Origin of the sequence: Streptomyces sp. NPDC005866 (assembly GCF_040629895.1) — a bacterium.
Lineage (GTDB): Bacteria > Actinomycetota > Actinomycetes > Streptomycetales > Streptomycetaceae > Streptomyces.
Genome location: NZ_JBEXWP010000001.1, coordinates 113,778 through 226,454, shown reverse-complemented (window position 1 = coordinate 226,454; position 112,677 = coordinate 113,778). Strand labels below are relative to the sequence as shown.

The following is a 112,677-nucleotide window of genomic DNA, read 5'->3' as shown; positions in this document are numbered from 1 at the left end:
TGGGTGCTCGGGGACAACGCGTACGCGGGCGGGGACAGCACGGACTACGGGACCGTGCCGGAGGAACTGATCCTCGGCCGCGCCCTGTTCCGCTGGCGGCCGCTCAGGGCCGGTCAGCGTTCGCCGCTCGCGCTGGTGCGCTGGGCGCTCTCGGCGGCCCGCCCGGTGCTCGCCGACCGCTCGGGCAGGTCGGGCCGTTCGGCCTCCAGACGTTTCCGGGCCCGGTAGGCGGCCACGTTGGCGCGGGTCGCGCAGCGGTCCGAGCAGTAGCGCCGGGAGCGGTTGGTGGAGGTGTCGAGGTAGGCGTTGCGGCACGGTGCCGCCTCGCACAGGCCGAGCCGGTCGACGCCGTACGCGGTGAGGTGGAACGCCAGGCCCATCGCCGCGATCGCCGCATAGCCCGCGGTGGCGTTGGAGGGGTGGTCGGCCAGGTGCATGTGCCACAGCGGGCGGCCGTCCTCGTCCCGGTAGTCGTGGCCGGAGATCTGCGGCGACACCGGGAATTCGAGCAGCAGTGAGTTCAGCAGGTCCACGGCCAGCGTCTCGTCGCCCGTGTCGGCCGCCTCGAAGACCGCGCGCAGCCGGGCCCGTACCGAACGGAAGCGCGTGACATCGGCGTCGGTGGTGCGGCGGGCCGCCGACGCGTTGACGCGGAAGAGATCGCGGACGGCCTCGACCGAGGTCAGGGAGTCCTTGCCCCGGGCGGGTTCCTCGCTGTTGACGAGACGGACAGCGTAATCCGAGTAATAGGCCAGTTCCACTTGTAGTCCTTACGGGGGTGCTCTACGGTCTGTGGTGCGGTCGGGTAACAGACGGTCGTACTTCCAGGGTATTACGGGACTTGTGCGGCGGAGGGCTGCCATGACGGACGCGCGGACGATCACGACCGGGACCGACTGGGGCGCCTGGCAGAAGAGCTGGGACCGGCAGCAGGAGTGGTACATGCCGGACCGCGAGGAACGCTTCCGGATCATGCTCGACATGGTCGAGGCGCTCGTCGGTACGGCTCCCCGGGTCCTCGACCTGGCGTGCGGCACCGGCAGCATCAGCGCCCGGCTGCTGGCCCGCTTCCCGGAGGCGCTGAGCGTCGGAGTCGACCTCGACCCTGCCCTCCTCGCCATCGCCGAGGGCAGCTTCGCGGGCGACGAGCGGGCCACGTTCGTCTCCGCCAACCTCAAGGACCCCGAGTGGCCCACGAGGCTGCCGTACGACTCGTACGACGCCGTCCTGACCGCCACGGCCCTGCACTGGCTGCACAGCGAACCCCTCGCGGCCCTCTACGGTCAGATCGCGGAACTCGTCCGCGACGGCGGTGTCCTCATGAACGCGGACCACATGATCGACGACAGCACACCCCGGATCAACGCGGCGGAACGGGCGCAGCGGCATCGCCGGATGGATCAGGCCAAGGAGTCGGGGGCGCTCGACTGGGCCGAGTGGTGGCAGCTGGCCGCGAAGGACCCGGTGCTGGCCGGGCCGACGGCCCGCCGGTTCGGGATCTACGGCGAGCACGCCGAGGGTGACATGCCGTCGGCGGCCTGGCACGCGCGCGTGCTGCGGGACAAGGGGTTCGGGGAGGCACGGGCGGTGTGGTGCTCGCCGTCGGACACGCTGCTGCTCGCGGTCAAGTAAGCGCCGAAGGGGCGGCACGAGCATCCTCGTACCGCCCCTTTCGCGTCGTACCGCGCCTTAGCCCCGGACCGGGCCTTACCGTCGCACCGCGTCCGAACCGTCGTACCCGCTACAGCACCTTCGACAGGAACGACTTCGTCCGGTCGTGCTGCGGATTGGTCAGTACGTCGCGGGGGTGGCCGGACTCGACCACCACGCCGTCGTCCATGAAGACCAGGCTGTCGCCGACCTCGCGGGCGAAGCCCATCTCGTGGGTGACGACGATCATCGTCATGCCGTCCTCGGCCAGGTCCCGCATCACGTCCAGGACCTCGCCGACCAGCTCCGGGTCGAGCGCGGAGGTCGGCTCGTCGAAGAGCATCAGCTTCGGCTGCATGGCGAGGGCGCGGGCGATCGCGACGCGCTGCTGCTGGCCGCCGGAGAGCTGCGCCGGGTAGTGGCCCTTGCGGTCGCCCAGGCCCACCCGGTCGAGGAGCCGCTCCGCGCGCTCCCGTGCCACCGCCCGGGACTCGCGCTTGACCTGGACCGGCGCCTCCATCACGTTCTCCAGGGCCGTCATGTGCGGGAAGAGGTTGAAGCGCTGGAACACCATGCCGATGTCCCGCCGCTGCGCCGCGACCTCCTTCTCCTTCAGCTCGTACAGCTTGTCGCCGTGCTGGCGGTAGCCGACCAGATGGCCGTCGACGTACAGGCGGCCGGCGCTGATCTTCTCCAGATGGTTGATGCACCGCAGGAACGTGCTCTTGCCGGACCCGGACGGGCCGATCAGGCAGAACACCTCGCGCGGCAGCACCTCCAGGTCGATGCCCTTGAGGATGTGCGCCAGCCCGAACGACTTGTGCACGCCCTCGGCCTTGACCATCGGCGCGCCGCTGCTCGGCGGGGTGATGTCCTTGGCGAGACCGGTCATCGGGCCACCTCCGGGCGACGGAACGAACCGAACAGTCGGAGGTTCTTCTTCAGGCGTTGGAACGGCGTCGGCGGCAGGCTGCGCGTGGAACCGCGGGCGTAACGGCGCTCGAGGTAGTACTGGCCGACGCTGAAGACGCTGGTGAGGATCAGGTACCAGATCGACGCGACGAAGTACATCTCCACGACCGCCAGCGAGGTGCTGGAGATGTCCTGGGCACGCTTGATCAGTTCGTTGAACTGCACCGCGTACGCCAGCGACGAGGTCTTGAGCATGTTGATGAACTCGTTGCCGGTCGGCGGCACGATCACACGCATCGCCTGCGGCAGGATCACCCGGCGCAGCGTCTGGCCGCTGGTCATGCCCAGCGCGTGCGAGGCCTCGGTCTGGCCCTCGTCGACCGACTGGATGCCCGCCCGGACGATCTCCGACATGTACGCGGCCTCGTTCAGGCCCAGACCCAGCAGCGCCGCCAGGAACGGCGTCATGACCTGGTTCATTTCGTCCTTGTAGAACCCCAGGTTGAGGATGGGGAACACGAGGGACAGGTTGTACCAGAGCAGCAGCTGCACCAGCACCGGCGTACCGCGGAAGAACCAGACGTACAGCCACCCCACGGTGCTGGTGACCGGGTTCGAGGACATCCGCATCACCGCGAGGATGATGCCGAGTACCAGGCCCAGGACCATCGCGAGCACCGAGATGTACAGCGTGTGCCAGACGCCGGACAGGATGGTCCCGTCCGTGAGGTAGTCCGGGATGATGCTGTAGTTGATGTTCGCGTTGGAGAAGGCGATACCGATCAGCACCAGGACGGCGATGACGGCGGCGCCGGCCACCCAGCGGCCGTAGTGGCGCACCGGGATGGCCTTGATCTGCTCCGGCGGCACCGACGGCGCCGGAGTCTTGTCGACCGTGTCAGTCACAGTGGCAGCCCTTCAGTCTTGCCCGAGGTGATCAGGAGCCGCCGTTGATCTTCGCCTCGGTGACCGCGCCCTGCGTGACATTCCACTTCGCCAGGATCTTCTGGTACTCGCCGTTCTTGATGATCGCGTTCACGGCGGCCTGGAGGGCGTCACGCAGCTGGGTGTTCTCCTTGGTGACGGCGATGCCGTAGGGGCCGGCCTCGATCTGGGCGCCGACGACCTCGAAGTCCTTGCCGCCGCCGGAGGTCTTGGCGTTGTAGGCCGCGACCGGGAAGTCGTTCAGGTCGGCGACGGACGCGCCCTGCTTCAGACGGAGCAGCGCCTCGGGGTCGGTGTCGAAGGTCTGCAGGGTGATGGCCTTCTTGCCGTCCTTCGTGCACTTCGTGCTCTGCGCCTTGGCGATGCCCTCGGAGGTGGTGCCCTGCTGCAGGGCGACGACCTGACCGCACAGGTCGTCCAGGGACTGGATGCCCTTGGGGTTGCCCTTCTGGACGAGGATCGAGGTGCCGGCGGTGAAGTAGTCGACGAAGTCGACGCCGTTGCCGACCTTCTTGCCGGTGTCGGAGTCGATACCGTTCTGGCGGTCCTTGGTGTCGTTCATCGCCGACATCACCATGTCGAACCGCTTGGACTGCAGACCCACGATGAGCTGGGCGAACTTGCCGTTCTGGAAATCGAACCTGACGCCCAGCTGCTTGCCCAGCGCCTCCGCGATGTCCGGGTCGACACCGACGGCCTTGCCGCTCTCCATGTACTCGACCGGCGGGTAGGCGATGTCGGAGCCCACCTTGATCACACCGGCCTTGCGGATGTCGTCCGGCAGCTTGCTCGCCAGCGGGGCCGATGAGGACGAGGACGAGCCGGTACCACTGCCCTTGTCCGTCTGGTCACCGCAGCCGGTGAGGATCAGGGCGCCTGCGACCGCAATCGCACCGAACGCGGCGGTCCTGGAGCGCGCGACGGTGGTACGACGGGTGGAGCTAGCGGTCATGTGGGTTCCTCCGCGGCGGTGAATTGAACAAGCCGATATACCGATGTGTCCGATATATCGATATGCCGATGGGTCGACGGAAACACACACCTTCGGGTGTCGCGACCTCGTGGGTTTACGGCATCCTGCCATTGGGATTGCCCCATACAGGCGTGTCACCATGTCAAAATCGGATAACGGGTGACCCCCGAGACGCGTCAGGTCGGCTCTTCCCCGGCCCGTCGCCCCCGCGCATCTGCGGAAATCCCGCCTTCCGGCCGGAAGATCTTCGGTTCATCCCCGGTTCATCTCGCCGGTGGGCGCACCGGCAGGGATGCGGCCGGGCGGTATACGGCTCTACGCTCCCTTTTAGTCCCTTTCGAGCCCTGGTGCGTCGTCCGTCGCGTCAGCCTCGTGTCATCCCTCGTGTCACCCCTCGGTGGTGCGTCGGTCACCAACGACTTCCGCGATGTGACCTTGCACGTATTCGACTCGTCGTGGGAGCCGTCAGTCCGGTAAGAAGGTTCTTTACACCCCTCATCCGGGGCTCAGGGCGCGTGTGCGGCGCGCCCGTCGCGCAGGTGCTCGTACGTGCCACTCGTACGTATCAGTGATCGGGCCCTGCGCGGTGCCCGCCCACCCCTCACCGGGAGTGGCCGACCCTCAAATCATGCATACCTAAGGGGTAAGACAAGTGGCAGCGGAGATCGTCAATCCTCGCAGCGACAGCACGCAGGGCAGTTCGGACCAGGACGGCGGGGCCGAGCCCCTCGATTCCTTCGACCCGGTGTTCGCGCTGCACCGCGGCGGCAAGATGGCCGTGCAGGCCACCGTGCCGGTCCGTGACAAGGACGACCTTTCCCTCGCGTACACGCCCGGAGTCGCGCGCGTGTGCACCGCGATCGCGGAACAGCCCGAGCTGGTCAACGACTACACATGGAAGTCGTCCGTCGTGGCCGTCGTCACCGACGGAACGGCCGTGCTCGGACTCGGGGACATCGGCCCCGAGGCCTCCCTCCCCGTGATGGAGGGAAAGGCGATCCTCTTCAAGCAGTTCGGCGGCGTGGACGCGGTCCCGATCGCCCTCGACTGCACCGGCGTCGACGAGATCGTGGAGACCGTCGTCCGGCTCGCCCCGTCCTTCGGCGGGGTCAATCTGGAGGACATCTCGGCACCGCGGTGCTTCGAGATCGAGCGCAAGCTCCAGGAGCGCCTCGACATCCCGGTCTTCCACGACGACCAGCACGGTACGGCCGTCGTGACGCTGGCGGCGCTGCGGAACGCGGCGAGGCTCAGCCGACGGGAGATCGGTCAGCTGCGGGCTGTGATCTCCGGCGCCGGAGCGGCCGGGGTCGCGATCGCCAAGATGCTGGTCGAGGCCGGCGTCGGGGACGTCGCCCTGGCCGACCGCAAGGGCATCATCTCGGCCGACCGTGACGACCTCACCGCCGTCAAGCGCGAGGTCGCCGGGTTCACCAACAAGGCCGGGCTAAAGGGGACCCTCGAAGACGCGCTGGCCGGCGCCGACGTCTTCATCGGCGTCTCCGGCGGTACGGTCCCGGAGGAGGCCGTCGCCTCCATGGCCGAGGGCGCGTTCGTGTTCGCCATGGCCAATCCGAACCCGGAGGTGCACCCAGACGTCGCCCACAAGTACGCGGCGGTCGTGGCGACCGGGCGGTCCGACTTCCCGAACCAGATCAACAACGTGCTGGCGTTCCCCGGGATCTTCGCGGGCGCGCTCCAGGTGCGGGCCTCCCGGATCACCGAGGGGATGAAGATCGCGGCGGCGGAGGCGCTGGCCTCGGTCGTCGGTGACGATCTCGCCGCCGACTACGTCATCCCGTCGCCCTTCGACGAGCGGGTTGCCCCCGCGGTGACCGCGGCGGTGGCCGCGGCGGCGCGGGCGGAGGGCGTTGCCCGACGGTAACTCGACTGGCCCCGCCCGCTCGGGCGGGGCCATTTCCTTGCCCACCGCGCCATTCCCTTGCCCACCGCCCACCCGTTCGGGTGGTCACGAGGTGACCGTCGCCCTGGGGCCTGCCGCCCCCAGAACCCCCGTATCGGGGTGGCGGGAGCCGCCGTCGGGTGCCGGTGGGTGGGGGCCGAGCGCGCCCACGCGGCGGCCACGCGGCGGAGCCGCAAGTGTCACAGCCCTGCGCCCCTGACGGGGCGTTGTACGCGGCAGCGCTGTGCGCAAGAGGGGATGTGTCACAACCCTGCGCGGTTTCGCGCCCGGCGCCGGGAACCTATCGTCGGCCCTATGTTCGCCGTCTACGCCGCCCGAATCGACCACGACCAGCCGCTCTCCGGCCTTGAGTTGGGGGACCGTCCCGCCCCCGAGGCCCGCCCCGGCTGGAGTACCGTCGACGTCCGGGCCGCCTCCCTCAACCATCACGACCTCTGGTCCCTGCGCGGCGTCGGCCTCCCGGACGACCGGCTGCCGATGATCCTCGGCTGTGACGCCGCCGGTGTCGACGCGGACGGCAATGAGGTCGTCCTGCACTCCGTGATCGGGCAGAGCGGTCACGGGGTCGGGCCGAACGAGCCCCGGTCCATCCTCACCGAGCGCTACCAGGGCACCTTCGCCGAGCAGGTCGCCGTCCCCACCTGGAACATCCTGCCCAAGCCCAGGGAACTGTCCTTCGCGGAGGCCGCCTGTCTGCCCACCGCCTGGCTGACGGCGTACCGGATGCTGTTCACCAACGCGGGCGTACGGCCCGGTGACTCGGTCCTCGTGCAGGGCGCGGGCGGTGGGGTCGCCACCGCCGCGATCGTGCTCGGCAAGGCCGCGGGACTGCGGGTCTTCGCCACCAGCCGGGACGAGGCGAAGCGGAAGCGGGCCCTGGAACTGGGTGCCGTCGAGGCGGTGGAACCGGGGGCCCGGCTGCCGCAGCGCGTGGACGCCGTGATCGAGACCGTGGGCGCCGCCACCTGGTCCCACTCGGTCAAGTCGCTGCGGCCAGGCGGCACCGTCGTCATCTCCGGCGCCACCAGCGGCGACCGGCCCTCGCATGCCGAGCTGACCCGGATCTTCTTCCTTGAGCTGAAGGTCGTGGGCTCGACCATGGGGACCAAGGACGAACTGGAGGACCTGCTCGCCTTCTGCGCCGCCACCGGAGTACGCCCCGTCATCGACGAACTGCTCCCGCTCGACCGCGCCCGCGAGGGCTTCGAACGGCTCGAGTCAGGCGAACAGTTCGGGAAGATCGTCCTCACCAACTCCTGAGCGGGGGAGAGGGGGGAGCGGGGTAGCGGGCGGGTCGTGTGCGGCCGGCCCGCTTCCACACATCCGTTCCTCAGGGCTTCGGACCGCGCAGCAGCGCTCCGATGCGGGCCGCCGCCGTCGACAGATGGCGGCGGGTGTCGCTGAGCTGCTCCGCGGTGACTCCCTGGTCGCGGGCCGCGTCGCGGATGTCGTCGCGGAAGCGGTCCAGGAGCCGGTCGAGGTCGCGCGCCGGGTCGCCGGTGGCGGTCTCGTCGCCGTGCGCCCATTCCGGGACGTACTGCGCCGGGAAGTCCTCCGGGGTCTCCGAGTACTCCGGTGCCGGTGCCGGGGTCTCTGTTGATGCCGGTGTGGGCTTGCGTAGGTCCGGGCCGGTTCCGGGCTGCGGCTCGGCGTGGCCGCCGAAGCCGAAGTCCTTTCCGAACTCCTTGCCGAAATCCTTGCCGTAGTTCTTTCCGAACTCCCCGAACTCCTTGGCGAGCTCGGCCAGGCCTTCGCGGACGCCCGTCGGCCAGTCGCCGCGAGCGAAGTGGTCCTGGACGTGCTCCTGCACCCGGCGGGCGACGCGCTGCATCTCCTCCTGGGCCTGGGCACGGGCCCGGGCCTGTGCCTCCCGGGCCTCCTGGGCCTGCCGGCGGGCCCGCTGGGCCTCGTCACGGGCCCGTCGGCTCTCGTCCTTGGCGCGGCGGGCCTGCTCCTTCCACTCCTGCTTGACGCGCCGCATCTCCTCCTTGGCGGCCCGCCAGGACTCCTTGTCGCCGAGGTCGCCGAGGTCGCCGAACTCCCCGGCTCCCGTCCCGCCGCCGCGCCGGGCCTCGGACGCGGCCGCCCGCACCTCGCGGCGCAGATCCCCGGCCGCGCCGCGTACGTCGGCCCTTATCTCGGCGGCCAGTTCGGCCACCGACTCGCGGATCTCCAGCTCCAGGTCGGCCAACTCGCCGCTGCGGTCGGCCAGCTCGGCGCGGCCGGCGTCCGTGATGGCGTACACCTTGCGACCGCCCTCGGTGGTGTGCGTGACCAGGCCCTCGGACTCCAGCTTGGCGAGGCGCGGGTAGACGGTGCCCGCCGACGGGGCGTACAGGCCCTGGAAGCGCTCTTCGAGCAGCCGGATCACCTCGTAGCCGTGGCGCGGGGCCTCGTCCAGCAGTTTGAGCAGGTAGAGGCGGAGGCGGCCGTGGGCGAAGACGGGAGGCATGTCAGAGCACCTTCTTGTCGGTCGTGCCGGCGGCCGGGGCTGCGGACCCGGAGCCGGAGCCGGACCCGGTGTCGGACCCGGACTCCGACCTGGCGGTGGGCGCGGAGGGGGCGGTCGCCCCCATGGGCCCCGTCGGCCCCCTCTGTCCCGACGGTCCGGTCGTCGGACCGGCCTCCCGGGCGGCCCTCTCCTCGTCGTCCTCCTTGGGCGGGCGGCGCAGCAGGGCGATGGAGCCGGAGACCGTGGTGGCGCGGAGCTTGCCGTTGCCCGCGCCGAGGCGGCCGGTGATCTTGTGGGCGCCCCACTGGCCGTGCACCCGCAGTCCGTCGAAGGCATTGGAGATCGTGCCGCTCGCGGTGTTGGCCTCGACCTCGGCGTCGGCCGGATGCGGCAGCCGGATGGCGATCTCGCCGGAGACGCTGGTCAGCCGGACGTCCGTCGGGCCGTCCGGGTCCAGGTCGATGATCATGGAGCCACTGACCGAGTCGGCGCGCACGGCGGAGCCCGAGCCCTCGACGACGGTCAGATCGCCGGAGACGGAGTTGAACCGAAGGTCACCGGTGACGGCCTGGGCCTCCAGGTTTCCGGAGACGGTGTCCGCGCGGACCTCGCCGGACAGGCCGACCAGGGTCGTGTCACCGGTGACGCCCTTGACCACCGACGTGCCGCTGATCCCGGAGACGACCGCGGCGGCGCCGACCACACCCACCTCCACGCGCGTGTCGGCCGGGACGGCGAGCGAGACGACCGCGCTGCGCCGCCAGCCCTTGCGGTCGAGCCACTTGAGGAAGCCCTTCCAGGGCAGGTCCTCGTAGGCCACCGTGAGGGTGCCGCCCTCGTTCGTGACGATGAGGGGTGGGCCCTCGATCTCGGAGACTTCCAGGCGGGCGGAACCCTCGTCCGTGCCCACGACGTTGACTGTTCCGTTGACGATGCGCACGTGCAGATCGCTCACGGGGGTGTCGAAGGTGAGCTTCCTGGGCTCAGCGACGGACCACTCGGACATGGTGCGGACCTCCCTCGGCCGGGCATGACGGCTGGAGACGGGACGCGCATGCACGGCTCGCGCCATATCGCGTCTTCCCTGAAACACGATATATCGTGGCCGTCGGAAGTCAAGGAGCTCTTCGGTGTGACGACCAGGCGTGAGATTGACGCCACCGCGGCCCGTCCAGGCCTCCTATCGGGCGATAAGCGGGCGAATTGCTTAGCGTGTGTCCATGCCGACCGAAGAATCGAAGGCCGTGTCCCGGTCCGCGTACGACCCCGCCCCCGGTGCCCTGCTGCTGTGCCGGACCGACCCCGGCTCCGTCGCCGCGCTCGCCCCTCTCCTGCGGGAGCGCATGCTGCTGACCGGGGCCGGCGAGTGGAGTGCCCTCGTCCCCGAGGGCACGCCGTGGCTGCGCGGGGGCGAGCCCGTCGACCGCGTCCTGACCGGCTGGGCCACCGCACTCGCCGTGGGTTCCGCGTGGCCCGTACTCGCGCTGTGGTGGGACGCCGAGGGTGCCGGCTACGTCCTCGCGTCCGGCTTCCGCCGCCCGGTCGGCTATGTCTGGCTCGCCGACGGCACGCCGGCGGGGGAGAGCGAGGCGATGCGCGAGTTCGCCGCGCGGCTGGGGCTGCACCCGGTTCGGGACGTTCAGTCCCTGGACCGGCTGACCGTGCCGGATCCGGGAACCGACGCACGCGTGCGCCTGCGTGGGCTGATCGCGGTGCTCACGCGCGCGGGGGTGCACCTGCGGGAAGGGCTGACGCCGGGGGAACCGGCCGACCGCCTCCGCGAGGCGGCCGGCGCCGGATCCGACGTGAGGCATGTCGAGGGCGTCGAGGGCGTCGGGAGCATCCACGGCGTCGAGGGTGTCGGGAGCGTCGGGGACGGCGAGGCGGAGGAAGGGATGCCGAGGGCGCATCGGCTGGCCTTGGCCGAGGTGGCCGTGGGGATGCCGGTCGCCGCGTGGGGAGTGCGGCGGCGCAGTGTGGCGTGGGCCGCGGTGGGGGCGGTGCTGATCGTGCATGGGGCACTGGAGCTGTCGTACGAGACGGTGTTCCCGCGTGATTGACGGACCGCGGGCGTGAACGACGTGTGACGGAGGTGGGGCGTCGGCCGCGGGGCGGTGGGGGACGGGGGCGCCCGCGCGTCGGCAGCCGCGTACCGAACGAATATGGAATACGGCCCGGCGCCCCTGACCGGCCGCTATGTGCCCGTCGTCACTGTGAATGCGTGCTTCACAGTTGGCCGGTGTGCGTTCTAGGTGGCCGGCAGAGTGGCGGCCGGAGCGCGTCGCGCTGGGGCCGGGCCTGACAGGATCCTAGGCATGATGAGCGCTGGCAGGTGCCGTGGGCTGGATTTCTTCCGGGCGGACATCCCCATCTACACGCTGACCTTCGCCAAGCAGGTGCCTCCACAGGAGCTGCTGACTCGGATGGGTGCCGACCCGGGCAGCGTGGCCTTGCGCGACAAAACGCGCCTGTACGACGAGTACGGCGACACCCTCCTCGATGATGACGAACCAGTAGTGACGACCGGCGTCGACAGTGCGTGGACATGGGCCTGGGAGCAGGGCGGCACGCACGGTCTCGACGAGCGGATCCTCTCCGCCGTCTCAGCAGGAACCCAGGCCGTCGTACTGCACTACAACGAGAAGCCGATGTACTGGCTGAAGTACGCGGTGGACGGTGACATCCTCGTCGACTTCCATACGCTCGGGCCCCTGGAGCCGACCGGTCTGGCACCGGCGCTGCTGGACGAGGCGATGCGACCGCTGGGACTCGTCCCCGGCCGGCCCGTTCCACTCCACAACGTGCTGCCTCTCGCCGAGAACGCGTTCGGGCTAAGCGTGACGCCGCCGGGAGACGATGAGGAGCGCTGGAGCGGCAACCTGCTCACCCTGCCCGAGCGGCCCTAGATCTCCCGTCCCCATCATGGTCCGCCTCTCCTCCGCCTGCTGGGCGGCGTGGTTGGCCAGTGGCCCACTTCGCCGCTCAGTCACAGTCACGGGGCGCCCCCCGGACGCCTTACCCCTCGTCCTCGTCCTCGTCGTCCAGTCGCGCCAGCCAAGTCGCCAGCCGCTCCACCGGGACCTCGAAGTCGGGGTTCAGGTCGACGAAGGTGCGGAGCTGTTCCGCGAGCCACTCGAAGGTGATCTCTTCCTCGCCGCGCCGCTTCTCCAGTTCCTCGATGCCTCGGTCGGTGAAGTACATGGGTTGCTCTCCTGCGTACATGTGTGGATGCCCGGTGATGGGCGCCTACCAGCCTAGGCGGATGACAAAGGTGTGCCGTCGGGGAAGGGGTAGGGGTCGCCTCCTGGGGGAAGGACTCTCTCCCCGTGGATTGAAGCGGCGATGTCTTCCCGTGCGGGAAGGGCGGGAAACCGCGGACGGTACGGCGTAGGGAGCACACGGGGCTCGGGGCAACGGGGGAGCGGGATGGAGCAGGACGCTACGCGGATAGCGCGGGTGCGGTTGCCGGACGGTACGCCGGTGTGGGCGCGGATCTCGGGGGCCGAGGAACTGGCCGTGCCGCCGGGGGAGTTGTCGTTCACGGACACCGGGTTCGCCGAGCGTGTGGAGGCGACCGTCGAGAGTCTGAACTCGCTGGTCGGCGGGGTGGCGCGGTCGCTCGCCGAGCCGTTGCGCGCGGTGCGGCCCGACGAGGTGAGCGTCGAGTTCGGGATCGAACTGACCGCGAAGGCCGGCAGGGTCGTCGGACTGCTCGCGGACGGGGAGGCGAAGGCGGCCATCACGGTGACCCTGACATGGAACGGGGGCGGCCCGCCCGATCCGGACGCCGGCCATGACGGCTCCCCGGGCGCTCACGCGGGCGCGTCCGACGGCGCCCCGGTGCACGGGGGCGTCCAGGGAGCCGGGGCCGGGGGCGCGGAATGACGGAACGGCACGATGGGGGCGCATCCGGCGGCTGGGATCCGGCCCACCACGCGCTGCGTGAACTCGTGATGGCGGCCACCGTGCGCATCCATCGCACAGGTGTCGGGTATGCCCCCGAGGAGTCCGGGGCGTTCCTCGGCAGTGGGTTCTTCGTCGCGCCGAACTGGGTGCTGACCTGCGCCCATGTGATCCACGGCGGGGAAGGGGGCGAGGTCACCGTGGTGTATCAGCCCGGTCCCTTCGAGGAGCCCTGCGCGGTACCCGGCAAGGTCGCGGCGACCCTCCCGGAGCATGTCGACAGCCCCGTCCAGGGCAGCTGGCCCGCCCCCGACCTGGCGCTCGTCCGGCTGCGCGAGCCGGTGGACCACGACTGTGTCTACGTCTCCGAGCGCCCGACACCGCACTATGGCGAAGGGCGGGTGTTCTACGCCGGCTGGACCTCCTACCAGGGCCAGCCGCAGATCCTCGACGGCTTCCTCACCGTGCACGGCACCATCGGCGGCTGGTCGGCGGGCGTCCAGATGCGCCTCGGGGAGAACGACCTGCCGCCCGGGGTCTCCGGCGGGCCGGTGATCGACCCGGTGCGGGGCGAGGTCGTCGGCGTGCTGAAGTCCCGCGCGGACCGCGGAACGGGCGGCACCGCGATAGGGATCGAGCGGCTGCGCACCCTGCCGATGGCGCCGGGCACCCAGCGGCACGACCTGTACCGGCACGGGCTGCGCCATCACGACCCGTACCAGCACGACCTCTACCAGGCCGTCTGCCACGCCCACGACCGCTACCACCGTGACCGCCAGCAGCCCACCGACTCCGGGCGCCCCACCTGGACCGACCTCCAGGGCGAACTCGGCGCCCGCCCGGGCCGCACCCTGAGCCCGGACGAGCGGGGGGAGCTGCTCGGCCGGCTCGCCGATCTGCCGCCGCCGGACAGTACCCGTGGCCTGCTCGACATCCTCCACTCGCTGCCGAACTTCCGGCTGCCGACCATGTCGCCCGCACCGCGCGGCTGGCGGGACGGCCTCGGCGCGCTGTACGAGAACGTCCGCAACGACGGCGCGCTCCGGCTCGTCGTCGAGTACGCGATGCGGGTCATGACCGCCGAGCGCCCGGTCACGCCCTTCGTGCTCGACGCCGAACAGGCCCTGTGGGACTGGATCAAGCAGGCCGCGACCCGGCTGGACAGCGACTACCGCAGCGAGCTCGCCCGCGGGCGCGCCCAGCACCTCGGCGACCGGCTGCCCGAGCGGACCGGCCGCGAACGTGGCGAGCACCGGGCCGGGAGCGCGGCGGAGGAACAGGGCCGCGAGCATCCACGTGGCACCGCGCCCGGTCAGTCCGTCCTGCTCGAAGTGGAGCATCTGGCCTGGGACCGCGGCCGCTGCGACTGGTCGGTCGCGGTGGTGCGGGCCGACGGCGAGGCGACCCGGCTGGACGACGGGCAGGGCGTCCCGCTCGCCGACCTCGCCACCCATGTCGCCGAGCCGCTCGCCGAGGCCTTCCGCCGCTGTGACGAGCCCGGACGGCCCGTCGCGATGCACGCCGCCCTGCCGCATCTGCTGCTCGACCTCCCGGTGGACGAGTGGCGGCTGCGGCCCGGCGCCGACCCGTTGGGCGTCGAACGGCCGGTCGTGGTCCGCTGCAAGGACCGCGACCAGCTGCCGGGTGAGGACGGCGGGTACGGCGGTGAACTCCCCGGCGACGAGGAGCCCGCCCGCCGCGCCCGATGGCGCCGGGTGCACGATGAGCGCGACAGGGCCGAGACCCGCGCCAGGGCCGAGATACTGGACTGCGACGACGCGGTGCGCCGGCCCGTGTCGGACCTGGCCGCGCTGCGCGGCCTCGCGCCCGGGACGGTCCCGGTGCTCTGCCGCCAGGGCGACCGGCGCTACCCGGACGACGCCACCGCACTCGGCCGGATCGTCCGCGCGGGCTACGGGGTGGTGTTGTGGCGCCGCTGGAGTCGCCAGACCGACTCCGTGTGCGGGGAGTTCCACCGGGGCGCCAGGATGACCGTCTACGACGTGGACGGCGCCTGGGCGCTGCCCGAATCGGTCCACAGGTTACGCAAACAGGTGCGCGAGGGGCTCACGGAGGCGTTCTGGGCCAAGGACATCGCTCTCCTGTACGACGATCCGCATCAACCCCTGCCCGGTGCGGGTGACTTGCTTCAGGCGCCGTGAACTCGCGCGCCCTGTGTGAGGCCCTTACGAGGTCTCCTGTAGGTCGATAACGTGATGCACGTTCGATGGGTGCCATGGGGACGGGACGGACGAGTGACGACGAGGACCGGACATGACCGAATCCAGTGAGTGGCTCATCTACCGCGGCGCCGGAGAACCCCACGACGGCATGAACAGGCTGCCCCCGCCGCCCCCTTGGCGGGACTTCTCCGGCCGGACCGCCGACGAGGGCGCCGACGACGGCGACGGCTCCCGGGACCGCAGGCTCGGCGCCAACCGGCATCTGGCCGAGCTGCACCGGCCCGGCGCCGAGGAGCTGGAGATGATCAACGCGGCGCTGTATCTGCGCCGCCCGCTCCTCGTCACCGGCAGCCCCGGCGCCGGCAAGAGCACCCTCGCGCACTCGGTGGCGTACGAACTCGGCCTGGGCGACGTGCTGCGCTGGTCCATCGTCAGCCGCTCCACGCTCCAGGACGGCCTCTACCACTACGACGCCATCGCCCGGCTCCAGGACGTCCAGATCGCCGCGCAGGGCGGTGGGGGCACCTCCCGCACGAGCGAAGCCGAGAGCGGGGGAGGCGCGGCCGGCGGCACCCCGGGCGCCGTGGAGGCGATCGGCAGTTACGTCCGCCTGGGCCCGCTCGGAACGGCTCTGCTCCCCTCCGACACCCCGCGCGTGCTGCTGATCGACGAGCTCGACAAGAGCGACATCGACCTGCCCAACGACCTTCTGAACGTGCTGGAGGAAGGGGAGTTCGAGATACCCGAGCTCCAGCGGATCGCCGACCGGCTGCCGGACCGCGAGGCCGAGGTGCTCACCGCGGACGGCACGAAGGTCCGGGTCCGCGACGGCCGGGTGCGCTGCCGGGCCTTCCCGTTCGTGGTCCTCACCAGCAACGGCGAGCGGGACTTCCCGGCCCCGCTGATGCGCCGCTGCATCCATCTCCAGCTGGACCGCCCCGACCACAACCGCCTCGCCACCTTCGTCCGCGCCCATCTCGGCAACAGGGCGGCCCGCGAGGGCGACGACCTGATCAACCGCTTCCTGGAGCGTTCCCGCAGCGAACTCCTCGCCGCCGACCAGCTGCTGAACGCCATCTACCTCACCGACGCGGCCGCCCCGCCCAGCCGCGACCGTCTCGCCGACCTGCTCATCCAGCGACTCGACCGCCCGAGGTGAGTCGCTGATGCCGGACGCAGCGCCGCGACACGGTCCGATCCCAGCCGACCCGGACCGGGCGCCGGGCGAGCCGGACCTGCCCACCGGTGACGGCGACCCCCTGGCCGAACTCGTCCGCCGGCTGCGGGAGGTCGGGCTCGACCCGGATACCGAGGGGCTGAGCGACGCCCTCTGGCTGGCCCGGTGGGCGCGGCCCGCCGTCGAGGCGCAGGAGGAGCAGGAGGTGCCCGGGTCCGGCGGCGGCCTGCCGAAGGGGACCGTGGTACCGCCGAAGGACCCGCAGGGGGACACTCCGTCCACGGATGGCGCGAGCCGGCCGCCGCGGCAGTCACCGGCCGCCTCCGAGACCGGCGGAGCCGATCGCCGTGCCTCCCTGTACCCCGTGCCGCAGCAGCACGGCGCCGGGCACCGCGGGCGGGCCGGCCGGGTCGCCGGGCTGCCGGTCGGCGTACCCGCCGCCCCCGCGCTGCCCGCGCCACTCGAACTCCAGCGCGCTTTGCGGCCGTTGCAGGCCTATCGCAGCGCCGCGCCGCCCCTGCGCACCGAACTGGACGAGACGGGGACCGCCGAGCACAGCGCACGCGCGGGCGGTCTGATCCTGCCCGTGTACCGTGCGGTGACCCGGGGTGACGCCCGGCTCCAACTGGTCCTGGAGGCCTCCCCGTCGATGCGGGTCTGGGACCGGATGTTCGCGGAACTGGTGCAGGTCTTCGGCCAGTTGGGCGCCTTCGGCGACATCCAGATCAGCCATCTGCACACCGGCCCCGACGGCGAGGCCGCGGTCAGCCGCAGCGCGGACGTGCACGCGGCCCCGCTGCACAGCGCCGACCGCCTCAGCGACCCGACCGGGCGCCGTATCACCGTCCTGATCAGCGACTGCGCCGGACCGTTGTGGCACAGCGGCCGCGCGCACCGGCTGCTGCACCACCTCTCCCGGCAGGCCCCGGTCGCCGTGCTCCAGCCGCTGCCGCAGCGGATGTGGAGCCGCACCCGGCTGCCCGTGACCTACGGCGAGCTCAGCCGCGGCGAGACGCTGGGCGGCGCCACCGCGCTGCGGGTGCGCACCCCGGCCGGTGCCGCCTCCAGCGGGCCGCGGGGCGCCGTACCGGTGCCGGTGCTGCCGCCCGAGTCGGTGGCGCTCGGGGCGTGGGCGAGGCTGCTGTCCGGGGTCGGCGCCGGGCCGGTGGCGGGCGCGGTGGGCTGGGTGCGCGCGGACCAGCCGCCCGCTCAGGCCGTACGCGCCGGGCGCACGCTGTCGCCGATCGAGCGGGTCAGCAGGTTCCAGTCCGTCGCCTCCCCGAGCGCCGGCCGTCTCGCCGTCTACCTGGCCGCCGCCCCGCTCTGCCTCCCGGTGATGCAACTGGTCCAGCGGACCATGCTGCCCGACTCCGGCCCCGCCGAACTCGCCGAGGTCCTGCTCGGCGGCCTGGCCACCCGCGCCCGCGAGGACTACGGCGCCGACGGCACCCACTGGTACGAGATGGAACCCGAGGTCCAGGAGGCGCTGCTCTCCACGCTCGGCCGCGACGAGGCCCTTCTCGTCCTCAAGCACTGCTCCGAGTACATCGAGCAGCGCTTCGGCAAGGGTGGCCCCAACTTCCCGGCCCTCGCCCTCGCCCAACTGGGCAACGGCGGCTCCGGGCGGCCGTACACCCCGCCGGGCACCGGCTACCCGGCGCGCAACGGAGACAGCGGCGACCCGACCCCGGTCCCGCAGCCCTTCGCCGAGGTCGCCGCCCGCGTGCTGGAGCGCTTCATGCCGCTGCCCGAACAGTTCCGCCTCTACGGCGGCCGCGACACCGCCGCACGACCGGGCGAACGCCCCGCCCACCAGGCGGTCGACCGGGCCCGCGGCCTGCTCGCCCGGTTCGACGCCGAGGGCATGGTGCAGGACCTGATCGACGCCGTCCAGCTGCTGCGCGGCGCCACCGGGCACGAGGAGCCGGTGGGGGCGGACCCGGAGCTGTGGGCGGAGTACGCGCACTGCACCCTGCGCCTGTGGGAGGTGCAGGGCGGCGGCACCGATCTGCTGCGCGAGGCCGAGGGGGCGGCGGAGCGGGCCGTGGCCCACCCGCATGCCCGGCGCGAACGGGCCGTTATGGCACGGGTGTTGGTGGCCGCCGCCACTGATCGCAGGCGGCGCGGCGACCGGACAGGCGCCCTCGACCTGCTGCGCCGCGCCGACCGGGAGTACGCGGTGGCCTGCGGTGCCCCCGACCTCGATCAGCGGGAGGCGCTGCGGCTGACACTGGAGCGAGTCGGCGCGCTGGAGGCGCAGTGGAGGCTGGGCGGCGACAGCGCGCTGCTGCAGAGCGCGGTCGGCATGCTGGAGGCGTTCGCCGACGCCTGGCCGGACCGCCGGCACCGCCCGCCCGAACTGCCGTTGGCCCACGGCCGGATCCTGCTGCGCTTGTCGGACGCGACGACCGACCCCGAGCAGGCCCGCGGCTACGCGGAGCAGGCCTCCCGGTCGCTGCGCGAGGCTCTGGAGGCCGCTCCGGAGGCCGCGGACCGGGTCAGGGTGCGGCTCGACCTGGTGGACGCCCTACTGCGCGCGGGCGCCGCCCTGGACGAGGCCCAGAACCGGGTCGACGAGGCACTGGAGGTCACGCGGAGGCGCGGCCAGCGGGCCGCCCTGCATCTGCGGGCAGGGCGCATCCGGGTCGCCCGGTACGCCGAGTCGGGCGACCCGCGCGAACTCCACGAGGCGGCCGCCGCGTTCGCGAGCGCTGCCGCGGAGATGCCGCGGGACGACGCCGAGTACTCCCAGGTCCTCGCCGAATGGGGCGAGGCCCTGCTGCGCCGGGCGGAGTCGGAGACCGGTGACCGCGCCTCGGCGCCGTTGTCGCAGGCGATCCGGGTACTGCGGGACTGCCGCCGGGAGACCTCCACGGGGAACCGCGAGCTCGGTCACCGGCTGCTGTTGCTCGGCCGCGCCCTGATCCTGCGCTACCGGCTGCGCGGCGACCGCGTCGACCTCCGCGAGGCGGAGTATCTCTTCGGGCTGGCGGCGGACGAGGCGGACGAGGCGGACGCCCCGCTGCTGGCCGCCCACTGCCGTCTTGAGCTGGGGCAGGCGCAGTACGAGGCCTACCGCAGCCTGGGCCGTGCGACCCGGCTCGACGAGGCGGTGGACGCGTTCCGCCTCGCCGCCGAGTCCGCCCGGGAGGCGGAGGGGACGGCCCGCACCGAACGCCGCCGCCAGGAAGCGGTGGTGCTGGGCGCGCAGGCGCACCACTGGCGGGGTATGTCCTATGAGGCGGCCGCCCGCCCACGGGCCGCCCGCGAGGCCTACCGGTCCGCCCGGACGCAGTGGTCGCGGCTGCCGGAGGGCACGCTGGGCACGGGGGAGCCTACGGCCGACGACACGGCGCGGCGGCTCGCGGCGTTGGAGTGAGCGCGGAAGACGGAGAGGAACGGGACATGAGCGGACGGGACGACACGTCACGGGTGAGGGGTGGGCCGGTGGCCGGTGAGCCGTTGCCGGAGCTGCTGGACCTGGACCTGGACGAGCTGAGGACTGTTCAGCACCCTGTGCTGCGCGAGGTGTTGGAGGGGCTGCGCGAACGGGCGGAACGGCCGGGCGAGATGCTCTGGGGCTTCAACAGCGCGATGTGAAGGGCACAGGGCGCGCGCTGTGAGCCACATGGCGCAGTGAAAGGCGGTTGCGTTCGGTCAAATAGAGACAGATCAAGGCGACTTCGATCGCATCGGGTTTGCATCCCGTCTCCCACCGGGAATGCGGCCTGATACGGGTGAAAAGGCGTACGGCATGGGGGTGCTGGAGTGTCTACGACCGGTCACCCCTTCCGCCAGTTCATTGTGAAGGTGCACGGCCGCTGCAACCTGGCCTGCACCTACTGTTACCTCTACGAGGGCCCGGACCACACCTGGCGCACCCGCCCCGCCACCGCCTCGGCCACGGTCCTGGACCGCACCGCCGACCGTATCGCCGAACACGCCCGCAGCCACGGCCTGACCACGGTCTCCCTGGTGCTGCACGGCGGAGAGCCCCTGCTGGCGGGCGTCGACACCCTCGCCCGCTTCACCGAAGCCGTACGCGCGCGCGTACCGGCGGACTGCACGGTCCGTCCCACCGTCCAGACCAACGCCACCCTCCTCACCGAGGGCCGCCTGAGCGTCCTGGCCCGGCACGGCATCCAGGTCGGCATCAGCCTCGACGGCGGGCGCCCCGAGCACAACGCGCGTCGCGTCGACCACGCCGGCCGGCCGTCCTGGCCCGCCGCCGAACGCGGGGCGCGCCTGCTCGCCGGACGCTTCCCGGAGTCGTACGCGGGCATCCTGACCGTCGTCGACCCCACGCTGGATCCGGTGGAGACGTACGACAGCCTGCTCGAACTCCGGCCGCCCGCAATGGACTTACTGCTCCCGCACGGCAACTGGTCGACACCGCCGCCGCACTGGGGCGGCGCCCGTCACGGCGACTGGCTGTGCGCCGTCTTCGACCGCTGGTGGGCGGGCGGGCGGCGGGAGACGCGCGTGCGGCTCTTCGAGGATTGCCTGGCGCTGCTGCTGGGGTTACCGGCAGCCACCGAATCCCTTGGCCTGTCACCCTTCGATGCGCTCGTGGTGGAGACCGACGGTTCGATCGAGCAGGTCGACTCGTTGAAATCGGCCTACGAGGGGGCGGCGCGGACGGGCCTGGACATCTTCCGGCACGCCTTCGACGAAGCGCTACGGCACCCGGGGGTCGCCGCACGGCAGGCGGGCGCGGCGGCCCTCTCCGACGACTGCCGGTCCTGCCCACTGCTGTCCGTATGCGGCGGCGGCCACTATGCCCACCGGTACCGGGCCGGGCACGGCTTCCGCAACCCCTCGGTGTACTGCGCCGATCTCGAGCGTTTCATCCGACATGTGGCCGGCCGGCTCGCCGCGGACGCGGTGCCCGCCGTGGCCTCTCCCGAAGGGGGCACCCCGTGATCTTTCCGGCGGTCCCGGACGCGGCCCTCGCCGATCTCGGGCGCACGGAGGGTGGCGCCGAGACGCTCACCCTGCTGGTCCGGGACCAGGACACGCGGCGACTGCTCCTGCTGCGGGCGGTGCTGGACGCGGCGGAGGCGGCGGATCCGGCGCTCTGCCCGCCGAGGTCGAAGGCCAGGCTGAAGGAGGACTGGGCGCTGCTGGCGGCGGCGGACCGGGCTGCCGCCCCCGGCTCCCCGGCACGGACCCGGCTCGGCTATCCGCTGCTCGGCCCTTGGGCCCGCCGCTGCCTGACCCTCCTCGACCCGCGTACCGGCGTCCCGACCGATGAACAGCGCCATGAACTCGCCTGTGATCTGGCCTACTTCAGCGCTGTGGCGGCCGTCGCCGCAGCCCGTGCCGGAATCCCCTTCACTTCGGAGCTGACGGCCGGCCACGGGATCCTGGTCCTTCCGTCACTGGGCAGCCTGCACACACCCGAGCAGGGCCATACGCGAGTCGAAGCGACGTACGAGCAAGGCACGATGACGCTCGGTCAGGTCGCTGTCCACCTGGAGAGCGACAACGGCGCCTGGTCCGGATCGCTCGCCTGGACATCGGCGTACGCGCTGCCAGGCCTGGTCCCCGGCGCCGCGTCCATGCCCCTGGACGACCTCGATCCCTATCGCGCCCCACCCCGCGAACCCGGCCGGCACGCGCTCGGCGGTCCGGCGGGCCCGGACGACTCCGAGCGGAAGCGGTGGCTGCAGTCCTGGACCGGCACGGCCGCCGCGCTGCGCGGCGGCGGCGAGGGACGGCTCACGGAGGCGCTGGCGCTGCTGCGCTGTGTGGTCCCGATGGAGTTGCCGCCCGGGGCGGGGAGCCGGAGCAGGTGCAGCGGAACCCGGCCCGAGGCGTTCGGTGCCCTGTTCAGCACCCCCCCGGTCACCCCGGTCGCCTTCGCGGCGACCCTCGTCCACGAACTGCAGCACGCCAAGCTGGTGGCGCTGAGCGAGATGGTCGAACTGCACCGGGCGGGCACGGCGGCCCGGTACTTCGCTCCCTGGCGCCCCGACCCTCGGCCGTACGACGGGCTGCTGCAGGGCGCATACTCGCACCTGGCCCTCGCGGACTTCTTCCAGCGCCGGGCGCTCGCCGCGGGCCCGGCGCGGAGCGAGGGCGCGTGGGCCGAGTACGCGCGCTACCACGCCCAGGTCGGGGCGGCCCTGCCCGCGTTGGTCGGCTCGCCGGACCTCACGCCGGCCGGCCGGCGGTTCGTCGACGCGATGGCCGCCACCCACGAACGGCTCGCGGCGCATCCCGCGCCCCGGGGGCACACGGCGCGTGCGCAGGCGTACGTCAAGGCGGCTCGTACGCTGTGGACACAGCGTCAACCTCGTGGTGAATCCCGGAAATGACGACTTCTCAGGTCCCACTGCGCAAAGATCGACCAGCCGAGGTGCTGGTTCCGAAGTCGCCGTACTCCCCAGAACTGCGCCGAAGTTCTAGGATTTTAAGACTACGCGTGGAGGCCGTCGCATGTCTGAAACTCGTACGCCGGTCAGGCCGACCGAGAGGGGGGCTGCGAGGCAGACCGTCACGATCAGCTTCGCCGGGTTCAACCGGGCCTGGGCGGCGTGGATCGGGGACAGGCTGGAGCGGCGCGGAGTCCGGGTCGCCTACGTGCGCTGGGACTCCCCGGCGGAGGAGAGCCTGGTGGACCTCCTGCGCGGCCTCTCCCTGGCGGAGGGCCGAGTCCTGATCCTGGTGAGTGAGCGGTACTTCCAGCTCGGTCCCCGGACCTTCGAGGAGTGGAACGCGGCGCTGCGCGAGGTCGTCGGACCCGATCCCGCCAAGTTCGCGGCCGTCTCCGTCACCAACGCCTCCGTGCCGTCGGCCATCGCCGTGCTGGCCCCGGTCGACCTGACCAACATGGGAGCCGACGAGGCCGAGCGGCGCCTCCTGGACCGACTGGACCTGCCGACCGACGGGCGGCCGGCGGCGGACGGCAACACTCGCGGACCCCGCTTCCCCGCCGCCATGCCCGAGGTGTGGGGCGGTGTACCGCGCCGCAACACCCGCTTCACCGGTCGCGAGCCGCTGCTGAGCGAGGCGTACCACCTGCTCCAGAGCAGCGAACCGGGCGCGGGCGTAATGACATTGCACGGTATGTCCGGTGTGGGCAAGACCCAGCTCGCGGCCGAATACGTGTACCGCTTCGGTTCCGAGTACGACGTGGTCTGGTGGGTCAACGCGGAGAACAGGGCCACCTACCGCCGGCTGCTGGCCGAACTCGCCCCGAAACTAGGTCTGTCGACGGGTGACGAGTACGGCGAGCGGCTCCGCGCGGTCCGAGACTCCCTGCGCCGGGGCAATCCCTTCTCCCGCTGGCTGCTGATCCTGGACGGCGCCGACGAACCCGACCAGGTCTGGGACCTGGTCCCGACCGGCCCCGGGCACGTGCTCATCACCTCCCGGAACCCCGAGTGGAGTGAGCACAACAGCAAACTGCTCGAAGTGCGGGTCTACGACCGGGACGAGTCGGTCGCCTTCATCCGGCGCCGCGCGGCCAGGCTGTCGGAGCAGGAGGCCGACCAGCTCGCCGAGGCCCTGGAGGACCTGCCGCTGCTGCTGGACCAGACGGCCGGCTGGCTCAACGACTCCGACCTGACCGTCGACGACTACATCGCGCTGCTGGAGGACGGCGTCGACCAGGACGTCGTGCGGGTGTCCGCCGACTTCCCGCTGACCTTCCAGACCGCGTGGTCGATACTGCTGAACAAGCTCCGCGACACGGTCCCGGAGTCGGTCGCCCTCCTCCGGCTGTGCACGTTCTTCGCCCCGGGCTTCATCCCCGTACGCATGCTGCGGGAGATGTCCCACGACGAACTGCCCGAACAGCTCACCGGACTGCTCGACGATCCGCTGCTGTGGAACAAGGCGATCAACCAGCTACGGCAGTACTCCGTGGTCCGGCTGGAGTCCCACGAGGTCGGCGCGGACGAGGCCCCCTCGCCCGGGGAGTCGGTGTACCTGCACCGGATGGTCCACCAGGCCGTCGGCAAGGACATGCCGGAGGAGGACCGGCGGGAGTTCGTCGACGTGGTGCGGCGGGCGCTGGCCGAGGCCGACCCCGGCCGCCCCACCGACACCCGTAACTGGGAGGCGTACGCGGAGCTCGTGCCGCACCTGAAACACGCCGACGTCCTCAACAGCGGGGACCGCAAGGTACAGACCCTGGTCCTCAACTGCCTGCGCTACATGTACTTCGCGGGCGAGTACACCGCGGGCTGGAAGCTCGGCCGGCGAGCCCTGGACATCTGGCGTGAGCTGCTGGGCGAGTCGCACCCGCGGGTCTGGGACGTGACCTACCACTACGCCAACCTGCTGCGCGCGGCGGGAATGCTGGAAGAGACGGAGGCCATCGAACGGGCGGCGGCGGAGCGGCTGCGGCAGGAGCGGGGCGAACGCGATCTCGACTATCTGCGCGTGCTCAGCGGACTGGCCGCCGACGTCCGTGCTCTCGGCCGCTACGACGAGGCCCTCGCACTGGACGAACAGCTGTATCCCACCTACCGGGAACTCCTCGGCGAGCAGGACTCGCGCACTCTCAACGCGCTGAACAACTGGGGCTTCACCCTGAGGCTGATGGGCCGGTACAAGGAAGCCCTGGACATCGACCAGCAGACCCTGGAGCAACGCCGACTCTTCCTGACGAACCGTCATCTGTGGACGCTCTTCTCCGAGGTGTCGTTCGCGATCGGTCTCAGGCTGCTGGGCCGCTATGCCGAGGCCGAGTCGGCCCAGGCCAGGAACGTACGCGAGTACCGGATCGTCGCGGGCGAGAGCAACCAGGACACCCTGCGCGCCGAGCACAATCTGGCGCTCTGCATGCTCCGGAGCGGCGACCGCGTCGCAGCCGGAAAGCTGCTCACGAGGGTGCTGGAAGGGTTCGAACGCAAACTCGGCGACCGGCACCTGCTCACCCTGTCCGCCGCCGTGAGCCACAGCTGCTTCAACCGTGAGCACGGTGACATCGACCTGGCCCGCGAGACCAGCGAGTCCGTCCTGGCCCGGTATGAGCAACTGCTCCCGGAAGGACACCCGTTCATCATCGGCGCTCGTGCCAACCAGGCACTGGTTCTGCGCAACGTCGGCGAGCGCGAACACGCCCATGTGCTGATCGAGCAGGCGTTGGCCGACATGACCGCGGCCGTGGGCGAGAACCACCCCTACACGCTCGGCTGCGCCATCAACGCCACCGCCCTGCGCAACCTGATCGGTGAGACGGAGTCCGCCGCCGAACTGAGCAGAATCATCATCGCCCGGGCCACCGAGACTCTCGGCCGCACCCACCCGCTCACTCTCTCCGCCCGGGTCGCCTACGCGGCCGATCTGCGTGGGCTGCGCTCTCGTCAGCAGGCGGAGAAGACCGAGCAGGAGGCCCTGGCCGACCTGGAGACGACCCTGGGCAAGCAGCACGTCCACACCATCTCCGCCCGCGCCCGCAACCGCCCGTACTGGGACTTCGAACCCCAGGCCAGCTGACGTAACACACCGAAGGGCCCGGCCCCCGCAGCGGGGGCCGGGCCCTTCGGCGTGTGTGCCGGAGGCTTACGCCTCGAACACCTCACGCACCAGCTGCTCCTGCTCCGCCTGGTGGCGCTTCGCCGAGCCCACCGCCGGCGACGAGGAGTGCGGGCGGGAGATGCGGCGCAGGCGTTCGCCGGCCGGGATGTCCGCGCCGACCGCCAGGTCCAGGTGGTCGATCAGGTTGAGGGCGATGAACGGCCAGGCGCCCTGGTTCGCCGGCTCCTCCTGGGTCCACAGGTACTTCTCGGCGTTCGGGTACTTGTTGACCTCGGCCTGGAGCTCCGCACCCGGCAGCGGGTACAGGCGCTCGAGGCGGATGATCGCCGTGTCCGTGACGCCGCGCTTCTGACGCTCGGCCTCCAGGTCGTAGTAGACCTTGCCGGTGCAGAAGACGACCTTGCGGACCGCGCTCGGGTCGACCGAGGCGTCGCCGATGACCGGGCGGAACTGCCCGCTCGTGAACTCCTCCGCCTTCGACGCCGCGGCCTTGAGGCGCAGCATCGACTTCGGGGTGAAGACGACCAGCGGCTTGTGGTGCGGGTTGTGCACCTGCCACCGCAGGAGGTGGAAGTAGTTCGACGGGAGGGTCGGCATCGCGACCGTCATGTTGTTCTGCGCGCACAGCTGGAGGTAGCGCTCGATACGGGCCGAGGAGTGGTCCGGGCCCTGGCCCTCGTAGCCGTGCGGGAGGAGGAGGGTGACGCCAGAAGTCTGGCCCCACTTCTGCTCCGCCGCCGAGATGTACTCGTCGAGGACCGACTGGGCGCCGTTGGCGAAGTCGCCGAACTGGGCCTCCCACATCACCAGCGCGTCCGGACGGGCGAGCGAGTAGCCGTACTCGAAGCCCATCACCGCGTACTCGGAGAGCAGCGAGTTGTAGACGTTGTAGCGGGCCTGGTCCTCGGACAGGTAGAGGAGCGGGGTGTAGTCGGCGCCCGTCTCCCGGTCGATCAGGACCGCGTGGCGCTGGCCGAAGGTGCCGCGCTGGGAGTCCTGGCCGGAGAGCCGGACCGGGGTGCCCTCCATCAGCAGCGAGCCGATGGCCAGGGTCTCGCCCATGCCCCAGTCGATGGTGCCGTCCTCGATCATCGCCGCCCGGCGCTGCAACTGCGGCAGCAGACGCGGGTGGACGGTGAAGTAGTCCGGGATGTTGACCTGGGACTCGGCGATCCGCTTCAGGACCTCCGTGGAGATGGCCGTCGGGACGGCGATCGGGAAGCCGTCCTGCGGTGCCTGGACGTCCGCGACGGCCGGCTGCGAGGTGGCCTCGCGGACCTCCGTGAAGACCTTCTCCAGCTGGCCCTGGTAGTCCTGCAGGGCCTGCTCGGCCTCTTCCAGGGTGATGTCGCCGCGACCGATCAGGGACTCGGTGTAGAGCTTGCGCACCGAGCGCTTCTTGTCGATCAGGTCGTACATCAGCGGCTGGGTGAAGGCCGGGTTGTCCGACTCGTTGTGTCCGCGACGGCGGTAGCAGATGAGGTCGATCACCACGTCCTTGTTGAACGCCTGGCGGAACTCGAAGGCCAGCCGGGCCACACGGACGACCGCCTCGGGGTCGTCGCCGTTGACGTGGAAGATCGGGGCCTCGATCATCCTCGCCACGTCCGTCGCGTACATCGACGAGCGCGAGGACTCAGGGGCCGCGGTGAACCCGACCTGGTTGTTGATGACGATGTGGACCGTGCCGCCGGTGCGGTAGCCGCGCAGCTGCGACATGTTCAGGGTCTCGGCCACCACGCCCTGGCCCGCGAAGGCCGCGTCGCCGTGGATCGCCACCGGCAGCACCGTGAAGTCCGTGCCGCCCTTGTTGATGATGTCCTGCTTGGCGCGGGCGATGCCCTCGATGACCGGGTCGACCGTCTCCAGGTGGGACGGGTTGGCGGCCAGCGAGACCTTGATCTGCTCGCCGTCCAGGCCGGTGAAGGTGCCCTCGGCGCCCAGGTGGTACTTCACGTCGCCGGAGCCGTGCATCGACTTCGGGTCGAGGTTGCCCTCGAACTCGCGGAAGATCTGGGCGTACGACTTGCCGACGATGTTGGCGAGCACGTTCAGGCGGCCGCGGTGGGCCATACCGATGATGATCTCGTCGAGGCGGGACTCGGCGGCCGAGTCCAGCACCGAGTCCAGCAGCGGGATGACGGACTCGCCGCCCTCCAGGGAGAAACGCTTCTGGCCGACGTACTTCGTCTGCAGGAAGGTCTCGAAGGCCTCCGCCGCGTTCAGCCGGCGCAGGATCCGCAGCTGCTCCTCGCGCTCCATCTTGGAGTGCGGGCGCTCCACGCGGTCCTGGATCCACTTGCGCTGCTTGGGGTCCTGGATGTGCATGAACTCGATGCCGGTGGTGCGGCAGTACGAGTCACGCAGCACGCCGAGGATGTCGCGCAGCTTCATCATCGACTTGCCGGCGAAGCCGCCGACGGCGAACTCGCGCTCCAGGTCCCACAGGGTGAGGCCGTGCTCGACGATGTCCAGGTCGGGGTGCTTGCGCTGCTTGTACTCCAGCGGGTCGGTGTCGGCCATGACGTGGCCGCGGACCCGGTAGGAGTGGATCAGCTCGAAGACACGGGCGGCCTTGGTGACGTCGTCGTCGTGCGAGGCGTCGATGTCCCGCAGCCAGCGGACCGGCTCGTAGGGGATGCGCAGGGCCTCGAAGATGTCGTCGTAGAAGCCGTTCTCGCCGAGCAGGAGGTTCGCGACCGCGCGCAGGAACTCGCCGGAGGCGGCGCCCTGGATCACCCGGTGGTCGTAGGTCGACGTGAGCGTCATGACCTTCGAGATGCCGAGCTTGTTCAGGGTGTCCTGGCTGGTGCCCTGGAACTCCGCCGGGTAGTCCATGGAGCCGACGCCCATGATCACGGACTGGCCGGGCATCAGACGCGGGACCGAGTGGACGGTGCCGAGGCCGCCGGGGTTGGTCAGGGAGACCGTGACACCGGTGAAGTCGTCCATCGTCAGCTTGTTGTCGCGGGCGCGACGGACGATGTCCTCGTAGGCCTGCCAGAACTCGAAGAAGTTCAGCGTCTCGGCCTTCTTGATGGCCGCGACGACCAGCTGGCGGTCGCCGTTGGGCTTCACCAGGTCGATGGCGAGACCCAGGTTGACGTGCGGCGGCTTGACCAGGGTCGGCTTGCCGTCCTTCTCGCCGAACGACCAGTTCATCGACGGCATGGCCTTGATGGCCTGGACCATCGCGAAGCCGATCAGGTGCGTGAAGGAGATCTTCCCGCCCCGGGCGCGCTTCAGGTGGTTGTTGATGACGATCCGGTTGTCGAACAGCAGCTTCACCGGGACCGCGCGGACCGAGGTGGCCGTCGGCAGCTCCAGCGAGGCGTTCATGTTCTTCGCGACGGCGGCGGACGGGCCACGCAGGGTGACCAGCTCGGGACCCTCGGGCGTCTCGGCGGCGGGCGCGGCCTTCGCTGCGGCCGGCTTGGCGGCGGCCGGGGCCGGAGCGGCCGCGGCGGGCTTCGCGGGCGCCGGAGAGGGCGCTGCGGCCTTGGGCGCGGCCTGGGCGGCCGGAGCAGCCTGGGCGGGCGCCTGAGCGGCGGGAGCGGGCGTGGTGGGCGCCGGCGCGGCCGGGGCCGCGGCCTGCTGCGCCGGCGCGGGCGTCGTGGTGCCCGCGGCCCCCGCGGCCGCGGTACCCGCCGGAGCCGAGGCGGCGGGCGCCCCCGGCTTGTAGTCGGCGAAGAAGTCCCACCAGGCTCGGTCTACCGAATTCGGGTCCTGGAGGTACTGCTGATAGATCTCATCGACGAGCCACTCGTTCGGACCGAACGCGGCTGCGGGATTCTTGCCCGCTTGGTCTGCGTCGGTCGAGATGCTCGAGTTACTGGGGGACTGTGGCGACACGGCGGCAACCGCCCTCTTCCGCTTCACAAGGTGATGGACAGCGGGAATCAAGGCTACGCCTCCAAGACCGCGAAGGTCAGGTCGGGCCGGTTCATCGTCGTGTAAGTCACATCGGAAACTGTGTTTCGGGGCTTGAAATGGCGGGAAACAAGCGTAGTTCCGCCGGGAGAGGACCCGATCGGGCATGGCTCCGCCACGCCGGTGATCACCTCACTTCGACCCGCGTCGCGACGTGCGCGGACGCCGAGGCCTGATCACACGTGTCCGGCTGCGCGGACGCCCGCGCGGACCACAGGTGGATCTTGAGGCTCCGGATCGAACTTTACGTCAACTTGGCACGGATGAAAGCCCTGGGAGGGTGACGATAATCCTGCAACCACCCTCGGATTCGGCCACGCCTATCCGGCCGCCGTGCAGATCCACCGCCCACCGGGCGATCGCCAGACCCAGCCCGGTGCCGCCGTCGCTGCCCGGCCCGTGCGGACGCCGTACGGCTCCCCGGTTGAAACGCTCGAAGACGCGGTGCCACTCCGAGCGCGGAATGCCGGGGCCCTCGTCCAGGACCTCCAGCTCCAGCGACTCCGGCCGCGGCCCGCGCCGCGCCTTCACGGTCACCCGGCCGTGCGGCGGGCTGTGCTTGACCGCGTTGTCGATGAGGTTCGCCATGACCTGGTGGATGCGCTCCGGGTCGGCGTGCGCGGTCAGCTCCGGCGGGGAGACGTCCAGATGCAGATGGACGTCCGTGCGGGTGTGGCTGCCGGAGTTCGAGGCCAGGCCGCGCGCCCCGGCGACCATGTTGGCCTCCTTCAGCACGCCCGAGAGGTACGGCCACACCTCGAAGCGGCGCTGCCGCAGCGGTACGACGCCGTTGTCGAGGCGGGAGAGGTCCAGCAGGGTCTCCACAAGGCGTCCGAGGCGCTCGGTCTGCTTCAGGGCCGTGCGCATGGTCTCGGTGTCCGGCTCGGCGATGCCGTCGACGACGTTCTCCAGCACGGCCCGCAGGCCCGCGATGGGCGTGCGCAGCTCGTGCGAGACGTTCGCCACCAGCTCCTTGCGCTGGTGGTCCTGGGCCTCCAGCTCGTCGGCCATGACATTGATCGTCTCGGCCAGGTCGCCCAGCTCGTCCCGCCGGTTCTCGCGCACCCGGCGTGTGTAGTCGCCCTGCGAGATGGACCGGGCCACCGCGTTCATGTCGTCCAGCGGCGCGGTGAGCGAATGCGCCACGAACTGCGTTATCAGCAGTGTGGCGATCATCGAGAAGACCGTGATGAAGCGCAGCTCCGTCTTGGTGTGCACCGCGATCATCGACAGACCCGTGGTGATCAGGACCGAGACGACGACCAGGGCGCCGAGCTTGGTCTTGATCGAGAACGGGCGTACGGCACCCCAGGGCTCTTCCTCGGGGCCTCTCGGTCCGGCCGGCCCGGCGCTCATGGCGTCGGTGTCTCCAGCGCGTAGCCCACACCGTGCACGGTGCGGATCCGCTCGGCGCCGATCTTCCGCCGCAGCGCCTTGATGTGGCTGTCGACGGTCCGGGTGCCGGAGGCGTCCGCCCAGTCCCACACCTCGGCGAGCAGCTGCTCGCGGGAGAGCACCGCGCGCGGGGTGTTGGCCAGGCACACCAGCAGGTCGAACTCGGTCGGCGTGAGGTGCACGTCCTCGCTGCGCACCCGCACCCGGCGCTGCGCGTGGTCGATCTCCAGCTCGCCGAGGCGCAGGATGCCGGACCGGGGGGTGGAGGCCGCGATGGCCGCCCGCTCCACCCGGCGCAGCAGGACGTGCACCCGGGCCGCCAGCTCCCGCATGGAGAACGGCTTGGTCATGTAGTCGTCGGCGCCGACCCCGAGGCCGACCAGCATGTCGGTCTCGTCGTCCCGCGCGGTGAGCATCAGCACCGGCACCGGCCGCTGGGCCTGCACCCGCCGGCAGACCTCCAGACCGTCGAAGCCGGGCAGCATGATGTCGAGGATCAGCAGATCGGGCTGCCAGGCCTCGGCGGTGTCGACGGCGGCCGGGCCGTCGCCCGCTGTTTGCACGAGAAATCCCTCGGCGCGCAGGCGGGCCGCGATGGCGTCGACGATCGTGGGGTCGTCCTCGACGACCAGAACCCGGCGCTGAGCGCCCGGAGTCGCCGCCGCCGTGCCGTTGTGGGAGGTGTGTGTCTGCTCCATCGCCCGCCCCTGTGTGCTTTCCGGAACCAGTGGGGTGATCCCATGACTGCGATTGACGCTTGAATGATCCGCGTCAGGGATGCACATTACGGGGACAGGAGGCGCACCCGCTATCCAGGGCGGACGGCAAGGTGAACGACGTCCGGAACGCCCCGGGCAACCGGGATCTCTTCGGTACGCACCTGTTTGAACCCGGCATTCCACAAGGTTTCTTCGAATTCCGCAGAGGGCTGCGCCGACCATACGGCGAGTACCCCGCCCGGTCTCAACACCCTTGCGCAGCTTGCGAGTCCGGCCGGCGAATAGAGGCCCTCGTTCTCCTCGTCGACGGTCCAGCCGGGCCCGTTGTCGATGTCCAGGCACAGCGCGTCGAATGTGTCGGAAGTCTCATTGACGTACGCGACGAGATCGTCCTCGACGAGCGCCGTGCGCGGATCGGCGAACGCGCGCGCGGAGAGAAAGGACAGCGGGCCGTCCCGGTGCCAGTCGACGATCGCCGGCTCCCGTTCGACGACCGTGATCCGCCCCCAACGGGGATCCCGCGCGGCGTGCGCGAGCGAGAAGCCGACACCGAGCCCGCCGATCAGCACCGCCGGCTCCGCCCGGCCGTCCAGGGCCTCCCGGGCGGCGTCCATGAGCAACCGCTCCGAGCGTCCGTCGGAGGTGTCCATCAGGAAGCAGCCGTTGGCGATGATCTGCAGCAGCCCGCCGTGTCTGCGCAGGACGACCTCGCCGTACGGCCCTTCGCGCCGGTCCAGGACAACGGGGCGACCGCGGTCCAGGGTCGCGGGACTGCTGTCGTGCGTGGAGGCCGCGCTAGTCATGACCGCCATCCTGCCCCCAACAGGGCTTTGCGGCCACGCGAATTACGGGTGTCGGTCGGTCGCACGGGCGTCACTCGTTCGAGGGGCCGCCCGGCGCTTCGTGCCGGGCCGTGGCTGGAGGTGGCTCATAGGGTTCCTCCCGCCCCCTCATGGTTCTTCAGAAAATCCTGTGAATCGCTCCCCGCGTGGCCTCGGTCATAGACAGCGACTTGTGGGACGGCGAAGGGTGGAGCGAAACGGAAGGAGCGCCTCACCGTGGAACGGACCGCGAGGGCCGCATCAACGCCCACGCCCGAGCCTCTCCCGGTCGCTTCGCCCGGCCCCTTCCCGGCCGCCTCAGCGAGGCCTCTTCCGACGGCTTCGCCCGCTCCTCCTCCGGCCGCTTCGCCGGGCTCCCTCCCGCATCTCTCGCCGGGGCCTCTTCCGGCCGCTTCGCCGGGGCTTCTTCCGGCCTCCTCGCTCGGCCGCCTTCCGGCCTCCTCGCCCGGGAGCCTCTCGGCCGCCTCACCGGGGCCTCTTCCGGCCGCCTCGCCCGCTCCTCCTCCGGCCGCTCCGCCGGGCTCTCTCCCGGCTCCCTCGCCCGGGCGCCTTCCGGCGGCTTCGTCGGGACCTCTTCCGGCCGGGGAGGTAGCCGCTCTGCTGGATGGTGTGCCGCGGCAGCGTGGTCCGGTCGCGGGTCCCCTCACCAAGATCCCGCGCCCCGCCCCGCGCGTCCGGCCCTGGCGCCTGCTTCCCACCCCCGCCGGCACCCCGGTCACCTTCGCCTACACGGCGATCCTCGCCCTCACCTCGCTCTTCGCCGACTACGCCAGCCCCGGCCTCCTGCACGCCATCTACCAGGACTCCAGCACCGACGTCGCCCACCTCCTGCGCACCCCGGTCTTCGTCCTGCTGGCGAGCGCGCTGTGGGTCGCGGGCGGTCTTCTCTCCCCGTACGCCCTCGCCTTCATGCTCGTCCTGACCGCGCTGGAACGGCGGATAGGGGGCGCCCGGGCGATCCTCGTCTTCCTCGCGGGCCACGTGCTGGCCACCCTTGCCACCGAGGTCCCGGTCGGCCTCGCGGTCCTCGTCGGCGACCTCCCCGGCACCTCCCTGCACCGCCTCGACTACGGCATCAGCTTCGGTGTGGCCGCCAGCATCGGTGCACTTTCCGGCCTGCTCACCCCCTGGCTGCGCTGGCCCCTGCTCGCCCTGGTCGGCTACAGCCTGCTCACGGACCTCATCGCCTTCGAGGACCCGATCACCGACTGGGGCCATCTGATCTCGCTGGCGATCGGGACGGGACTCTGGCCGGTGGTACGGCGCTGGTACCGGGAGCGGCACCAGGCTGAGGTCCCGGCCGGTATCACCGCCGCGTGACGCAGCGGATCAGGCGTGGCGCGCCGCCGCCAGGCCCTTCGCCAGTTCCGGTATGCCCAGGGTCTGTTCCTGCTTCCGGGTCGTGCCGTGCAGGCGGTCGGTGAGCTGGTACGGGTCGGCGGCCAGGTCGTAGGACTCGCGGAAGAGGACCTCGCCGTCGCCCGGCACGGGCCCACGTGTGGATCGGCTCCTGGTCCCGTGCCGGTTCCCCCACCACTCGGCGAGGAGGTGGGTGCGGTCGTTGCGGGTGTCCAGGAGCGAGTGGCCGTCGCGCGGGGTGTCCGGGGTGATGCCGGCCGCGTCGTGACCTGCCGTACGGCACGCCGGTCACACCTGCGGTGGCTCGTGGATCCGGGTGTCCTCGACCAGGTCGCCGTTGTCCGGGAGCAGGAAGCCGCACAGGCGGTCCAGCGGGGTGTAGGCCGGGCGGGCGTCCTCCTCGATGCCGTCCGGGTCGGGGAAGTCCTCCAGCCTGTCGAACGGCTGGATGACGAAGGCGTGGACGGGTGGGGTGGCGGTGAGGGAGTCGGGGTGCCACTGCCAGACCGAGCCGTAATGCCGGTTGTGGACCTCTCCCACGTACCAGGAGGCGACTTGAAGGAAGTCGCTGTCCTGGTCGGCGCCGGCCCGTGCGCAGCTGCCGTCGTAAGCCGTGCGCACCAGGTCCTGGAGGCGGGCGAGGGACTCGACGGTGAAGTCCCAGCCGCCGCCGTGCCGTTCGCTCCAGGCGGGGAACCGCTCCCGCATCGACTCCAGCCAGCCGTTCAGCAGCGGATTGTCCGACCGTAGCCGGTCCAGCTCCCGAAGGCTCTCGTACTCCTCGTCCGTCATAGCCACCGACGGTAAGCCCGACCACGCGTGTGCCTGTAAGGAACCTGTGAGGAAACGGGGTCGACTGTGGGACACGTCGAGGATTCCCCCTTTGCCGGCCCACGGCAGTCCCTAGTGTGGGGCCGCTCTGTGGCGCCACTCACTGCACGGGGGCCCGTGGCGCCGCATGAGTTCTGCCCCGCTGGGCCCCCAGGGGGAAACGCAAACCGTGATGTCGTTCATACGAAGGGGACACAGGCGCCCTCCACGGCGCACCGCATTCGCGCTCGCGTGTGCCTCGGTCCTGGCCGTCACCGGCCTGGCCGGGCTGACCACCGCACACGCCGCCCCGGCAGCAAAGCCACTGGACCCGGGCAAGCGCTGCGACGAGATGTACGGCATATCCAGCGGCACCCGGCCCAGAGTCGACCTGCCGCAATACGACGCCTCGCGCGCGACCGCGCAGCAGGACACCTACGAGTACGTCAACCCGGGCAGACAGTGGGACGGTCTCCAGGCGCCGTCCCAGGCGGACGTCGACCGGCTGAGCGGGCTGGCCACACAGCCGCCCAAGTCCAAGCCGGTCGACCGGATCTGGTGGACCTGGCTCCAGGCCCGGAAGAAGAGCCCCGCCACCTGGGCGGACTTCACCGACTGGCGGGACGCCAAGTACATCCCCAACTCCGGCAACTATCCGCGCGGTTACGCCTTCGAGCGGAAGGTGGTCCAGGACCACGGGCTGGTCGGCCCGGACTGGATCTGCCAGAAGGAGGTGGAGTTCAAGGACCCCGAGACCGGCAAGACCTACCGGCGCAAGCTCGACGCCTACAACGCGCGGACCAGGCAGATCCTGGAGATCAAGTCCAACGGCTCCCCGGAGGCCGTGCAGAAGCCCAAGGACCTCGCCTGGGCCAAGGACCCGGCATGGAAGGACTCCAAGCTCAAGTACGTCTTCGCCGAGCCGCAGAAGACCGACGCGAAGAACTTCCTCAGCCAGCTGCGGCAGAGCGCCGGCGCGAACCGGGTCACCGAGTACAACTACCTCTCTGACCGGGTGGAGCTCGCCCCGAAGGGCGGTCAGCGGGCCACCAGCGGTCTGCTGCAGCCGCCCGGTCAGTCCGGCACCAGCCGCGGCGGCGCCACCGACCTCATCCGCCAGTCGCGGCCTACTCCGGCGGACATGGCGAAGCAGCTGGAGCGGGTCAGGCTGGCCAACCCCGGCGGCCTGCCGCGCGGCGTGGGCGGCGTCGACTTCTCCACCCTGGACCTGAAGTACATCGGCAAGCCGGTCAAGGGCAAGGGCGTCGACTTCGCGTTCAGCGCCCAGGAGGACCCCGCCGAGCAGCACGGCTCGGGAGGCCAGACCAAGGCCCAGCTCGTCTCCGACGCCTTCTTCACCTGGCTCGCCCTGACTCCGGACAAGTTCTGGGTCAATCTCAACCCGGACCAGCCCGACCGGATCATGGACGCCAAGTTCGGCAAGACCGATGCCGGGCGGGTGCTCCTTGAGGCCGACCTCCAGATGAAGCACGACTTCTACGCGGCCATGGACCCCAAGACCGACCTCGGCAAGGAGTTCTGGGCCGAACTGCCGAAGCAGAACGGCTACCCCTGCCTGCCGGGCCTGCGCAACTGGATCGAACCCAAGACCGCGCAGGTCCGCGAGCAGAACGGGGGCATCTACATCCTCGACACCCCGCTGGCCCTGAAGTCGACCGCCCAGACCACGGTCACCCCCGGTCCGGGCACCCCGATCTGCACCCCGGACGAGGCCGAGACCAAGGCGGCCCAGCGCGTCGTCGACCGGCTGATCGTCCCCGCCGTCGAGAAGACCGTCAACACCGCGCCGCAGTACGCTGACCTGCGGCGCGTCTACACCGCCCGGGTCGCCGCCGAGTACATCCGGCAGCAGGACGCCCGGCAGCCCACGGACTACCACGGGATCATCAACAGCGGCGATGTCTCCCGCTGGCCGCTGCGCGCCCCCAACCAGAACTGGACGCGCGAGGCCCTGTTCCAGAAGTACCGGTACATCTACACCCACGGTGAGTTCCAGTACGACGTCCCGGCGAACGGCACCGTACAGGTCTATCTCGTGGGCGGTGTCGACCTGTCCAAGCAGCCCAAGCACAACGTCAGCGCGGTCCGCTTCACCGCCCAGCACCGCTATCTGCCCCGGCAGACGCAGACCAGCGTGAAGACCTACGCCGACAGCACCGACGTGACCGGACAGGTTCTCCTCGGCGGCAACACTCAGGCCGACGACACCGGCGGCGGGCAGCCGACGCCGACCCCGACTCCGACGCACAGCTCCAAGCCAACCCCCTCCCCGAGCCACAACGGTGGCGGCGGCACCTCCACCCCGACCCCCACCGCCGGGGCCACTGCCCCCGGGACGCCCGCACCCGCCGAGCCCGGCGGCGACCTCGCCCACACCGGCAACGAGACACCGATCGGCCTGTTCAGCGGCATCGCCGCCGCTGTCGTGGCGGCCGGCGCGGTCCTGGTCTGGTGGATGCGCCGGCGCAGGACCGCCCAGGAGTAGGCAACCGGGAAAGCAAGAGGAACATCAGAGGGCCCGTGCGCGCTGTCCGCGTACGGGCCCTCTCGTCTCGATCCCGCGTACGACCCGCTTCGTGTCGATCGCTCAGAGCGAACGCCACCCGGGAACATTCCGAGGCTCACGTGCATTGAGTCGGCATAGCTCAAGTTCAATGCCGAAGGGGAGATCATGGCTTCGACGTCCGCATCACTCACCCTCCCTGTGCTGCCGCTCGACGGCGAGGTCGTGCTGCCTGGGATGGTGGTCCCGCTGGACCTGAAGGACCCCGATGTACGCGCCGCTGTGGAAGCGGCACAGGCCGCCGCCCGTACCGAGCCCGGCAAGCCCAGGGTGCTGCTGGTGCCGCGGATCGACGGGACCTACCCCGGCACCGGTGTGCTCGGCACCGTGGAGCAGGTCGGCCGGCTCGCCGACGGTGACCCCGGCGCACTGATCCGCGGCCGTTACCGCGTCCGCATCGGCGCCGGTACCACCGGCCCGGGTGCCGCCCTGTGGGTGGAGGGCACCCGCATCGAGGAGAACGTCCCGGACCCGGTGCCCGGTCATGTCACCGAACTGGTCAAGGAGTACAAGGCCCTCGCCACCGCCTGGCTGCGCAAGCGCGGCGCCTGGCAGGTCGTAGACCGTGTGCAGGCCATCGACGACGTCTCCGCGCTCGCCGACAACTCCGGTTACTCGCCCTTCCTGACCACCGAGCAGAAGGTCGAACTCCTTGAGACCGCCGACCCGGTCGCCCGGCTGAAGCTCGCCACCCAGCAGTTGCGCGACCATCTCGCCGAGCAGGACGTGGCCGAGACCATCGCCAAGGACGTCCAGGAGGGCGTCGACAAGCAGCAGCGCGAGTTCCTGCTCCGCCGCCAGCTCGAAGCCGTCCGCAAGGAGCTGCGCGAGCTGAACGGCGAGAACTCCAAGGATTCGGCCGAGGAGTCCGACGACTACCGCGCCCGCGTCGAGGCCGCCGATCTGCCCGAGAAGGTGCGGGAAGCGGCGTTGAAGGAGGTCGACAAGCTGGAGCGGTCCAGCGACCAGTCGCCCGAGGGCTCGTGGATCCGTACCTGGCTGGACACCGTCCTCGAACTTCCGTGGAACGAGCGGACCGAGGACGTGTACGACATCCAGGGCGCCAAGGCGATCCTGGACGCCGAGCACGCCGGCCTTGAGGACGTGAAGGAGCGGATCACCGAGTACCTGGCGGTGCGCAAGCGCCGTAGCGACCGGGGGCTCGGGGTCATCGGCGGCCGCCGTGGCGGTGCCGTCCTCGCCCTCGTCGGCCCGCCCGGTGTCGGCAAGACCAGCCTCGGGGAGTCGGTCGCCCACGCCATGGGCCGCAAGTTCGTCCGCGTCGCCCTCGGCGGCGTCCGTGACGAGGCCGAGATCCGCGGTCACCGCCGTACGTACGTGGGTGCGCTGCCCGGCCGGATCGTCCGCGCCGTCAAGGAGGCCGGTTCGATGAACCCGGTCGTCCTCCTCGACGAGATCGACAAGGTGGGGTCCGACTTCCGGGGCGACCCGGCGGCCGCCCTGCTCGAAGTCCTGGACCCGGCGCAGAACCACACCTTCCGCGACCACTACCTGGAAGTCGAACTCGACCTGTCCGACGTCGTCTTCCTCGCCACCGCCAACGTCCTGGAGGCCATCCCGGAGGCCCTGCTCGACCGTATGGAGCTGGTCCGCCTGGACGGTTACACAGAGGACGAGAAGGTCGTCATCGCCCGTGACCACCTGCTCCCGCGCCAGCTGGAGCGGGCCGGTATCGACCAGGGTGAGGTCGTCCTCGACGAGAGCGCGCTGCGCAAGCTCGCCGGCGAGTACACGCGCGAGGCGGGCGTCCGCACCCTGGAGCGGTCGATCGCCCGGCTGCTGCGCAAGGTCGCGGCCCAGCACGAACTGGGCGAGCGGAAGCTGCCGTTCACGATCAGGGACGAGGACCTGCGCGCCCTGATCGGCCGGCCGCACCACGTGCCCGAGTCCGCCCAGGACCCGGCCGAACGCCGTACGGCGGTCCCGGGCGTGGCGACGGGGCTCGCGGTCACCGGCGCCGGCGGAGACGTCCTCTTCGTCGAGGCGTCCCTCGCCGACCCGGAGACGGGCGCGGCGGGGCTGACCCTCACCGGTCAGCTGGGCGATGTCATGAAGGAGTCGGCCCGGATCGCCCTGTCCTTCCTCCGCTCCCACGGCGCCGAACTGGAACTCCCAGTGGGCGACCTGAAGGACCGGGGCGTGCACATCCACTTCCCGGCGGGCGCGGTCCCGAAGGACGGCCCGAGCGCCGGCGTCACCATGACGACGGCCCTCGCGTCCCTCCTGTCGGGCCGTCTGGTCCGCACGGACGTGGCGATGACCGGTGAGGTCTCGCTGACCGGCCGGGTCCTGCCCATCGGCGGCGTGAAGCAGAAGCTGCTCGCCGCCCAGCGCGCCGGGGTGACGACCGTCATCATCCCCAAGCGCAACGAAGCCGACCTGGACGACGTCCCGGCGGAGGTGCTGGACAAGCTCGACGTCCACGCCGTCACCGACGTCCGCCAGGTCCTGGAGCTGGCGCTCGCGCCCGCCACGAACGGCGCGTCGCCGGAGGTTCCGGTAGCGGCGTGACGGACGCTGCCGGATGAAGAAGGCCCGGGCCCCCGCGAGGAGGCCCGGGCCTTCGCCCTGTGCCGGCCGGTCAGCCGTTGGCGAGTGCGACGACCCGGTCCAGGGCGCCGTTGAACCTGTCGTGGTCCCCGACGGTGGGACCGGACGAGGTGTACTGCCACATCGTGTAGTAGGACCATCCGGCCGGCAGCGTCCCGACGTCCGAGGCGTACCGGGCGATCCACAGCGGGTTGCTGGCGGCGAAGCCGCCGTAGTTGCCGGTGCAGTCGGTCCACCAGCTGGTGGCCGTGTAGATGACGGCGTCCCGGCCCGTCCGTGCCTTGTACGTGTTCAGGAAGTCGGCGATCCAGCTGACCATCCCGCTCGCCGATTTGCCGTAGCACGCTGCGCCGTACGGGTTCCACTCGATGTCGAGGGCGCCGGGGAGGGTCTTGCCGTCCTTGGACCAGCCGCCGCCGTGGTCGACGAAGTAGTTGGCCTGGGTGGCGCCGCTCGTGGTGTCAGGGGTCGCGAAGTGGTAGGCGCCACGGACCATGCCTACGTTGTAGGAGCCGTTGTACTGCGGGGCGAAGTAGGGGTTCGTGTAGTAGGTGCCTTCCGTGGCCTTGGTGTAGGCCCATCTGACCCCGCTGTTCCACAGGGTCGACCAGGCGACGTTGCCCTGGTAGCCGGAGACGTCGACGCCCTCGGTCTGGGTGGCGTCGCCGCTTTTGGGCCTACCGCTCTGACCGTCGTGGGCCAGGACGCCCATGCCCATGTACGCCGAACCGCGGGCGGGGGAGCCCGTGTCGGCGTGGGCCGGGGTCAGGGAGATCGCCGCGAGCAGCAGCGCGAGCAGTGCGGTGAGGAGAGTGGGGGCGGGTCTGTGCAAGGGCATGACGTGCCTCCGTGGGTGAGGTGGGGTCCCAGATATGCCAGAGACGGTCGGCAAGAGGGGCGCGACACGACGCTGGGTCACACGGCACGACGCCAATCGCTGGCGTGGGCATGCCATCGATTGCCTGCCAATGACGCTACGCACGTAGAAGGCGCCGGGGAAGGGGGTCCGGAGGCTGCCGTTGGTCTACGCCTGCGAAATACTGGGCGAGCTGCGGCGATGACGGGGTTTGACGGAAACTTTCAGGACTGCGAAACCGATCAGGGGTGCTGACGTGCACGAGGACGAAAAGGGCGACGAACAGCGCGCCGCCGCCGGTTTGACGCCAAGTGGTGCAGACCAGGAATTCCTAACTCTGGAACGCGAGTTGACGGTTCTGCTGCGGCGCGCCCGGGCCAACCAGGGGGAGATGGCCCGCGAGGTCCACCCCGACCTGGAGTCCGCCGCGTACGGTCTGCTCGTCCGGCTCGACGAGTGCGGCGGCCAGCGCGCCACCGAACTGGCCGCCTACATCGGTGTCGGCAAGGCCACCATGTCCCGCCAGCTGCGGGCCCTGGAGGAGCTCGGGCTGATCGCCCGCGAGCCCGACCCGGCCGACGGACGGGCCTGGCTGGTGGCTCTCACCGACGAGGGCCGGCGCCGGGTCGGCACGGTCCGCGAGGCGCGCCGCGGCCGTTACGTCAGCCAGCTCGCCCACTGGCCCCGCCGGGAGGTCGCCGAACTGGCCCGCCTCCTCCACCAGCTGAACGGCGTCATGGAGAAGTAGCCCCACCAGCCTCCCCCGGCCGAGGGTCACCCCCGGAAAGGGCGCTGGGAAAGACCTCGGCAGGGGGGAAGCGTCCCTGTGGAGGGCTTCTTCTGGGCAGGTTGGGCAGAGGCGTCCGGCGGAGGGCGCGCGGCAGGGGCTTCCGGCAGACGCTTCCGGGCGGAGAGGGCTGCCGGCGGAGGGCCTTGCGGGCGGAGTGCTCCCAGGTAGCGGGCTATCGGCAAAGGCCTCCCGGGCGGGGTGCTTGCGTCAAGGGCTCCTGGCGGAGGGCTTCCGGCAGAGGGCTGTCGGCAGGGGCCTCCCCGGCACGGGCCTTGCGGCAGAGAGTTTCCGGTAGGGCCTCCCGGCGGAGGCCCCCGGCAGTGGGCTGTAGCACGGGGCCTCCCGACAGAGTGGCTGTCGGTGGACGCCTACGGCGCGGAGAGTTCCCGGCAGGAGGTCTCCGGAGCCGACGGGCTCCTCACAGTTCGACGTACACCACCGTCGCGTCGTCGTGTGTCTTGCCCCGCCTCAGGAACGCCCGCTTCTCCCGGTCGGCCGCCTCCAGTTCCCGTACCCGGTCGACCAGCGCCCGCGCGCCCTCCTTGCGTACGACGTCGAAGAGGGCCGCCCAGTCTCCCTCGCGGAACTTCTCCGTCCAGCGGGTCGCACCGTCCGTGAGGGCGGCCAGGGCGCCGACCCGGTGCCGGGGCACGCTCCCGGTGACCGCGCGGGCCGCGACCGAGGGGTCGGCGGCGGCCGTGAAGAAGCCGCCCTCCTTGTTGCGGACCGTGGCGTCGGCGATCGCGTCCGAGGCCAGCGAGGTGCGGGGGACGCGGTCGAGCCGGTCGTCCAGGACCGGGGTGACCGTGCCGCCGGGGGAGCGGAGGAGCAGCGCGGAGTCGGACAGGACCAGGTACTCCACGGTCTCCTCGGACCAGCGGGTCAGGACGACCGTTGCCTGGGGCGTGCGCGGGTGAGAAAGGTCACAGGTGTCACCGTGTGCGACAGCAGTGCGGCGAATCGCCCGTTCGAGGACCTCCCGCAGCGTCAGATCTCGTCGCGAAACGGTCAGTTCGGTCAGCGCGCCACCCAGTCGCGCGGTGAACCAGGGGACGGAATGCAGACATCCGGTTCCGTCCTTCGGCGGGGTGACCCCGTCCAGGACGATGGCGCAACCTCCCTGTCCCGAGGCGGGAAGTCCGACACCGGCGAAGTCCTCGTTGGGGCGGTCGGGGGCGCCGGGTTCCGAAACGACTTCAGTACGCATTCGGCCAGTCTGCACGACCTCTTCACGATCTTCCCCAGGCTGGCAAGCGCCCGGGAATTCACGCGGTCTCGCAGGTCAGCCGCCTGTTTTGGGGTGGAATGGCGCACTCCGGGAAGGCGTGGTGGCGAATACTGCCAAAGCCTGTCGCCCGCGTCCAACCGGCCCGCCGGGAAAGCGCCCCGCACAGTCCGCTGGAACTTGCCCGCCAACTCCCCTCCGATGTTCACTCCTTCGGGTGGCGGCTCAGCTGATGCGAGACCACCGCCCACCGACGCTGGGAGGGTCGGGGACCGTACGTATCGGGTGCGCGCACCACTTGGCACCGAATGCCGGGGAATATGACGGGGTGCCACCCGGCCCCTTGGGTACACGAGTTCAGGAATGCGAGCACCGGTGCAGAAGACGCGGCCTCGGCGCACAGGCAACAAGACGGCCTCCGGAACGGGCGCCGCCGATCCCGTCGGCACCGGTGGCCGCAAGCACGTCCGCACCCGGCTGATCGTGGCCGTGGCCGTGGTCGCCGCGGCGATCGCGGGGGCCGGCGCGCCCGCCCTGCTGACCGCCTCCGGGCAGCTGAGCGACTCCCAGGACCTGGTGACCCTCGCCGGGCGCACCCAGGACGCGCTGGCGCTGGCCAACTCGCTCGCCGACGAGCGCGACGAGGTCACCTCCTACATCGCGGCGGGCCGCCCCAAGTCCAAGGCGCCCTCGGAGGACCGCGGCGCCCGTGTCGACCGCCAGGTCGAGGACCTGCGCGCGGACACCGACACCCCGGGCTGGCTGCGCACCGACCTCGACGGCATCGCGGCCGTCCGCCGGTCCGCGCTCACCGGCCAGAGCACGGCCCTTCAGGCGCACCAGGCGTACTCCGGGACCATCACCGAACTCCACCGGCTCGCCGAGGAACTGGCCGAGCAGATGCTCCCGAGGGCCGGCTCAGGCGCGTACGCGCTCGCCGAGCTGGACTCCGCCGTCCAGCAGTCCGCGGCGGCCCGGGGCCTCCTCCTCGCCGCCCTGAACATCCCCAGCTCCACCCAGACCACGATCGACCCGCTCACCGGTCTGCCCACCACGAGCACGACGACCTCCGACGCCGACAAGAAGCAGCGCGACGCGCTCACCGCGGCCGCCCAGCAGGCCAGGCTGCGCGCCGACGCGGCCCTCGCCGACTTCCGCGACACCGCGGCCAAGGCGGCGGTCGAGTCGTACGACTCCACGGTCACCGGCAACGACGTCAACGACGCCGACAAGTACCTGGCCGCCCTCACCGACCAGCCGACCCTCTCCGACGCCGACCTCGCCACCGGCACCAAGAAGCTGGACGCGGCGCTGTCCGCGCGGGTCGAGCTGATGCGGGGCGCGGAGTCCGCGCTCTACCACCACCGCACCAAGGACTTCGTGAAGCTCCGTGACGACGACGTCACCGCGCTGGAGATCCGGATCGCGGTGCTCGGCGCCCTGATACTGGTGGCGGTGGGTACCGCCATGGCCATGGCCCGCACGCTCACCCGCCCCCTCTCCGTGCTCCGCCGGGGCTCGGCGCGGCTGGCCGAGGCCGAGGATCCGCGGACCGAGGAACCGATCACGTTCACGGGCCGCAACGACGAGTTCGCCCAGGTCGTCCGCTCCGTCAACGCCCTGCACGCGCACGCCGCCGAGCTCCACGGCCGCATCGCCACACTGGAGACCGACCGCAAGCACCTGGTCGGCCAGCGTCAGAAGATGGCCGACGCCCGCGAGGGGCTGCGCGCCGAACTGTCCGACGCCGCCGGCCAGCTGGAGCGGCTGCGCACCAGCATCGGCGGTACCTTCGTCAGCCTCGCGCTGCGCACGCTCGGCCTGGTCGAGCGCCAGCTGGCGGTGATCGAGGGCCTGGAGGAGCGCGAACACGACCCGGACCGCCTGGCCACCCTCTTCAAGCTCGACCACTTCGCCACGGTCATGCGCCGCCACAGCGAGAACCTCCTGGTCCTGGCCGGCACCGAGCACGTCCAGCAGCACGCGGGCCCGATCCCGCTGGTGGACGTCGTCCGGGCGGCGGTCAGCGAGATCGAGCGCTACGAACGGGTCCGTATCGCGGCACTGCCCCCGCACGCGCACGTGGCCGGTTTCGCCGCCGACGACCTCAGCCACCTGCTCGCCGAGCTGATGGAGAACGCCACCTCGTTCTCCCCGCCCGACATGCACGTGGAGATCTCCGGCTGGTTGCTGGAGAGCGGCGAGGTCATGCTCTCCGTGCAGGACGAGGGCATCGGTATGACCGCCGACCGCATGGTCCGCCTCAACGGCCGGCTCGCCGACTTCGACCCCGAGTCGCCGTACGACCAGGAGGGCGAGGACGGTCTCGGCCTCGGCCTCTATGTCGTGGCCCGCCTGGCCCACCGGCACGGCGTCCGCGTGCAGCTGCGCGAGCAGAAGCAGGGCGGGGTGGCGGCGGTCGTCGTCCTGCCCCAGCCGCTGCTGGCCGCGGCTCCCGCCACGGCGGTCCCGTCGGCCACGACGGTTCCCGGCGGCGCCCACGGCTTCTCCCTCCCGGGCGCGGACGCGGAGGTCAACTCCAACGTCCTCTACGGCCGCTCGACGTCCGGCGACCCCCTGGTGACGCTGGCGGAGAAGGCCGTACGGGAAGCGCACGAGCAGCCCGCCCACGAGCAGGCACCCCCGCCGAAGGCGGAGGACCCCGAACCGACGGCACGGCCGAAGGCACCGGCGGAGACGTTCGCCGAGACGACGATGGAACTCCTGGTCCCGAACCCGGCAGAGCCATGGCCGACCGGATCGGAGCCCACCCCCACGGCCGCCGACGGCGAGCGCGCCCCGCTGGGGCCACCCGCACCCGCCGCTGATTCCCACACGGGCCGTCCGGGCGGGCACGGCTTCGGCGAAGCCCAGGAACACTCCCGGCCGCTGCCCGCGCCCGGCGAGTACGGCCCACCGGGGCCACCCGCACTCGACGACGAAAGCCGCACGGGTGGTCCGGGTGGGGACGAATCCGCCGAGGGCGACGCCGAGGGCCCGGTCACCAGCAAGGGCCTCCCCAAGCGCACCCCCAAGATCACCGCCCCCGCCCCGGCCCCCCGCCAGCGCGGCACCGGCGTCGACGCCGACGCCCTGCGCCGCAGGCTCGGCGGCTTCCACCGAGGCGCCGACGCAGGCCGCCGTGACGTGGCGGTGGAGATCGCAGAGCACACCGGTCAGAACCAGATGCCGGGCACCACACCAGCCGTACCGGGATCAGCCGTATCCGAAGAAGCCACGGGGGGCACAGTAGAGGAGGCAAGCAGTTGACCGCGCCCAGTACCTTCGGACTGAGCAGTGAGGCCCGTAACCTGCACTGGCTGCTGAGCAACCTCGTCGAGGAGGTGCCCGGGATCCAGTCGGTCGCCGTGGTCTCCTCCGACGGCCTGCTCGTGCTCTCCTCGGACCCCGGCCGGAACGAAGAGGCCCGCGAGGCCCGCGGAGCGACCCGCGCCGGCCCTCGCGGCTCCTCCGCCGATCTCGCCACCATCGTCTCCGGCATCGGCAGCCTCACCATCGGCGCCGCCCGGCTGATGGACTTCGGCGGGGTCAAGCACACGATGGTCGCGATGGACGAGGGCAGCCTCTTCGTGATGTCGATCAGCGACGGCTCGCTGCTCGGCGTACACGGCAGCGCGGAGTGCGACATGAGCGTCGTGGCGTATCACATGGCGCTGTTCGTCGGCCGCGCCGGTCACGTCCTGACCCCCGAACTCCGCAGTGAGCTGAGGAAATCCATGGAGGCCGACGCGACGAGGAGCGGCCGATGAGCAGCACGCCGAAGCACCGCAAACAGAACCTGCCGGTACGCAGCGGCGAACGCAAACCCGCCCGCGTCCGCCCCTACTCGCTCACCGGCGGCCGTACCCGCTTCGGTCACGTCCTCCTCGTGGAGACGTTCGTGGCCGCGCTGGAGGCCCCGGAGGAGCGCAAGGAACTGACGAATGGCGCCCTCACCACCCGGGTGATGCCGGAGATGCGGGCCATCGTCGAACTGTGCCGCCGTATGCGCACGGTGGCCGAGATCGCCGCGCTGCTGAAGATGCCGCTCGGTGTGGTCCGGGTCCTGCTCAGTGACCTCGCGGACCAGGGAAAGATCCGTGTGTACGGAACCGGGACCGGTCACGGCGCCGGCCGCCCGGACCGCGCTCTGCTGGAAAGGGTGCTGAGTGGACTACGCCGTCTCTGACGCCGCCGGCGTCGCCCCGCTCCTCGACGGGGAGGAGCATGCCCGGTCCTGGCAGACGGACCGCAGCCGGGCCCCCATCGCGACGAAGATAGTCGTGGCGGGCGGGTTCGGCGTCGGCAAGACCACGCTGGTCACCGCCGTCTCGGAGATCACGCCCCTGCAGACCGAGGCGCTGATGACCGAGGCGAGCGAGGAGACCGACGACCTCACCGCCACGCCGGGCAAGCTCACCACCACGGTGGCCATGGACTTCGGCCGTATCACGCTCGACGACGACCTGGTGCTCTACCTGTTCGGCACGCCGGGCCAGCAGCGGTTCTGGTTCATGTGGGACGACCTGGTGCGGGGCGCGATCGGGGCCGTCGTCCTCGCGGACACCCGGCGCCTGAAAGACTGCTTCCCGGCGCTGGACTACTTCGAGAGCTGTGGGCTGCCGTACGTCGTCGCGGTCAACCACTTCGACGGCAGCGAGCGCTTCGAACCCGAGGACGTGCGGGAGGCATTGACGATTCCTCCGCGCGTACCTGTAATGATCATGGACGCCCGCCGCCGTGTCCCGGTGATCGAGACGCTGTTGTCCCTGGTCGCCCACGCGCTGGACGAAACCCCCGAGTAGCCCCCGAGTAGATCTTCGTTAGGAGCCACCACCCGCATGCGGAAGATACTCGTCGTGGGGGCCGGCCAGTCCGGTCTCCAGCTCGCCCTCGGCCTCCAGTCGCACGGCTACGAGGTCACCCTGATGTCGAACCGGACCGCGGACGAGATCCGCTCCGGCCGGGTCATGTCGACGCAGTGCATGTTCCACACGGCACTGCAGTACGAGCGTGACCTCCAGCTGAACTTCTGGGAGTCCCAGGCCCCGAAGATCGAAGGACTCGGTGTCTCGGTCGCCGCCCCCGGCTCCTGGGGCGAGGGTCCCGCGGCCCGGGCCATCGACTGGGTGGGCAGGCTCGACGGGTACGCGCAGTCGGTCGACCAGCGGGTGAAGATGGCCGGCTGGATGGAGACCTTCGCACAGCGTGGCGGCCAGCTGGTCATCCACGGCGCGGCGGTCGGCGACCTCGACTACTTCGCCCGTACGTACGACCTGGTGCTGGTCTCGGCGGGCAAGGGCGAGCTGGTCCAGATGTTCGGCCGGGACCCCGAGAGGTCCCCCTACACCGAGCCGCAGCGGGCCCTCGCCGTCGCCTACGTCCACGGCCTCGGCCCGCGCCCCGAGCACCCGGACTTCTACGCGGTCCGCTGCAACCTGGTCCCCGGCGTCGGCGAACTCTTCGTGATGCCGACCCTGACCCTCTCGGGTCCGGCCGACATCCTCTTCTGGGAGGGCGTGCCCGGCGGCCCGCTGGACGTCTTCAACGGCGTCAAGGACCCGGCGGAGCATCTCTCCCTGACCCTGGAACTCATGGAGCGGTACACCCCCTGGGAGTACGCGCGGGCCACCAAGGTCGAACTGACCGACGCGGGCGGCACCCTGGCCGGCCGCTACGCACCCACCGTCCGCAACCCGATCGGCCGCCTCCCCGGCGGCGGCCTGGTCCTGGGCGTCGCGGACGTCGTCGTCGCGAACGACCCGATCACCGGCCAGGGCTCCAACTCGGCGTCCAAGTGCGCCGCCGCCTATCTCGCCTCGATCCTCGAACACGGCGAGAAGGAGTTCGACGCGAACTGGATGCAGCAGACCTTCGACCGCTACTGGGACACCGCCCAGTACGTCACCAAGTGGACGAACGCGATGCTCGCGCCGCCGCCGGAGCACATCCTCAACCTGATCGGCGCGGCAGGCCAGCTCCAGCCGGTCGCCAACCGCTTCGCCAACGCCTTCAACGACCCGGCGGACTTCGAGAACTTCTTCTACGAGCCGGAGAAGACAGCCGCCTATCTGGGCTCGGTGGCAGGGGCCTGACAGGCGGCTGACCTGCGGTCCGGGTGTCGTTGTCTGTCGTCGCCTGTCGTCGTTGATTGCCGTCGGACGGCCCACAGACGGCCCGGAGTAGGGCCCGCTGAGGCGGTGGCAACTTGTCGCGTCGCTTGTCGTCTGGCTTGTCGCTTGTCTTGTCTTGTCTTGTCTTGTCGCTTGTCGGCTCCCAGGTCAGATGCGGTTTTCGTTCCCGTGGCAGGCGTGGAAGCGTCCTTCTCCTGAGGGCGACAAGCGACAAGACAAGCGGGCGCCTCGTGTGGGAAGAGCAAGAACGAACGGCCTACGGCCGCACGTCCCTTGGCAGCTCGCTGCGCTCGCGCGGCCACCGCCGTCAGGGCGAAGGGCTGTGGGCGGCCCCTTAGGGCGCCTGGACCCCCCTTGCGTGAGGCGGAAGACCCTCGGGGGCGTGAACGGTCGCCCATGACCCCCACGGAGGCGCTGTAGGGCGGCAGTTTCCGCCGCCCTACGCGCGCGTGCGCGTAGGGCCCCCTCCCGGGAAACCACGGCAACTTGGAAACCCGCAGGTCAGAGGCGGTTGCGGGGGTCAACCGGCGCTGTCGACCCAACCGACGGCATCAACCGCCGCAAATCGGGCGGGATGGCGACCCGGCATAAACGACGGCGTGTACAAGCAAGAGGAGCACGCCGGGGGCCGTGGTGCTCTTCTTGCTTGTACACGCGAGGACGGCAATCCAGGGGGACGGACCCGCCCCCCGCCTGGATTGCCGTCCTGAGGGCTTCCAAGGGGCAGGCGGCAGATGAGGTAAGCCCCGTCGGCCCCGCCTGGATGGCCACACGGCTTTTCAGGGGCGGGGCGGCCAGCCCCCTACTGAAAAGCCGTCCCTGCTACTCTCTTCCTAGAGTTAAGGGAAAACAGCGTCCGCAGCGTCCGCCGGGCTTGCCTCACTCCCCCTGATCTGCGGGTTTCCTGCGGACGCTAACCCCTCGGGAACGCAGAAGACACCACCCCCAGCCGGGGCGAGGTGGCAGCTTTGTCGGCCTTGCGGCACTCCTGATTGCGTACCGCCGCCTGGCAAACCCGGTCAGGGCCTGAGCCGATCCAATTGGACGTCGAAGCAGACCAGGCCCATCGACTCCGCCAGGTTTGCCGCGTAGGCCGATGCTTGCAGTCAAGACCGGCCCTCCGTCACCAAGAGAATCAGCGTCTAAGACTTAGAAGCTGTGTCAGAACCGGTGATCTGTGACGCTATGTAGGCGCGCGCTTCTTGTGCTCGGCGGTCGTTGACCGTGTATGGCTGTCCATAAGGTCCATACGGGAGCGGATTCAGGCCGAGTTACTCGCCCATATCCCAGTAATCTCTCATATTCCTCGGGGCCCTCGCCTGCCGTTCCAGCTCCTCACGCTGCGCTTGCATCTCGCGCTCATCCTCGCGCGCATGTTTCCTGAGGATCAGGAAGGCAACCAGGCACGCCACCCCTGCCACAATTGCACCAATTGCGGTCGAAATTGGCTTACTGGCGCCAAAGGCCACGGCGGGGAAGTACCCGACAGCGAAGGAGAGGGCAACGAAGATCGTTGCCCCGAATGCGAAGACCGGGGAAGCGATCATGAACAGGCAATAGGCCAGACCCAACACGACGGCCGCGACGATGAGCAGTGCGTCCAGGGCACTGTCGGGGGCGGCGAAAGTGGTTGCCTGCGCCAACATAGCTGAATCTTAAGGGTTGTCCCGCACGCGATGATGAATGTGTGGGGACGGAGACGGCTTCACCCTGAAGTCCTCACATGTAGAGATAGTTGCACGGACGGCCCAATGAAGATCGACTATCTTGAAGTCACTGAGCCCCGATCCACTGGTCGATAGTCTGTCCAGCGTCCGGACATGAAAGCGGAGATGCCCTCTGACCAGGGAGAATGGGAGCTCTCTAGGCTTCCACTCGACCAGTTCGGAGGTGCATCTCCGGGATGCATTCTTCCATGTCGCCGCGTGCGGTGTCCGCGGCGTTCGACGACCCGAGCCTTATCGCCTACGGCGGCCTGGAGCCGCTGGTGCGGCTGATGGAGCGGTGCGGCCTGCTGGAACTGGTCGGCGAGCGGCTTCACCTGCCGGCGTCGAAGGACGGGGTGGGCGCGTTCCCGGCGGCGAAGGTCGCGGTGCTGGTCGCGGGCATGGCGGCCGGCGCGGACAGTATCGACGACATGGACCGGTTGCGGCACGGCGCGATGGACCGCCTGTTCACCCCGGTGCGCGCACCCTCGACCCTGGGCTCGTTCCTGCGCGCGTTCACGCATGGGCACGTGAAGCAACTGCACGCGGTGGCCCGCAGGTTGCTGCCTCAGTTGGCCGCGCACGCCCCGTTGCTGCCCGGTGCGGCCCGCGTCGCCTATGTGGACATCGACGACACGATCCGCCGCACCTACGGCCATGCCAAGCAGGGCGCCGGCTACGGCTACTCCAAGGTCAAAGGCCTAAACGCGCTCCTGGCAGTCCTCTCCACCCCACTCGCGGCACCCGTGATCGCCGCAACCCGCCTGCGCAAGGGCGCCACCGCTTCCGTGCGCGGCGCGGCCTCCTTCACCGCCGAGGCCCTGCGCACCGCGAAGGCCTGCGGCGCAGGCGGACTGCTGGTCCTGCGCGCGGACTCCGCCTTCTACGCGAGTGAAGTGATCGCCGCCTGCCGCGCCCTGGGTGCCCGCTTCTCCATCACCGCCCGCATGAACGCCTCCATCAAGAAGGCGATCGCCACGATCGCGCAGGACGCCTGGACGGCGATCCGCTACCCGAAGGCGATCTGGGACGAGGAGGGCCAGTGCTGGATCTCGGACGCGGAGATCGCCGAGATCGAGTACACCGCGTTCACGTCCAAGCCGGAGAAGCAGCAGGTCACCGCCCGCCTGATCGTGCGCCGCGTCAGACGCCTCAACCCCGACGGCCACCTCCAGGGCCAAGGCGAGCTGTTCACGCTCTACCGCTACCACTGCGCGTTCACCGACTCCCCCCTCGGCCTGATCGACGCGGAGAAGGACCACCGGCGGCATGCCATCGTCGAGCTGGGGGTGCCCCCTCTGGGGGAGTGATCGCGGACGCGAAGAGCGGCCCGCTGGCCCACCTGCCGTCCGGCGACTTCCAGGCCAACGCCGCGTGGCTCGCCCTGGCCGCCATCATGCACAACCTGATGCGCGCCCTGGGCACCCTGGCCTCCGCCTTCCACGCCAAGGCCACCACCGGCACGATCCGCAGCCAACTCATCGCTGTCCCGGTCCGAATCGCCCGTTCAGCCCGCCGCCTGACGCTCCATCTGCCCCGAAACTGGCGCTGGCACGACGCCTGGCAGCAGATGTTCGCCGCCCTGCACGCCCCGCCCAGCCGCTGACACCACCCGCCACCCTGCCCGCGAGGGCCCGAGACCTGTGCACAAGTGGAAGAGCTGGGCAGACCAGCAGCTCCCGCATGCCCTCCACCACAATCCCAAGCCGAACCCCGCTAAACGATCACTTCGAAATCAAGCCGGTGGATCGGGGATCAGTCAGCTCATACCTCCCGGCTGACTGCATGCTACCGATGGTAGATTCCTACGTGAATGGGGACAGCATTCGCCGCGGGTGAAGAAGTGCGGCGGTGATAGAGTCCGGAGTCGGCTCGGAGTCTTCCAGACCGGGCCCTGGTGTTACCAGGGTCTCGGCGATGTCAACCTGTTGGTGGCAGGCGGCGCATGTCCCGGATAGGTTCAGTTCGCCGTTGTCCAGAGCGTGCACGAATAGGCGGCGAGGCGCACCGTCGGAACAGTACGTGTCTCCCCAGTCCAAGAGTGATCTAATCACTGGCCAGAGACTTTCCCCCTTAGAAGTGAGGGTGTACTCGTCGCGACCGCTGGCGGCTTTAGTCCGGACAAGGACATTCTCCTCGACGAGCGAGTGGAGCCTATTGGTGAGGACCGCTCGAGGCAGGTTAAGATGGGCGATAAAGTCGTTGAATCGGCGGACACCGTAGAATGCGTCACGGATTATCAGAAGTGTCCAGCGCTCGCCGACTATCTCTAGAGACCTGGCCATCGAGCACGCCTGGCCTTCGTAGTTTTTCGGCAGTACCATGCGCGCACTCTATACCAACAGTATGGTCAATGAACTCAATTGGAGCGGATGGTCGCGCCGCGCGCTGCGGTGCGCTCGGTGTGACTACCGTGTCCTGGACAGCGCATGCGCGGATCAAGCCAGCGCCGAAGGCACTGGCACATCGAGATAGTCGAGGAGCTGAGCGACCTTGTTATCAAGTTCGCGCCCGACCGCCGTGATAGCGGGGTCGCCAAAGCTGGAGAAGTGGTGGCTCGGTTGCTCGATCGAGAACCAGGTCGCGCCCTCGTTGTCCTCGGAGATAGCGGTACGCAAAGGGGCGTAGAGCATCACTGCGGGATTGTGGATGTACATGCGTTGGGCGATGGAGTGATTGCCCATCAGGTATTCCACGCAGCGCAGCGACGCGCCGGCAATATTCATCATGGCGGAAAAATCGTAGCCCCAGTATCGGATGAAATTGTGGGGGGCGTTCTCGACGGTGGCCTCAAGAATCGTCGACCAGTCAGCCCGGACGGCCACTAGCTTTTCGAATCGAGCTGCATCAAACACTGGCACTGCTTCCTCATAGCGGCGACGGAAGTTGTCGATTGATTCCGGTACGGGCACCGAGATCCGATGCACCTCATGCGGAACTGTGCTGATAATCGCGTTTCGTGCGCTCTCAGTCATGGTAGTGACTCCCCTTCGTCTGTGCGTTTACTATGTGTTAGCGGTGAGCCAGCCGGCGGCCTGGGCGTCGAGAGTTTCCAGTCGCTCGCGCAGCGGTGCGGGCAAGGCGTCCATCCACTGGTATTCCTGGCCATGCAGGGGCAGCGGGCGACCGAACTCGATCATCTGATCGGCCGGAATCTCCGAGATGTAGACCCAGACGAGATCGTTAGGCACGCCCACAGTCTCGACCACATCGTCCCGGATGCCGAGTGCAACATTGGACTTCGCGTTCTCGCCGCGACCGTCCCGGATGTGGCCGTGGATGTAGACCGACCGTCGGTCGGTGGGCTGCCCGCCAATGTAATGGCCTTGTTCGCTCAGTTCCTGGAACACAATCTGAACGAACGAGGGAGGCGCTCCGGTCTCTTTGCTATGCCTGGCGGTGATCAGGCGAGCTAGGGAATCTCGCTGATCGTTCGTCAGCGCTGCCGCGTGCGTGTAGATGGCGTAGGTGGGCATCTGGGACCTCCCGCGTGACTCAACGGTTCAATGACTGAACTCTTAGACTGTAGCGGATGAGTCTGGTCATTGAACCGAACCGCTCGTCGGCGTTCACCTGAACGAGTGACGATGCTGGAGTGGCTCAGTGGCCAAGCCCAAGCGGGAGCCGACCCCGGCGCAGCGAGAAGCGCTGGCCAGGGCCACGGCGGCGCGGCGCCGGTTCTGTGCCGAGCACGTGTTCGGGCCGTGGCTGGCGTGCGGGTGTGAGCAGGCCATCGCCGATCACGCGGACGGGTTCTTCGCGGACGGTTCGTGCGCGTTCGAGTTCCGCACCTGCCGGCGCTGCCCGGCCCGAATCGCCCGTTCAGCCCGCCGCCTGACGCTCCATCTGCCCCGAAACTGGCGCTGGCACGACGTCTGGCAGCAGATGTTCGCCGCCCTGCACGCCCCGCCCAGCCGCTGACACCACCCGCCACCCTGCCCGCGAGGGCCCGAGACCTGTGCACAAGTGGAAGAGCTGGGCAGACCAGCAGCTCCCGCATGCCCTCCACCACAATCCCAAGCCGAACCCCGCTAAACGATCACTTCGAAATCAAGCCGGTGGATCGGGGCTCAGCTGGACACGGCATGTCGGGCAGCAACGAGCGGGGCGGGGGTGACTACAAAACCTGAGGGTGACGCGCGTGTCCTCATCGGTGCTTCATCCGAGGCAGATTTCCAGCCCGACACGCCGAGGCGCTCCCCACACCACCAAGCCCTACTAGTGCAGCGCGTCGCAGGTCCTTTTCCGGTGACGGATGGATGGTTCGGTGACGGTGTGTGAGGGTCAGGCGGCCCTCGCGTAAGGCTCGGTGGTGGGCTGCGGGTGGCGGGCGAGATAGCCGGCGTGCTCGGCGTCGGCGTCATAGCGCCATCGGTAGGGGCGGGCGGTGCGGTTGTAGTCGACGGTGTAGGCGGTGATCTGGGCTTCGAGGTCGTCGCGGGAGGCGAAGTCGCCAGGGCGGAGCAGGCGGCGGGTCAGCGCGCTGAACCACTGCTCGACCATGTTGAGCCAGGAGGCGTGCTTGGGGGTGTGGGTGACGGTGAAGCGGGGGTGGGCGGCCAGCCAGGCGCGGGTGGCCTTCGAGGTGTGCGAGGAGCCGTTGTCCATGATCAGGTGGATGGTCAGGGCGGGATGGCGACCCGGCATAACGACCGCGTGTACAAGCAAGAGGAGCACGCCGGGGGCCGTGGTGCTCTTCTTGCTGGGTGCGTTTTTTCTGAGTGACCACCCCGAGCGGTGTGGCGCACGCCTCCCCCTGGAGTGCCCGGCAACTGCTTCCGTGAAGGTGGTGTCGAGGTTCGGCCTATGGCGTGCTCAGGAGGTAGGTGTTCACACAAGTGCCGAATGACCTGATAGGGAGGTTCTCTTCCCCCGTCGAGCGTGTGTTCAGCCCTGGACGGTGGGTCGTACGACGATCGCGTTCACGTCGATGTTGCCGGGCCGGTCGATCGCGTAGCCGATGGCCTCTTGCGATGGCCGAGGACGGGATCGCCAGTGCCTCGGTGGCCGCGCGGGCCGCCGCTTGGGCTTGCTCGGAGCCGCCCCGGTGAGTCAACTCGGTGCTGGTGAAGCCTGGGCTGATCCTGCTCACCCGGCTACCTGACCAACGTGGTCGGGTAGGCCGCCGTGCGTACGAACCGCACGTCCTCCAGCGGCACCTCGCATCCCTCGTCGTCGACGAACGCGGCCCGCAACGGTCGGTCGTCCACCGAGCGCCGTACGACCGTCGGGCCCAGCGAGTACGGCTTGTGCTCGTCGCCCCACTGCATTAGCGCGCCGAGCACGACCATCAGTTCCCTACCCGCCGCTGTCAGGTGGTACTCCTGCCGGACGCGCCTGCCTTCCTCCTGATAGGGCTGCCGCTCCAGCACGCCTGCGTCGACCAGCGTGTTCAGCCTGTTGGTGAGGATGTCGGGCGCGACGCCGAGCGTGGCGCGGAAGTCAGCGAAGCGGGTCGTCCCGGCAAAGGCCTCGCGAACCACCAGGAACGTCCACCGCTCACCGAGCACTTCGAGACTGCGGGCGATCGAGCACGGCGTTTCCATGTTCTCCATCATACCCCTGGATAGGAAAGCCCAACCCATGCTAAGTTGGAAATACCAATCCAGACATGAGGGAGATCGTCATGGACATCACCGGAGCGACCGTGCTCGTCACGGGTGCCAACCGCGGCCTAGGCCGCCGCTTCACCCAGGCACTGCTCGACCGGGGCGCGGCCACGGTGTATGCCGCTGCCCGCAACCCCGACGCCATCGACCTGCCCGGCGTGGTGCCGGTACGCCTCGACATCACCGATCCCGCCCAGGTCGAGGCGGCCGCCGCGCTCGCGTCAGACGTCAACCTGCTGGTGAACAACGCCGGATCCAGTACCCAGGCGCGACTGCTCGATGGCGACCTGGCCGACATCCGACTGGAGATGGAGACGCACTACTTCGGCACTCTGTCCGTGACGCGGGCGTTCGCCCCGGTCCTCGCGGCCAACGGCGGTGGGGCCGTACTCAACGTCCTCTCGGTCCTGTCGTGGACCACGTTCCTCGGCACGGACGCGTACTCGGCCGCAAAGGCAGCGGAGCTGTCGCTGACCAATGCGCTGCGGCTCGCGCTCGCCGAACAGAAGACCCAGGTCACGGCGTTGCACGTGGGCTACATGGACACCGACATGGCCGCGCACGTCGACGCCCCCAAGAGCGATCCGCTCGTCATCGCGAACCTGGCACTGGACGGCGTGGCGGCAGGCGTCCCGGAGGTCGTCGCCGACGACGCCTCCCGCAACGTCCGGGCCGGCCTGGCGGGTCCACTGTCCAACCTGTTCCCAAGCCTCGCCTGAGAGCCCCCCCCACGCCTCAGGCATCCGAGCACCAGGTGAGACATCATTCTTAGCTGGACACGTCGATACGGTAGCGGGCGGCCAGTTCGTCGACGCTGACTGCTCGCCCGGTCAGTGCCATCAGCTCAGGATCCTCCGCGAGCGTCGCGAGCGACGCCGTCCGGCGGCTGCGAGCACGTCAGGTCCAAACGGCGCCTCACGCCACGCCGCTACGTTGTGCAGCCGCTCGTCGGTGTCACCGGCCTTCTTCCCCCCAGCGACACTGGCGTAGACGCACGCCGAGCAGCCGTTGATCTGGCTGGCGCGCAGGTGGACCAGCGCGAGCAGCTTCGGGTCGACGCCCCCGGCGGCGATCGCCTTCTGGAGTGGATCGCGGTCCACACATCGGGGTTGTTCGCGTTCTTGTTCTTGAGACGGTTTTCCATGTGGGAGTGCTCTCCTTCATCGGGTTACGTTGCGGCGCCTGTGCGCGTCATCCCTATGACGGAGCAGCTTCCAGGGAGGTAACAACATGGCTGGCGCCCATCCCACGGACCCGATCGTCGATGCCTTCGAGTCCCACCGTGACCGGCTCCGCGCCGTCGCCTACCGCATGCTCGGATCACATGCCGATGCGGAAGACGTGGTCCAAGCGGCGTGGCTGCGTCTCTCCCGCCAGGACACCGACGCCATCGACAACCTCGGCGCCTGGCTGACTACCGTGCCCGGAGCGGCCTCGCGGGGGACCGCGCGGCCGGCCAGAGTGCCCGCGGCCGGGCGACTACGCTGCACTCATGACCCCGCAGGCCGCCACCCCCGCCTACCGCAGGCTGTCCGTCGAGGAGCGGCGCAGCCAGCTTCTCGACGCGGCCCTCTCCCTGTTCGCGCACCGCGTCCCCGAGGACGTGTCGCTCGATGACGTGGCGGAGGCGGCCGGGGTCTCCCGCCCCCTGGTGTACCGGTACTTCCCGGGCGGCAAGCAGCAGCTCTACGAGGCCGCGCTCAGGTCGGCCGCCGAGGAGCTGGAGCACTGCTTCGACGAGCCCCGCGAGGGCCCCCTGCTGCCCCGTCTCTCCCGTGCCCTCGACCGCTATCTCGCCTTCGTCGACCAGCACGACGCCGGCTTCAGCGCCCTGCTCCAGGGCGGCAGCGTGGTGGAGACCTCGCGGACGACGGCGACCGTGGACGGCGTACGACGGGCCGCCGCGCAGCACATTCTCAGCCACCTCGACGTCGCCGACCCCGGGCCCCGGCTGCGGATGACCGTCCGTATGTGGATCACCGCCGTCGAAGCGGCCTCCCTGATCTGGCTCGACGAGGACAAGCAGCCGCCCGTCGAGGAGCTGCGGGACTGGCTGGTCGACCAGTTCGTCGCCGTACTGAGTGTGACCGGGCGCCGCGATCCGCAGACGGCCGCCCTCGTCGACGCCCTCGCGGCGGATGGCTGAAACTGGTGCCGTGAAGAGTCAGGACACCCCCTTCGAGGGCGGCCCCATGGACGGGCGTGTGCTCCCGGTGCTGCTCGGCATGACCGGCCACCCCCCGAAGACGTACCGCATTCCGGTCCCGGACCCGGCCGGCGGCAAGCCCACCGTCCTGGTCTACCGCCGCGTCCCCCGCGGACAGAGCAGACGCCTGGGCCTGACCCGGGGCTGGAAGTACGCGTACGACCCCACGGGCAAGGGCGCCGGCAGAGGCCCGAAGTGGCCGTGGTCGAAGCCGGCCCCCGCTCCAGACTCCACGCTGCACGGCAAGCCGGGTGACACCGGCGGGTGACTGTGTTGCGCCGAACAGCGCACAATCGCTGGGCGAAACAAACGTACATGTCTGATTATCGCGATGCGGAACGGATGGGCCGTTCCGCATCGGAGGTGATGACGTGTCAGGAAGGTTTCTGCGCCTGGCTTGTACTGCCACGGTGGCGGCCCAGGCCGTCCTCGTGCCCGTGCCCGTACTCGCCGCGCCCGGCCCCGAGCGGCCGGTGGCCGAGCTGCTGACGGACCTTCAGGGGCTGTACCGGCAGGCCGAGCAGGCCACCGAGACGTACAACGCGACCGAGGAACGGCTCAGGCGGCAGCGCGCCGAGGTGTCCCGGCTGGAGGGGGAACTGGCCAAGGCCCGGCTCTCCCTGCACACCAGCAAGGCCGAGGCGGGCCGGCTGGCCCGGCAGCAGTACCAGAGCACCACCGGGATCTCCCCGTACGTCCGGCTGCTCCTCGCCCGCGATCCGCAGCATGCGCTCGACGAGGGCCATGTCATCGGGCAGTTGGCGCGCGAGCGGGCCGAGACCGTGGGGCGTCTCGCGGACGACGAGAAGCGGCGGATCGACCTGGCCCGCAAGGCCCGCAAGGCGCTGGACATCCGTCTCGCCCTCGCCGAGGGGCAGAAGAAGCAACGCGACGAGGTCCGGGGCCGGCTGTCCGAGGTGGAGCGCATGCTGGCCTCCCTCACCCCCGGCCAGCTCACCGCCCTGGCCGACCTGGAGAGGGGCAACACGGCGGCCGCGCAGCGGAAACTCACCACGTCCGGCGCCCTGAGCACCACCACGCCGTCCCCGTCCCAGGAGGGCGACCGTGCGGTGCGCTACGCGGTGCGGCAGCTGGGGAAGCCGTACCAGTGGGGCGCGCAGGGCCCGAAGTCGTACGACTGCTCGGGCCTGACCTCACAGGCCTGGGACCACGCCGGCACTCCCATCCCGCGCACCAGCCAGGAGCAGTGGGCCCACCTCCCGCACGTCCCGCTGAACCGGCTGCGCCCCGGTGACCTGGTCGTCTACTTCCCCGAGGCCACCCATGTGGCCCTCTACCTGGGCGACGGCAAGGTGGTCCAGGCCCCCCGCCCCGGCGCGAAGATCAAGGTCTCCCCGATCGCGGCGAACCCGATCCTGGGCGCGGTCCGCCCGGACCCGAAGGCCCGGCCCCTGGGCCACTACACGCCCCCGGCGATCCCGGAGACGGCGACGGAGGGCCCGGACGAGAGCTTCGGCACATCACAGCCGACGGCTCCGACTTCCACCTGAGGGCGCGGGGGCAACACTCAGGCCAGCAGTCCCGAGCTCTTCCACAAGCGCCGTCCGGCTCCCCGAAGTACACCGATGTCGTCCAGGAAGTCCGTCAGCTTCTTCGCGCCGCTCTGCATGACCTCCCGCCGGTGCCCACTCGCCCGGACCTGCGCCACCGCCTCCCGCCGGTCCAGCCCGACGTTCGTGTACACCTCGGGATTGATGAAGGCCACCGAGAACACCCGCGCGAACTCCCCGGAGGTGATCCGGGTGAACTCCCGCGACCACCGAGGCGCCGTCACCATCTGCCGGCGCAACTCCTCGCGGGCGTACCGGACGTGCCGGGCCTCCTCGACCACGTGGATACGCGTGACCCCCCGGACCAGCGGCTGCACCCGCTCGTCGGGGAACGTCAGCCGCTGCATCCAGTCCAGGACCTCCTCGCCGAGCAGCGTGGCCGTGAAGGAACCGGGCGTGGTCGAGATCGTCTTGAACAGGCGGCCCAGGTTCTGGTGGACCCGGCTCACCGGATACCAGGGCGCGTCACCGCGGGCTATCAGGCGCGCGAACATCTTGGAGTGCCGGCACTCGTCCTCGATCTCGGTCAGCGCGTAGCGCACGTGCGCGCTCGTCGCCGCCTTGTCGTAGATGTGCCGGACCAGCAGCTGCATCAGGATCAGCTCGAACCAGATGCCGAGCGAGGCCAGCGCCGCCGCCTCGTGCTGGGAGAGCAGGATCCGCTGTTCCTCGGACATCCGCTGCCACAGGGGGGTGTCGTAGAGCGACACCAGCTCCGGCGGCCAGAACCACTTGCCCTCCTCGAAGGGCGCGTCCCAGTCCAGTTCCTTGTCCGGGTCGAAGGAGTGCTTCGCGGAGGAGACGAGCAGCCGTTCGGCCACCTGCTCGCGGTCCTTGAGCAGGCCGAGCGCGTCGCGCAGTCCGTCGACCGCGTCCGCTTCCGTCAGGGTCGTCATGGCTCCCTCACCTCGTTACCCGGGGGTATGTTGTCGTCGGCTCTTATGAGACCGCCTGTCAGCAAGGCGGTCAATCCCCCGCGCACGACTTGTTGACTCCGCGTCTACCCCGGTTCAGAGCCCGAGCACCGCCCGCATCACCGCGCTGGCGATCGGCGCCGCGTCCCCGCCCCCGCTGATGTCGCCCCGGTTGGCCGCCGCGTCCTCCACCACCACGGCAACCGCGACCTTCGGTTCCATGTCGGTGTCCGCCTGCGCCCAGGACACGAACCAGGCGTACGGCACCCCGGAGTTGCCGAGGCCGTGCTGCGCGGTGCCGGTCTTGCCGCCGACCGTGGCGCCGCGGATCGCCGCGTTGGAGCCGGTGCCCTCCTGGACCACGTCCGTCATCAGCTCTCTCATCCGGACGGCCGTCGAGGGGCTCATCACCTGCCGTACCGTCCCGGCACCGCCCGTGCCGACCGTCTCTCCGGTCCGCCGCACGGTCCGCTCCACCAGATACGGCGGCCGTGCCATCCCGCCGTTGGCCACCGCCGCCGCGACCATCGCCATCTGCAGCGGGGTGGCGCGGGTGTTGTACTGCCCGATCGACGACAGCGCCAGCTGCGCCTTGTCCACGCTCGTGTCGAAGGTGCTCGGCGCGGTGGCGAAGGGGATGCGCAGATGCGTGTCGTTGAAGCCGAACGCCTGGGCCGTCGCCGTCATGTCCGCGACCCCCACGTCCACGCCCAGCTTCGCGAAGACCGTGTTGCAGGACCACTCGAAGGCCTCCCGCAGCGAGGCGTCCTCGCAGCCGTCCCCCTCGTTGGTCAGCCGGGTCGTGGTGCCCGGCAGCCGGTAGGGGTCGGGGGAGTCGGTCGGCGTGTCCAGGTCGGTGACCACGCCCGCGTCCAGCGCGGCCGCCGCGGTGACCACCTTGAAGGTCGACCCCGGCGGATACGTCTGCCGTACCGCACGGTTGAGCATCGGCTTCTCCGGGTCGCCGTTCAGGCGGGCCCAGGCCGAGGCCACCGCCTCGTCGTTGCCGGACAGTGCGGAGGGGTCGTACGACGGGGTGGAGACCAGGGCGAGGATCCGGCCGGTCGCCGGCTCGATCGCGGCCACCGCGCCCTTGCGCGCGCCCAGGCCCCGGAAGGCGGCCTCCTGGGCGTAGCGGTTCAGGGTCGTGACGACGTTCCCGCCCGGGTTCGGCGACCGGCCGGTGTCGTTCCACAGCGGGAAGGGCGACAGCATCGGGTCGGTGCCGGAGAGCAGCGCGTCCTCGGCGTGCTCCAGGAACGTGGTGCCGTACAACTGGGAGGCGAAGCCGGTGACCGGGGCGTACAACGGGCCCTGCGGGTAGGTGCGTTCGTAGCGCAGCTGCTCCTTGCTGTCCCGGGAGCCGGTGACCGGCTCGCCGCCGACCAGGATGTCGCCGCGCGGCAGACCGTAACGGGCGATCGTGGCGCGGCGGTTGGCGGGGTTGTCGTTGTAGTCGCGGGCCCGGACCACCTGGACCCGGGCGGCGTTGACGAGCAGGGCGAAGAGCAGCAGGGCGCAGAAGGCGCGGGCCCGCCGGATGTACCTGGCCATGCCGGCGCCCTGGCGGTCGTACCGGGTCATGGGGCCACCTGCCCGTCGTAGTGGCGGCGGGCCGAGTCGCTCACCCGGATCAGCAGCGCCACGATCGCCCAGTTGGTGACGACCGAGGAGCCGCCCTGGGCGAGGAACGGCATCGCCATGCCGGTCAGCGGGATCAGCCCGGTCACCCCGCCCGCGATGACGAACACCTGGAGCGCGACGATCGAGGCGAGCCCGACCGCGAGCAGCCGGCCGAAGGGGTCGCGCAGGGCCAGGCCTGCCCGGTAGCCGCGCTCGACGAGCAGGCCGTAGAGGATGAAGATCGCGGAGAGTCCGGCGAGGCCGAGTTCCTCGCCCGCCGTGGCCAGGATGAAGTCCGACTTGGTGGCGAAGCCGATCAGGATCGAATGGCCGAGGCCGAGTCCGGTGCCGAGGACCCCGCCGGCGGCGAACGCGAAGAGGGACTGGGCGAGTTGGTTCGGTCCCTGTCCGGCGTCGATCGAGGCGAAGGGGTGCAGCCAGTCCTGGATCCGGCCGTGGACGTGCGGTTCCAGACGGCCGACGGCTACCGCGCCGAGCACGGCGAGCAGCAGGCCCACGGCGATCCAGCCGGTGCGCCCGGTGGCGACGTAGAGCATGACGACGAAGAGACCGAAGAAGAGCAGGGATGTGCCCAGGTCGCGTTCGAGGATCAGGACGCCGACGCTCAGCAGCCAGATGGTGACGATCGGGCCGAGCACCCGGCCGGTCGGGAACTGCATGAACCACAGCCGGCGGCCGGCGTAGGCGAGGGCGTTGCGGTTGGCGGCCAGATACGCGGCGAAGAACACCGCGAGCAGCACCTTCGCGAACTCGCTGGGCTGGATGGAGAATCCGGCGAACAGGATCCAGATCCGGGCGCCGTTGACGGCCGGGAAGAAGATCGGGAGCAGCAGCAGGACGAGCGCGGCGGCGACACAGACGTAGCCGTAGCGCTGGAGGACGCGGTGGTCGCGCAGTATCAGCACGACCAGGATGAACAGGCCGACACCCAGGGTGGACCAGACGAGTTGGGCGGGGGCCGCCCGGTCGCCGGGGGTCTCCAGGTCCAGCCGGTAGATCAGGACCAGGCCGAGTCCGTTGAGCAGCACGCCGATCGGGAGCGGCAGTGGGTCGGCGTACGGCGCGCGAAAGCGTACGGCGAGATGGGCGACGAGCGCGAGGACGCCGAGCCCGGCGCCGTAACCGGCGGCGCCGGGCGGGACGGTGCCGGTCCGGGCCACGCCGACCGCGCAGTAGCCGTACACCGAGAGCAGCACGGCCAGCACGATCAGGGCGAGTTCGATGCCACGGCGCCGGGGCAGGCGTACGGCGGAGGTGGAGGACTCGGGCGCCGCCAGGGTGGTTCCGGCCTTGGTCATGTCCGGAACTTACCCAAATAGTGGGAGTTGTGTGTGTTGTATGGGTGCCGGGCAATGCCAGCGTGGCGTGCGGAGGAGAGGGGTGGCCGGGCGGGTGGAATCTGTGCTGGCCGGCGGGGCTGGTCGCGCCGACCACCCGCAGCCCCCTACGGGAGCGTCAACGTCGCCACGGCTCCGCCGTCGACCGCGTTCGCGAACGAGAGCCGCGCGCCCAGCACCTCCGCCTGCCCCGCCGCGATCGTCAGCCCCAGCCCATGCCCCTTGGTCCCGCCCTCCGTCCGGAACCGCTGGGGGCCGTGCGCCATCAGGTACTCGGGAAAGCCGCGCCCGTGATCCCGCACGGTGACCTCTTTCCCCTCCACCGTCAGCACCACCGGCAAGCGCCCGTGCCGATGCGCGTTGGCGACCAGGTTCCCCAGCACCCGTTCCAGCCGCCGCCGGTCCGTCTCGACCCACACGTCCCGTACGACATTCACCTCGGTCTCCGTCCCGGACGCCCGCACCACCCGCTCGGCCAGCGCGCCCAGCGCCTCCGCGTCGGTCTCCAGCCGCTCCCGGCCCGCGTCGAGACGGGAGATCTCCAGCAGGTCCTCGGTGAGGGTGCGCAGCGCGGCGACCCGGTCCCGCACCAGTTCCGTCGGCCGCCCCGGCGGGAGCAGTTCCGCCGCCGCGTGCAGCCCGGTCAGCGGTGTCCGCAGCTCGTGCGCCACGTCGGCGGTGAACCGCTGCTCGCTCAGCAGCTTCCTCTGCAGCGACGCGGCCATGCCGTCCAACGCGGCGGCGACCGCGGCCACCTCGTCCTGCGGCCGGGTCGGATCCTTCGTCCGGGGGTCGTGCGCCCGTGCCTCCAGGTCCCCGGCGCTGATCCGCCGGGCCACCTGCGCGGTGCCGTGCAGCCGCCGGGTCACCCGGGTCACCGCGAACGCCCCGACCAGCAGCGTCGCCCCGATGGCGAGGGCCGACGACCAGAGGATGGAGCGGTCGAGGCCGGCGATCGTACGGGCCTGCTGCGAGTAGTCGACGGCCACCGCGAGCGCCCGGTTCCGGTCGGCCGGGCCCGCCGCCCACATCGTGGGGCGACCGCCGTCCTTGGAGACCATCGTGCCGCGCTCCCCGGCCAGCGCCAGCGCCCGCAGCCGCGGCGGCAGCCCCGCCGGATCGACCGCGGAGCCCGGCAGCGGCGCGTCGCCCTCCTCGTAGGCGGCCGTCGCGTCCGCGAGCCGGGACAGCGCCTGGTCGCGGGCCTGCGCCACGGTCTGGTCGGTGACCGACACATGCACGAGTACGCCCAGCAGCGCGGCCAGCGCACAGCACATCACCGTGATGAACGCGGCCGACTTCGCCGCGAGCGTCCCGGCCCAGTGGGGGAGCCTCATCGCGCGCTCGCAGAGGCGGAGGCAGCGGCGGAGGGTGCCGGCGTGTGGGTGTGCCGTGCCTTGCCGGTGCGCAGGAACTCGTCCCGGGAGAACACCATCGCCTTCTGCTCCGGATCCCACGCCCAGGTCGTCCGGTACTCGTACCCGCTGATCCCGGCCGGCGACCGTTCGATGACCGTCCGCCCGGCCAGCTCGACGCCGATGATCGCGTCGTTGTCCTGCAGCACCTGCATCAGCCTGTGCTTCTCGACGGTGTACACCCGCAGCGCGGTCTGGTTGGTCGGATACAGCCGGAAGCCGAGCGTCAGCTCGTCCCGTCCGTCGCCCGTCAGATCCCGGTAGTACGGCTTCAGCAGCGGACACCGCGCCCCGCCGCCTCCGGCCGCGCACTCCTTCATCCGGTTCGCGGCCTCGTGGTACGCCCCCTTGGACCCGTAGTCCGCCGAGTGCGAGGCGATCTCCGCCTGCACGACGGCCACCGGATCGACCCCGCGGATATCCTCGCCGGGAACCGTGACGCCCTTGACGGCCGCCGTGCTGCCCTCGTCGAAGGGCCAGGCCGGGCTGGACGCCGGCCGCAGGTCGGGCCAGAGCTTGACGGGGCTGACCGCGGTCGGGGTGGCGCCGGCCCCGCGCAGCCCACCGGAGTCGCCACAGCCCGCCGCCGCCGTCGCCAGCAGGGCGACGGCGGCCGCGGCGAGGCCGGTACGGGCGGGACGACGGGTCGGCACGCTGCTCCTGGGCGGTTCGGGGTTTGTGGGTCTCGGGGCCTCGTACACCTTATTCATGGATTCGTAGGGAAGTCCTTTTTGCACCTGGGGGGTAGCTGGTGCAGGGGAGAGGCTACTCGGCGAGCTCCTCAAGCAGCCGGGCGGTGGACAGACCGGCGCGCAGATAGGCGACGAACAGCTCGTTGTGCAGCGCCCACGGCGAGCGCCGGGCCCGCACCAGCCGTATCGCCTCCTCGGCCGTACGACCTCGGTGCACCAGCGCCTGCGCGACCACGAGCCCGGACCGGTTGTACCCGCTGTAGCAGCGCACCAGCACCGACCGGCCGGCGTCCAGGGCCTCGCTGGCCGCCCGGGCGAGCCGCATCACGCCGGCCAGCTGGGTACCGTCCAGCGGACCGTCGGGAATCGGCCACACATGATGCTCGACCCCGGTGTCCGGCCCGTGCCCGGGCAGCCGCAGCAGACTCTGCACCAGATCGAACTCGTCCCCTACGACCGCGGACTCCAGCCGCCCCGCACTTCCCCGGAACTCATGCCCGCCCATCCACAGCCCGGGCACCACCTCGCTCCACGGACTGTCCGCAGCCGGTACCTCGTACTGCTCCCCACGGATCCGCACCGGCGCCTCCCCGCTGCGCGCGCCAACCCCTGTCAAAGGTAGCCGGGTTCTTGCCCGCGGAGCACCCCGCCTGTTCCCATGGACGAGGGGTGATGCCGCAATGAGCGCACTGCGTGTCGTGCCGAGCTGGCGCCACGGCCAGGAACGGCTGTACGTCTGCCTCACGGACGGACGGAACATCGCCTGGTACGACCGTGAGGCGGGCCGGGTCAACCTGCTCAGCGAGGAGCGCCGGGACGACGTCCTGGAAACCCTGAGGCCGTTCCTGACCGGCCCGGTCACGGTCGGCCCGCCACCCGTGCCCACGCCCGCCGAACTGGCGAGGCTGACCCTGCATCCCGACGACGACCTCGCGCCCAACCGCCCCGGCGAGGCGCTGCTGATCGCTCTCGACCGGGACCCCGGCCCGGCGCACCGCCTCCGCCCCGACCCGCGCCGCCGCGCCCTGACCGCCGAGCAGACCGTCGGCGACGCCCTGGACCGCCTGGACGGCGCGGGCTGGCACGCCCTGCACTCCATCCCGCTCCCCGGCGGCGACCGCCTCCACCATCTGCTGATCGGCCCCGGCGGGCTCTTCTGCATGCACTCGCTCTACGCCCGCAGGCAGAAGGTCCTGGTCGCCGATCCGATGGTCACCCTGGGCCGCCGTGACCCCCGGCCGCTCCTGCGCCGCCTCCGCGCGGACGCCGACCGGGCCTCGTACGCCCTGACGGCCGAGGTCCACCCGGTCCTGGCCCTGACCGACCCGGCGGACGTCACCCTGACGGCCCCGCCACGCGAGGTCCGCATCCTCCGCGACCGGGACCTGGAGGGCCTGTCCCGCCTGGGCGGAGTCCTCAAACCGGCGGACGTCGAGGCCCTGCACGCGATGGCGAGGGACCGCAACACGTGGGGAAGGGTGTAGCCGTCGGGTCATCAGGCCGTGCGGTCGTCCGGCGTGAGATGTAGCCCTCGCGTCTTCCGGCGTTACGGCGTAAGACTCGGCCCGTCCGGCGCCCGAAGACCCCCGCCGCCCGCCGCCCGCCGCCCGCCGCCCGCCGTCCGATGACCCCGCCGTCCGCCGTCCGCCGCCCGAAGACCCCCGCCGCCCGCCGTCCGCCGCCCGCCGCCCGCCGTCCGCCGTCCGACGACCCCGCCGTCCGCCGTCGGCCGCCCGATGACCCGCCGTCCGCCGCCCGCCGTCCGGCGCCCGATGACCCGCCGTCCGCCGCCCGCCGTCCGCCGTCCGCCGTCCGATGACCCGCCGTCCGCCGTCCGCCGTCCGATGACCCGCCGTCCGCCGTCCGGCGCCCGAAGACCCCGCCGTCCGCCGTCCGCCGTCCGGCGCCCGAAGACCCCGCCGTCCGCCGCTCACGGCAGCGGCGCCGCGCGCTCCGGGTCCAGCAGCGGCGCCAGCAGGTCCCCGTGCTCCTGGATCCGTCCCGCGATGTCCCCGGCCTGGAACTCCAGCTGCTCGGGCCGCCGGCACTCCGCGACCTCCTGCCACGTCACGGGCGCCGACACCATCGGCTCCCGCCGGGCCCGCAGCGTGTACGGCGTGGCCGTCGTCTTCCGCGCCGCGTTCTGGCTCCAGTCCACGAACACCTTCCCCGGCCGCAGACTCCGGGTCATCCGGTGCACCACCAGCTGCGGCATCGCCCGCTCCGCCTCCACGGCCAGCTCCTTCGCGTACTCAGTCACCCGCTCGCTGGACGCTCCCCGTACCCCCGCCAGCAGATGCAGCCCCTTCGACCCGGCCGTCTTGGCGTATGCCTCGATCCCGTCGGCGGCCAGCCGCTCCCGCAGCCACAGCGCGACCTCACAGCACTGCACCACCGTCGCCGGAGCCCCGGGGTCCAGGTCGAAGACGATCCGGTCGGCCTCGTCCGGCCTCTGCACCAGCCACTGATGCGTATGGAACTCGGTGACCAGGTTCGCCGCCCACATCAGGCTCGGCAGGTCCTGCACCAGCACCATCCGCGCCGGCCCGTCCGCCCGCCGTACCTCGGCGGTGGTGACCCACTCGGGTGTACCCGGCGGCACGTTCTTGGTGAAGAACACCTGGCCGTCCGGTCCGTCCGGGTAGCGCAGGAAGGACACCGGCCGGTCCCGCAGATGCGGCAGCAGGACCTCGGCCGTCGTCGCGTAGTAGTGCAGCAGCTCGCCCTTGGTGAACCCGGTCGCCGGATACAGCACCTTGTCCAGATTGCTGAGCGCGACCCTTCGCCCGTCCACCTCTGTGATCGGCGTCATACCATGACAATCTCATACAAGTACCGGATATCTGGACGGAAGGAAGTCGCAGGTGCGATCCATTTGGAACGGCGCGATCTCCTTCGGCCTCGTCAGCATTCCGATCAAGCTGGTGAACGCCACGGAGAACCACTCGATCTCCTTCCGCCAGATCCACATGGGGGACAACGGCCGGATCCGTTACCGCAAGTTCTGCGAACTGGAGGACCGTGAGGTCACCCAGTCGGAGATCTGCAAGGGATACGAGGACGCCGACGGCACGGTCATCCCGATCACCGACGAGGACCTGTCCCGCCTGCCCATCCCCACCGCCCGCACGATCGAGATCGTCGCCTTCGTCCCGGCAGACCGCATCGATCCGCTCCAGATGGACGCCGCTTACTACCTCGCGGCCTCCGGCGCCCCGGCCGCGAAGCCGTACAGCCTCCTGCGTGAGGCCCTGAAACGCAGCAACAAGGTGGCCATCGCCAAGTACGCGCTGCGCGGCCGCGAGCGCCTCGGCATGCTCCGGGTGGTCGACAACGCCATCGCCATGCACGGCCTGCTCTGGCCGGACGAGGTCCGCGCCCCGGAGGAGGTGGCCCCCGACGTCGACGTCACCGTCCGCGACAAGGAACTCGACCTCGCGGACGCCCTGATGGACACCCTCGGCGAGGTCGACCTGGAGGACCTGCACGACGAGTACCGGGAGGCGCTGGAGCAGGTCATCGCCGCGAAGGTGGCCGGCGAGGCTCCGCCAGAGGCCCCCGAACCGGCGGAGGGCGGCAAGGTGCTCGACCTGATGGCGGCCCTGGAGAGGAGCGTCCAGGCGGCGAAGGGGTCGAGGGGCGAGGACGCGGACGTCACCCCGTTGCCGAGCAGGGGAACCACAAAGAAGGCGCCCGCGAAGAAGACGGCTGGGAAGAAGACGGCGGCGAAGAAGACGGCGGCGAAGAAGACAACGGCAGAGAAGACAACGGCAGAGAAGACAACGGCAAAGAAGACAACGGCAAAGAGGACGACGGCAAAGAAGACCTCACCCCGCAAACGCTCCGCATAACAGCGCCCCCCGACGAGACGCGCCCGCCGGCAGACCCGGTAATCGCTGACCGCGACCGCTCAGGCAGCCGGCTCACGCTCGGTGCGGGGCCACGGGACTGCTTGGCCATGCCCGCCTCATCTCACTTTCCTGCCCACCCGCATTATCACGTTTTTAGCCGGATGGTCCAGTGTCGGCAGAGGGCGGAGCTGTGGCTACTTGGCTGCCCACAGGCCGCGGACGTGTCCGATGCGGCGGGTCATGACCTCGTGGACGGCCTCCCGGCATCCCCGGCGAGGTCGGCCCACAGCCGGCCCGACAGCAGGGCGAGGTCCAGTTCCGAGCCGGGCTCCTTGTCGGAGACCAGGATGTTCTCTTCCCCGGCTCCGGTCGTGCTCCCGCCCACCGGCCAGCGGTCCACGACGATCACGTCGAGGCCCGCCCGGGCCGCGTACGGAGCACAGGCAGCACCCGCATCCCGGCTCCGACGCAAGCGGTGTCCCCGGTCTGTCAGAAGACCCGGATCGGGATCTCGGCGGGGTCGGTGAGCAGGTCGGAGATCTCGTCGTCCAGCCGGACAAGTGTGACGGAGGCGCCGGCCATGTCGAGCGAGGTGCAGTACTCGCCCACGTAGCTGCGCCCGACCCCGATACCGCGCTCGGCCAGCTGTTTGTGGGCCAGGCCGTACACCAGGTACAGCTCGCCGATCGGTGTGCCGCCGAGGCCGTTGACCATCAGCGCGACGCGGTCACCGGACGAGAACGGCAGGTCGTCCACGACCGCGCTGACCAGCTCGCGCACCATCGCGTCCGCCGACTGCAGCTTCTCGCGCTTGCGGCCCGGTTCGCCGTGGATGCCCACACCCATCTCGACGGCGTCCTCGGGCAGGTCGAACAGCGGCGAACCCTTCGCCGGCGGCGTGCACGCGGTGAGCGCCATGCCCATGGTGCGGGTGACGGAGTTGACCTTCTCCCCGATCCCGTACACGTCGTCGAGGTCCGCACCCCGCTCGGCGGCCGCCCCGACGGCCTTCATCACGAAGAAGTTGCCGGCCACCCCGCGCCGGCCGACGGTGTACGTGGAGTCCTGTACGGCCACGTCGTCGTCGATGAACAGAGTACGGACGGTCACCCCTTCTGCCTGGGACAGCTCCTCGGCCATCTCGAACGCCATGCGGTCCCCGGTGTAGTTGTTGACCAGCAGCAGCACACCCTTCGGGGAGGCCACCAGCTTGACCGTCTCGTAGACGAAGTCGGCGGGCGGCGCGGCGAACACGTCGCCCGGGCAGGCGGCGTCGAGCATCCCCTTGCCGACGGTCATCACGTGCGCCGGCTCGTGACCGGATCCGGAGCCCTGCACGATCGAGACCTTGTCCTCCCGCGGGGCATCGGCACGCATGATCAGGTTGTACTCAGGCACGTACTTCAGCGTGCCGGGGTTGGCCAGGGCCAGTCCCTCCAGCATCTCCGCGACGTAGTCCTTCGGGTCGTTGACGAACTTCTTCATGCCGTAACTCCTCGTGGTCCTGCCGATCCCGGGTGCCGGGAGACGGTCCGGGCGCCCGGTCCGGTGCCCGCAGTCAGTCGCGTGTGTCCCACTCGGCGGCGACGCGCTCCGCCATGACCGCGATCGCCACCGCGCCCGGGTCCGGCGAGCCGATGCTGCGCTCACCGGTGTAGCTCTGGCGGCCGCGTCTGGCCTGCATGGGTGCCGTCGCGTCGGCCGCGGCACGGGCGGTGGTGGCGGCCAGGGCGGCCAGCACCGCACCGTCCGCCTCCGGTTCACCGTCGGCCAGTCGCTGCTCCAGGGCGTCGGTCATCGGGATCAGCGCGTCCAGCAGCGTCTTGTCACCGAGGTCGGACTTGCCTCGCGCCTTGATTCCCTCGGCGGCGGCCCGCAGCATGGCCACCGCGTCCGCGGCGTTCAGCTCCGGCCGGTCCTTCACGGCCGCGGAGGCGCGCAGGAAGGCGGTGCCCCAGAGCGGACCCGATGTGCCACCCACCCGCTTGGAGATCACCAGAGCGACCTTCTTCAGGAATTCGGCCGGCTCCTCCGAGGCGAGGGCGTCCCAGTCGGCGAGTACGATCTCGAAACCGCGTGCGAGTGAGAATCCGAAGTCCCCGTCTCCGGCGACGGCGTCGAGGTCACTGAAGGCCCTCTCGTTGTCCACCGCGGTGCGGGCCATGGACCGGACGACGAAGGTGAGGTCGTCGGCGGGCGCCGAGGGCGATGTCGATGGCATGACTCTCCTGACTGCCGCGACGTCAGAGCGGGCGAGGACGGGGGCCGGACGGCCCGGGGGCGAGCGGACCGTCCACGGGCGGATCCGATGCGGCGGTGTCCGCGTCTGTGGCGGTGCCCGCCTCGTCACCGGCGCGGAGCAGGACGGCGAGGTCCGCGAGCCCCACAACGGGCCCCGGGTGGACGCCGAGTGGATCACTCAGCACGCGGCTGACGACCTCGTCCGGCGGCGGATCGCCCAGCGAGCTGACCACCAACGAGGCCCCGGTGAAGTCCTCCTGGCCCGTGTAGGCGCTGGTCGTGACCGCGCAGGCGAGCCCGGCGCCGAGCGCGGACAGCATTCCGTTGCGGCTGTCCTCGATCACGACGACGTCCGCGGGATCCAGGCCGAGCCGGTGCAGGGCGAAAGCGTAGATGTCCGGGGCCGGCTTCTTCCGCTGGACCACGTCCCCGGCGAAAACGCTGAAGTGAGGGGTCAGTTCCGGACCCATGGTGAGTTCGAGCACGCTGCGGACGGACGCCTCCGCGGAGGTGGAGGCCACCGCGAGCGTCCACCCGGCCTCATGGGCCGCCGCGGCGACCCGCCGCACGCCGGGCCGGGGCGGAATGCTTCCGCTGCCGATGATCGCCGTATAGATCTCGGTCTTACGCCGGTGCCAGGCCGCGACCTGCTCGTCGAGCGCGGCCGGGTCGGAGGGCAGGCCGGCGGCGGCGACGAAGTCCGGGGTCAGCAGCGTGCGCATCCGCTCCTTGCCGCCGCCGATCTTCACCTTCTCGGCGTACTCCTCGTCGCTCCACCGCACCGGCAGACCGAACTCCTCAAACGTCCTGTTGAAGGCGGGCAGGTGACCGTCGCGTTCGGTGTCGGCGAGAACGCCGTCGCAGTCGAAGACGAGCGCGGGCACGACTACCTCGCCCGCCCGGCGCTGCCGAAGAGCCTCATCAGCGAACCCGCCAACTCGATGACGTCCTGGCGGACGTCCCGGAAGAGCGAGGGCGGATCCCACTTCTGCCGCTCCTCCGCCGTCCGCAGGAAGGCCAGGTTCGACTTCATGTACGTCTCCTTGAGGGCCGTCGAGATGTTGACCTTCGCGCACCCCCGGGAGATCAGGTCGCGGAACTGCTCGTCGGAGAGCCCGCTGCCGCCGTGCAGCGCGATGGGCACGGGGTAAGCCGCCACGATGTCGGACACGCGCTGCGCGTCGAGCACCGGCGCCTGCTTGTACGAGCCGTGCGCGTTCCCGATCGCCGGTGCGAAGACATCGACCTGAGTGGTCCTCAGGAACTCCAGAGCGACGGCCAGGTCCTGCCGCTCGGCGGCGATGTCGCTGCCGACCCCGTCCTCCACACCGGTGATCGACTCGATCTCGCCCTCGACCGCGGCGCCGAACGCACGAGCCTCCGCAACGACCTCGACGGTCTGCCTCATGTTCTCCTCGACCGGCAGCTTGGAGGCGTCGAAGAGCACCGAGTTCCATCCCCGTCGCAGGCACTCGGTGATGACCTCGCGCTCCGGACAGTGATCCAAGTGCAGGGTGACAGGCACCTCGATGCCGGCGGTCATCGAGTTCCACATGGCATAGAGCACGTCGCTACCGATGGACCTGACCGTCTTCACCGAGGTCTGCACGATGAGCGGGGACGCGTTCTCCACCGCGGCCGCCAGCACGGCCTCGAGCGTGAGGTCGTTGAACACGTTGATGGCCGGTACGGCGTAGCGCTCCTCGAAAGGCTTGGCGAGGATCTCGGTCAGCGGTGTCACACCCACGACGCCTCCACGTCTTCACCCCCGCCTCTTCCATTCCACGCCCGCGCATCACACGCCGCCACTTTTGGCCTGGGCAGAAGGCCCCGGCGAGCCGGCGGGGAGGCCACGCGGCGGGGCGGAAACTCGATGCGAACTACGGGCGTGGCGGTCGCCGGGGTACTGCTCGATCGGACACGCGAGGGTACGAGGCCGCATCTGGTTCGGTCACTTCTGTCCGTTGAGCTGCTGGAGCTCGCGGGAGAAGGTCCCGTGGTGGCCCATTTCGTCGCCCCGAATGCTGTGGAAGACGCCGGCTACGGCCGTGCTGCCCGCTTTCTGGGCCTTGTTCGCGTATTGCGTGTACATGTCGATCGCGCCCTGCTCCGAGGCGACCGAGGCCTTCAGGTTCGCGGCGTTGGAATTGACGTAACCGGCGGCGTTGGACAGCCCGTTCCAGTTCTCGTGCGCTTCCTGCGCCGCAAGGCCGGAGAACAGCGCGGCCAGCTTCGGCTGGTGGGTGTCCACCGCCGTCTTGGCGAGGTACTGATACTGGGCCCAGTTCCGCGCCGCGGTATCGAGCGCCGAGTTGGAAGGGTCCGTCAAGTCGTTGTAGAAGGCCCCGGAATAGTGCGGAGCTGCGGTGACCTGGATGGAGACCGTGTGGACGGAGGGGGCGGAGGGCATCTGGCCCTTGCCCTGCTCAGCGGCGAGAGCCTGCCCGAGCAGCTTCGCGGCGGACGTCTCCCGCGCGGCGACGGCGCGGAGCTCGGCGGCTGCCGCGGAGCCCCTCGGTGCCTTGGCAGCCCAGGTGCTGTCCGCCTTCGCAGCCTGCTGTGCCTGCGTGATCGCGATCCGCAGGTTGGAGACGTTGTCCGAGCCGCTGTACAGCCCGGCCAGCGTCACCTCGTGCGTCCAGTGGTCCTGGTGCTCGACCTCGCCGACCGACCGCCAGACGCGCGCCAGATCAGGCCGGCCGGTCTGGACCGCACCGGCGGCGTAGCCGGCGTACTGCAGGTAGGCGTCGGTCTCGGTCTTGGCTGCGCTGATCTCCAGCTGTCGGTCCATCGAGCGCGTTGTCGAGGAGGCCGAGGCCGATCGGGTGTGCATCGAGGCTGCCTGTGCCGCCGGTGCAGCGGCCCCGACCACGGCGAGCACCGCTATCGCCGGGACAACTGAAGCGCGCCAGCTGCCCGAGCAGATGCTGGTCCTGAGCGAATGCGGCCCACCGGGGCCGGCCGTCTCAGTGGTCTGATCGTCCGCAAGAGGCCCGCCAGTCCCGGGGGTGTGTTTGGGACGTCGTCCGTCAGGTGTCGTCACTTTGTACCTCCGCCAAGAATCGATCGTGAAGGTAACCGGGGATCGAAAAAGTTCGTGCTCGTCGTCCCTGGACGGTCCTGAGATGGACCAGGTGGTGGCAGGCGGGCCGCCGAGGGCCCAGTGCGCCGGCCGCTGCCGCCGCCTCGGGAAGGCGCCCTCGGCTGCCGGCTACCGGCTACCGAAACCAGGCCTGCCGTCCGGAGCGTCCGCCACAGGCCTGTGACCTCGGATCCCGCTGGCTTCAATCTCCACGATCCTGCTCCCGGCGTTCGCGGTCTGCACCGGCAGCCCCCATTTCCGACCCCCGTCAACGGGACTCCCGGTCTGCCTGCTGGCCGCAATGCCCGGCTCGGCTCTCGCTGCGATCATGTGCCTGCCGCGAGCACGCCATGTGATCTTTGGCAGGTCGATCATTGCTGGATCCTGCACCTGCACCTGCAACTGCGCCTGCAGAGCAGCGGCCGGGAGACGCGGGACCGCAACTGGTCGGCCTTGCCCAGGTAGAGGAGCCGCCGTCCGGAATCACCGGTATTGATCGGTTCGGAGAAGGAGGCCGGTACCTCGGGTGGCGCCCACCAGGCCTACACCGCTGCGGTCGTGGGCAGGGCGCTGGCCGCGCGCCCGAGGGGCTGGGGTGCGCAGAGCACATCGGCTGTGGCCCGCTGAACGGTTGCGTCGTCGAGTACGGGTGCCCCCCAGACGCGGCGGAGCGGATCTGTCACCGCCTGCGGCATCACCCCGCAGCTTGATCACACAGGCGGCTCAGGGGAGCAGGCGTAGGGCATCGGAGACACGAGGATCAGGTCCTGAGGGGCCATCCGCTGCAGCACCGTGCGGAGCGGGACGACGGTCGTGTACTTCCACGGGTCGCCGCGGGCCGTGCTCCCAATCGGCCGCGATGGCGATGCAGTGTCCGCGCTCCTTGATGCAGGCAGGTCCCGCGCTCCTTGACGCAGGCGGGTCCCCGTCGAGAAGCGCGGCGGTGCCGGTCCATGACCTTGAGGCGGGTCGAACCGGGACGGCGTGTTGGATCGTTACGATGGCCGACGTGGCAGTGAGGAGACGCTTAAAGATACGCACGGCCTTCCCGCGAGCGCGGAACAGGTCTCAGCCAGCAGAACTGCCCGCTCTCGTCAGATCGGTGAGGTCGTCCAGGGTGTGGGTGGGGTCCATCGTCTTGGGGGTCCTCGGGACGCTGCTCACGGGTGTGCTCCTGGCGTTGCCGGGACAGTTCCTCAACCCCCTGTCGACCAAGGACAGTTTGAGGTCGGGACCGGACTTCTCCGTCGGGATCGACGTGGTACGCCTTGATGACGAGGGCAGGAGCGCGGTCACTCACGAGCCCGTTGGACGCCACCGCTCAGTCACTCGGCGGTGAGTTCCATGAGCATGAGCTGCTCGGCCACGGGAGCCGGCCGCCCGGCGGCGTTGCTTCCTTGCTGACCGACCGCGTGCCGCCGGGCGCGCGGCTGTCTGCGGTGCAGGGGTCAGCCGGGATTCGGCAAGGTCGCCACGGCCGGCATGTTGGTCGCCTGAGACGTCACCGTCGGCCGGTGCGGAAGTGGAGCAACCGGCGTCGTGTCTGTCACGGGGCGCCCGGCCGCGCCGTCACGGTCAGGGCTTGAGAACCACCTTCTCGCAGCCGTCCTGCTTGTTCTTGAAGACCTCGTAGCCGTGCGGGGCGTCACCGAGGGGCAGGCGGTGGGTGATCACCCGGGTGGGGTCGATCCTGCCCTGCTCGATCAGCTGCAGCAGCGGCTTCATGTATCGCTGCACATGGCACTGTCCGGTGCGCAGCGTCAGCGACCTGTTCATCCAGGCGCCGGCCGGGAACTTGTCCACCAGACCGCCGTAGACACCGATGACCGACACCACGCCACCGCTGCGGCACGACATGATGGCCTGACGCAACGCGTGCGGCCGGTCGCTCTCCGCGCGAACGGCCTGTTTCGCCCGGTCGTACAGCTGCACGTGGGTTGCGCCGTGCGTCGCCTCCATGCCGACCGCGTCGATGCACTTGTCCGGACCACGGCCCCCGGTCAGTTCCAGCAGGGCGGAGCGCACGTCGACGTCCTCGAAGTCGATTGTCGTGCAGCCCTGCGCGGCGGCCATGTTGAGCCGGTAGGTCTCCTTGTCGATCGCGATGACCTTCTCCGCGCCCAGCACCCGGGCGCTGTCCATCGCGAACTGGCCCACGGGTCCTGCACCCCAGACGGCGATCACGTCGCCGTCCTGGATGTCGCACATCTCGGCACCCATGTATCCGGTGGGCAGGATGTCGGACAGGAACAGGACCTGCTCGTCCGTGAGATCCGACTCGATTTTGAGGGTGTTGACATCCGCGAAGGGCACACGGGCGTACTCGGCCTGCCCGCCGGCGAAGCCGCCGGTGAGGTGGGAGTAGCCGAAGATGCCGGCCGTGGGATGACCGAAGAACTTCTCGGCGATACCGGCGTTGGGGTTGGTGTTCTCGCAGCACGAGTACAGCTCCGCCCGGCAGGCCGCACAGGCCCCGCAGGCGATCGGGAACGGCACGACGACCCGGTCGCCGACCCGTATCCGGTCGCCGTCGGCGCCCGGGGCGACCTCCACGACCTCGCCCATGAACTCGTGACCCATGACGTCCCCCTCTTGCATGGTGGGGACGTAGCCGTGGAGCAGGTGGAGGTCGGAGCCGCAGATCGCCGTCGAGGTGATCCTGACGATGGCGTCGCGGCTGTTCAGGATCGACGGGTCGGGGACGTCTTGCACCTCGACCGAATTGCGGCCCACCCAGCAGTTCGCCTTCATCCCAGTGCCTCCTTCAGCTCGCTCTCGGTCAGCGGTCGGGCCGGGTGCTGAGGGAACTCCCCGCGAGCTCGCTTTCCGCCGGGCGCGCCCTCGGAGCGAACCACCTCGCCGGTCTCCGCGACCTGCTTGAAGCGGCGCAGGTCGTCATCCAGCTGCTGGTGCGGCTCCTCCCCGAAGTACCGGGCCGCCGCCTTGCCGAAGGGCCCGGCGGGCAGCTCGTAGCGCAGACGCACATGTATCTCGGTGCCGCGCCCGCCGGGTGCCGGGGCGAAGCGGACCTCTCCGCGGTTTTCGATGTCGGAGCCGTCCGTCGAACGCCAGGCGATCAGCCGCCCGGGGACCTCCTCGGTGAGCTCCGCGTCCCACTCGACCTTCTTGCCGAACGGCGCACTCGCCGTCCAGTGGCTGGTGCGGGGGCCGGTGACGCGTACGTCGTCCAGGTGCGCCATGAAGGCGGGCAGCCGCTCCAGGTGGCGCCACTGCTCGTACGCCTCTTCGGGGGGCTTGCCGACGGTGGTCGTCGCGGTCAGTTCCATGGGAGTGCTCCTGCGGGTCCGAGTCACGGCCGCATAGACGTCTGTGGCGGTGATCAGGGCGGTGGCGGCGGTGGCGGCGACCGTACGGACGACCCCCTGGCGGTCGTGCCGTTTCAGGGCCCTGGTCAGCAACGTCAGGTCCATGATGTCGCCGGCGACCCGGCTCCAGAGCCACGCGGGACGCGGCCGGCCCAGCAGTCCGGCTGCCGCCGCCAGCTCACGGACGCCCACCGCGATGGTGGCCAGGCGATGCCGGGGCGCGTCGCCCACCCCCAGCCGCCTGGCGAAACCGCCCGGGCTCATGACCTGGGGCACCCCCAGCGCCGCACTGGCCCAGCCGAGAGCGTGCACGAGCGGATCATGGCGCAGGGCGGAGGGACGGGTTTCTGTCTTCATTGGTAGTCCCGGGTGAGAGAGTGAGAAGGGACAGGACCGAAGCCCGCAATATGGAACACAACGGACAACAAGGGCGGGGTTTCCGTGTCGACCGGCTTCAAACGGGACCGGCCGAGCCGATCGGCCGACCTCCGGGGAGACCCCGACGTACGGACACGAGCCGCGGGCGGGGCGGGGTGACGGACGGCACCGGCGGTAGAGGCGGTGGCCGGCGTGTCGGGGACTTCCCGGGTTGGGGCATGAAGGTTCCCCGACTCCCACCTCGGACAGTAGCCGCAAACCCGATCATCTGACCGTCAGCCTCGGTAGTCCGTCCGGGCGGCAGACTGCCCCGGGCGGCGGAGTTACCGGTGGTGCAGAATTGCGATCATAAAGTCACCATGAACCACTCATCACATGATCAGACATGCGATGCGTACACTCTGCGCCGCCACCCTCGTGGCCGCTCCCCTCGCCCTGACCACGACGCCTGCACAAGCGCTGACTTCATGTACGGTCAACGGCCGTCCCGTGTCCGGTACGACCGTCAGCGGTACTGCCAACCCCGACTACATCAGCTGCGGCACCCTTGCCGTGGGCGATAGCGTCAACGGCTTGGGCGGGGGCGACTACATCGTCATCAACGGCATCGTTGCCGGCACCGTCGACGGCGGCGCCGGCGGCGACTCCATCACGGCCAACGCCGGTACCACGGCGACCGGCAGGATCCTCGGCGGCGCCGACGGCGACTTCATCTCCGTCGGCCCGAACGCCGGCACCGTCGACGGCGGACCCGGGTCGGACTTCTGCAGAGTCGCTTCCGGCAACCCCCCAATCAACTGCTGACCAGCAGCGGGATCGTTGGGCCGGCCAACCGTGCCGCCCAGAGTGGCTAGCCAACGTGCCGCAACATGCGGCGGCCACCAGTGCCGGTCCCCGTGTATCGCAGATGGCGCGAAGACACGGAGCGACAATGAGAAAGGGCGGGAGTCAGTGAGACTGATTCCCACCCTCTCATGTCGGCATCCGCCCTGGTCAGCTCCCAAATATGGGAGGTGGGCGGGCGAGTGCCCCCGGCAGGATTCGAACCTGCGCACACGGCTCAGGAGTGATCGCGTCGGTCGCTCCGCGTAGCTCTCTGACCTGCGGCGGGGTTTGTCAGGGGTCAGAGGGAGCCAGCGACACAGACCCTGTCTGAGGTGTGTCGGGCGCCCACCGCACGAGGACGCGAAACGCCCCTGCTGCGCTCCTGGTGACACCGCTCGCCGATGGCCACTGGCCTTGTAAACGGTTCAGTACCACCCGACCACGGTGGCTCAATATCACGACATTGTCAGCGCTTGAAGGTGTCCTTAGTCCGCTCCTTTTGGCCCCGCACCCTGCCCCGCGCTTCGAGGGCGGCTCCCTTTGCTGCGAGGGTGTCCTTGTGCACCGCATGGGCCGCCTTGCGCACGGTCTTTCCGACCATCTGTTCGGCCTTTGCCTTGGCTTTCTCTCCGGCACTCATCTCAGTACCTCCGCGCAGTCTCACTGGCCGAGTGCCCTTGAGACAGGGGCGAAACTTGAGCAGGCGATGTCCCACTGGCCCATCGCGCCCTCAAGGACCTTGCAAGCTGAGCGCGTCCATCGGAGCCCCGCGGTGCGCGACGATGTACCTCATGCCTGACGCCCTCTGGCCCATCACCGTGGCCGCGGCTCCGCCTTGGTGACAACCACGGCGACCGGCTCGATAGCGGCTCCTCGGCTGTAGGCCCGCAAGAAGCGGCTCGGCGAGATCCACACCGCCCGCGACACCTTCGGGGCCCACATGCTGCGGATCATCCCCGCGTGCGGGCAGTTGCAGAATGTCCAGCTCCCGCCGGACGACGATCCCGACTTGACGCCTGTCCTGCGGGAAGGGCTCGCCGGTGAGCGGCAGCGCTGGTGGCAGCAGATAGACGATGCCACCCGATGGCTCGTCGACAACGTCGCGACGTATGCCGGTACCTGGCCCGTGCGCCACCTGATCGAGATACCGATCACCTACGCCCACCACGTCCGCGTGGTGGTCCTTTCCGAGCGCGAGCCTGCCGAACGGGGCGCCCATTGCATACAGTATTCAAAGCTGCTAGCGTCTGGTCATGCGGCTGACGAAGTCCACAGATCTGACACTCACCGTGATGTTGCGGTTGGCGGTAACTGGTGCGGAACTCACCACCGCACGGCGGTGCCGGACATGACGATTTATGGCGATGACGCGACGATCAGGCAGATTCTCACCGGTGCCGGAGAGACCTGGGCCCTGGTAGGCCTGTCCGACAACCCCCAACGGGCTGCTTACCGTGTGGCCGAGAAGCTGCAGCGCATCGGCAAGAGGGTGGTGCCCGTGCACCCAAAGGCCGAGACGGTGCATGGTGAGCAGGGCTACGCCTCCCTTGCGGAGATCCCGTTCCCGGTGGACGTGGTGGACGTGTTCGTCAACTCCGCCCTCGCCGGAGGCATCGCAGACCAGGCTGTGACGATCGGCGCCAAGGCGGTCTGGTTCCAACTGGGCGTCATAGACGAGGCCGCCTACGAAAGGACTCGCGAGGCCGGCCTGCTGATGGTGATGGACCGCTCCCCGGGACGGGAGATACCCCGGCTGGGGCTGGGCTGACGCTCCGTTGACGGATACCGCCATCCGTCTTCGTTTCCGTCAGTCAGTACTTCGCTCTGAAGGGCACCTGTGGTGTCGGCGCCACAGCTCGCCTCCGTGAGACCGCGCGCGCCACGCGGTCGCCTGCCCGACGCAGCAGTGCAGTTGGGAGGAAGAGCGCGTCGGCCGAGATCATCGCCAACGCGAAGAAAGGCAGGCCGAGCAGGATCCCGATGCCCGCGTGCATGGACATCATGATCGCAACCATTACGGTTCTCACGCGGCTGTTGAAAAGGGTGAAGGGGAAGGCGACTTCGACGATCACTGTGCCGTAGGTCAGTAGCAGGACGATCAGACTGCTATTCGCGATGGCGTGGGACAAAGCGGGCCACGGGGTTACGTCGCCGAGGTGCAGCACGTAGTAGAGCGCCGTTCCATCCTGCCAAAAGGAGCCCTGGACCTTGTACCAGCCGCAAACCGCATAGATTAGGCACACCTGGGCTGCGATCACGAACATTGCACCCGCGTGCACCACGTTGCCGACCATTTCCATGACCGTGCGGGGCTCTCCGGGGCCGTAGCGTCGCACCAGCCACCACGCCAGCTGCGCAAAGACGAAGCCCCAGAGCAACAGCGCCCAGCCGGTATCCAGCTTGCCCAGCCCGGTGACCAGGGCGAGCACGGCAGTGAAGAAGGCCCACATCACGATCCCGACCACGTCCCGGCCACCGTCGCGGCCGTGCGCGGCACGCCGCGCGTCCAACGACCAGGCCCGGCCGCAGCGGGTGAATATCAGATAGATCGCTATGACGTGGATGACATCTTCGCCGCCGTCCCCCACGAAGGGGTTACGGTTCTGGAGCGCCAGCACACCAATCATGGAGAGCAGCGAGGCGGTGCGGGTCCGCCACCCGAGGAGCAGCATCACCGACGCGGCGATCACCGCCACATAGACGATCTCGAACCACAATCGGCTGTCATGCCACATGAGTGCGGTGAAGGCCTGGTTTGTCGTGTTCCATTCGCGGGCCATGGCCCAGCTCCAAGGGCTGTCCGCCCCGTAGAGCTCGTTACGGTGCACCCACTCGCGCAGCAGCAGGGCGAGCCAGGTGAGTGAGAAGCCGATTCGAATGACGGCCGACTGGTACGGCGCGATGACATCGCTGGTGATACGCGCGAGACCTCGCCTGACAGCGCCGCCAATGCCGCGCGACAGTCGGGCGGATGGGGCCGGTTCGGATGCGCGGCCGGGCGTGGCCGGAGAGGGCGTGGTCACTTGAAGTCCTCCGCCTTGACGGCCCACCACGGTTCAACCACATAGGCGGTCTGCGTGTCGATCTGACGAACACTCCACGGGGGCCGTCCCACCGGCGTGTTGGCCGAGCGCAGCTGGATGAATTGCACGGTGCCGCCGTTGACCTGGGGTCCCAGACGATGGGCGACGATGCGCAGCAGGTACTGCTGCATCAGCTTCCCGTGCAAACCAACTGGACGTCCCTCGTTGTCGAGCGAGTCGACGAAGTTGGTCCAGGCGAGAGGAAGCTCGTTCTGGTGCGCTTGGCTGGGGAGAGGATTGTGCACGATCCGCTCCTCATCCATCGAGGTCAAGTCCACCCAGCCGGTATCAGTGAGTCTTCCGCTGGGCATCAGGACTTTCGCGCGAGCCTGCACGTGGGTATTCACCGATTGCGGATTGGGGGCGAAAAGCTGCCACCCCTGCTCAAACTCGGGGACGACATACTTGTCGATGTCCGCGGCGTGCTGCTGGGAGAAGGAGTTCGAGGGGGCGTTGTAGAGGAAGAGCATTGCCAAGTGCACGGCGGCCGCGAACACGACACCCACCACCGCGAGCGCAATGACGCTCACCGATACAGGTGAGAGACCGCGCTTTCGGCTCGCCCTGTCGACATGATCCAAAGACGATCCGGTGCGGTGGCCCGCGCCTCCCGAAGCTTCTCCGGCCGGCGCGCGCCTGTCACTCCTAGTCCGCATGCCTCACCCCACGTGGCCTTGCGCGCCGCCTTGCGCGCCGCCTTGCGCGCCGCCCTGGACGCGGACGGGGGCGCGTCACCTAGAACTCCGATCGCCGCGTCATCCCGGCGACAAACCGGAGGCTGGAAGTGCCCCGTCCCTTTATGTTTCCTCGCGTTCGCCAGAGTGTCGACCGGGGACGGGCAGACCCGAGCGGGGCAACGTGATCGCTGCCTCGTCGTACTCCCGGGCGTGGAAACGGGCGCGGGAACTGGCGCTCGTCCCCGATCAGGTCGCCTCGGTCCTTGCCTTCCGGCCGTACGACCTCCGCCACGCGGGCGTGTCCCAGTGGCTCAACTCCGGAGTGCCGGCGCCGGAGGTCGCCGCTCGCGCGGGCCACTCGGTGGACGTTTTCCTGAAGATCTACGCCAAGTGCATCGACGGCCAGGAGCAAGAGATGAACGACCGGATCATGCGAGGCCTGGGGGAGGGGGACGACCTCACGGATTGACACAACCAGAGGTGTCCCGTCTTAAATGATCTGGTTCGGCGCCGGGTCGCTGACGTGCGGCGACCAGTTCAGTTGAGACGTGGGGATGCCGGGAATCTCGGGTGATGTGGTCCCGGGAGGGTGAATGCCGGATGCTGTCTCAGCTGATCTGGTCCGGCCGGCGTGCGAAGAGGACCGCACCTGGAACGCTCTTATCGGGGTCGATCAGCATTTGGGCCTCGACGGTGAACCCGGCATCGCGTAGCCAGGCCGCCACTTGGTCAGGCTGGCGGCGGTGAACGTGGACGTTCATCGGGTGGCCGCCGTAGCCCTGCGTCTTCAGCCGCGACTCGTCACCGACGTGAAAGCCGAGCAACAGCGGCCCGCCGGGACGCAACACGCGCTGGAACTGGCGGAAGACCGTGGGCACTGCTTCGTCGGGGACGTGAATCAACGACCAAAATGCGAGCAGGCCGACGACTGAAGCATCGACGAGGTCGAGGTCGGTCATCGAGCCCACCTCGAACCGCAGGCGGGGGTGGTCACGCCGAGCCACGTCGATCATCACGGATGAAAGGTCGATGCCGAAAGCGTCCACACCCAGCTCATCCAGGTGAGCGGTGACGTGTCCAGGTCCACAGCCCACGTCCGCCACCGGCCCACCGCCAGCGGCGTGTACCAAGTCGGCGAATAGCGCCAGAGCCGCCCGAAGATACGGCGCCCCGGCCAGAGCCTCGCGTAGTTGGTCGGCATAACTGACCGCGACCGTGTCGTAGGAGGTCCGGGTGTCTGCCAACCAGCGGTCCGCGTTCATGGCTCGACAGAGTAGTGCAGCGATCAGGATGACGAACCAGATCAACTGAGAACAACGACGAATCAGACCAGGTCACTTGAGACGGAGACCAGATCCTTCGAGACGGGACACAGGCTGACTGTCCAGTGACAGTGAATCTCGTTCGATTGCCACCAAAAGTTGACCACCGGTACGTTCGTGACACCGAACTTTGACCGGTACGGAGGGGGAGCGAGGCCTTCACATGACGGACGCGGAACGGTTCCTTAAGGAACACCAGGACGTACTTCGCGCTGCACTCGACCACTACGCCCTCACCTGCACGAAGGCACTATTCGAGCGAGGCGCATCGGGTGAACCCGAGGTCGTCGCCAAGGTGAGAGAGGAACTCGCGGACGCTCAGCGAGCCAGGAGCGAACTGTCCGGAGCGCTGGGAGCGGATTGAGGAGGTTAAGGGGCAGGGTGGGGGTACCGGCTCGCCTCTACGGCAACTCCGCGTTGTCGGCCTTCAAGCTGAGTGATCCCAGCCTCAGCGATGAAGAGCGGGCCGATGACGAGCGCACGATGGCGACACTGGAGCGCATGCCTCAGGACGGTGAGTAGGGGTGCTGGGAAATCGCGCCACCAGTCGCAACCGGCGGTTTCTCTGAACCGTTCCGGGTTTGATCGAGACTCTAGGTTGTGACTGTGACCTGGGGATTTGCGTTCTGCCGGTAGTAGGTGGCTTCGTATTCTGCGGGCGGGACGTGGCCGATCTCACCGTGCAGGCGCCGGTGGTTGAACCAGTCGACCCACTCGGCGGTGGCCAACTCGACCTCGGAGAGAGTCTTCCAGGGCCGCCGGGGCTTGATCAGCTCGGTTTTGAACAAACCGATCGTCGACTCCATCAGGGCATTGTCATAGGCATCGCCGACCGAACCGATGGATGCCGCGATACCCGCCGTATCCAGGTGCTCGGCGAGCTTGAAGGACGTGTATTGACCAGGTTCAACCAGCGGATGCAACACCGGCTTATTTGATCGATAGTAGATGGTCGTTGAGGGCTTCGGCGGGTGTCTTCCAACCGAGGCTCTTGCGGGGGCGACTGTTGAGCGTGGCTGCGACCGCCTCGATATCCTCCGCCGGCCATAGAGAAAGGTCGGTTCCCTTCGGGAAGTATTGGCGCAGCAGGCCGTTCGTGTTCTCGTTCGTGCCGCGCTGCCAGGGGCTGTGCGGATCGGCGAAGTAGACCGAATCGCAGGCTGGCCCGCTTTTGATCCGCCGTCCGTGGCCCTCATTTCACCCGTTGCCGACACGCGGCCGCCGCCCGGATGCCCAGGACGGGCGGGGGAGAGGATGCGACGCTGGAGTGAGGGGCCCGCGAGTGGAGGTCCGAATGCGTCCCATCCGGTCCGGGGCCCTCTCCTTCGGTCTGGCGACCATGTCCCGGTGCGGCTCAATGGATGCGACGCAGAATCGTGCGGTCAGTCTGTGAGCCCGCCGGCCGGTGCACCACTCACCGAGCGTCGTCAGGCGGCCTTACCGCGGGGACCCGGCCCGCCGGGACCAGGACCGCGCGACCAACCCGGAAGGCAGGTGCGTCCCATGCACACGTCGACCCGTATCGCCGGTGCCCTCACCGGCCTGACCCTCACCCTCGGTGGTGCGGTCCTCGCCGCTCCCGCGGTCCGGGCGGACATCCCCGCCTGCACACAGATGGCCGAACTGGCCGGTGCCACCGCTTCCGGCTCCGTCACAGCGGCCTGCAGCCGTGGCGTGGTCGGAGACCTGCAGAGTTGTGTGACCGGGCTGACCGGGGCCGGAGTGGCAGGCGGCGCCGCGACCGGTGCCTGCCGGGCGGCGGCTCACGAACCGCGTTAGAGGACCGCGCGGGGCAGCCGCCCGCCGGCACCGGTCGGAGGCGGGTACGGCCCGTCTCCTCCTCAACCCCCGGCCTGCCCGGACACAACGCGGCCTCGGTGGGCAGTCTCGACGCCAAGGACATCGACGTCGCCCCGCTCCTACCGACGCGCACGCGGCGTACCGATGCGGCCGGTCGAGGTCGGTGACGTCACGCCTCTCCGGGGCCGGGCAGCCACCGCCCGGGCGCGGCGCCCAGCCTCGCCTCGCGGGCCTCATGCGGAGCGCCCATGCTGAGTAAGAGGGCGCCGTCGTCTTGAGACTTGTCCTTCCCGAAGGCCGAACGAAGGCGCCTGAGAGGAGGAGGAAGTCATGCGCATACGAAGAATCCTGGGCCTCGCCCTGGCCGCGGCAACCCTTGCCGGCGTGAGCGCCGTCGGCGCTGTCAGCGCCGGGGCCGCCTCGTCTCCGAACATCTCCAGAGACGACTGCACGGCCGCCGGCGGACAGATCGTTTCACGCCCCTACGCCGGCTACGCCTGCGCGCTGCCTGACGGGACCACGCAGGCGATCACTTGACCGGTCGGCGCACGGTTGGGTAACCAGTCCGGCCGGTGCACCCGGCGCGGTGGGTATGGAGTGACGGCACCCGGTCCACCGTCGGGTGGATCGCCCGCGCCCGTCTCGACACCGCGGCACTCGCGATGGTGGACGCCGACCGTCTCGAAGCCAAGGCCGTCACCGCTTCGACACGGTCCGCGCCGTCCTGAACACCGCGCTCGCCGCCGTCCTGAACGGTCTCGGCCACGTCGTCATACATTGACCGACGAGGTCGTTCGCATTTCCTAGCTGTATTGATCCGGATTTCCCAGCTGTATTGATCACGAGCGTTGTTGACACTCGGCAGGTCTTGAACAGGCGCAGAAGAACGAGCAGTCCCGCCGGCCTCGAGCCTGGATGTGCCGACGGTGATGGAGTCTTCCTTCTGGCGCGGGCGATGATCGCGCCGCTGTCCGCATTGAGGTGGCCCTTTGCCGATGCCCTGACTCATCCCCACCGTGGAACAGATCCAGCAGGTCATCCCGCTCCAACCCGTCTGAGTCAAGGCCGATCCCGCCGGCATCGCCAACCGGCCCGCGGCCCACGGCCCTCTCCGGGGACCTGCGAGACGGCGCCGTAACAGCACGACCAAGGAGCCGACCGGCACGGTGCACCCGCCGGTCGGCTCCGCCGTGCTCCTAGGGGCTGTCCGGCGGATCATGCCGCAGACGCGGGGTCTGGCACGCCCACCTGCGGCGTTGTCGTCACTCGCCGACGTCCCCCAGCCTTCGGCCGAGGGTGCCCCCACCGCGTCGACTCCCTCCTCCGCCTTGCAGTTGGAGGCTCCCCCAAGCTCGAACAAGCTCGCGCGGGACGTACCCCCACGACCCCGCTCACCTCGGCTGATCCGTCACCGCTGCTTTCCTGCGACTTGATCCGCCGGACAGCTCCTGGACGACCCCGGGGATGACTCCGTCGTTCGGCCCATCAAGGGCACCGGCTGCAACGCCGAAAAGGACCAAGCGGAGTCGCCCCACCCTCGCGTTCTGGTACGCCTCCGCGCCCCATGCCGCCCCGATGACGGCGGTCCCGTACCCCGGCCGACAGGCCCGGAGGAGATCACGCATGCGCGTCTTCCCGCCCCTGACCGCCATCACCACCGCCGCGCTCCTGCTCGTCACGGTCACCGGCGCGACTCCCGCCGCAGCAGACCGGAACCCCGACGACACACCACTGGTCAAGGTGTCCCACGGCGACCCGTACGCGAAGTGCACCATCGGAGCGAGGTCCCCCGACAGCATCGTCTACCCGGCCACCGAGGTCGAGCCGTACCTGTCCGTCGATCCGCGCGACCCCAAGCGCGTGGTCACCGTGTTCCAGCAGGACCGCTGGAACGACGGCGGCGCCCGTGGCCTGGCGGCCGGCTGGACCACGGACGGCCACACCTTCCACCAAAGCACGCTGCCGTTCAGCCTGTGCGCCCCCGGCGGCGCGGACTACGAACGGGCCTCCGACCCCTGGGTGAGCACCGGACCGGACGGCACGGTCTACGCCGGCGGGGAGGGCGTCGACTTCACGAAGAGCACGCGCAGCGCCCTCCTGGCAGTCACGTCCCGCGACGGCGGCCGCACTTGGCAGAACCTCACCACCACGCACGTCGACGAGCAGCCGTTCTTCAACGACAAGCCCTCACTCACCGCCGACCCGATCCGCAAGGGCACCGCCTACCAGGTCTGGGACCGCCTCGACAACGCCCCACCCGGCCCCAGTTCCCTCGACGGTCCCGGCTACATCTCCCTCACCCGCGACGGCGGCCGCACCTGGAGCAAGGCCCGGCCGTTCGTCGACACCAGCACCGTGCCCAACACCCAGACCATCGGCCATCTGATCGTCGTCGACCAGCGCACCGGCACCCTGTACGACTTCTTCGACCGGATCACCTCCTCCGACGACCTGAGCACCGTCGTCGAAGCCCGCTACGAGATGGTCACCTCGACCGACGCCGGAGAGACCTGGAGCGCCCCGGTCACCGTGGCCCGGGACACCTCCGTACCGGAGGTCGACCCGAACGACCCCACCAAACTGCTGCGCGCCGCGGCCACCCTGCCGAGCCCGGCCGTCGACCCCAAGACAGGCACGCTGTACATGGCCTACGAGGGCTCGGACTTCTCCGGTGGAAAATTCGACTCCGTCCAGCTGGTGCGGTCCACCGACGGCGGACGCACCTGGGGGACCCCGGAGCTGATCAGCCCCAAGGGCGTTCCGGCCTTCTCACCGTCGATCGCGGTCGCCGAGCGGGGCACGGTCGCGCTCACTTACTACGACCTGCGCTTCCTCAAGCCCGGCAACACCACCACCCTGCCCACCGCCTACCAACTGGCCACGCTGCAGCACGGAAACCCGAAGCTCCGGACCGAACGACGGATCTCGCGGGTCTTCGACTGGCTGCAGGCGCCGTTCGCCGGGGGCTACTTCCTCGGCGATTACCAAGGCCTGGTGGCAGACGGCAAGGGAGTACGGCCGGTGCTCACCGAGACCCACTCCGGCGCACCACAGAACCGTACGGACGTGTACACCGGCAGTCTCCGCACCCGCTGACCGGCGCGGACGCCGTCGGCCGGCCCGACCGCCGACGGCTGCAGACAGGCCTCGGACCCACTCCGTGACCACGTTGGGCGGGGACGTTTGGCCGCGTCCCGCCCGGCGGGGCGGGCCTGCTGCTCCGGGGTCGCGTGGTTTCCCGGTCTGTCGGGCACGGAAGGGGCACGCGTGGGGCACGCCGGAGACCTGGCATTCGAAGATCCAACGCGCCGCCGGTCGCCCGCCCGCTAACGGTTGATCGGGATCTCATAGACGATCTCGCAATGAGCGACGGGCACCACGATGTCCGCCGTCTCCACGGGCCGCCCCTGGTCGCTGTAGTACGTCCGCCGGATGTGCGTGACGAGCGCGGCCTTCTGGATGCCGAGCAGTGATGCCTCCTCGGCAGTCGCCTGCCTTGGCTCCGGCTGCTCCACGCCGGGGCTGACGGTGACCCCGATTACGGCCATGCGGTTCACAACGCCCGCCCCCGCGTGGGGCCCTCCCTCAGGGACGACGACGAGAGTGCCGGCGGTGTGGTCGTACGGCTCCCAACTCGTCGACAGCTGCACTGGCCTGCCGTCCGCCAGGAACTCGTACGTCGTCCGGACACACAGCTCGCCCTCGGCGATTCCGAGCCGCGCCGCGACCTCCGCCTGAGAAGGTGCGGCCTACGGCCGCGTAAACCTTGGCAGCTCGCGGCGCTCGCGCGCGACGGCGTTCGGGAGCTCCCGCCCGCCGCGTGCTTCCGGGCCGACTCGGACCTAGCGTGCCCGACGGGTCGGCACAGTCCCTGTGACTCTCCCGGCTACGCTCGCGCGGGAGCGCCCCGCGGCGCGTGGCTGCGGGGCGCCTTGTGGGGTTTAGTCGACCTTCTCCCCGTTGTGCGTACCGCCCTTGCAGAGGTTGTTCGCCAGATCGGCCGTTCCGCCGCCCTGCTTGCACTCAGAAGGGGTGACGTAGGATCGGGCACCCTGTGCGGTGGCGGCGGTGGCGGTGGCGGCGCCTGTGAGACCGAGTCCGGCGAGGGCTGCCGTGGCGATGACGGCGGCGAGGATTCGTCGAATGCGCATTTGGTTTCCCTTTCACGGATTGCCTCGGTTGGGGCACTAGCAAGCTTGATCTTCACCCATGTGGGTGGCACGTCATGTTGCGCCATTCGGGTGACAGTACTGTCGAGTGCGGGGTCGGTGACGCGACCCGTCGGACAGGCCCTAGAACGAAGAGACCACCCCGGCCGGATGGGTGGTCTCTTCGCTATTCTGGAGGGGGCAGCGTTCGCAACCGGCCCAATGCTAAAGGCTGTCCCATAACCGATCTTTGACGTACGGGTCTGCTGCAGGTTCGGGTGGCAGGTTCGGTCACGCGGCCTGGAGCAGGTTGTGCAGGCGGGCGATGCCGAGCATGGCGGTATGGACGCCGTCGCCCTTCAAGCGGCAGTCGCGGAGGATCTTCCAGGTCTTCATTCGCGCGAAGACGTGTTCAACGCGGGCGCGGACGCGCTTGTGGGAGTGATTGTGCTCCTGTTTCCAGGCACAGAGGTCGCCGCCGGCGGGGCGGCGGTGCGGGATGACCAGGCCGGTGCCCTGGTACCCGTCGTCAGCGATGGTGGTCGTCTTGCCCACCGCGGCGGCACCCGACTCGGTCCACGCTTTGCAGTCATTGCGGTTGCCCGGCAGTGGGCGCCCGACGGCAACGACCAAGCGGGTGTCAGCGTCGACGACGACCTGGTGGTTGGTCGAGTAGCGATAGTTCTTCGACTGTGCGGCGATGGAGCGGTCCCGGGTGGGCACCAGTGTGCCGTCCACGATCAACACGGTGCCAGGGCGGAATCGATGGCGAGCCTTGAGGGCAAGCAGTGGGCCAATGTGCCGCAGCATGCGGTCGGCAGCAGACTTGGATACGCCGAAGAGAGGCGCGAGCTGCCGCAACGTCAGGTTCGTCCGCCAGTATGCGGCGACCAGCAAGACGCGGTCCTCAAGGGAGAGGCCCCAGGGTCGTCCCGCACGTACTTCATCGGCGCCCTCGCGACGCAGCGCAGCGATCACCGTGCGGAATTCACGGGGAGCCAGCCCGGTGAACGGGAGTATCCATGATGCTTCCGATGCGGTGATCACACGAGGCATCCCGCGATCATCGCATCGGCCAGGCCGATCCTCCCGCCTTGAGACAGCCAGCCGTGGCCCGGGCGCCCCTGCGGGGAATGCCGCTGTCCTCTGCCATGCTGCGTCCGTGGCTACTCCTGGCTCCCGCACGAAGACGACCGATGTCTGGGCGCTGCCCGAGGACGAGCAAGGCATCGGGCAGCGCATCAGCGAGGCCTTGCCGCAATCCGGCTGGCTCTGCAGCCACCCCGGCCCGAAGGGCCTTCACCAGGTGCACCCGCATCCCTCGCTCGGGGAGGCCCTGAGCTGCGGTGGCCGGCAAGCATTTCTGCTCCTGCCCGCTGGAGCTCGGGCACCGGAGGACGTCCTGGTGGACAAGGCAGTCGCCCCGACACCTGGATTTCCGTCGCCCAGGTGTCCGATGAGCTGACCGTTTCCAGGCAGGGCCAGATCGCAGACCGGTACGACGCCGCCGTGGAGAAACTCGTCGACCACTCTGCGGATGTCCGCCGGGGAGCCATTTATTCCATGCAGAGCATCATGACCGATTCTCCCCGGACGCAGCCCGCGGTGATCGACATGCTGTCCAAGTACATCCGTGACCGCACCTCCAAGAAGTCCACAAATGTGGCGAACAGCCCCGATGTCCAGGCAGCGCTTTATGCACTCGTCAACCGCGACCCTTCCCATGACGCGAATGCCGTCATCGACCTCAAAGGCGTCCGCTTCCGGGAGGTGAGACTCAACGGCGCGGATCTGTCCAAGGCAGACCTCCGCGGAGCCGTTCTCTCCGGTAACGACTTCGAGAAGGCCGATCTCTCTGGTGCGAACCTGGAGTCAGCCGTGTTGAGCGGCACGAATCTGACCGGAGCCAATCTGACGAACGCATCCATCAGGCATGCGGACCTCCGGGACGCGGACCTGACGGGGGCTGACCTGGGCACGGCGAACGTGGCCGGAGCGAAGCTGGAGCGCGCAAATCTGACCGGGACCAGATGGGACGGCGCGGACCTGACCGGAGTGCACCGGCCGGAAGGAGATCTGCCCTATGTCACGTCGAGTACGACCTCGGAGACGCCGCGATCCAGGGCATCCGACGGCGCGTGAGGCGAGACCATGCACCGCCACGGCTCCGCAGCGCCGTGCCCACAGCCTGTTCTCGTCACCCTCCCCATGAGGAAGGCCCAACTTTTTCGATCCTGATCGACAAGGGGGCTCAGTCATGCCGGGCCCGAAGGCCGGGAGCCCTGTTGCAGGGCCATCAAGAAGGTAACGGGGGCGAACTTGCAGGTCCGTCGCCCGTGGACCGGGGTAAGCCGGGTTCCAAGATGCACGTCCTGTCGGACGCGAACGGACTGCCCCTACGCGTCGGACTCTCTGCGGCCAATACCCATGACAGCCTCGGGCTGAAGCCGATGGTGGCCCATTTCCACATAGGACACGAATCCCACAGCGACCATTCCAAGCCTCAACGCCTGCACGCCCACAAAGCCTACGACTTCCCCGACCTGCGCCGATGGCTGCACAGCCAGCACATCGGCGTCCGCATCGCCCGCAAGGGAATCGACTCAAGCGAACGACTGGGCCGCCGTCGGTGGGTTATCGAGCGCACCATCTCCTGGCTGACCGGCTACCGCCGCCTGTCACCCCGATATGGGCGACATCCCCGCAACTACCTGGCCTTCCTCGGCCTCGCCGCCGCCATCTGCTGCTACAAACGCCTCCTCAAACTGACCATGCAGGACACGGTGTAAGTAACCATTTGTGAAAGCCTCGCGGTAAGTGGCTCCCTGCACCTTGCGCTCCAGGAGGTCTATCGGAATGGTAGGCGGTGTCAAATGGGCTGGAATCGCTGGTATCAGGGGGAGAGCAGCATGGGTCGTTTGTCACACGTTGCAGTAGCCGCCGCATTAGGCCTGGGCACGGCGGTCCTTCCGTCCGCGGCGCACGCCGCTACAGGCACGGTGACGCCGAATGCGGTGATCAACCACAGTTGCGGACTGAACGTCAGTGCCCACCAGGGCTATCTCAGCCCGCCGGTGACTGAGCGTTCGGTCCACATCGGCTCCGCGGTGGTGGAATTGCGTGCCGGCGCCACTGCAGCGCAGGTGCTCGAGTGGGCACGGATCCGGGGGGCAAAGGTGGGCGACACGGTGTGGATGGACTGGTCGGACGACGGACGCCACAACTGGCATGTGTGCGGGCCGAACAGGGTCAGGACCGGGCACGACGCGCTCACCCGGGCCAACAACCCTGTCCGCGGCCGGTCCATGCGCGCCTGCGGCCATCATGCCGGGGTGACCAAGTGCACAAGTTGGGACTGACCGCGCCTCGCGATTGCCGTCTTTCTGAAAGGGGCGGCGACGTCAGTCGGTGGCATACCGCAGCCTGAGTCAAGCCGCCCGTGTCCTGTGCCAGCGAACCTTGACCGCTTGCCATCGGAGATTGAGCGGTGGGGGCCAGGTGCCCTCCGGCGAGTTGAGGATGTAATCAGGCGTGAAGGCCCGGTCTACCTGACCGGGCCTTCATCTTCTCCTTCGTCAGGCATGTCCAGGTACCGAGGGTTCCCTGGGGGCGGGGCCTGCGTAGGGGCCATGAGTTCGGTGAGGAGCCTGCTCAGGTCATCCGTGGATATCGCCAAGCCCAGGGTCTGCAAGATACGCAGAGCACAGTCCCGGATGGACTGAGCGTCCTTCTCGGGCGCCGCCGTGCTCCTAATTTCGTCACACACTCGGCTGAACTGCTCAGCGCTGATTGTTGGCCGACAGACTGGTTGCGCCATGGTGCGCTCCTCCTGGAAGAAGGGGCCGTTCCACCCGCTCTTCCAGAAAAGCGCTGAGCACACCCCAACGGCAACTGGAGAGAGTCAGTGCGCAGGCGCTCGACCAGACCCGCTCAGACTTCGTTGGCACGCGCTCAAGATGCGCTGTCGCAGGACAGCCCGGCTGGCGGGTGCGTAGACCCAGCCGGAACAGACCTAGAATCGAACGTGTGAACGATGGCCGGCCGTCCCGCTTGGAACTAGCGTCAGCAGGAGGGCGGGGTTGGTCACGAGCACAGCATGGCGTACCGCCCGGTCGGGCAGGGCGTCCACGAAGTGATCGAGGCAGGTGCCGTAGGAGTGGATGTCGTGCTCGTGGCTGACCCAGGGCCAGTCGCTGCCCCACACCAGCCGGTCCGGAGCGGTTGCCGCCAGGAGCCGTGTCCACGTGGTCAGTTGATCAGCTGGGGGGCGGTAAGGAGCGGACAGCTTCAGCCAGGTGAGGCCGGTTTCGAGGGCACGCAGTACCGCGTTGGCGCCCGGAGTCTGAATGCCGGCCACCATGCCGAAATGGTCGATGACCAGTTCAGCACCGGTGCGCAGGATCGCGTCGGCCAGGGTGGACAGGTGCTCGTCCTCGATGAGCACCTCCACGTGCATGCCGCAGTCTCGCGCCGTGGCGAACAGCCGTTGGTAGGGGGTGGATGCCGGGTCGGGGAAGGAGGTGCGTTTCGACCAGTTGAGGCGTATCCCCATGATGCCCTTCGCCCTCAGCGTGAGCAGTTCGCTCTCGCCGGTGTCGACCGGGACGGACGCGGTGCCGCGCAGCCGGTCCGGCGCGACGGCGAGGGCGTCGAGGAGGAGGCCGTTGTCGGTGCCGTAGAAGCTCGGCGCCGTCAGCACGCCGTGCGAGAGGCCGTGGGCGTCCAGGAGCGCCAGGTACTCGCCGACGGGGGAATCATGGGCGGGACGGGAGTGGCGGTCGGCGGCCAGGGGCGCGTCGCCGCGCAGCACGTGGGCGTGTGTGTCCACCCCGGTGACCGGGATGAGCGCCGGTGACCTCGGAGGCGTGGGCAGAGCGGTCATGCTGTCAGGTCCTTGCCCCGTGCCTCCGGGATACGCAGGAACAGCGCGCCGCTGACCAGCGCGGTCAGGATCATGTAGGCGGCGAACCAGGAGCTGTGGCCGCTGGTGGTGAGGCGGGCGAGCAGGTAGGGCGCGGTGCCGCCGAAGAGCGCCGAGGAGACATTGTGTGCGATGCCGACCCCGGTGGAGCGGACGCGGGTGGGGAACTGTTCCGCGAGGAAGGCTGCCGAGATGGCGCTGTAGCCGGAGAAGACGGTCAGGCCGAGCAGCATGATCCAGAATAGCGTGACCGCGTTCCCGATCGTGATGCCCGCGACCAGTGGATAGCCGAGCAGCACGAAGCCGGCGGAGTAGCCGATGAGCAGCGGTTTGCGGCCGATGCGGTCTGACAGCCATCCGGTCAGTGGTTGCAGGAACAGGAAGATCAGCAGGGCGCAGGTGCTGGCCCCGAACACGCCGTTGGCCGAGATGCCGGTCTGGTGCGCGTGGCTGGGCAGGTAGGAGGTGATCGTCCAGAAGGTGATTGAGCCGAGCGAGGTCATGCCGATCACCCGCAGGATGGTGAACACGGTGCGGGGCGGCTGCGGTTGGGCGTGGCTGTTTTGGTGGCGCTGCTGGTCGAGGAAGACCTCGGACTCGTGGACCGTACGGCGCAGATACAGCCCCCACAGGGCCGAGGCGGCGCCGACGAGGAACGGGACGCGCCAGCCCCAGGAGGCCATTGTGCTATGGCTCAGGGTGGAGCTGAGTATCCAGCCCAGGACTGAGGCGGCCAACAGACCGCAGGTCAGGCTCACGTAGTGCAGGCTGCTGACCAGGCCCCTTCGGCGCGGCTCGGCGATCTCGCTCAGGAAGATCGGGGAGGCTCCGTAGTCGCCGCCCACCGAGACGCCCTGGACCAGGCGGGCAAAGGTCAGCAGCACTGGGGCCCAGATGCCCACCTGATCGTAGGTCGGCACCACGCCGATCAGGAGGGAGCCGAGCGCCATGAGCACGATGCTCAAGGTGAGTGCCGCCCGCCGGCCGCGCCGGTCGGCGAAGGCTCCGATGAACGCGCCGCCCAGAGGGCGCATCGCGAATCCGACGCCGAAGACGGCGAGCGCGCTCAGCAGCGACGAAGTCCCCGATCCGCCGAATACCTGCTTGCTGAAGAGCACGGCAAACGCCGAGTAGGCGGACCAGTCGAACCTTCCAGAGCATTGCCGATCGTCGCAGCTCCCGCCGTCCTGGCCAGTCCAGTCCGGGACTCAGTGGTTCTGGGCAGTATGGATGAGGCTGGAGAGACCATCTGGATCCTCCTGTATACAGGCTGTTTTTTCATTGTGTTGAGATGATGTACAGTCTGTTTGGAGCCCGTGTCAACACCATCGGAAGAGTCTGCGGAGGGGACAATCGTGGTCACACAGAGCGATCTGGCCTACGAGGAACTGCGGTCGGAAATCGTGCACTGGCACCTTCCGCCCGGGACGCACCTGAATGAAGTCCAGCTCGCGGAGCGGCTCGGCGTGTCGCGGACGCCACTGCGCCAGGCCATCCAGCGACTCGCCAACGAGGGTCTGGTGCGCACCTTTCCCGGACGCGGATCGCAGGTCACCGAGATCGCATTGCAGGACGTCGTCCATCTGTTCCAGATGCGGGAAGCTCTGGAGCCTTACGCGGCCAGGCTGTGCGCCCGCCGGCCGGACCGGGTGCGATTCGGTGGGCTGGTGGCCGACTTCGATGAGCAGCGGGCCCAACTCGATGCGGGGGGCCCGGCCGACGGCGACTACAGCCGCTACTACGCCCTAATCGGCGAATTGGACACAGCGATCGACGACGGCGCGAACAACCCCTACCTGCAGGCGAGTCTCAGCGGACTGCGCGGCCACCTGCAGCGGTTGCGTCAGATCGCCCGGCGACGTCCCTCCCGCATGCTGCAGACCGTCTCGGAGCACCTTGCGATATGCGCGGCGATCCACGACGGCAGCGAGTCCGAGGCCGCGCAGGCCACCGCCGCCCACATCAACAACAGCCTCCGCAACATCCTCGCCGCGATGGTCGAGGACGTCGGCGGCCAAGGCCTAGCCGGACACCTCTCCTCCGGCGGGACCGCCGGGGACGCGGTACGGAGCTAGGCGGCGCCTGCCAGTCACATGCTGCCCGGCGTGGCCAACGCGCTCACCGCGCGCACCGCCGAGGACCTCGGCTTCAGCGCCGTCTACGTCACCGGCGTGAGCAACACTTTCTTCGGGCTGCCCGACATCGGTCTGCTCTCCCTCGCGGAGATGGCTGACCACGTCCGGGCGATCGGTGACGCCGTGGAAGTGCCCGTCGTCGTGAACGCCGACACCGACTTCGACAACGCCGTCTCCGTCGGCCGGACCGCCCGGAACGTGTGGGGTGCTGGTCCGGAAACGCAGGAGGGACCATGAGCACGGTCCGAACCACCCGGGAACAGGTCCGCGAGGAGCTGACTCGGAAGATCAAGGAGGAGGCGCGGCGGCGGCTGGCTGTTGAGGGTGCACAGCGCTTGTCGCTGCGCGCGGTGGCCAGAGAGTTGGGGATGGCATCCTCGCCGCTCTACGGCACTTCCCAGCCATGAGGACCTCCTGACGGCATTGATCATTGACGCTGACAACGCCTATGGCACGTTGGGCGAGCAGTTGGAGAAGGCCTTACCCAGACCCGGCGAGGTCGGCCGTCGATGCCCGGTTTCGCGAGCACAAGCACGCCGAGGTGATCGCCAGCATGCCCGGCATCGGCCCCCTTCCGGGCGCCGAGTTCCTCGCCGCGACCGGAGGGGACATGACGGCCTTCGACCGCCCGGACCGCCTCGCCGGCGTCGCCCCGCTCCACGTGACACGGGCAAGATCAGCGGCAACCTGCACCGGCCCAGACGTTACAGCCGACGCCTCCAGCGCGTCTTCTACACCTCCGCATTGATCAGTATCCGCTGCTGCGAGGAGTCCCGCCGCTTCTACGACCGCAAGCGCGCCGAGGGCAAGCGACACACCCAGGCCGTCCTCGCACTCGCCCGCCGACGCGTCAACGTCCCATGGGCAACCGCTACGTGACGGACGGTGCTATGAACCCGTACCCCCGCTACGAAGGCTGCTTGACAAGACGATTAGGAATCGTCGGATGGGCGTCAGGCTGGTGGATCGTGCTGTTGTGACTGCCCTACCTCGCCGTGTCGAGCGTGTTCGCCTTCATACGGCTGCTGCCGATGAGCGCCGCGGACAAGGACATCGAGATCTCGACGCTGCGCCACCAACTGGCTGTCCTACAGAGGCAGATCGACAGGCCGCGTCACCCCAGCGGACCGCGCTTTCCCGGCGGCGCTCCTCCACCGGCTCCCCAGGCCAAAACTTCGGCAGCTGCACTTGATCGTCTCGCCGGAGACGGTTCTGAGGTGGCACCGTGCCCTCATGCGCCGTCGCCACGCTGACGCCTCCCGTCGCAAGCGGTCTGGCAGGCCGCCGACCCGTCGCAGTATGCAAGGCCCCCGTCCTGCGCTTGGCCCGCCAGAACAGCTCCTGGGGGTATCGGCGCATCCACGGCGAACTCGCCATGCTCGGTATCAAGGTGGCACCCTCCACGGTCTGGGAGATCCTCCGAGCGCACACGGCATCGAGCCAGCGCCCGAACGGGACCGTCAGGCCTGGGCCGCGTTCCTGCGCGGCCAAGCCCACGCGATCCTGGCCTGTGACTTCTTCACCGTCACTACCCTTAACGGACCGACCCGTCTTCGCCGTCATCGAGCACGCCAACCGCCGCATCCGCATCCTCGGCGGACCGACCACCCCACCGAGGACTGGGTCACCCAGCTCGCCCGAAACATGGTCATGGATCCTCAGGACGCCAGCGCCAGGGTGAAGTTCCTGATCCGGGACCGGGATGTTCGCTACCCGGCGGCCTTCGACGCTGTTCGGCAGGCCGAGGGTGTCGAGGTCGTGCAGGGCGGTGTCCTGATGCCGCGCATGAACGCGATCATGGAGCAGGGGGCGCCTCCCGGCCGAAGGCTGGGGGCGGGTGCGATCGCGTCGGACCGGGCTCCTCGAGCGCACCCTCATGTGGAACCAGGCCCACCTACTCCACGCGCTACGCGACTACGAGCAGTTCTACAACAAGCACAGGTCCCACCGCACTCTCGCAAGTGCCGCTCCGCTATGTCCCGTGCCCGAACCGATCACCGATCCCGACCGGCTCACTCACCTCGAGGTCTGCCGACGCGACCGCCTCGGCGGCATCCTGCACGAGTACCAGCGAGTGGCCTGACCAGCACGGACGTGTGTTCTTGGCACCTACAGCGCCCACGCGCCGGCCTGAGCGAAGGTCGGCGTGAGCCGACCAGTAGCGAGCCAGTGGCCATGAGGACGATGCTCAAGACCACGGCGGAGCGTCGCCCGCGGCGGTCGGCGAAGGCGCCGATCAGAGCGCGGCCCAGCGGGCGCATGAGAAAGCCGACCCCGAAGACGGCGAGAGCGCTGGGGAGGGCCGAGTCGCCACGCCCACCGAAGATCTGCAGGCTGAAGATGGCTGCGAAGGCGGAGTAGGTCGACCAGTCGAACCACTCCAGAGCGTTGCCGATGGTTGCCGCGCCGACGGCGCGGGCCAGGGCTTTCCAGGAGAAGTGGGAGGTCGGAGGCAGCGTCGATGCCGAGGCGACCAGTTCTGTATACAGCCTGTTTTTTCTATGGGTACCTGCGGTGTACAGTAGGCATCGATGACAGTCAATACCTGCGAGTCACTGAAGGGGAATGATCACTCGTGGCACAGAGCACCCGGGCGTACACCGAGCTGCGGTCCCTGATCGTCCGCTGGGACCTGCCGCCCGGCAGCCCGCTCAACGAGGTCCAACTGGCCGAACGCCTGGGAGTCTCACGCACCCCGTTGCGCCAGGCCATCCAGTGCCTCGCCCACGAGGGCCTCGTGCGGCTCACCCCGGGGCGGGGCGCCCAGGTCAGCGAGATCACCCTTCAGGACGTCGTCTCCCTCTTCCAGATGCGAGAAGCCCTGGAGACGCACGCCGCCAGGCTGTGCGCCCGGCGCCCCGACCGGCCCAGGTTCGCCGAGCTGCAAGCGGCTTTCGAGGCTCAGCGGACCCGGTTCGAGGCCGGAGAGCCTGAAAACGGCGACTACGGCTCGTACTACGCACTGATCGCCCAACTGGACGAGGCAATCGATGCCGGCGCCATGAACCCCTACCTTCTGTCGAGTCTGGCCGGACTGCGGGGCCACCTGGAGCGTCTGCGCCAGATCGCCCGCTGGCGCCACGCGCGGATGCTGCAGAGCGCCGCCGAGCACCAGGCCATCTGTGCGGCCATACAGGAGGGCAACGAGTCCCTGGCAGCCCAGGCCGCGGCCGTGCACATCAACAACAGCCTTCGCAACATCCTGGCGGTGTTGGCGGAGGACGTCGGCGCAGTGAAGCCACAGGCCTCCTGACCGCCCGTCACGACGACTGACAAGGAACGATCCCATGAACCGGACCCCTCTGAGAGAACTGATCCACACCGAGGGCGGCCTGGTACTGCCGGGTGTGGCCAACGCACTGACCGCCCGGATCGCCGAGGATCTGGGCTTCCCCGCGGTCTATCTCACAGGAGCCGGCGTCGCCAACACATTCCTCGGGCTGCCCGACATGGGCCTGTTGTCCCTGTCGGAGATGGCGGACCATGTCCGGGCCGTCACCGACGCCGTGGAGGTCCCTGTGATCGTCGACGCGGACACCGGTTTCGGCAACGCCGTCTCCGTGGCCCGTACCGTGCAGGTGCTGGAGAAGGCGGGAGCCGCCGGAATCCAACTGGAGGACCAGGTCGCGCCGAAGCGGTGCGGACACTTCGACGGCCAGGAGGTCATCTCCCTCACCGAGATGCAGCAGAAGATCCACGCCGCCGTCGAGCACCGCAGCAGCGAAGAGACCTGCATCATCGCCCGCACCGACGCCCGCGCCCAGCACGGCCTTTCCGAAGCGCTCAAGCGCGCTGCCGGGTACGCCGAGGCCGGAGCGGACATCTTGTTCATTGAGGGACTGCACTCCCAAGAGGAGCTGGCCCAGGCCGGCGAGGCCGTCCCTGACGTGCCGAAGGTGGCCAATCTCGTGGAGGGGGGCAAGACCCCTCTGCTTCCCAAGGACGACCTGGTGGCCATGGGCTACTCGATCATCCTGTTCGCCAACGCCGCCATGCAGGGCGCCATTCGCGGAAGCCAGAAAGTCTTGCGCGCCCTGCGCGACACAGGCTCCCTCGACTCGGTCATCACCGAGCTCACCCCGTGGGAGGAACGTCAACGCCTCGTGCGCAAGCCGCACTTCGACCAGCTCGAGCTGCGTTACAGCACCGAGACCGCCTGACACGGCCAACCGCAAGTACATCAGGCCAGACCTGTCAGGACCAGGACGATCACCGTGGTTACCGTACCCGTCAAGAGCTGGAGAGCACTGCATTGGGCGCCAACCAAGACGTCTTCCACACCGCCGACAAGCTCGCCAGGGTCGCAGTGGCCGAACTGGCCGACGTCGTCACCGTCGAGGTATCGGAGCTGATGCTGCGCGGCGAAGCGATTCCGCCCGGTCCCTTCTGCAAGAGCGCACCGCTTCGACGTGCCGCCTTCCAGTCCGCACCGGGAGCCACGCTCAGGCCCGCCTACGCCGTCGGTGAGATGGCCCGGATCCCGGCAGCGACCCCCTATCGGAAGAGCCTCACCGACCTGCGCCCACGCCTCATCCGTGACCTGCAACGGGACGGCCGGTGGCTCGCTCGTGAGTCCGCTCTTGCACGGGCCGTTCGGACGGCACAGGCACACTCCCTCATAGTGATCCCCCTGGTCGCCCGGGGCGTCGTCCTTGGCCTGGTCGACCTGTATCGGCGGGCCGATTCCGCTCCGTTCGACATCGGCGACCTCGAGGCGGCCATCACGTTCGCGGACCGCGCTGCGCAGTGTCTGGACATCGTCCGTAACCGCATTCAAGAGCGCGCCCACGCGCGGCTCCTTCAACGCGCCCTCCTTCCCGAAGTCCTTCCTCCCCTCAGCGCGCTCGATGCTGCCGAAGGGCACGTCCCGGCGGATGGCTCAGGCGGCGAGTGGTTCGACGTCATCCCCCTGTCCGGCGCGCGGGCGGCCCTGGTGGTGGGAGCAGCAGAGGGACAGGGCGTCGGCACTGCGCTCGGCATGAGCCAGTTGAGGGCGATGATTGTCGCGCTCGCCGTACAGGATCTGGAGCCGGACGAGATTCTCGCGCGTCTGGACGAGGTGGCAACCCGCCGGGCGCGGGAACACACAGGTGCCGGCCGACACCCGTTCGACCTGAAGTACGGCGGATCCCGCTGCCTGTGCGTGGTCTACGACCCCGTCACCGGGCGCTGCACCTCGTCCGCGGCAGGCGGTTCGCGGCTGGTGATCCTCTCCCCGGACGGCATCGTCAGCGTGCCTGGCCTGGCCTGTCACCCGCCCCTGGGCGCCGATGACCATCGTTTCGAGAGCACCGAGGTCGACGTACCTCCGGGTGCCGTCCTGCTCCTGGACAGCGGCGGCACGGACGAATCGCGCCCCGACACGCACGCGACCGCGGAGCGCCTTCACGAGGTGGTGAGCCGATCCGGACTCGATGCGCGGTGGATCCTCGAATGTGTCCGTGGCGTCGTGGGCCCGGGCCACGAACCGGCCCTGCTCACCGCCCGCACCCGGGTGCTGGACGACAAGAACGTCGCACAACTGGCCTTCCCGCACGACGCCTCCGCGGTCGCCGCTGCCCGTACCTGGACGAGCCGACAGTTGGCGGCATGGAAGCTCGACGAACTCGCCTTCACCACAACCTTGGTCGTCAGCGAATTGGTCACCAACGCCATCCGCTACTCCACCGGGCCGATAGAACTGCGCCTGATCAATGACGATCACACACTCATCTGCGAAGTTTCCGACACCAGCAGTGCCACACCCCATCTGCGGAAGACGGGCCCGAGCGATGAAGGCGGCCGCGGACTGTCCATCGTCACCGAACTCACCCGGCACCACGGCACACGCCACACCGCTCACGGCAAGACCGTCTGGACCGAGCAGCCCCACTCGGAATGAGTCCGCATACCCGGGCCTTCGACCACTCGGTGAATGTCCACCGACACGGTCCAGTCGATGTCGTCGTCGGCGTCCGCCGCTGCCAGGACGGCCGCGAGGATCGTCGCCCGGTCAGCCGCGCGAGGTGGTTTCCCTGACCCAGGGCAGTGCGAACCGCTCCAGCAACACCAGAGCGAAGTAGAGCAGGATGCTCATCAGCCCGATCAGCATGATCGCGGCCCAGGCGGTGGCGGTGTCGCCGACCCCGCCTGCCTGAACGATCAGATAGCCCAGCCCGCTCTCACCGGCCTGGAACTCGCCGATGACCGCACCGATCGCGGCCAGCGGCATGGCCACTTTCAGCCCGACGAAGATCTGCGGCAGCGCGGCGGGCAACCGCACCTTCCGGAACGCCTGCCAGCGGGAGGCGTCCAGCGAGCGCGCCAACTCGGCCAGGTCCGCGGGGGTCGATGTGAGGCCGGTCGCGGTGGACAGCACGATCGGGAAGAAGCAGAGCAGGAAGACCATGGTCAGGACCGGCTTCTGCCCCCAGCCGAGCGCCCCCACCAGCAGCGGCCCGAGGGCGATCTTCGGAACCGCGTTGACGGCGACCAGCAGCGGCGTGAACATTCGCTCCAGGACCCGCGAGCCCGCCAGTGACAGACCGATCAGAACTCCGCAGGCGCTGGAGAGAACGAACCCGACGACCGTCTCCACCGTGGTGTCGCCGGTGTGCTCCAGGAACCGGCCCGGGGCCGCGGTGAACGCTGAGAGCACGGCACCCGGCGGAGGCAGCACCGCCGGGTGGATCACCTCCAGCGCCGACGTGAGCAGCCACCACACACCGAGCGCGACCAGCAGCCCGGCCAACGGCAGCAGCACGACACCGATGCCGGTTCCGCGCTGCGGTCCCGGTCCCGGTCCCGGTCCGACTCGCGGCACCGGCTCCGGGCCCGCCGCCGGGGCCTGCTGCGGCTTTGAGAAGTCGGTCATCCCATCCGTCTCCCGGCGCGGCGCGATCAGCCCTTCGGCACGAGGTCGAAGTCGATGATCTGATCAGGGGTCATTCCCTTGGGCAGCGCGCCCGCATCCTCCAGGATCGAGATGCTCCTCGCGACCCGCGCGGAGTCGAGCGTCCCGATCGTCGCGCCGGAACCGTCCGGCCTGACGTACTCGGCCATCAACTCCAACTCCGCGGCCGCGGCGGCCGGATTCGTGACGTCCACGTTCCGCTTCAGGATCTCGGAGGCCTCCTTCGTGTGGGCGAGGCTGTACTCCAAGCCCTTGAGCAGCGCATTGCTGAACCGCTTCACCATCTCAGGATCCTGCTCGGCGATCTTCGTGGAGGTGATCAGCACGTTCCCGTAGAGATCGGGTATCACGTCGCTGTACGGCAGCAGGACGGCCTTCTTCTTGGTCACCGTCTCGATGGTCGGCTTACCCACCACGAACTGCCCGATGCCGTCCACCGAACCGCTGGCGAGCGTGCCCATGAGCGTCTGTGCCTCACCATTGACCCAGGTCACCTTGGAGGCGTCCACTCCGGCCAGTCGGGCGTACGTCGGGAAGAGGTTGCGCACGACGGAGCCGGGTGTGTCGGCGAGCCGTTTGCCCGCGAGGTCCTTCGGTGCGGCGATGCCGCTGCCCTCGGTGGTGGCGATCGCGGCCATGGTGTGCTGCTGGATGGCGGCCACCGCGACGAAGTCCTTCGCCTGGCCGCCGCCCATGTGCAGCAGACCGCCTGTCAGGTCGATGGGGCCGAACTGCGCCTGGCCACTCACCACGGCCGGGATGACGCCGCCGGTGCCCTGGCCCGGCTTGATCTCCACGTCGAAGCCGGCCTCTTCGAAGTACCCCTTGTCCTTCGCGACCCAGGCGTACGCGTCCCGGCCGAAGTTACCGAACGAGGTCAGATAGGTGACCTTCTTCAGTGCCTTGCCGTCGCCACCGGCACCTGCGTCGGAATCCGAGCCGCCACACCCCGAGACCAGTGCCAGCGCTGTGGCCAGGGCCATCGCCGCGACCGTACGGGCGAACCTGTTCATGCGCACAGTGTTGTCCTTTCCGACCGCCGACTGTGCCGAGGGCATGACACTTGGTGCGGGCAACAGCGTACGATGGCCCGGCAGTTGTGGGCCAGGTGTGCGGCAGTGGGGCTTCAGAGACCGGCCGACAGGTACCGCTCAGCGGCCCGCTCCGGGTAGCCTGACCGGGCGTCACGAACCGGCCGGCACGACGATCGCCAGTTGATGGGGAGACCGCCGGATGATCAGACTCACCGGTGTGTCCCGGAGCTTCACCAGCCGGTCCGGTTCGACGGTGGCGCTCCAGGACATCGGCCTTCACATCGCCGAGGGCGAGTTCGTGGCGGTGGTGGGCCGGTCCGGGTGCGGCAAGTCCACCCTGCTCCGGCTGATCGCCGGGCTGCTGCGAGTCACCGAGGGCGAGATCACCATCGGCGGCGAACAGGTCAACGGAGCCCGGCGGGATGTCGCCATGCTGTTCCAGCGGCCGGCCCTGCTGCCCTGGCGGTCCGTCCTCGACAACGTCCTACTGCCCGTGGAGATCTTCCGCTGGCGCAAGTCGGAGCACCGCGACCGGGCGTACCGGCTGCTGGAGACGGCCGGACTGAGCGGCTTCGAGAAGCACCGGCCGCACGAGCTCTCCGGCGGGATGCAGCAGCGTGTCGCACTGTGCCGGTCGCTGATGGGCGAGCCCCGGGTGCTGCTCATGGACGAGCCGTTCTCCGCACTCGACGCGCTGACCCGCGCTGACCTCGCGGTGGAGCTGCAACGCATCCACATCGAGAACGCGTCCACCGTCGTCTTCGTCACCCACTCGATAGACGAGGCCGTGCTGCTCGCCGACCGGGTGGTCGTGCTCAGCCCGCGCCCGGGCCGTATCCGCAAGACCGTCGACATCGCCATTCCCCGGCCGAGGACGCTGGGCCGAACGGCGCACCTGGACGAAGTGGCCCGGTGCACCGCCGATCTACACGAACTGCTGATGGAACGGGACATATCCACGTCGGTCGAAACGGAGGGATGATGACCGCGCGGGTCTGCGTCTTCACCGAGCCGCACCGCGGCGCCGACTACGAGGATCAGCTGCGCTTCGCGCAGCTCGTCGAAGCCTGCGGGTTCGAGGGGTTCTTCCGGGCCGATCACTACCAGGCGATGGGCGCCGATCCCGGGCTGCCCGGCCCCACCGACGCCTGGCTCACGCTGGGCGCGCTCGCCCGCGAGACCTCCCGGATCCGGCTGGGCACCCTGGTCACCTCGGCCACCTTCCGGCTGCCGGGCCCGCTGGCCGTGACGGTGGCGCAGGTGGACCGGATGAGCGGGGGACGGGTCGAGCTGGGCCTCGGCGCCGGTTGGTACGAACGGGAGCACACCTCGTACGGCATCCCGTTCCTGCCCGCCCAGGAGCGCTTCGACCGGCTGGAGGAGCAGCTGGCCGTGATCACCGGCCTGTGGCGCACACCCGTCGGCGAACACTTCAGCTACCACGGTGACCACTACCAACTGCTTGACGCGCCCGCCCTGCCGAAGCCCGTCCAGGTGCCGGCGCCGCCGATCATCGTCGGGGGCCGAGGGTTCAAGCGCACCCCGCAACTTGCCGCTCGGTATGCCGACGAGTTCAACATGCCCTTCAAGTCGGTGGCGGAGACTGCCCGGGCGTACCTACGAGTCGCCGAGGCATGCGAACGGACCGGCCGGGCCGCCGCCGCTCGGCCACCGCTGGTGCTCTCGACCGGTGTCGTGGTCGCGATCGGCCGCACCGACGCGGAGGCGCGACGGCGTGCCGCGCCCCTGCACGTCAAGAGCGCGCTGCCGCCGGAGGACCCGGTGATCGGCTCCCCGGCCCAACTCGTGGACCGGCTCGGCGAGTTCGCCGCCATCGGAGCAGTCCGTTTCCATCTCCGGCTGATCGACTTCACCGACCTCGACCACCTGGAACTCATCGCAGACGAGGTGCTTCCGCAGCTGTAACCCTTCTGTAAGTTCGACGCCTCCGCAACAGAGTGGCGGAATCGTCGCGTGATCTCCGTTTCCGGTCTCTGAGCCCACTTGGTCTGGTGGACGCTGCAGGGCCGCCCCCCCCGCCACTGACGCGACCTTGGACCCTGGCAGGCTGCAACCCCCTGGGTGTTGCAGCCGTGTACGCAGGTCGGACAGGTGGGACACCGGCGAGTCTCGCTGTCACACCCATTTGTGCAGGTCAGCGCTCTAACCGGACAGTCGGACACGTGGGACACTCCCTACGGCGCCGTGCGCCGACATTTCGCCTCTGACCTACGCGGGAACCGTGCGGGGCACTCTCGGAGCCAGGAGACTTTCCTCCACTATCTCGCCCAGGATGAAGTTCCCCGTGGGGCTGGACAGCCTGATACTGGGACGGTCGGTCCCGGAGGAAGCAGTTCCAGGTAGTGACGTGGCGACGCCGAACTGGCCATCGTCGCTATGGAGTCATATCCGCCGAACGAAGATACGCCCAAGGACGAAAGCCAGACTACTGACGTTAGCAATCTGGCTCTCACCTGTTCGGCTGAGAATTTGGACTCGCGACCTTTTCGTCCCGAACGCGATCAGGCGCCTGTGTGACCTTGATTCGTGGTCGCTGATCTCCTCGTTCGGCTCCAGTTTCGTCCCTCGTTTGGCCCCCCGTTTAGCCCCCGGCCACGGGGCTTCTCCGGCGCAGGTGGCTGGCCAGCACCCGCCAGAGCTTGTCCCGCTTGGTCGCCGTGGACACTGCGGCCTTTTCCTGGCAGCACGCGTCTGCACCGGCCTCCTCGTCGGCGAGTGTGGCCCGGCGGGAGAACGCGTCGCGTAGCGCGGCTGAAATGCGCCGGATTCTGCCAGATGTCGGTGCGCCCGTTTCTAGTTCGCGGGTGGCTGGGTGACGACGATCCGCCAGATCACCGAATCGGCTGCTGAGAACTTCCACGCCAGTTGGTGCATATGGGTGTGCGGTATCTCGGCGGTGAACACGCCGCTTCCGTCACCGCACTGGGACCCGGCGAGGGGCTTTCCGGTGGCGATGATGTTGAACTGGGAGGGGCCGGCGCATGTCCACTTCACCGTGATGGATGAGGCTTTCCCCGCCGACGCGGGAAGCGTGACACCGCCCGCTCCGTGTCCCGACCCCGTGTACAGCGTCTTCGAGCCGACAGGGATCGGAGACTGGACGGGATTGGGAAGGCGGTCCGGGCTCGTCGGGGTCTGGACCGGAGAGGGGGTCGCGCCGGTCCCCGTCGCATTCCCCGGAGGCGGGGTCGCCCCGTGGGTGGCAGTCGCCCGGGAATGAGCGCCACCGGAACAGGCCGACACAAGCACCAGGGCCGACAGAACGGCGGCCAGCAGGGAAGGCTTCATCAGATCGTCCTCAGCTCACGAGTGGGCGATGTAGGGCGCAAGTGCCGGGAGTCTGGCGGTCCCGTGGTTCGAGACGATCCACGTGCAGCCACCATTGTAGGAACCGCGCTCCCAGCTGAAGGAGTATCCCTTCGAGCCAAGGGCGAGCCACCCGTCCTTCTGGCTCGCCGGCACTTTCCAACTCCCGCCAAGGGAGACGGTGGTGGTCTTAGCGTAGGAGACCGAGGGGCTGATGGTCTCCTCGGCGGAAGCGACGATGATTGACTCGCTCAGCTTGAACGCGTACGTGATGGTGCCGGTCCAGGTGTGGCCCTTGGCCACCGAGACCGAGAGCGTGACGCCGGACTGTCCGTAGACGGTCTTGCTCTTGTCACCAACGAAAGTGCTCTTGACCTTGGTGATGGAGATGGTCGGGTCGGGCGGGCATCCGTCCGGGTGCACCGGACCGCTGGCAACCGCGTCGGCGTCGTCCGGTGCCTGAGGAATCGGGTTCCCGTCCTGGTCGGCATTGACCTGCGTCGGGACGTCTTCCGCAAAAGCAGTGCCAACGCCCCCGGCCCCCAGAGCGAGAAAAGCGGTCAGCGCAGTGGCTGTGCATGCGCGAGTTATGGCGTTCATGGTTCCCTCCGTTTCGCTCCCTCCCCCGGGAGCGGCATGGACAGAACAATCACGGGCTGCCTGGGTGATCGTCAAGGGAACTCGATCAAGTCTGAGCGAGACTTGAGCATGGCGAGTGGATATGAACCACTGGTTACGCCTTGCCCCTGTCGGCAAGTAAGCGGAATACCTGGCTCCGTCAGCATGAATCGATCGCGCAAGCGCGAAAACGTTTGCCTTTCAATAACCTGACAGGCTGGCTTCCTGTTCCCCGTCATTCCTCGTGGTTCCCCGCACGACCGGGCACGGTTCTGGCACGTCTGTCACGCCAGCGACAGTCCTGTAATCCGGCCGGCGGCCTGGCGGGGAAGGCCGGGGCGGAGGGTCTGCCCGCTCGACCCACGCGTTTGAGGTTGCTCCCGTCTCGGGCGGGGAACGGAGGGGCAAACAGTGGGCATCGGGGGGTGTGGTGGAGATTGCGGCGTTGGTGGTGTCGGCGATGGCGCTGGGTGTGTCCGGACTCGTCTCCGTGAGGCAGTTGAGCCTGACGGAACACACGAACACGCTGCCCGTTCTGGTAGATCTCTTTCGTGAGCATCGCAGCATGCGCCTGGCCCTGGCCCGGGAGGTCGTGTTCGAGCAACTGCCCGCATGGGACCTGTCCACCGGAATGGAGGGGCTGCCGGAGGCCGAGCGGAACCTGATACGTGAATTGGCTTTGTTCTACGACAACCTGGGCGCTCTGGTCACACATGGTGTGGTCGACATAGGACCCGTTTCCGGCTACCTGGGCGGCTCGGTGATCTCGGTGTGGGAACGAATGGAGCCGCTGGTGCGGGCAGAGCGAGCCAAGCGGGCGCAAAACGCTCTTCCGGATCCGAATCGCTGGAGCCTTTCAGGGCATGCCCTGTGCAACGTAGTACCGAGTACATGGAGACCAGAACAGGGGCGGATGCGTGCCGTCGGGCGCTTCCGCCCCTGTTCTCATCCGAGAGGCTCCCCTTCCTTGTCTTCGGCTCTCTACCGAGTGTGTGAATCCCTTTCTGACGCGCCGAGCGCGTTGTCGCGGGCGCGGGCGATCATGCGTGACCTGGCCGACTGGAACGGTTTCCCTTGGCCCCAACTGGAGCTGGTCACCACGGCCGAGCAGTATGTGCACGCAGTTCGCACGTTCGGCGCCGCGCGGGTCGCCGGGGAACGGGCTCTGCCTGGCGTCGGACCCTTTCTGGACGAACTGCGGCATCGCGGTGTCGCGTTCGACCGAAAGGAGCTGAGCAGCCGGTTCGCTTGGGACCTGCGGCTCCGCCCGGACCTAGCCGACCTGTGGCCGTTGCCCGAGGGTCTGGTCTTTACCCTCGCCAAGACTCCGCCCTTCGGCGGCCCGGACAGTGAGCCTGAGGATGACTGCACCGAGGAGGAACTGGACCGGATGGTCTCCGTACTTGGGCCACTGACCATGAACGTCAGCTGGAATTGCCGCTGGCGAGGCCTGCCCGAATTCAAGGACTGCGGTGTCCAGCTCTGTCTGAACAGTGTCTGGGCCGAGCAGTATGCCGAGCCGGCCCCTGGTGAGTTCGGGGTCTGGGTCTCCCTCGGCTCCCGTGTCGCCTGGACCCCGGCCGGCGAGGCATGGCTGCGTGACTCGGGACTGACGCTGGGCGAAGCCCAGACGGGCTGGTAACGCGCCGGAGCCGCCGCCCCGTACCCGAGCGACACCAACTGCGGTAGGGCGTGGTTGCCGCTCATCAAAGGCTGAGCAGCCTTTCCAAACTGACCTGCACATTGCTCAGTTTGGAGAGCGGGTCCTGTCGGAAGCCGCTGCTGGTGGTGCAGGCTTTTGAAGCTTCCCGCTGGGACTGGGCAATCCGCCGGAGATCAAGCACTGGGTCCGCAGCTATCAGAAGGTCCGCAGGGGCGGCACCAGTTCGATCCGAGGGTTCCATCTGCGGGTCTACAACGAAAGCAGCACCAAACTGGGCGACTTCGACCTCGGCAACGACGCCGACGAGGGCCCCCGCGTCGCCTGGACGCCTGAGGGCCAGACCTTGGTGGGCGACTCCGGACTCCCACTGGGCGGACCCCAGACGGGCTGGTGACCCGGACGCCCGGATCCTCCGGCCGCCGCTGGGTCGTCGAACTTCACCGACTGCGAGTCCACGACCGCCGCACTCGGCTCCTGGTCAGTTGGCTGGTGGCGAGGCATAGCAGAAGGGCCTCTTGGTAGCTCGCGGTTATCGAGTCCAGCGAGAAGCAAGAGGCCCTGTTGTCGAAGTGTTGCGTGGTCGCGGTTGGCGGGTCCAGTCCGTCCACCCCTGAGTGTGACTGTCTCGCCCACAGGTTCGGGCGGGGTCTTTGGGCACCTCATGCTGGGTGCCCCCGGCAGGATTCGAATCTGCACACACGGCTCCACTGGCCCATATGGTGTCAGCGGAGCATCGGTGGATCGAGCTCCCCGACGGTCGGGTCACCGTCTACGGCGTGTGTCCGCCAGATCCCTTTCAACGGTGCCGTATCGAGCACTGGCTGGCCTGCTCGGCACAACGGTTACCGGACCTTTGGCCGTGGTTGACGATGCTGCGAGGGGAGAACGGGCGGCACGTGGAGCGGCAGTTGCAGGTGGACCCGGAACCGCCAGAGTCTCCGGAGGAACGGCCAGATGCGGGGTAACGGTCACTTGGGGCGGACGTGCAGCTGGCGGGCATCGACTTCCAGGTGCCCACCAGCCTCTCGTCGTGTGACCACCTCAGGTCAAAACTGTCCGTGATTCCGTAAACAGCTCACCGAGCGGGGAAGGTGAGTCGCAGAACGATCTCGCCGTCGTCGATCTCCCCGGTGGGCTCGAACCCGAACTTCTGGTAGAAGGGCCACGGCTCGCCGTCACCGGGCTCGTAGCTGGTCAGCAGCTCGGTGGCGCCGTCCGCGCGCACCAGGGTGGCGACCTGCGTGAGCGCCTCTCGGCCGATCCCTCGCCCCTGGTACCGCTTGTCGACGAGGAGGCGCCAGAGGAAGTGTCGCCCTTTGTAAGGACCGGCCGGCGGTTTCCACGACAGCATCACGAAGCCGACTGGCTCATCGCCGCGGTACACGGCGCGGTACCAGGGATTGACCTCCGGTTTCTTCGCCGCCTCCTTGAGGG

Annotated in this window: 96 protein-coding genes and 12 pseudogenes (2 of these 108 running past the window's edge); 55 read left to right on the top strand and 53 right to left on the bottom strand. The window is 69.4% G+C overall.

What is annotated here, in order from left to right; translation table 11 throughout:
- Nucleotides 1–228, top strand: the 3' portion of a protein-coding gene (gene sodX / locus ABZ396_RS01060) for a nickel-type superoxide dismutase maturation protease (protein ID WP_358919284.1). Its footprint begins 225 nt before the window's first position; only the last 228 of its 453 coding nucleotides appear in the window; the start codon falls outside the window, past its left edge; the stop codon is at nt 226–228.
- Here sodX and ABZ396_RS01055 read toward each other — a convergent pair.
- The gene (locus ABZ396_RS01055) at nt 114–761 is read right to left on the bottom strand and encodes a CGNR zinc finger domain-containing protein (RefSeq protein ID WP_358919140.1); all 648 of its coding nucleotides are present in this window, start codon (nt 759–761) and stop codon (nt 114–116) included. The two genes, sodX and ABZ396_RS01055, sit on opposite strands and share 115 nt — an antisense overlap.
- Nucleotides 762–861: 100 nt before the next feature.
- On the opposite strand from ABZ396_RS01055, the gene ABZ396_RS01050 reads away from it, so the two are divergent.
- A complete protein-coding gene (locus tag ABZ396_RS01050; protein WP_358919138.1) occupies nt 862–1,632 on the top strand; it encodes a methyltransferase domain-containing protein in 771 nt (256 codons plus the stop codon).
- 109 nt (nt 1,633–1,741) lie between these two features.
- Here ABZ396_RS01050 and ABZ396_RS01045 read toward each other — a convergent pair whose 3' ends face one another.
- From ABZ396_RS01045 to ABZ396_RS01035, 3 genes are read right to left on the bottom strand one after another with little or no spacing between them, the layout of a single operon-like run.
- Nucleotides 1,742–2,542 carry an amino acid ABC transporter ATP-binding protein gene (locus tag ABZ396_RS01045; protein WP_358919137.1) on the bottom strand — a complete coding sequence of 267 codons (801 nt, stop codon included), beginning with the start codon at nt 2,540–2,542 and terminating at the stop codon, nt 1,742–1,744.
- The gene (locus ABZ396_RS01040) at nt 2,539–3,468 is read right to left on the bottom strand and encodes an amino acid ABC transporter permease (protein ID WP_352219871.1); all 930 of its coding nucleotides are present in this window, start codon (nt 3,466–3,468) and stop codon (nt 2,539–2,541) included. The genes ABZ396_RS01045 and ABZ396_RS01040 overlap by 4 nt, the downstream gene beginning before the upstream one ends.
- A 31-nt stretch (nt 3,469–3,499) precedes the next feature.
- Nucleotides 3,500–4,459 carry an ABC transporter substrate-binding protein gene (locus ABZ396_RS01035; RefSeq protein ID WP_358919135.1) on the bottom strand — a complete coding sequence of 320 codons (960 nt, stop codon included), beginning with the start codon at nt 4,457–4,459 and terminating at the stop codon, nt 3,500–3,502.
- 673 nt (nt 4,460–5,132) lie between these two features.
- Between ABZ396_RS01035 and ABZ396_RS01030 the strand changes: the two genes are divergently transcribed.
- The gene (locus ABZ396_RS01030) at nt 5,133–6,365 is read left to right on the top strand and encodes an NADP-dependent malic enzyme (protein WP_358919133.1); all 1,233 of its coding nucleotides are present in this window, start codon (nt 5,133–5,135) and stop codon (nt 6,363–6,365) included.
- A gap of 333 nt (nt 6,366–6,698) precedes the next feature.
- The gene (locus ABZ396_RS01025; RefSeq protein WP_358919131.1) at nt 6,699–7,664 is read left to right on the top strand and encodes a zinc-binding dehydrogenase; all 966 of its coding nucleotides are present in this window, start codon (nt 6,699–6,701) and stop codon (nt 7,662–7,664) included.
- Nucleotides 7,665–7,734: 70 nt separating this feature from the next.
- On the opposite strand, the gene ABZ396_RS01020 is transcribed toward ABZ396_RS01025, so the two are convergent.
- Nucleotides 7,735–8,856, bottom strand: coding sequence for a PadR family transcriptional regulator (locus ABZ396_RS01020; RefSeq protein WP_358919129.1), 1,122 nt, complete (start codon nt 8,854–8,856; stop codon nt 7,735–7,737).
- A gap of 1 nt (nt 8,857) precedes the next feature.
- Nucleotides 8,858–9,862: a DUF4097 family beta strand repeat-containing protein gene (locus ABZ396_RS01015; protein ID WP_358919127.1), complete on the bottom strand. Its 1,005-nt coding sequence runs from the start codon at nt 9,860–9,862 to the stop codon at nt 8,858–8,860.
- Nucleotides 9,863–10,076: 214 nt separating this feature from the next.
- Here ABZ396_RS01015 and ABZ396_RS01010 point away from each other — a divergent pair, with 214 nt between their 5' ends.
- A complete protein-coding gene (locus ABZ396_RS01010; RefSeq protein ID WP_358919125.1) occupies nt 10,077–10,916 on the top strand; it encodes a hypothetical protein in 840 nt (279 codons plus the stop codon).
- A gap of 258 nt (nt 10,917–11,174) precedes the next feature.
- Nucleotides 11,175–11,762 (top strand): DUF6461 domain-containing protein, encoded by a 588-nt coding sequence (locus ABZ396_RS01005; RefSeq protein ID WP_358919123.1) that lies wholly within the window; start codon nt 11,175–11,177, stop codon nt 11,760–11,762.
- Nucleotides 11,763–11,871: 109 nt separating this feature from the next.
- Here ABZ396_RS01005 and ABZ396_RS01000 read toward each other — a convergent pair whose 3' ends face one another.
- A complete protein-coding gene (locus ABZ396_RS01000) occupies nt 11,872–12,057 on the bottom strand; it encodes a DUF6104 family protein (protein ID WP_358919121.1) in 186 nt (61 codons plus the stop codon).
- A gap of 225 nt (nt 12,058–12,282) precedes the next feature.
- Here ABZ396_RS01000 and ABZ396_RS00995 point away from each other — a divergent pair, with 225 nt between their 5' ends.
- The 8 genes from ABZ396_RS00995 (at nt 12,283) to fxsT (ending at nt 25,569) form a co-directional block, all read left to right on the top strand.
- A complete protein-coding gene (locus ABZ396_RS00995; protein ID WP_358919120.1) occupies nt 12,283–12,741 on the top strand; it encodes a CU044_2847 family protein in 459 nt (152 codons plus the stop codon).
- The gene (locus ABZ396_RS00990) at nt 12,738–14,921 is read left to right on the top strand and encodes a trypsin-like peptidase domain-containing protein (RefSeq protein WP_358919118.1); all 2,184 of its coding nucleotides are present in this window, start codon (nt 12,738–12,740) and stop codon (nt 14,919–14,921) included. The genes ABZ396_RS00995 and ABZ396_RS00990 overlap by 4 nt, the downstream gene beginning before the upstream one ends.
- 112 nt (nt 14,922–15,033) lie before the next feature.
- Nucleotides 15,034–16,101, top strand: a complete 1,068-nt coding sequence (locus ABZ396_RS00985) for a MoxR family ATPase (RefSeq protein ID WP_358919117.1) — start codon at nt 15,034–15,036, stop codon at nt 16,099–16,101.
- A 7-nt stretch (nt 16,102–16,108) separates the two neighbouring features.
- Nucleotides 16,109–19,498, top strand: a complete 3,390-nt coding sequence (locus ABZ396_RS00980; RefSeq protein WP_358919115.1) for an SAV_2336 N-terminal domain-related protein — start codon at nt 16,109–16,111, stop codon at nt 19,496–19,498.
- Between the two features lie 26 nt (nt 19,499–19,524).
- Complete coding sequence (fxsA, locus tag ABZ396_RS00975; RefSeq protein WP_358919113.1) at nt 19,525–19,719, top strand: FxSxx-COOH cyclophane-containing RiPP peptide; 195 nt, start codon at nt 19,525–19,527, stop codon at nt 19,717–19,719.
- Between the two features lie 168 nt (nt 19,720–19,887).
- Nucleotides 19,888–21,042, top strand: a complete 1,155-nt coding sequence (locus ABZ396_RS00970; RefSeq protein ID WP_358919112.1) for an FxsB family cyclophane-forming radical SAM/SPASM peptide maturase — start codon at nt 19,888–19,890, stop codon at nt 21,040–21,042.
- Entirely contained in the window at nt 21,042–22,439 is a 1,398-nt protein-coding gene (locus tag ABZ396_RS00965) for an HEXXH motif-containing putative peptide modification protein (RefSeq protein WP_358919282.1), read from the top strand. The genes ABZ396_RS00970 and ABZ396_RS00965 overlap by 1 nt, the downstream gene beginning before the upstream one ends.
- A 121-nt stretch (nt 22,440–22,560) precedes the next feature.
- On the top strand, nt 22,561–25,569 hold the full coding sequence (gene fxsT, locus ABZ396_RS00960; RefSeq protein WP_358919110.1) for an FxSxx-COOH system tetratricopeptide repeat protein: 3,009 nt from the start codon (nt 22,561–22,563) through the stop codon (nt 25,567–25,569).
- Between the two features lie 66 nt (nt 25,570–25,635).
- Here fxsT and ABZ396_RS00955 read toward each other — a convergent pair whose 3' ends face one another.
- The 4 genes from ABZ396_RS00955 to ABZ396_RS00940 form a co-directional block, all read right to left on the bottom strand.
- Complete coding sequence (locus ABZ396_RS00955; RefSeq protein WP_359183503.1) at nt 25,636–29,463, bottom strand: multifunctional oxoglutarate decarboxylase/oxoglutarate dehydrogenase thiamine pyrophosphate-binding subunit/dihydrolipoyllysine-residue succinyltransferase subunit; 3,828 nt, start codon at nt 29,461–29,463, stop codon at nt 25,636–25,638.
- 327 nt (nt 29,464–29,790) lie between these two features.
- Nucleotides 29,791–30,897: a HAMP domain-containing sensor histidine kinase gene (locus ABZ396_RS00950; protein WP_358925801.1), complete on the bottom strand. Its 1,107-nt coding sequence runs from the start codon at nt 30,895–30,897 to the stop codon at nt 29,791–29,793.
- Nucleotides 30,894–31,634: a response regulator transcription factor gene (locus ABZ396_RS00945; RefSeq protein ID WP_358925803.1), complete on the bottom strand. Its 741-nt coding sequence runs from the start codon at nt 31,632–31,634 to the stop codon at nt 30,894–30,896. Before ABZ396_RS00945 ends, ABZ396_RS00950 begins: the two co-directional genes overlap by 4 nt.
- A 110-nt stretch (nt 31,635–31,744) precedes the next feature.
- A complete protein-coding gene (locus ABZ396_RS00940; protein WP_358925805.1) occupies nt 31,745–32,458 on the bottom strand; it encodes a spermidine synthase in 714 nt (237 codons plus the stop codon).
- Nucleotides 32,459–33,106: 648 nt separating this feature from the next.
- Between ABZ396_RS00940 and ABZ396_RS00935 the strand changes: the two genes are divergently transcribed.
- Complete coding sequence (locus tag ABZ396_RS00935) at nt 33,107–33,817, top strand: rhomboid-like protein (RefSeq protein ID WP_358925806.1); 711 nt, start codon at nt 33,107–33,109, stop codon at nt 33,815–33,817.
- A 9-nt stretch (nt 33,818–33,826) separates the two neighbouring features.
- Here the strand turns inward: ABZ396_RS00935 and ABZ396_RS00930 are convergent, their stop codons facing one another.
- Both ABZ396_RS00930 and ABZ396_RS00925 read right to left on the bottom strand, forming a co-directional pair.
- Nucleotides 33,827–33,985 carry a hypothetical protein gene (locus ABZ396_RS00930; protein ID WP_358925808.1) on the bottom strand — a complete coding sequence of 53 codons (159 nt, stop codon included), beginning with the start codon at nt 33,983–33,985 and terminating at the stop codon, nt 33,827–33,829.
- A 159-nt stretch (nt 33,986–34,144) separates the two neighbouring features.
- Complete coding sequence (locus ABZ396_RS00925) at nt 34,145–34,648, bottom strand: hypothetical protein (protein WP_358925810.1); 504 nt, start codon at nt 34,646–34,648, stop codon at nt 34,145–34,147.
- A 211-nt stretch (nt 34,649–34,859) separates the two neighbouring features.
- Between ABZ396_RS00925 and ABZ396_RS00920 the strand changes: the two genes are divergently transcribed.
- Entirely contained in the window at nt 34,860–37,172 is a 2,313-nt protein-coding gene (locus ABZ396_RS00920; protein ID WP_358925812.1) for a hypothetical protein, read from the top strand.
- A gap of 186 nt (nt 37,173–37,358) precedes the next feature.
- Nucleotides 37,359–39,782 carry an endopeptidase La gene (gene lon, locus ABZ396_RS00915; protein ID WP_358925814.1) on the top strand — a complete coding sequence of 808 codons (2,424 nt, stop codon included), beginning with the start codon at nt 37,359–37,361 and terminating at the stop codon, nt 39,780–39,782.
- Nucleotides 39,783–39,852: 70 nt separating this feature from the next.
- Here the strand turns inward: lon and ABZ396_RS00910 are convergent, their stop codons facing one another.
- Nucleotides 39,853–40,659 (bottom strand): lysozyme, encoded by an 807-nt coding sequence (locus ABZ396_RS00910; protein ID WP_358925816.1) that lies wholly within the window; start codon nt 40,657–40,659, stop codon nt 39,853–39,855.
- A gap of 274 nt (nt 40,660–40,933) precedes the next feature.
- Here ABZ396_RS00910 and ABZ396_RS00905 point away from each other — a divergent pair, with 274 nt between their 5' ends.
- Nucleotides 40,934–41,425 (top strand): MarR family transcriptional regulator, encoded by a 492-nt coding sequence (locus ABZ396_RS00905; protein WP_358925818.1) that lies wholly within the window; start codon nt 40,934–40,936, stop codon nt 41,423–41,425.
- A gap of 460 nt (nt 41,426–41,885) precedes the next feature.
- Here the strand turns inward: ABZ396_RS00905 and ABZ396_RS00900 are convergent, their stop codons facing one another.
- Nucleotides 41,886–42,674, bottom strand: coding sequence for a hypothetical protein (locus tag ABZ396_RS00900; RefSeq protein WP_358925819.1), 789 nt, complete (start codon nt 42,672–42,674; stop codon nt 41,886–41,888).
- Nucleotides 42,675–43,067: 393 nt separating this feature from the next.
- Between ABZ396_RS00900 and ABZ396_RS00895 the strand changes: the two genes are divergently transcribed.
- The 5 genes from ABZ396_RS00895 to ABZ396_RS00875 are packed head-to-tail and all read left to right on the top strand — an operon-like array spanning nt 43,068 to nt 48,787.
- Nucleotides 43,068–45,962, top strand: a complete 2,895-nt coding sequence (locus tag ABZ396_RS00895) for a nitrate- and nitrite sensing domain-containing protein (RefSeq protein ID WP_358925821.1) — start codon at nt 43,068–43,070, stop codon at nt 45,960–45,962.
- Nucleotides 45,959–46,462 (top strand): roadblock/LC7 domain-containing protein, encoded by a 504-nt coding sequence (locus tag ABZ396_RS00890; RefSeq protein WP_358925823.1) that lies wholly within the window; start codon nt 45,959–45,961, stop codon nt 46,460–46,462. The genes ABZ396_RS00895 and ABZ396_RS00890 overlap by 4 nt, the downstream gene beginning before the upstream one ends.
- A complete protein-coding gene (locus tag ABZ396_RS00885; protein WP_358925825.1) occupies nt 46,459–46,881 on the top strand; it encodes a DUF742 domain-containing protein in 423 nt (140 codons plus the stop codon). Before ABZ396_RS00890 ends, ABZ396_RS00885 begins: the two co-directional genes overlap by 4 nt.
- Nucleotides 46,862–47,497, top strand: coding sequence for an ATP/GTP-binding protein (locus ABZ396_RS00880; RefSeq protein WP_358925827.1), 636 nt, complete (start codon nt 46,862–46,864; stop codon nt 47,495–47,497). The genes ABZ396_RS00885 and ABZ396_RS00880 overlap by 20 nt, the downstream gene beginning before the upstream one ends.
- Nucleotides 47,498–47,533: 36 nt before the next feature.
- A complete protein-coding gene (locus ABZ396_RS00875; RefSeq protein WP_358925828.1) occupies nt 47,534–48,787 on the top strand; it encodes a styrene monooxygenase/indole monooxygenase family protein in 1,254 nt (417 codons plus the stop codon).
- A gap of 1,310 nt (nt 48,788–50,097) precedes the next feature.
- Here ABZ396_RS00875 and ABZ396_RS00870 read toward each other — a convergent pair.
- A complete protein-coding gene (locus ABZ396_RS00870) occupies nt 50,098–50,472 on the bottom strand; it encodes a hypothetical protein (RefSeq protein WP_358925830.1) in 375 nt (124 codons plus the stop codon).
- Nucleotides 50,473–50,729: 257 nt separating this feature from the next.
- Here ABZ396_RS00870 and ABZ396_RS00865 point away from each other — a divergent pair.
- Nucleotides 50,730–52,138, top strand: a pseudogene (locus ABZ396_RS00865) (IS1380 family transposase).
- 199 nt (nt 52,139–52,337) lie between these two features.
- On the opposite strand, the gene ABZ396_RS00860 reads toward ABZ396_RS00865, so the two are convergent.
- The 3 genes from ABZ396_RS00860 to ABZ396_RS00850 form a co-directional block, all read right to left on the bottom strand.
- Nucleotides 52,338–52,817 carry a helix-turn-helix domain-containing protein gene (locus tag ABZ396_RS00860; RefSeq protein ID WP_359183645.1) on the bottom strand — a complete coding sequence of 160 codons (480 nt, stop codon included), beginning with the start codon at nt 52,815–52,817 and terminating at the stop codon, nt 52,338–52,340.
- Between the two features lie 153 nt (nt 52,818–52,970).
- Nucleotides 52,971–53,507 (bottom strand): DUF302 domain-containing protein, encoded by a 537-nt coding sequence (locus ABZ396_RS00855; protein WP_358925833.1) that lies wholly within the window; start codon nt 53,505–53,507, stop codon nt 52,971–52,973.
- 30 nt (nt 53,508–53,537) lie between these two features.
- Nucleotides 53,538–54,008 carry a tautomerase family protein gene (locus tag ABZ396_RS00850; protein ID WP_358925835.1) on the bottom strand — a complete coding sequence of 157 codons (471 nt, stop codon included), beginning with the start codon at nt 54,006–54,008 and terminating at the stop codon, nt 53,538–53,540.
- 127 nt (nt 54,009–54,135) lie between these two features.
- Between ABZ396_RS00850 and ABZ396_RS00845 the strand changes: the two genes are divergently transcribed.
- Entirely contained in the window at nt 54,136–54,453 is a 318-nt protein-coding gene (locus ABZ396_RS00845; protein WP_358925837.1) for a hypothetical protein, read from the top strand.
- A gap of 363 nt (nt 54,454–54,816) precedes the next feature.
- On the opposite strand, the gene ABZ396_RS00840 is transcribed toward ABZ396_RS00845, so the two are convergent.
- Nucleotides 54,817–55,179 carry a transposase gene (locus ABZ396_RS00840; RefSeq protein WP_358925839.1) on the bottom strand — a complete coding sequence of 121 codons (363 nt, stop codon included), beginning with the start codon at nt 55,177–55,179 and terminating at the stop codon, nt 54,817–54,819.
- A 449-nt stretch (nt 55,180–55,628) separates the two neighbouring features.
- On the bottom strand, nt 55,629–56,078 hold the full coding sequence (locus ABZ396_RS00835) for a helix-turn-helix domain-containing protein (RefSeq protein ID WP_358925841.1): 450 nt from the start codon (nt 56,076–56,078) through the stop codon (nt 55,629–55,631).
- Between the two features lie 80 nt (nt 56,079–56,158).
- Here ABZ396_RS00835 and ABZ396_RS00830 point away from each other — a divergent pair, with 80 nt between their 5' ends.
- Complete coding sequence (locus ABZ396_RS00830) at nt 56,159–56,860, top strand: SDR family oxidoreductase (protein WP_358925858.1); 702 nt, start codon at nt 56,159–56,161, stop codon at nt 56,858–56,860.
- Nucleotides 56,861–57,046: 186 nt separating this feature from the next.
- Here ABZ396_RS00830 and ABZ396_RS00825 read toward each other — a convergent pair.
- Nucleotides 57,047–57,285: pseudogene (locus ABZ396_RS00825) on the bottom strand (carboxymuconolactone decarboxylase family protein); the annotation flags it as partial.
- 86 nt (nt 57,286–57,371) lie between these two features.
- Between ABZ396_RS00825 and ABZ396_RS00820 the strand changes: the two are divergent.
- From ABZ396_RS00820 to ABZ396_RS00805, 4 genes and pseudogenes are all read left to right on the top strand, one after another.
- Nucleotides 57,372–57,569: pseudogene (locus ABZ396_RS00820) on the top strand (sigma factor); the annotation flags it as partial.
- 64 nt (nt 57,570–57,633) lie between these two features.
- Entirely contained in the window at nt 57,634–58,287 is a 654-nt protein-coding gene (locus ABZ396_RS00815; RefSeq protein WP_358925843.1) for a TetR/AcrR family transcriptional regulator, read from the top strand.
- A gap of 10 nt (nt 58,288–58,297) precedes the next feature.
- The gene (locus ABZ396_RS00810; protein WP_358925845.1) at nt 58,298–58,615 is read left to right on the top strand and encodes a hypothetical protein; all 318 of its coding nucleotides are present in this window, start codon (nt 58,298–58,300) and stop codon (nt 58,613–58,615) included.
- 103 nt (nt 58,616–58,718) lie between these two features.
- A complete protein-coding gene (locus ABZ396_RS00805; protein WP_358925846.1) occupies nt 58,719–59,858 on the top strand; it encodes an NlpC/P60 family protein in 1,140 nt (379 codons plus the stop codon).
- Between the two features lie 17 nt (nt 59,859–59,875).
- On the opposite strand, the gene ABZ396_RS00800 is transcribed toward ABZ396_RS00805, so the two are convergent.
- The 6 genes from ABZ396_RS00800 to ABZ396_RS00775 all read right to left on the bottom strand — a co-directional run bounded on the left by ABZ396_RS00800 (nt 59,876) and on the right by ABZ396_RS00775 (nt 66,500).
- On the bottom strand, nt 59,876–60,814 hold the full coding sequence (locus ABZ396_RS00800) for a diiron oxygenase (RefSeq protein ID WP_358925847.1): 939 nt from the start codon (nt 60,812–60,814) through the stop codon (nt 59,876–59,878).
- 114 nt (nt 60,815–60,928) lie between these two features.
- On the bottom strand, nt 60,929–62,386 hold the full coding sequence (locus ABZ396_RS00795; RefSeq protein ID WP_358925860.1) for a penicillin-binding transpeptidase domain-containing protein: 1,458 nt from the start codon (nt 62,384–62,386) through the stop codon (nt 60,929–60,931).
- Between the two features lie 26 nt (nt 62,387–62,412).
- Nucleotides 62,413–63,774 (bottom strand): FtsW/RodA/SpoVE family cell cycle protein, encoded by a 1,362-nt coding sequence (locus ABZ396_RS00790; RefSeq protein ID WP_358925848.1) that lies wholly within the window; start codon nt 63,772–63,774, stop codon nt 62,413–62,415.
- A 146-nt stretch (nt 63,775–63,920) separates the two neighbouring features.
- Nucleotides 63,921–65,150, bottom strand: coding sequence for a HAMP domain-containing sensor histidine kinase (locus ABZ396_RS00785; RefSeq protein ID WP_358925850.1), 1,230 nt, complete (start codon nt 65,148–65,150; stop codon nt 63,921–63,923).
- Complete coding sequence (locus ABZ396_RS00780) at nt 65,147–65,881, bottom strand: hypothetical protein (protein ID WP_358925852.1); 735 nt, start codon at nt 65,879–65,881, stop codon at nt 65,147–65,149. Before ABZ396_RS00780 ends, ABZ396_RS00785 begins: the two co-directional genes overlap by 4 nt.
- A 112-nt stretch (nt 65,882–65,993) precedes the next feature.
- Nucleotides 65,994–66,500 (bottom strand): protein phosphatase, encoded by a 507-nt coding sequence (locus ABZ396_RS00775; protein WP_358925854.1) that lies wholly within the window; start codon nt 66,498–66,500, stop codon nt 65,994–65,996.
- A gap of 100 nt (nt 66,501–66,600) precedes the next feature.
- Between ABZ396_RS00775 and ABZ396_RS00770 the strand changes: the two genes are divergently transcribed.
- Complete coding sequence (locus tag ABZ396_RS00770; protein ID WP_358925856.1) at nt 66,601–67,404, top strand: nuclease-related domain-containing protein; 804 nt, start codon at nt 66,601–66,603, stop codon at nt 67,402–67,404.
- Nucleotides 67,405–67,850: 446 nt separating this feature from the next.
- Here ABZ396_RS00770 and ligD read toward each other — a convergent pair whose 3' ends face one another.
- Nucleotides 67,851–68,732 (bottom strand): non-homologous end-joining DNA ligase, encoded by an 882-nt coding sequence (gene ligD / locus ABZ396_RS00765; RefSeq protein ID WP_358922493.1) that lies wholly within the window; start codon nt 68,730–68,732, stop codon nt 67,851–67,853.
- A 52-nt stretch (nt 68,733–68,784) separates the two neighbouring features.
- On the opposite strand from ligD, the gene ABZ396_RS00760 reads away from it, so the two are divergent.
- Nucleotides 68,785–69,771 (top strand): Ku protein, encoded by a 987-nt coding sequence (locus ABZ396_RS00760; protein WP_358922491.1) that lies wholly within the window; start codon nt 68,785–68,787, stop codon nt 69,769–69,771.
- A gap of 262 nt (nt 69,772–70,033) precedes the next feature.
- Here the strand turns inward: ABZ396_RS00760 and ABZ396_RS00755 are convergent.
- The 8 genes and pseudogenes from ABZ396_RS00755 to ABZ396_RS00720 form a co-directional block, all read right to left on the bottom strand.
- A pseudogene (locus ABZ396_RS00755) lies at nt 70,034–70,227 on the bottom strand (FAD-dependent oxidoreductase); the annotation flags it as partial.
- Nucleotides 70,228–70,260: 33 nt separating this feature from the next.
- A complete protein-coding gene (gene dhaK, locus ABZ396_RS00750) occupies nt 70,261–71,256 on the bottom strand; it encodes a dihydroxyacetone kinase subunit DhaK (protein WP_358922489.1) in 996 nt (331 codons plus the stop codon).
- 73 nt (nt 71,257–71,329) lie between these two features.
- Complete coding sequence (gene dhaL, locus ABZ396_RS00745; RefSeq protein WP_358922487.1) at nt 71,330–71,992, bottom strand: dihydroxyacetone kinase subunit DhaL; 663 nt, start codon at nt 71,990–71,992, stop codon at nt 71,330–71,332.
- 22 nt (nt 71,993–72,014) lie between these two features.
- Nucleotides 72,015–72,896: an HAD-IA family hydrolase gene (locus ABZ396_RS00740; RefSeq protein WP_358922485.1), complete on the bottom strand. Its 882-nt coding sequence runs from the start codon at nt 72,894–72,896 to the stop codon at nt 72,015–72,017.
- Nucleotides 72,897–72,898: 2 nt separating this feature from the next.
- The gene (locus ABZ396_RS00735; protein ID WP_358922483.1) at nt 72,899–73,759 is read right to left on the bottom strand and encodes a class II fructose-bisphosphate aldolase; all 861 of its coding nucleotides are present in this window, start codon (nt 73,757–73,759) and stop codon (nt 72,899–72,901) included.
- Nucleotides 73,760–73,963: 204 nt separating this feature from the next.
- Complete coding sequence (locus tag ABZ396_RS00730) at nt 73,964–74,803, bottom strand: ferritin family protein (RefSeq protein ID WP_358922481.1); 840 nt, start codon at nt 74,801–74,803, stop codon at nt 73,964–73,966.
- A 1,866-nt stretch (nt 74,804–76,669) separates the two neighbouring features.
- Nucleotides 76,670–77,845 carry a zinc-dependent alcohol dehydrogenase gene (locus tag ABZ396_RS00725; RefSeq protein ID WP_358922479.1) on the bottom strand — a complete coding sequence of 392 codons (1,176 nt, stop codon included), beginning with the start codon at nt 77,843–77,845 and terminating at the stop codon, nt 76,670–76,672.
- Nucleotides 77,842–78,777 carry an SRPBCC family protein gene (locus tag ABZ396_RS00720; protein ID WP_358922477.1) on the bottom strand — a complete coding sequence of 312 codons (936 nt, stop codon included), beginning with the start codon at nt 78,775–78,777 and terminating at the stop codon, nt 77,842–77,844. The genes ABZ396_RS00725 and ABZ396_RS00720 overlap by 4 nt, the downstream gene beginning before the upstream one ends.
- Before the next feature lie 411 nt (nt 78,778–79,188).
- On the opposite strand from ABZ396_RS00720, the gene ABZ396_RS00715 reads away from it, so the two are divergent.
- Nucleotides 79,189–79,602 carry a hypothetical protein gene (locus ABZ396_RS00715; protein ID WP_358922475.1) on the top strand — a complete coding sequence of 138 codons (414 nt, stop codon included), beginning with the start codon at nt 79,189–79,191 and terminating at the stop codon, nt 79,600–79,602.
- A 487-nt stretch (nt 79,603–80,089) separates the two neighbouring features.
- Here the strand turns inward: ABZ396_RS00715 and ABZ396_RS00710 are convergent, their stop codons facing one another.
- Nucleotides 80,090–80,263 (bottom strand): hypothetical protein, encoded by a 174-nt coding sequence (locus ABZ396_RS00710; protein ID WP_358922473.1) that lies wholly within the window; start codon nt 80,261–80,263, stop codon nt 80,090–80,092.
- Nucleotides 80,264–80,977: 714 nt separating this feature from the next.
- On the opposite strand from ABZ396_RS00710, the gene ABZ396_RS00705 reads away from it, so the two are divergent.
- Nucleotides 80,978–81,391: a CoA-binding protein gene (locus ABZ396_RS00705; RefSeq protein ID WP_358922495.1), complete on the top strand. Its 414-nt coding sequence runs from the start codon at nt 80,978–80,980 to the stop codon at nt 81,389–81,391.
- Between the two features lie 43 nt (nt 81,392–81,434).
- Here the strand turns inward: ABZ396_RS00705 and ABZ396_RS00700 are convergent, their stop codons facing one another.
- Together ABZ396_RS00700 and ABZ396_RS00695 are read right to left on the bottom strand one after the other, a co-directional pair.
- Entirely contained in the window at nt 81,435–82,646 is a 1,212-nt protein-coding gene (locus tag ABZ396_RS00700) for an HTTM domain-containing protein (protein WP_358922471.1), read from the bottom strand.
- Nucleotides 82,643–83,236, bottom strand: coding sequence for a DUF5819 family protein (locus ABZ396_RS00695; protein WP_358922470.1), 594 nt, complete (start codon nt 83,234–83,236; stop codon nt 82,643–82,645). Before ABZ396_RS00695 ends, ABZ396_RS00700 begins: the two co-directional genes overlap by 4 nt.
- 316 nt (nt 83,237–83,552) lie before the next feature.
- Here ABZ396_RS00695 and ABZ396_RS00690 point away from each other — a divergent pair.
- Nucleotides 83,553–83,852 (top strand): annotated as a pseudogene (locus ABZ396_RS00690) (site-specific integrase); the annotation flags it as partial.
- 139 nt (nt 83,853–83,991) lie between these two features.
- Here the strand turns inward: ABZ396_RS00690 and ABZ396_RS00685 are convergent.
- The gene (locus tag ABZ396_RS00685) at nt 83,992–84,645 is read right to left on the bottom strand and encodes a class I SAM-dependent methyltransferase (RefSeq protein WP_358922468.1); all 654 of its coding nucleotides are present in this window, start codon (nt 84,643–84,645) and stop codon (nt 83,992–83,994) included.
- Nucleotides 84,646–84,868: 223 nt separating this feature from the next.
- On the opposite strand from ABZ396_RS00685, the gene ABZ396_RS00680 reads away from it, so the two are divergent.
- Both ABZ396_RS00680 and ABZ396_RS00675 read left to right on the top strand, forming a co-directional pair.
- Nucleotides 84,869–85,069, top strand: coding sequence for a hypothetical protein (locus tag ABZ396_RS00680; protein WP_358922466.1), 201 nt, complete (start codon nt 84,869–84,871; stop codon nt 85,067–85,069).
- 17 nt (nt 85,070–85,086) lie between these two features.
- Nucleotides 85,087–85,227 carry a hypothetical protein gene (locus tag ABZ396_RS00675; RefSeq protein ID WP_358922464.1) on the top strand — a complete coding sequence of 47 codons (141 nt, stop codon included), beginning with the start codon at nt 85,087–85,089 and terminating at the stop codon, nt 85,225–85,227.
- 71 nt (nt 85,228–85,298) lie between these two features.
- On the opposite strand, the pseudogene ABZ396_RS00670 reads toward ABZ396_RS00675, so the two are convergent.
- A pseudogene (locus tag ABZ396_RS00670) lies at nt 85,299–85,565 on the bottom strand (integrase core domain-containing protein); the annotation flags it as partial.
- A 70-nt stretch (nt 85,566–85,635) separates the two neighbouring features.
- A pseudogene (locus ABZ396_RS00665) lies at nt 85,636–85,854 on the bottom strand (IS30 family transposase); the annotation flags it as partial.
- Nucleotides 85,855–86,208: 354 nt separating this feature from the next.
- Between ABZ396_RS00665 and ABZ396_RS00660 the strand changes: the two are divergent.
- The 3 genes from ABZ396_RS00660 to ABZ396_RS00650 all read left to right on the top strand — a co-directional run bounded on the left by ABZ396_RS00660 (nt 86,209) and on the right by ABZ396_RS00650 (nt 89,601).
- On the top strand, nt 86,209–86,484 hold the full coding sequence (locus ABZ396_RS00660) for a hypothetical protein (RefSeq protein ID WP_358922462.1): 276 nt from the start codon (nt 86,209–86,211) through the stop codon (nt 86,482–86,484).
- Between the two features lie 351 nt (nt 86,485–86,835).
- Nucleotides 86,836–87,042, top strand: a complete 207-nt coding sequence (locus tag ABZ396_RS00655; protein ID WP_358922460.1) for a hypothetical protein — start codon at nt 86,836–86,838, stop codon at nt 87,040–87,042.
- A gap of 1,086 nt (nt 87,043–88,128) precedes the next feature.
- Nucleotides 88,129–89,601, top strand: coding sequence for a sialidase family protein (locus tag ABZ396_RS00650; RefSeq protein ID WP_358922458.1), 1,473 nt, complete (start codon nt 88,129–88,131; stop codon nt 89,599–89,601).
- 230 nt (nt 89,602–89,831) lie between these two features.
- Here the strand turns inward: ABZ396_RS00650 and ABZ396_RS00645 are convergent.
- The 3 genes and pseudogenes from ABZ396_RS00645 to ABZ396_RS00635 all read right to left on the bottom strand — a co-directional run.
- Nucleotides 89,832–90,248 (bottom strand): annotated as a pseudogene (locus ABZ396_RS00645) (UTRA domain-containing protein); the annotation flags it as partial.
- Nucleotides 90,249–90,446: 198 nt separating this feature from the next.
- Nucleotides 90,447–90,656 carry a hypothetical protein gene (locus ABZ396_RS00640; RefSeq protein WP_358922456.1) on the bottom strand — a complete coding sequence of 70 codons (210 nt, stop codon included), beginning with the start codon at nt 90,654–90,656 and terminating at the stop codon, nt 90,447–90,449.
- 288 nt (nt 90,657–90,944) lie between these two features.
- On the bottom strand, nt 90,945–91,709 hold the full coding sequence (locus ABZ396_RS00635; protein ID WP_358922454.1) for a transposase: 765 nt from the start codon (nt 91,707–91,709) through the stop codon (nt 90,945–90,947).
- A 393-nt stretch (nt 91,710–92,102) separates the two neighbouring features.
- On the opposite strand from ABZ396_RS00635, the gene ABZ396_RS00630 reads away from it, so the two are divergent.
- The 3 genes from ABZ396_RS00630 to ABZ396_RS00620 all read left to right on the top strand — a co-directional run bounded on the left by ABZ396_RS00630 (nt 92,103) and on the right by ABZ396_RS00620 (nt 94,012).
- Complete coding sequence (locus ABZ396_RS00630) at nt 92,103–92,795, top strand: pentapeptide repeat-containing protein (protein WP_358922452.1); 693 nt, start codon at nt 92,103–92,105, stop codon at nt 92,793–92,795.
- Nucleotides 92,684–93,442, top strand: coding sequence for an IS5 family transposase (locus ABZ396_RS00625; RefSeq protein WP_358922451.1), 759 nt, complete (start codon nt 92,684–92,686; stop codon nt 93,440–93,442). The genes ABZ396_RS00630 and ABZ396_RS00625 overlap by 112 nt, the downstream gene beginning before the upstream one ends.
- An 84-nt stretch (nt 93,443–93,526) precedes the next feature.
- Nucleotides 93,527–94,012: a hypothetical protein gene (locus ABZ396_RS00620; protein WP_358922449.1), complete on the top strand. Its 486-nt coding sequence runs from the start codon at nt 93,527–93,529 to the stop codon at nt 94,010–94,012.
- Between the two features lie 653 nt (nt 94,013–94,665).
- Here ABZ396_RS00620 and ABZ396_RS00615 read toward each other — a convergent pair.
- Both ABZ396_RS00615 and ABZ396_RS00610 read right to left on the bottom strand, forming a co-directional pair.
- Entirely contained in the window at nt 94,666–95,535 is an 870-nt protein-coding gene (locus ABZ396_RS00615; protein ID WP_358922447.1) for an amidohydrolase family protein, read from the bottom strand.
- Nucleotides 95,532–96,710, bottom strand: a pseudogene (locus tag ABZ396_RS00610) (MFS transporter); the annotation flags it as partial. The gene ABZ396_RS00615 and the pseudogene ABZ396_RS00610, both read right to left, overlap by 4 nt.
- A gap of 219 nt (nt 96,711–96,929) precedes the next feature.
- Here ABZ396_RS00610 and ABZ396_RS00605 point away from each other — a divergent pair.
- The 8 genes and pseudogenes from ABZ396_RS00605 (at nt 96,930) to ABZ396_RS00570 (ending at nt 103,590) form a co-directional block, all read left to right on the top strand.
- Nucleotides 96,930–97,649: a GntR family transcriptional regulator gene (locus tag ABZ396_RS00605; RefSeq protein ID WP_358922445.1), complete on the top strand. Its 720-nt coding sequence runs from the start codon at nt 96,930–96,932 to the stop codon at nt 97,647–97,649.
- Nucleotides 97,650–97,667: 18 nt separating this feature from the next.
- On the top strand, nt 97,668–97,946 hold the full coding sequence (locus ABZ396_RS00600) for an isocitrate lyase/phosphoenolpyruvate mutase family protein (RefSeq protein WP_358922443.1): 279 nt from the start codon (nt 97,668–97,670) through the stop codon (nt 97,944–97,946).
- Nucleotides 97,943–98,174, top strand: a pseudogene (locus ABZ396_RS00595) (TetR/AcrR family transcriptional regulator); the annotation flags it as partial. The gene ABZ396_RS00600 and the pseudogene ABZ396_RS00595, both read left to right, overlap by 4 nt.
- A 49-nt stretch (nt 98,175–98,223) precedes the next feature.
- Nucleotides 98,224–98,588: pseudogene (locus tag ABZ396_RS00590) on the top strand (transposase); the annotation flags it as partial.
- 152 nt (nt 98,589–98,740) lie between these two features.
- Nucleotides 98,741–99,792 (top strand): annotated as a pseudogene (locus ABZ396_RS00585) (integrase).
- A 492-nt stretch (nt 99,793–100,284) separates the two neighbouring features.
- Nucleotides 100,285–100,962, top strand: coding sequence for a GntR family transcriptional regulator (locus ABZ396_RS00580; RefSeq protein ID WP_358922441.1), 678 nt, complete (start codon nt 100,285–100,287; stop codon nt 100,960–100,962).
- A gap of 34 nt (nt 100,963–100,996) precedes the next feature.
- A complete protein-coding gene (locus ABZ396_RS00575; RefSeq protein WP_358922439.1) occupies nt 100,997–101,869 on the top strand; it encodes an isocitrate lyase/PEP mutase family protein in 873 nt (290 codons plus the stop codon).
- A gap of 191 nt (nt 101,870–102,060) precedes the next feature.
- Nucleotides 102,061–103,590, top strand: coding sequence for a SpoIIE family protein phosphatase (locus ABZ396_RS00570; RefSeq protein ID WP_359183640.1), 1,530 nt, complete (start codon nt 102,061–102,063; stop codon nt 103,588–103,590).
- 111 nt (nt 103,591–103,701) lie between these two features.
- Here ABZ396_RS00570 and ABZ396_RS00565 read toward each other — a convergent pair whose 3' ends face one another.
- On the bottom strand, nt 103,702–104,562 hold the full coding sequence (locus ABZ396_RS00565) for an ABC transporter permease (protein ID WP_358922435.1): 861 nt from the start codon (nt 104,560–104,562) through the stop codon (nt 103,702–103,704).
- A 26-nt stretch (nt 104,563–104,588) separates the two neighbouring features.
- Complete coding sequence (locus ABZ396_RS00560; protein WP_358922433.1) at nt 104,589–105,614, bottom strand: ABC transporter substrate-binding protein; 1,026 nt, start codon at nt 105,612–105,614, stop codon at nt 104,589–104,591.
- A gap of 220 nt (nt 105,615–105,834) precedes the next feature.
- Between ABZ396_RS00560 and ABZ396_RS00555 the strand changes: the two genes are divergently transcribed.
- Both ABZ396_RS00555 and ABZ396_RS00550 read left to right on the top strand, forming a co-directional pair.
- Nucleotides 105,835–106,617, top strand: a complete 783-nt coding sequence (locus tag ABZ396_RS00555; protein WP_358922431.1) for an ABC transporter ATP-binding protein — start codon at nt 105,835–105,837, stop codon at nt 106,615–106,617.
- Nucleotides 106,617–107,561, top strand: a complete 945-nt coding sequence (locus ABZ396_RS00550) for an LLM class F420-dependent oxidoreductase (protein ID WP_358922429.1) — start codon at nt 106,617–106,619, stop codon at nt 107,559–107,561. Before ABZ396_RS00555 ends, ABZ396_RS00550 begins: the two co-directional genes overlap by 1 nt.
- An 888-nt stretch (nt 107,562–108,449) precedes the next feature.
- Here the strand turns inward: ABZ396_RS00550 and ABZ396_RS00545 are convergent.
- A complete protein-coding gene (locus tag ABZ396_RS00545) occupies nt 108,450–108,650 on the bottom strand; it encodes a hypothetical protein (protein ID WP_358922427.1) in 201 nt (66 codons plus the stop codon).
- Nucleotides 108,651–108,959: 309 nt separating this feature from the next.
- Nucleotides 108,960–109,562 (bottom strand): hypothetical protein, encoded by a 603-nt coding sequence (locus ABZ396_RS00540; protein ID WP_358922425.1) that lies wholly within the window; start codon nt 109,560–109,562, stop codon nt 108,960–108,962.
- Between the two features lie 448 nt (nt 109,563–110,010).
- Here ABZ396_RS00540 and ABZ396_RS00535 point away from each other — a divergent pair, with 448 nt between their 5' ends.
- Entirely contained in the window at nt 110,011–111,222 is a 1,212-nt protein-coding gene (locus ABZ396_RS00535) for a hypothetical protein (RefSeq protein ID WP_358922423.1), read from the top strand.
- 737 nt (nt 111,223–111,959) lie between these two features.
- Nucleotides 111,960–112,208, top strand: coding sequence for a DUF6083 domain-containing protein (locus tag ABZ396_RS00530; RefSeq protein ID WP_358922421.1), 249 nt, complete (start codon nt 111,960–111,962; stop codon nt 112,206–112,208).
- A gap of 110 nt (nt 112,209–112,318) precedes the next feature.
- On the opposite strand, the gene ABZ396_RS00525 is transcribed toward ABZ396_RS00530, so the two are convergent.
- Nucleotides 112,319–112,677, bottom strand: partial view of a GNAT family N-acetyltransferase gene (locus tag ABZ396_RS00525; protein WP_358922419.1) — the 3' portion only. The gene runs 112 nt beyond the window's last position; only the last 359 of its 471 coding nucleotides appear in the window; its start codon lies off the right edge, out of view — the gene reads right to left on this strand; the stop codon is at nt 112,319–112,321.

What these genes read in the sequence shown, in the direction of transcription:
- ABZ396_RS00835 (WP_358925841.1), bottom strand. Translation starts at nt 56,078, where the DNA reads ATGGAAACGCCGTGCTCGATCGCCCGCAGTCTCGAAGTGCTCGGTGAG.
- ABZ396_RS01005 (WP_358919123.1), top strand. Translation starts at nt 11,175, where the DNA reads ATGAGCGCTGGCAGGTGCCGTGGGCTGGATTTCTTCCGGGCGGACATC.
- dhaL (WP_358922487.1), bottom strand. Translation starts at nt 71,992, where the DNA reads ATGCCATCGACATCGCCCTCGGCGCCCGCCGACGACCTCACCTTCGTC.
- fxsT (WP_358919110.1), top strand. Translation starts at nt 22,561, where the DNA reads ATGTCTGAAACTCGTACGCCGGTCAGGCCGACCGAGAGGGGGGCTGCG.
- ABZ396_RS00710 (WP_358922473.1), bottom strand. Translation starts at nt 80,263, where the DNA reads ATGAGTGCCGGAGAGAAAGCCAAGGCAAAGGCCGAACAGATGGTCGGA.
- fxsA (WP_358919113.1), top strand. Translation starts at nt 19,525, where the DNA reads ATGAGCGGACGGGACGACACGTCACGGGTGAGGGGTGGGCCGGTGGCC.
- ABZ396_RS00920 (WP_358925812.1), top strand. Translation starts at nt 34,860, where the DNA reads ATGTCGTTCATACGAAGGGGACACAGGCGCCCTCCACGGCGCACCGCA.
- ABZ396_RS00800 (WP_358925847.1), bottom strand. Translation starts at nt 60,814, where the DNA reads ATGACGACCCTGACGGAAGCGGACGCGGTCGACGGACTGCGCGACGCG.
- ABZ396_RS01050 (WP_358919138.1), top strand. Translation starts at nt 862, where the DNA reads ATGACGGACGCGCGGACGATCACGACCGGGACCGACTGGGGCGCCTGG.
- ABZ396_RS00680 (WP_358922466.1), top strand. Translation starts at nt 84,869, where the DNA reads ATGACGGACGCGGAACGGTTCCTTAAGGAACACCAGGACGTACTTCGC.
- ABZ396_RS00910 (WP_358925816.1), bottom strand. Translation starts at nt 40,659, where the DNA reads ATGCCCTTGCACAGACCCGCCCCCACTCTCCTCACCGCACTGCTCGCG.
- ABZ396_RS00830 (WP_358925858.1), top strand. Translation starts at nt 56,159, where the DNA reads ATGGACATCACCGGAGCGACCGTGCTCGTCACGGGTGCCAACCGCGGC.
- lon (WP_358925814.1), top strand. Translation starts at nt 37,359, where the DNA reads ATGGCTTCGACGTCCGCATCACTCACCCTCCCTGTGCTGCCGCTCGAC.
- ABZ396_RS00725 (WP_358922479.1), bottom strand. Translation starts at nt 77,845, where the DNA reads ATGAAGGCGAACTGCTGGGTGGGCCGCAATTCGGTCGAGGTGCAAGAC.
- ABZ396_RS00925 (WP_358925810.1), bottom strand. Translation starts at nt 34,648, where the DNA reads ATGACGGACGAGGAGTACGAGAGCCTTCGGGAGCTGGACCGGCTACGG.
- ABZ396_RS00540 (WP_358922425.1), bottom strand. Translation starts at nt 109,562, where the DNA reads ATGAACGCCATAACTCGCGCATGCACAGCCACTGCGCTGACCGCTTTT.
- ABZ396_RS00850 (WP_358925835.1), bottom strand. Translation starts at nt 54,008, where the DNA reads ATGCCCACCTACGCCATCTACACGCACGCGGCAGCGCTGACGAACGAT.
- ABZ396_RS00985 (WP_358919117.1), top strand. Translation starts at nt 15,034, where the DNA reads ATGACCGAATCCAGTGAGTGGCTCATCTACCGCGGCGCCGGAGAACCC.
- dhaK (WP_358922489.1), bottom strand. Translation starts at nt 71,256, where the DNA reads ATGAAGAAGTTCGTCAACGACCCGAAGGACTACGTCGCGGAGATGCTG.
- ABZ396_RS01035 (WP_358919135.1), bottom strand. Translation starts at nt 4,459, where the DNA reads ATGACCGCTAGCTCCACCCGTCGTACCACCGTCGCGCGCTCCAGGACC.
- ABZ396_RS00685 (WP_358922468.1), bottom strand. Translation starts at nt 84,645, where the DNA reads ATGAACGCGGACCGCTGGTTGGCAGACACCCGGACCTCCTACGACACG.
- ABZ396_RS00990 (WP_358919118.1), top strand. Translation starts at nt 12,738, where the DNA reads ATGACGGAACGGCACGATGGGGGCGCATCCGGCGGCTGGGATCCGGCC.
- ABZ396_RS00900 (WP_358925819.1), bottom strand. Translation starts at nt 42,674, where the DNA reads ATGCGTACTGAAGTCGTTTCGGAACCCGGCGCCCCCGACCGCCCCAAC.
- ABZ396_RS00950 (WP_358925801.1), bottom strand. Translation starts at nt 30,897, where the DNA reads ATGAGCGCCGGGCCGGCCGGACCGAGAGGCCCCGAGGAAGAGCCCTGG.
- ABZ396_RS00875 (WP_358925828.1), top strand. Translation starts at nt 47,534, where the DNA reads ATGCGGAAGATACTCGTCGTGGGGGCCGGCCAGTCCGGTCTCCAGCTC.
- ABZ396_RS00785 (WP_358925850.1), bottom strand. Translation starts at nt 65,150, where the DNA reads ATGAGGCTCCCCCACTGGGCCGGGACGCTCGCGGCGAAGTCGGCCGCG.
- ABZ396_RS00940 (WP_358925805.1), bottom strand. Translation starts at nt 32,458, where the DNA reads ATGACTAGCGCGGCCTCCACGCACGACAGCAGTCCCGCGACCCTGGAC.
- ABZ396_RS00600 (WP_358922443.1), top strand. Translation starts at nt 97,668, where the DNA reads ATGCTGCCCGGCGTGGCCAACGCGCTCACCGCGCGCACCGCCGAGGAC.
- ABZ396_RS00620 (WP_358922449.1), top strand. Translation starts at nt 93,527, where the DNA reads ATGGGCTGGAATCGCTGGTATCAGGGGGAGAGCAGCATGGGTCGTTTG.
- ABZ396_RS01000 (WP_358919121.1), bottom strand. Translation starts at nt 12,057, where the DNA reads ATGTACTTCACCGACCGAGGCATCGAGGAACTGGAGAAGCGGCGCGGC.
- ABZ396_RS01045 (WP_358919137.1), bottom strand. Translation starts at nt 2,542, where the DNA reads ATGACCGGTCTCGCCAAGGACATCACCCCGCCGAGCAGCGGCGCGCCG.
- ABZ396_RS00615 (WP_358922447.1), bottom strand. Translation starts at nt 95,535, where the DNA reads ATGACCGCTCTGCCCACGCCTCCGAGGTCACCGGCGCTCATCCCGGTC.
- ABZ396_RS00840 (WP_358925839.1), bottom strand. Translation starts at nt 55,179, where the DNA reads ATGCCGGGTCGCCATCCCGCCCTGACCATCCACCTGATCATGGACAAC.
- ABZ396_RS00730 (WP_358922481.1), bottom strand. Translation starts at nt 74,803, where the DNA reads ATGGACCGACAGCTGGAGATCAGCGCAGCCAAGACCGAGACCGACGCC.
- ABZ396_RS00770 (WP_358925856.1), top strand. Translation starts at nt 66,601, where the DNA reads ATGAGCGCACTGCGTGTCGTGCCGAGCTGGCGCCACGGCCAGGAACGG.
- ABZ396_RS00530 (WP_358922421.1), top strand. Translation starts at nt 111,960, where the DNA reads ATGGTGTCAGCGGAGCATCGGTGGATCGAGCTCCCCGACGGTCGGGTC.
- ABZ396_RS00550 (WP_358922429.1), top strand. Translation starts at nt 106,617, where the DNA reads ATGACCGCGCGGGTCTGCGTCTTCACCGAGCCGCACCGCGGCGCCGAC.
- ABZ396_RS00635 (WP_358922454.1), bottom strand. Translation starts at nt 91,709, where the DNA reads ATGCCTCGTGTGATCACCGCATCGGAAGCATCATGGATACTCCCGTTC.
- ABZ396_RS00720 (WP_358922477.1), bottom strand. Translation starts at nt 78,777, where the DNA reads ATGAAGACAGAAACCCGTCCCTCCGCCCTGCGCCATGATCCGCTCGTG.
- ABZ396_RS00625 (WP_358922451.1), top strand. Translation starts at nt 92,684, where the DNA reads ATGGGACGGCGCGGACCTGACCGGAGTGCACCGGCCGGAAGGAGATCT.
- ABZ396_RS00640 (WP_358922456.1), bottom strand. Translation starts at nt 90,656, where the DNA reads ATGCGCATTCGACGAATCCTCGCCGCCGTCATCGCCACGGCAGCCCTC.
- ABZ396_RS00560 (WP_358922433.1), bottom strand. Translation starts at nt 105,614, where the DNA reads ATGAACAGGTTCGCCCGTACGGTCGCGGCGATGGCCCTGGCCACAGCG.
- ABZ396_RS00870 (WP_358925830.1), bottom strand. Translation starts at nt 50,472, where the DNA reads ATGTTGGCGCAGGCAACCACTTTCGCCGCCCCCGACAGTGCCCTGGAC.
- ABZ396_RS00575 (WP_358922439.1), top strand. Translation starts at nt 100,997, where the DNA reads ATGAACCGGACCCCTCTGAGAGAACTGATCCACACCGAGGGCGGCCTG.
- ABZ396_RS00885 (WP_358925825.1), top strand. Translation starts at nt 46,459, where the DNA reads ATGAGCAGCACGCCGAAGCACCGCAAACAGAACCTGCCGGTACGCAGC.
- ABZ396_RS01015 (WP_358919127.1), bottom strand. Translation starts at nt 9,862, where the DNA reads ATGTCCGAGTGGTCCGTCGCTGAGCCCAGGAAGCTCACCTTCGACACC.
- ABZ396_RS00555 (WP_358922431.1), top strand. Translation starts at nt 105,835, where the DNA reads ATGATCAGACTCACCGGTGTGTCCCGGAGCTTCACCAGCCGGTCCGGT.
- ABZ396_RS00790 (WP_358925848.1), bottom strand. Translation starts at nt 63,774, where the DNA reads ATGACCAAGGCCGGAACCACCCTGGCGGCGCCCGAGTCCTCCACCTCC.
- ABZ396_RS00815 (WP_358925843.1), top strand. Translation starts at nt 57,634, where the DNA reads ATGACCCCGCAGGCCGCCACCCCCGCCTACCGCAGGCTGTCCGTCGAG.
- ABZ396_RS00565 (WP_358922435.1), bottom strand. Translation starts at nt 104,562, where the DNA reads ATGACCGACTTCTCAAAGCCGCAGCAGGCCCCGGCGGCGGGCCCGGAG.
- ABZ396_RS00650 (WP_358922458.1), top strand. Translation starts at nt 88,129, where the DNA reads ATGCGCGTCTTCCCGCCCCTGACCGCCATCACCACCGCCGCGCTCCTG.
- ABZ396_RS00995 (WP_358919120.1), top strand. Translation starts at nt 12,283, where the DNA reads ATGGAGCAGGACGCTACGCGGATAGCGCGGGTGCGGTTGCCGGACGGT.
- ABZ396_RS00660 (WP_358922462.1), top strand. Translation starts at nt 86,209, where the DNA reads ATGCACACGTCGACCCGTATCGCCGGTGCCCTCACCGGCCTGACCCTC.
- ABZ396_RS00795 (WP_358925860.1), bottom strand. Translation starts at nt 62,386, where the DNA reads ATGGCCAGGTACATCCGGCGGGCCCGCGCCTTCTGCGCCCTGCTGCTC.
- ABZ396_RS00655 (WP_358922460.1), top strand. Translation starts at nt 86,836, where the DNA reads ATGCGCATACGAAGAATCCTGGGCCTCGCCCTGGCCGCGGCAACCCTT.
- ABZ396_RS00570 (WP_359183640.1), top strand. Translation starts at nt 102,061, where the DNA reads ATGCTGCGCGGCGAAGCGATTCCGCCCGGTCCCTTCTGCAAGAGCGCA.
- ABZ396_RS01025 (WP_358919131.1), top strand. Translation starts at nt 6,699, where the DNA reads ATGTTCGCCGTCTACGCCGCCCGAATCGACCACGACCAGCCGCTCTCC.
- ABZ396_RS00980 (WP_358919115.1), top strand. Translation starts at nt 16,109, where the DNA reads ATGCCGGACGCAGCGCCGCGACACGGTCCGATCCCAGCCGACCCGGAC.
- ABZ396_RS01010 (WP_358919125.1), top strand. Translation starts at nt 10,077, where the DNA reads ATGCCGACCGAAGAATCGAAGGCCGTGTCCCGGTCCGCGTACGACCCC.
- ABZ396_RS00715 (WP_358922475.1), top strand. Translation starts at nt 79,189, where the DNA reads ATGCGTACACTCTGCGCCGCCACCCTCGTGGCCGCTCCCCTCGCCCTG.
- ABZ396_RS00855 (WP_358925833.1), bottom strand. Translation starts at nt 53,507, where the DNA reads ATGACTGAGAGCGCACGAAACGCGATTATCAGCACAGTTCCGCATGAG.
- ligD (WP_358922493.1), bottom strand. Translation starts at nt 68,732, where the DNA reads ATGACGCCGATCACAGAGGTGGACGGGCGAAGGGTCGCGCTCAGCAAT.
- ABZ396_RS00860 (WP_359183645.1), bottom strand. Translation starts at nt 52,817, where the DNA reads ATGGCCAGGTCTCTAGAGATAGTCGGCGAGCGCTGGACACTTCTGATA.
- ABZ396_RS00945 (WP_358925803.1), bottom strand. Translation starts at nt 31,634, where the DNA reads ATGGAGCAGACACACACCTCCCACAACGGCACGGCGGCGGCGACTCCG.
- ABZ396_RS01020 (WP_358919129.1), bottom strand. Translation starts at nt 8,856, where the DNA reads ATGCCTCCCGTCTTCGCCCACGGCCGCCTCCGCCTCTACCTGCTCAAA.